The following is a 115343-nucleotide window of genomic DNA, read 5'->3' as shown; positions in this document are numbered from 1 at the left end:
GTTCGCCTCGGCGGTGCTCTATATTGCGCTGCAACATTACGTCATGAATCCGGATGTCGTCGTTATCTCTACACTACTGTTTGGCTTTACAGCAAGGTTATTAGCGCTACGTCTTAAACTTGGCCTGCCGGTATTTTATTACCGCCATGAAGGGCACTAAGACCCAAATCCGGGAATATGCTGAGCAGCCAGCCATCTGCTCAGCGTTGTGATCTGCGGATTATCCCGCCAGTCGATAACTCTCCCGGCACGACGCTCGCCCGTCGCTGGCAACTGCCGCCAGTATTGCTCTGTTCGCATTAATAACTGCTCCCATGAGCGATCGCCGCTGGCCTGTAATGCGGCCTGCGTTAAGGGGATATCCATCGCCATGATCCAGCGGGTAAACGGCTGCCGGCGCGCCAGGTTAAATTGCCGCCATATCTGCTCGCTTTTTCCTTTAGCAAAGCCTGGCGTGTTGGCTATTTGTGCTGACGTCAGGGCAAGCCAGGAGAAGATATGCTCAAAGCGATGCGTCTGATGCAAGGCCCGCCAGCTGGCTTCGCCCATTCCGTCCAGACCCAACGCCGACCGTGACCCCAGCCATACCAGCCTGGAGATAAACTGTTCCTGACACGTTGCCGACGCGTAAAAGCAGGTCAGCGAGTTGAAATGGCTATCAGGCGGTACAGGCTTACTCCGCTCACGACTCCGCCAGACGACCTCATCAAGCCGGGGAATGCCTTGCCCCGCTAGACTCACCAGGATCTGATCGCCCGGCGCGATATCCCACGCTTCCCAACGTTTCACAGAGCCGATATTGACCCGCTGAACCCGCTTATCATCCAATATAACGGGGACAAGCGACGCTACTACGGTAATTTTGCCGCTTTTCCCCACCGAGAACTGAATAGCGCTCACTTGCGCGACCTGCGCTACTGGCGGATATTTCCATGCTGCCAGCCAGTCGCCCTGCCCGGGTCGCCAGTGTTGTGACGCAGGTTCTTTAGCCATGCGTATCACTACGCCATCCGTTACAAAGGGTAATGCTGACGTCAGCCATGACTGGCGCGCCCGCTCGACCTCGCTGGCATTTTTTACCGCCAGGGAATATTTCTTCGTCAGACTGAATCCAGCCTTAGCAAGTTGGCTTAATCTTTCGGGCATATTTGCCGGACCGTCCGGCCACGCCCAAATAAAAATACCCAACGAATTTAGCGCGGAGGCGTTATCCTGGCGCATTAACATTCCTGCGACTTTCGAGCGCGCATTCATCCCGCCCATCCGTTGCTGGATATGCCCCTCGCGCTGTAGAAAGATTTCGCCCTGCAACACTGCGTTAGCTAGCGCGCCTTGTGTTGTCTGCGGTATAGAGGGGATCAGGCGAATTTTTGGCGTCCAGTCCTCGCCTTGTAGTCCGTTACCCCGGCTGATAGCCCTGGTCAGTTTACCGTTTTGATAAACCAGCGTTACCGCTACACCATCCACTTTTGGTTGTACCCAAAGCTCGCTGCGCCCGCGCATCCACTGTTCTACCGCCTGTCGGTCCGCGAGTTTGCGTACGCCCGTGTGCGCAACAGGGTGCATTGTTGTACCGTTTAACGGCGGTGAAACCGGAGTAGATGAAACATCCTGACCAACACAGCGTTGCCACTGAACCAGCCTTGCGCTGAGTTGGTCGTACACACTATCGTCAACCGCGCTAACCCCTTGTTTCCAGTAGATGTCATTCCAGTCAGCGAGCTGTTGCTGTAAACGGGCGATTTCTTCAGCGGCCCTTGCTGGCGGCCAGGCCGGGCAAAGCGCCCCACTCTGCGAATGCCACAATAAAATTCCCCACGCCATACTTTTCCATAATCTCATCACGACCTCCTGCGCACATTGCCCGGCAGGTATAGCGCTTTAGTGAATAAAAACCGACAGGTAAAAATGCATCATCCGAGCCGCTTTCCAGATTTTTTGGTGGGTTGCTGCAACGACGCGATAAAAGCGGAAAAAGGGACGCAAAATGCAATAATCTGGCGCAAAAAGTGTGACAAAGACTACGTCGCATAACGGCGATGTGTATAATAAGCCCGTATCAAGGCTCTATTTCGATAATCACAGACGTAAGATACTCATGGCTCAAGGTACGCTTTATATTGTTTCTGCCCCCAGTGGCGCGGGTAAATCCAGCCTGATTCAGGCTTTATTAAAAACCCAACCGTTGTATGACACTCAGGTTTCCGTTTCACATACCACGCGCGCGCCGCGTCCGGGTGAAGTGCACGGTGAGCACTATTTCTTTGTAAATCATGATGAGTTTAAAACCATGATTGGCAGGGAGGCGTTTCTGGAGCACGCGGAAGTGTTTGGCAATTACTACGGCACTTCGCGCGAAACCATTGAGCAAGTGCTGGCAACCGGCGTTGATGTTTTTCTGGATATCGACTGGCAGGGCGCCCAGCAAATTCGCGAAAAAATGCCGCAAGCACGCAGCATTTTTATTTTGCCGCCATCAAAGATCGAATTGGATCGCCGTTTACGCGGCCGCGGGCAAGATAGCGAAGAAGTCATTGCCAAACGAATGGCGCAAGCGGTTGCAGAAATGAGCCATTACGCCGAATATGATTATCTTATTGTGAATGACGACTTTGATACCGCGTTAAGCGACTTGAAAACCATCATTCGCGCTGAACGTCTGCGTATGAGCCGCCAAAAGCAGCGTCATGACGCTTTAATCAGCAAATTGTTGGCAGACTGAACCCACTTTCAGTATCATGCCCAGTCATTTCTTCACCTGTGGAGCATTTTAAGTATGGCACGCGTAACTGTTCAGGACGCTGTAGAGAAAATTGGTAACCGTTTTGACCTGGTACTGGTCGCCGCGCGTCGCGCTCGTCAGATGCAGGTAGGCGGAAAGGATCCGCTGGTACCGGAAGAAAACGATAAAACTACCGTTATCGCGCTGCGCGAAATCGAAGAAGGTCTGATTAACAACCAGATCCTTGACGTCCGCGAGCGCCAGGAACAGCAAGAGCAGGAAGCCGCTGAATTACAAGCCGTTACCGCTATTGCTGAAGGTCGTCGTTAATCACAAAGCGGGTCGCCCTTGTATCTGTTTGAAAGCCTGAATCAACTGATTCAAACCTACCTGCCGGAAGACCAGATTAAGCGTCTTCGGCAGGCGTATCTCGTTGCACGTGACGCTCACGAGGGCCAGACACGTTCAAGCGGTGAACCCTATATCACGCACCCGGTAGCGGTGGCCTGTATTCTGGCCGAGATGAAACTCGACTACGAAACGCTGATGGCCGCTCTGCTGCATGACGTGATTGAAGATACCCCCGCCACCTATCAGGACATGGAACAGCTTTTCGGTAAAAGCGTTGCCGAGCTGGTAGAGGGGGTGTCTAAGCTTGATAAGCTCAAGTTCCGCGATAAGAAAGAGGCGCAGGCCGAAAACTTTCGCAAAATGATTATGGCGATGGTGCAGGATATCCGCGTCATTCTCATTAAGCTTGCTGACCGTACCCATAACATGCGCACGCTGGGCTCGTTACGCCCGGATAAACGTCGTCGTATTGCCCGTGAAACGCTGGAAATCTACAGTCCTCTGGCGCACCGTTTAGGTATTCATCACATCAAAACCGAGCTGGAAGAGCTGGGCTTTGAAGCGCTGTATCCCAATCGTTACCGCGTCATCAAAGAAGTGGTAAAAGCGGCGCGCGGCAACCGTAAAGAGATGATCCAAAAAATCCTCTCTGAAATCGAAGGACGTTTGCAAGAGGCGGGAATTCCGTGTCGCGTTAGCGGTCGCGAAAAACATCTTTACTCGATCTACTGCAAAATGGTGCTCAAAGAGCAGCGTTTTCACTCGATCATGGACATTTACGCTTTCCGCGTCATCGTTCATGACTCCGATACCTGCTATCGCGTACTCGGCCAGATGCACAGTCTCTATAAGCCGCGTCCGGGACGGGTGAAAGACTATATTGCCATTCCCAAAGCGAACGGCTATCAGTCTTTGCACACCTCAATGATCGGCCCGCACGGCGTTCCTGTTGAAGTCCAGATCCGTACCGAAGATATGGATCAGATGGCGGAAATGGGGGTCGCGGCGCACTGGGCGTATAAAGAACACGGTGAGACCAGCACCACGGCGCAGATCCGCGCCCAGCGCTGGATGCAGAGCCTGCTGGAGCTACAACAGAGCGCCGGTAGTTCGTTTGAATTTATCGAAAGCGTAAAATCCGATCTCTTCCCGGATGAGATTTACGTTTTCACCCCGGAAGGGCGCATTGTCGAACTGCCCGCTGGCGCTACGCCGGTGGATTTTGCCTATGCAGTGCATACCGACATCGGCCACGCCTGCGTCGGCGCGCGTGTTGACCGGCAGCCTTATCCGCTGTCGCAGCCGCTTAGCAGCGGTCAGACCGTCGAAATTATTACCGCGCCGGGCGCGCGTCCCAACGCCGCCTGGCTGAACTTTGTCGTCAGCTCTAAAGCGCGCGCTAAAATTCGTCAGTTGCTGAAAAACCTCAAACGTGATGACTCCGTAAGCCTGGGCCGTCGTCTGCTTAACCATGCTTTAGGCGGTAGTCGTAAGCTGGCGGAAATTCCGCAGGAAAATATTCAGCGCGAACTGGATCGTATGAAGCTGGCAACGCTTGACGATCTGCTGGCGGAAATCGGTCTCGGCAACGCGATGAGCGTAGTGGTCGCGAAAAATCTGCAGCAAGGCGAAGCCGTGGTGCCGACCGTTGCGCAATCGAATCACGGCCACCTGCCGATTAAAGGCGCGGATGGCGTGCTTATCACCTTTGCGAAGTGTTGTCGTCCGATCCCAGGCGACCCGATCATCGCTCACGTCAGCCCAGGTAAAGGACTGGTGATCCACCATGAATCCTGCCGTAATATCCGTGGATACCAGAAAGAGCCAGAGAAATTTATGGCGGTCGAATGGGACAAAGAGACGGAGCAGGAATTCATTACCGAAATCAAGGTGGAAATGTTTAACCATCAGGGCGCGCTGGCTAACCTGACGGCGGCGATTAATACCACCACCTCCAATATTCAAAGCCTGAATACTGAAGAGAAAGATGGTCGCGTCTATAGTACCTTTATTCGCCTTACCGCACGCGATCGCGTACATCTGGCGAATATCATGCGCAAAATCCGCGTGATGCCAGACGTTATTAAAGTCACCCGTAACCGAAACTAGCGCTATGAATCCAAAACGTTATGCGCGTATATGCGAAATGCTCGCCAGGCGTCAGCCTGATCTCACGGTCTGCATGGAGCAAGTCCACAAACCTCATAACGTTTCTGCAATCATTCGTACCGCAGATGCCGTTGGCGTCCATGAAGTCCATGCTATCTGGCCAGGTAGCCGGATGCGCACCATGGCTTCCGCGGCGGCGGGCAGCAACAGTTGGGTACAGGTGAAAACTCACCGTACCATTGGCGATGCGGTAGCCCATTTGAAAGGACGGGGAATGCAGATTCTGGCAACCCATCTTTCTGATAAAGCCGTAGACTTTCGCGAGATTGATTACACGCGCCCGACCTGTATTCTGATGGGTCAGGAGAAAACCGGTATTACTCAGGAAGCATTAGACCTGGCGGATCGGGATATCATCATTCCTATGATCGGCATGGTACAGTCGCTGAACGTTTCCGTCGCCTCCGCGCTCATTCTTTATGAAGCCCAGCGCCAGCGACAGAACGCGGGCATGTATCTGCGTGAAAATAGCATGTTGCCGGAAGATGAACAGCAGCGCCTGCTGTTTGAGGGTGGTTATCCGGTGCTGGCGAAAGTCGCTAAACGTAAAGGTCTGCCTTATCCTCGCGTCAATCAGCAGGGCGAAATAGACGCCGATGCTGACTGGTGGGCGACGATGCAGGCGGCAGGGTAATCACCATGTCAGGCCGCTTGTTAGACGCTGTTCCGCTCAATTCCCTGACAGGCGTCGGCGCAGCGCAAAGCAGTAAACTGGCGAAAATTGGCCTGCATACCGTGCAGGACCTCCTGCTCCACCTCCCTCTGCGTTACGAAGACCGTACACATCTCTACCCCATTGGCGAACTGCTACCTGGCATCTACGCCACCGTTGAAGGCGAAGTGCTGAACTGTAACATCACTTTCGGCGGTCGTCGGATGATGACCTGCCAGATTAGCGACGGTTCCGGCATTCTTACCATGCGCTTTTTCAATTTTAACGCGGCGATGAAAAACAGCCTGGCGACGGGACGACGTGTGCTGGCCTACGGGGAAGCGAAGCGCGGCAAGTATGGCGCAGAGATGATCCATCCGGAATATCGCCTGCAGGGCGATCTCAGCACGCCGGAACTTCAGGAAACGCTCACCCCCGTCTATCCGACCACCGAGGGCGTGAAGCAAGCGACACTGCGCAAGCTTACCGATCAGGCGCTGGAGTTGCTCGACACCTGCGCCATTGCCGAACTACTGCCGCCGGAACTGGCGCAGGGTATGATGAGCCTGCCGGAGGCGTTACGTACCTTGCATCGCCCGCCGCCGACACTCCAGCTCGCCGATTTAGAAACCGGCAAACACCCAGCGCAGCGGCGGCTTATTCTTGAAGAGCTACTGGCGCATAATCTCAGTATGCTGGCGCTTCGCGCAGGCGCGCAGCGTTTCCACGCCCAGCCGCTCAGCGCCAACGACTCGCTGAAAGATAAGCTGCTGGCGGCGCTGCCGTTTAAGCCCACGGGTGCCCAGGCGCGCGTCACCGCAGAAATTGAACACGATATGGCGCTGGATGTGCCGATGATGCGTCTGGTTCAGGGCGACGTGGGTTCCGGTAAAACGTTGGTTGCGGCGCTTGCCGCCTTGCGCGCTATTGCCCACGGTAAGCAGGTGGCGTTGATGGCGCCGACCGAATTGTTGGCTGAACAGCACGCCAACAACTTCCGCAACTGGTTCGAACCGTTGGGCGTTGAAGTGGGTTGGCTGGCCGGTAAGCAAAAAGGTAAAGCGCGCCAGGCGCAGCAAGAGGCTATTGCCAGCGGTCAGGTGCAGATGATTGTCGGCACCCACGCTATCTTTCAGGAACAGGTGCAGTTTAACGGGCTGGCGCTGGTCATTATCGATGAGCAGCACCGCTTTGGCGTCCACCAGCGGCTGGCATTGTGGGAAAAAGGCCAGCAGCAGGGCTTTCATCCGCATCAGTTGATTATGACCGCAACGCCCATTCCGCGCACCCTGGCGATGACTGCCTACGCCGATCTCGATACCTCGGTGATTGACGAGCTCCCGCCGGGCCGTACCCCTGTCACTACCGTTGCTATTCCGGATACCCGTCGCCATGAAATCATTGATCGTGTGCGCAACGCCTGCACAACCGAAGGCCGTCAGGCCTACTGGGTCTGTACGCTGATTGAAGAGTCCGACCTGCTGGAAGCGCAGGCGGCGGAAGCCACCTGGGAGGAACTCAAGCTGGCGTTACCGGAGTTGAATATTGGCCTGGTACACGGCCGCATGAAGCCCGCCGAAAAACAGGCGGTGATGCAGGCCTTTAAGCAGGGTGAACTGCATCTGCTTGTCGCCACTACGGTGATTGAGGTGGGGGTCGATGTTCCTAACGCCAGCCTGATGATTATTGAAAACCCGGAGCGACTGGGCCTGGCGCAATTACACCAGCTCAGAGGGCGCGTTGGCCGTGGCGCGGTCGCATCGCACTGTGTGCTGCTCTATAAATCGCCGTTGTCGAAAACGGCGCAGAAGCGTTTACAGGTATTGCGCGACAGCAACGACGGCTTTGTGATTGCGCAAAAAGATTTAGAGATTCGCGGCCCGGGGGAATTACTGGGCACGCGCCAGACGGGTAACGCCGAATTTAAAGTAGCTGATTTGCTGCGCGATCAAGCCATGATCCCCGAAGTTCAGCGTATTGCCCGTCATATTCACGAACGTTATCCGCAGCAGGCACAAGCGCTGATTGAGCGCTGGATGCCGGAAACCGAACGTTATTCCAACGCCTAATCCTATTCGCCGCGCGACAGAGCCGACAGAAGATCCTCAATCTGGATAGCGATAACGTCCTGGGCTGCCAGGGCATCGCGCGAGATACGCGTTGCCATCGCACTCTCCGGCTCGTCCCGCAGCATTGCCGCCGCCTTCTGCACCCCGTCGAGGATCATCTCCGACGTTAACTGCCGGGTTAAAAACGCCAGATTATTTTCCAACCACGGTTCTTCCGTCGCACCTAATGGCGGTTGCCACTGCCACGAGCCTTCTGGCCAAAGCGGGTTAACCTCTACCGGATAAATTAAATGCGCGGCGTACTGCAACGCGCATACCGCTTTACCCGGCGTATCCAGTGACCACCACTGATTCCAGAGCGAACGGATAAACGGCGCAACGCCGCCGAGAACATTGAAGGTATCCAGCCAGGTCAGCGGAGAATTGAAACCGCGCTCGTGATTGATTCGCGCCAGCATGGTCTCCAGCAAAAAATGCCGTACCTGCTGGCGCTGAGCGGCATCCATCATTTCCCGCCAGAGATAAGGCCGCCGTAACGCGCGCAGGAAAGACTCCTCGAAGTGATCGCCATAGCCATGGGTTAACAGCGTTTCGCGCCAACAGGCAAGGCATAGAGGAAACAGATAACGAAACAATTCCGGCTGCATCGGCTCGTGGTAAACCAGATTCAGCACATAATAAACGCTCAGATGCCAATCGGTAATCTGCCGCCAGTCCGTCGCCGCCAGCGCCTGCAACTCAGCATCGGCATAGTCAAACTCCGCTTCCCATACGTTAAGAACCGGCGGCTCATCGCCAAAAATATGACGACAGCGTTCACGCAGAGTTTCAGGTTGACGGCAACGTTTTTTCATCTTTATCCGGCAAACATTGGCAGCATCAGGTACAGCTTGATCACCAACGCATTGACGATATCGATAAAGAACGCGCCGACCATCGGCACCACCAGGAACGCCATATGCGAGGGGCCAAAACGGTCGGTAATCGCCTGCATATTAGCAATGGCGGTCGGCGTTGCGCCCAAGCCAAAACCACAGTGACCCGCCGCCAGCACCGCCGCATCGTAGTTTTTCCCCATCATGCGCCAGGTGACGAAGATCGCGTACAGCGCCATGAAGATGGTCTGTACCACCAGAATCGCCAGCATCGGCAGCGCCAGCGACGCCAGTTCCCACAGCTTCAGGCTCATCAGCGCCATTGCCAGGAACAGTGACAAACTCACGTTCCCCAGCACCGAAACAGCACGCTCAAATACGCGATAAAAACCCACCAGCGCCAGGCCATTGCTGAGGATCACCCCAACAAATAGCACACAAACGAAGACCGGCAGTTCAAGCACCGTTCCCGCCAGTAGCTGCGCTACGATTTTGCCCACGGTCAGACAGATAGCAATCAGGGCGATAGTTTCGATTAGCACCAGAGAGGTGATCATACGACCCACATCCGGCTTTTCAAAGGCTGTCGGCACGGCCTGATCGTCAGGCATTCCATCCGGCGTGGTGGAGTGTTTCACCAGATAACGCGCTACCGGGCCGCCAATCAACCCGCCCAGCACCAGACCAAAGGTTGCACATGCCATTGCAACTTCGGTGGCATTGGCAAAACCATAACGTTCGACAAACAGTTTACTCCACGCCGCGCCGGTACCGTGTCCGCCGGACAGCGTAATTGACCCGGCAATCAGCCCCATTAACGGGTCCAGACCCAACAGACTCGCCATGCCGATACCGATGGCATTCTGCATCAGCAGTAATCCGACCACGACGACCAGGAAGACGCCAACAACGCGTCCCCCCTTGCGCAGGCTGGCAAGGTTAGCGTTAAGGCCGATCGTCGCGAAAAACGCCAGCATCAACGGATCGCGCAGGGTCATATCAAAGTTGACCTCCCAACCGACGCTTTTTTTCAGTACCAGCAGAGCAACCGCGACCAGTAACCCCCCTGCCACCGGCTCCGGAATCGTATATTTCTTCAGTAAGGAGACAGACTGGACCAGCTTGCGACCCAGTAGCAGCACCAGCGTGGCGGCGACAAGGGTCGATAAGGTATCGAGTTCAAACATTTAAAGCTCCTGTAGTGCGCTGTGACATGTGCGCACAAATCATTTCCTGAGTCAGTTTTTTAGCTCTTTGCGAGTCTTCGGCATGGATTTTAAGCAGAAAAAGGCAAAAAGTTATATAAAAAGGTGCATTTATCTTTTTTAAATATTAAGAATATTCGCTCGCAATCGTTTGCTTTTACCATCTGGTCAGATAAAATCACCGCTTTTCCACCACGAGAATGTCCCTGATGTCCGTTAACGCCATCGAGCCGGCAGATGCGCAACCGGTTGCGCAGACGCAAAACAGCGAATTAATTTACCGTCTTGAAGATCGCCCGCCGCTCCCTCAAACCCTTTTTGCCGCTTGTCAGCATCTGCTGGCCATGTTTGTCGCGGTAATCACGCCAGCGCTGTTAATCTGCCAGGCGTTGGGTTTACCGGCGCAGGATACGCAGCACATTATCAGCATGTCGCTGTTCGCCTCCGGCGTAGCCTCTATTATTCAAATCAAAGCGTGGGGGCCGGTAGGATCGGGGCTGTTATCCATCCAGGGAACCAGTTTTAACTTTGTCGCCCCGCTGATTATGGGCGGTACCGCGCTGAAAACCGGCGGCGCGGACGTCCCGACGATGATGGCGGCGCTGTTCGGCACGCTGATGCTGGCAAGCTGCACCGAGATGGTGCTTTCTCGCATTCTACATCTGGCGCGCCGGATTATCACGCCGTTAGTCTCCGGCGTCGTGGTGATGATTATTGGCCTGTCGCTGATTCAGGTGGGGCTAACTTCCATCGGCGGCGGCTATGCCGCCATGAGCGACAACACCTTTGGCGCACCGAAAAACCTGTTACTGGCCGGCGTCGTCCTGGCCATTATCATCCTGCTGAATCGGCAACGTAATCCCTACCTGCGCGTGGCTTCTTTGGTTATTGCCATGGCGGCAGGCTATCTTTTGGCCTGGTTTATGGGCATGTTGCCTGAGAATAACGCGCCGGTCTCGCAGGACATCCTGATGGTGCCGACCCCGCTGTATTATGGTCTGGGCATTGACTGGAACCTGTTACTGCCGTTGATGCTGGTCTTTATGATTACGTCGCTGGAGACCATCGGAGACATCACCGCCACCTCTGATGTCTCCGAGCAGCCGGTATCCGGCCCCTTGTACATGAAACGGCTAAAGGGCGGCGTACTGGCTAACGGCCTGAACTCATTTGTTTCAGCGGTATTTAATACGTTCCCGAATTCCTGTTTCGGTCAGAACAACGGCGTAATTCAGTTGACCGGCGTCGCCAGTCGCTATGTGGGATTTGTCGTCGCGCTGATGCTGATTGTGCTCGGCCTGTTCCCGGCGGTAAGCGGTTTTGTGCAGCATATCCCGGAACCGGTGCTCGGCGGCGCCACGTTAGTGATGTTCGGCACCATTGCCGCCTCCGGGGTGCGTATTGTCTCGCGTGAGCCGCTGAACCGCCGCGCGATTCTGATTATCGCCCTGTCGCTGGCCGTGGGTCTTGGCGTCTCGCAACAGCCGCAGATCCTGCAGTTCGCGCCAGAATGGGTGAAAAATCTGCTCTCATCCGGAATTGCCGCTGGCGGCATCACGGCTATCGTGCTGAACCTGATTCTCCCGCCGGAAAAACCGTAAAAACCCTGCGGCGGCGACACGATTCGCCGCTGCTGTAACGCTCTTTCACCATTCCTGTCTTGAGGATTGCACGCAAATCGTGCATAAATCCCCTATGTGCATTTCACGGGATGGAAGACCATGAAATTGATTGGGAGGTTGCTTCTCTACGTGCTGATCGCCTGTTTAGTGGTGATTTTCGGCTTTTATTTTCTGCTGCAAACGCGCTGGGGCGCAGATCATGTCAGCAACTGGATATCAGAGAACAGCGGTTATCACCTCACATTCGACGTGATGGATCATCGTTTTTCCGCCCCATCCCATCTTTTACTGGAGAATGTGACCTTTGGTCGTGATGGTCAGCCTGCTACCCTGGTCGCGAAAACCGTAGATATCGGTCTGAGCATTCGCCAGTTAACCGCGCCGCTGCATGTCGACACGATTCTGTTACAGGACGGCACGCTGAATATTTCAGTGCAAACCGCCCCTTTCCCGTTTGAGGCCGACCGCCTGCAACTTCGCAATATGGCGCTCAATAGTCCCGGCAGCGAATGGCGGTTGAGCGCCCAGCGCGTTAACGGCGGCGTTATGCCCTGGCGCCCCGAAGCCGGTCGGGTATTGGGCAATAAAGCCCAGATCCAACTGAGCGCCGGTTCGCTGACGTTAAACGACGTTCCCGCCACAAATGTGCTTATTGAAGGCAGTATCGACCATACTCAGGTGATGTTAAACACCGTCGGCGCCGATATGGCGCGCGGAGCGTTAACCGGCGTCGCCCGGCGTAACGCTGACGGTAGTTGGGTCGTTGAAAATCTGCGGCTGAATGATATTCGGTTACAAAGCGATAAATCCCTGAGCGAGTTTTTCGCGCCGCTTACTACGGTTCCATCTTTGCAGATTGGTCGTCTTGAAGTGACGGACTCCAGCCTGCAAGGACCAGACTGGGCAGTCACCGATCTTGACCTGAGTTTGCGCAATCTGACTCTGCACAAAGAAGACTGGCAAAGTCAGGAAGGTAAATTATCGATGAACGCCAGCGAGTTTATTTACGGCTCGCTGCACTTGCTCGATCCAATCCTGAACGCCGAATTTTCACCACAGGGCGTTGCGCTACGCCAGTTCACCACCCGCTGGGAAGGCGGTATGGTCAGAACTTCCGGCGCCTGGTTACGCGAAGGCAAAGCGCTTATTCTGGACGATACCGCTATCGCCGGGCTGGAGTATACGCTGCCGGAAAACTGGAAGCAGTTATGGATGAAGCCGCTGCCCGACTGGTTGAACAGCCTGACGCTGAAAAAATTCAGCGCCAGCCGCAATCTGGTGATTGATATCGACCCGGCCTTCCCGTGGCAAATCACCGCCCTGGACGGCTACGGCGCAAACCTGGAGCTGGTACAACATCATCAATGGGGCGTCTGGAGCGGCAATGCGACCCTCAACGCCGCAGCGGCAACCTTTAACCGTGTGGACGTGCGCCGCCCGTCGCTGTCGTTGACGGCTAATGCCAGCACGGTCAACATCAGCGATCTGAGCGCGTTTACTGGAAAAGGGATACTGGAAGCCACTGCCAGCGTATCGCAACTGCCGCAGCGTCAGACGCAAATCAGCCTGAACGGACGCGGCGTACCAATGGATGTGCTACAGCGGTGGGGCTGGCCGGCATTACCGATTGCTGGCGATGGCAATATTCAGCTCACGGCCAGCGGCAATATTCAGGCCGATGCGCCGTTGAAACCGACGGTAAACGGGCAATTACACGCGGTCAACGCACAAAAGCAGCAGATAACACAGACGATGCAAGCGGGCGTGGTGTCCGGCGGTGAAGTTACGTCAACGGAGCCAGCGCTGTAATTGAGGGCTTGCCCGGTGGCGATGGCGCTTACCGGGCTTACGGTTCTTGCTCATTTTTAGGCCGGATAAGCGCAGCTCACGGCGCCATCCGGCGATTTAGATTTAAAGCGTAATCACCACTTCATTTCCCTGCGGGGTGATCACTACGCCCAGTTCACTTCCCGCATATGAGCCGCATTTGGTACCGCTAATCTGCGTAATATTACGCAGACACAGCGTCCAGTTGCGCGCCTCGCCTTCGCCGCTCACCGTAATGGTATTGCCTGTGCGTTTCGCCTGCAGCGTAAAGATTGTCGAACCATCCGTAGCAGGGACTTCGCAGACCGCTTCGCAGCCGTCATCCAGATGGAATAACTGGAAGGCCGTACCCTCATGCCAGGCGTAATCGGGCTTCTGGCTATTGTTGCCCAGCGCCAGTAGTGTATTGTCACGCACGTACACTGGCAGACTCAGGAAGTCATGCTGCTGTTTATGCCAGCGGCTGCCCTGCACTTCATCGTTGCGCCACAGGTGCGTCCAGCGGCCTTCTGGCAGGTAGAACTCCACGTCGCCCGCTTCACTAAATACTGGCGCTACCATGACCGCATCTCCCAGCATGTACTGGCGATCAAGATAATCACACGCCGGATCGTCCGGGAACTCCAGCATCATCGCCCGCATCATTGGCGTACCGGCTTCGTTGGCGCGCGCCGCTTCCCGATACAGATACGGCATCATCCGGCACTTCTGTTCGGTGAAGAAGCGCACCACGTCACAGGACTCGTCGTCATAGGCCCACGGAACCCGGTAGGATTTGCTACCGTGCAGGCGGCTGTGGCTGGAGAGCAAGCCGAATGCGCACCACCGCTTGTAGACATGCGCCGGCGCGGTATTCTCGAATCCGCCAATATCATGACTCCAGAAGCCAAACCCTGACAGGCCGATGGACAGCCCGCCGCGCAGGCTTTCCGCCATCGATTCGTAGTTGGCGTAGCAGTCGCCGCCCCAGTGCACCGGGAACTGTTGCGCGCCCACCGAGGCGGAACGGGCGAACAGCACCACCTCTTCAACGCCGACGGTCTCTTTCAGCACGTTCCACACCAGTTCGTTGTAGATGTAGGCATAATGGTTGTGCATTTTCTGTGGATCAGAACCATCAAACCACTGCACATCCGTTGGAATGCGTTCGCCGAAGTCAGTTTTGAAGCAGTCCACTCCCATCTCCACCAGGCCCTTCAGCTTGTCGGCATACCATTCGCAGGCTTGCGGGTTGGTGAAGTCGTAAATCGCCAGTCCCGGCTGCCATTTATCCCACTGCCACAAGGAGCCGTCCGGGCGTTTTAGCAAATATCCTTTCTCTTTCAGCTCCTGGAAGACCGGGGATTTCTGGCCGATGTAGGGGTTAATCCACACGCAGACTTTCAGCCCTTTCGCTTTCAGGCGGCGAATCATCCCTTTCGGATCGGGGAAAGTCACCGGGTCCCATTCAAAATCGCACCACTGAAAAGCTTTCATCCAGAAACAGTCGAAGTGGAAGACGTGCAGCGGCAGATTGCGCTCGGCCATACCGTCGATAAAACTGTTAACGGTCGCTTCGTCGTAGTTGGTGGTGAATGAGGTGGTCAGCCACAGGCCAAACGACCAGGCGGGCGGCAGCGCCGGACGACCCGTAAATTGGGTATAGCGGTTCAGCACGTCTTTCGGGGTCGGGCCGTCGATGACGAAGTATTCCAGATACTCGCTCTCGACGCTGAACTGAACTTTGGAGACTTTCTCGGAGCCAATTTCAAACGACACGCACTGCGGATGGTTTACCAGCACACCGTAGCCACGGTTGGTGATATAGAACGGGATGTTCTTGTAAGACTGTTCGGTACTGGTGCCGCCGTCGCGGTTCCAGGTCTCCACCGTCTGACCGTTACGCACCAGCGCGGTAAAGCGCTCGCCCAGCCCGTAGACGGTTTCGCCCACGCCGAGATCCAGACGCTCGAACATGTAGTTGCGCCCGCTATTGGTGTCCTGCACATAGCCGTTATTTTTCAACTGACTACCGGTGATACGTACACCGTTGCGCAGAAAATCCAGAGACCAGAGCTCGCCTTTGGTGACGCGCACGCTCAGGCTGCCGCTCTTGAGTTCGGCAAATTCAGCGTTGTTCTGCATCTCTACGTTGATATCTTGCAAGACATTGAGCGGATAATGTGGGCCGTTATCCAAAGCGCCCTGGAAGTGTTCCATCCGTACACCTATCACTCCTTCCTGCGGCGAGAAAAAGCGCAGGGTAAACAACGGGGTATCCAGTTGCCAGGTTCGTTCGCGGACATCACGCGGCGCGGCATAGATCACCATCTCATTCCCGTGCTGTTCAACGTCGAACACCTGAACCGGGTGAATCAAATTAAGGCCAGGCTGGATCAGCCAGTTTCCGTCGCTAATTTTCATAGTCTGTTCCTTTAGTTTTGCAATTCTTTATGGGTAAATTCTTGTTCGTTGCGGTGTGCGCCCTGCGCCAGTTGTTCCAGAATGGTTTTCAGGAACGGGCTTTTCAGGGTGTAGTAGCGTTTAGCGATCGCGGCGCTCAGCAGATAACAGATGGCCGGGACGATAGTGAACAGAGCGATGATGATGCTGATCGTGGCACTGTTTTGCGTTTTCGCCGCCGCGTCGTAACCGCCGCCTGCCAGCATCCAGCCAATCAGCGCCCCGCCGAGGGCAAGACCCAGTTTCAGCACGAACAACGTGCCGGCAAAACTGATCCCCGTCAGGCGTTTGCCGTTACACCATTCGCCGTAGTCGACGGTGTCAGACATCATCACCCACTGGATAGGCGTGACTAACTGGTGCAATACGCCAATCACAAAGATAAAGACGAACATAGCGATCGTGGCGTGCATCGGTACGAAGAACATCGCCACGCTGATTACTGCGAGTAAAGCGTTGGTCCACCAGAAAACGCTCACTTTGCATTTCCAGTCGGTCAACGGTTTTGCCAGCGCCGAGCCAATCAGGTTGCCGACGCAATAGGTGGTGAGGAAGGCGACAAACACGCCCGGTTTGCCCAATATCCAGGTGACGTAATACATCATCGCCCCGCCGCGCACGCATACCGCCAGAATATTCAGGATGGTGAGCAGGCCGACTATGCGCCACTGGTCGTTGTGCCAGATATCACGCAGGTCTTCACGCATGGAGGTATGGGTGGCAGGCGCTTCAACGCGCTCTTTGGTGGTAAAGAAGCAGAACGCCAGCATCAGGAACGCCACCACCGAGAGCGCCGCGATACCCCCCTGGAAGCCCAGCGCCTTATTCTCGCCGCCAATCAGTTTCACCAGAGGCATCATCAGTACGGTAGAAAGCATTCCGCCCGCCGTTGCCAGCACAAAGCGCCAGGATTGCAGGGAGATACGCTGCGTTGGGTCATTGGTTATTACACCCCCCAACGCGCAGTAAGGGATGTTGACCACAGTGTACAGAAGGGTGAGCAACGTGTAGGTGATGGCGGCATAAATCATTTTGCCGTTCAGACTGAGATCCGGCGTGCTATAAGCCAGCACACAAACGATACCAAACGGCAACGCGCCAAACAGCACCCAGGGTCGGAATTTGCCCCAGCGAGAGCGGGTACGGTCGGCCAGCAGGCCCATGCAAGGGTCGGAGATGGCATCAAGCGCACGCGCCAGTAAAAACATGGTGCCAACAAAACCAGCGGGAATGCCGAAAATATCGGTATAGAAGAACATCATATATAACATGACGTTATCAAAGATGATGTGGCTCGCGGCATCGCCCATACCATAGCCAATCTTCTCCTTAACGGAGAGAATCTCACTTTTCATTACGCATCCTTAACGCTTACAACGCTCACTGATACCGGTTACAGTTTTTGTAAACCTTCCCTGCGAGCGTGAATATTCCGTTATTTGGTTATCAAATTACGATTCTTGTTTTCTGTGATCAGGGTAGCGCCAAAAAGTGTGATGAAATGTAACTAATGGATTTTATGGGGGTTTATATGAAACCGATCATGGCAGAAGGAAAGGGAAGTTAAAAAAGCACGGGAGGGGATGTGGAAACGTCAGGAAGTAGCTATAATGCGCGCGCCTCCATGTAGCAATCGAGGCGCGGAAGATCGTCGTCTCCGGTGAGGCGGCTGGACTTCAAATCCAGTTGGGGCCGCCAGCGGTCCCGGGCAGGTTCGACTCCTGTGATCTTCCGCCAGTTTGCCTCTTCTGAACTCTCCTGACGTCAACAAAACCCTTTATAATTCCTTATATATCAAGCATTCCTTGTATTCTGAGGTCAACCGGAGTCTATTGGTATCAATATGCCTTTGGGGGCACAATTGGGCATACCAACTATTGGAGGTAAAATGACATGCCACCAAAAGAAAAAATCATTAATAATCAAATAATAATATCACTTTGAAACCGTAGTAAACCTTACAAATTTTCTATCGGCAGGGGCTCTTTTTGCTGGTGAATCCAACGGGGTCAACGTGCTGGCGGAGGAAGTACCGAATAGAGGGGAAGGAGAAAAGCCCCACATCTGGAACATGGCCGGATGTGGCTATTAACGAAGCCATCAAGCCAGGGTGTGTCCCGTAACTATTTTTGTACAATCTGACGCATGATTTGATTACAAAGCGTCACTGAATTTGGCTCGTTACGATTTCCCTGAAGAAGCGTGGGCGCTCATTTCCTTTATGTTGCCACCTGAAAGGGGCTCTTCCAGAGGTGGACGTCCTTACTTTTCTCATCGACATGTTATGAATGGCATATTTTGGGTGCTTTGTTCAGGCGCTCCATGGCGGGATTTACCTGCGCGCCTCAGCGACACGTTCAGAGAAAACGGCAAGAAACTACCAGTGCATGTTAAAACCGGGAGCCATCAAATTGTTTTTGAGGCGATTGTTAGGTTAAGGACACACCCTAATACCCCATTTGTTTTTGCTATCCTCAAACAACGATTTATTGCACCAATATCATGCCAATGAAGTCAATCTGCTGGCTCACAATTCAATAACCTCTGAGCACGATAAATTGAAATATACTCTAAAGGCGGTATATTATTTAACTTCTATATACTTCTTTCTATTTTACTCATGATATTCCAACTCACGCTTATCAGGCTGATTGAACCATTGACGTCAATAACCATATGATATTATTTTTGGTTTGTAGCAATCCGGTTATTGACATAGCCATTATTTGTTATAAGCCAACCTATTGTGGTGCCTACATGCATATACATATCAATCGTGACAAAGAATTTTCCCCATAGCGACCTGGAATTTATATACAATAAAGAGGTCATTCATACCGAACGACCATCTTTTTGAAAAAGATCTAACACCGGGCTCTATCGAATATGTTTCCTGCCCCGGTAGTAGATCTACAGGTAAAGATATTATGGATAGTTGATGGTAAATCTACCCGTAGCTTTAAATTCACCTGCATTGATAACATTACTGCCATCCTGTTTTAAGGTAGCCCGAAAATTCATTGTTTGGGTACTATTTCCAATATCGCTGTTGGTATAATCAGGTGTATTGGTAAATTTATAAACTGAAGTACTGTCTCTGGGCTTGAGCAATGTCCAGTCGCTGGTGCTGAGTGGGTTCTTCTCCCCCTCAATCATTACCCCAATCCCACTGGCAGCACTACTCGTCAATGTATTACTTAGTAAAGTTTTATCTTTTGTACCAATATTGGTAGAATCCAGCGTCACATTCAGATTTTTAACATACTTACAGTTACTGAGTTCAATAGAAAATGTTTTCTGCATCGTTGTGCTTCCATTAACAATATCTTCAGCAGAAACACGTCCAAACGGCACGGTAGCATTACTAACGCCCTCACCGGTAACGGCACTGGCTGTGCAGGTTGGATAATTGATATTCAGTGTACCACTATTGAACACGTAGCTCACAGAATGCTGCGCAGCATCTGAGGTGTACGGTGTATTAAATTTAAGATCATATATACTACTTTTCAGAAAAGTGATGGGAAGGGATGTTGCACCATTAGGATTAAATTTATCATCAATATAAATATGATATTTAATCCATAAAACAATGCCACCATAGGCATAATACTTCCAGTTGGTAGCCCTATCGCACATTCCATTTTTTGTACGCTGATCGGCCCCCATTATAGTATGCATATTAAAGGATTTAGCTGCACTATCACCGCTGGCCCAGTTGACCCAAAATTGCTCACTGTAATATTGCCCACCAAAGTTAATACTAGTAAATTCAAGAGCAAAATAGAGCCCGGTAATATTTGTCTTCCAGAGCTTATTGCCATTATAAGTTAATCCAGAATCGATATACCCATGATGCAAATCAGCCTGACCTTCGTTACCATCCTTATTACAACTCAGGCCGGTATGAGGATCAAGATCTCTTGCAGCATCCGTCACAGCAATTTCCCGTAAACCGTTTCCTTCATGCATTGCCAGAGGTTTTACAAAAGTTGTCGGGTTGAAATCTACAGTGATATCGCTGATGCTGCTTGAAATATTACTACTATTTACGTTGCCATAATCTCCAACAAAAACAGACCATCCATAGGAGGCTTGTGAAAATAAAGAAAGAGTCGACAACAACAGACATAACATGCGAAATTTAATCGTCATTATTTTATCATCCTTGTTTTTATTTACTGGTAAGATATATTCACCAGCACTCTGGCAGTTACCAGCCCTGATGACACATCTTCCATGCTGACAATTTTTTGCATCCGGGCGTAGAATGTCCACTGTGAATTACTGTAATTGCTATCCGGCAAGCTATAGATAGCTTTTGACATCCCATTGACATCCAGCACATTAAAACGTGTAGCGTTGCTCTGAGCGGAAAAAATCACCACGCCAACATTTTTCGCACCATCTTTATTTTGCGCTAACTCATTAGCAAATACCTGTAAGTTATCCGCAGGCAAGGCTCCCTGTTGCGGGGAAAAGGTAAATAACACCTGAGAAATCTTATCATCGCTGACCGGACAATCAACCAGACGCAGTGTAAAGTTTTGCCCCCCGGCATAATCAGTTTCAGCTGTAATCTCATTCGAGAAATAGTCCAGCTTAACGGTGGGCAGTCGCACCACACCGTTATCATTGACTTCCAACCGACAGGTATTATTAATCACCGTTGCAGTCACATCGACGTTATGGTCGGCGTATCCCGGTCGCGATAAAAAGGCCGTTGCCAGCCCTGAACAAAATAGAAAATAACACTGTCTGCGCGTCAGCATGGCTATTCCAGAGCCTTAGTTATAAGAGATAATAAAGGTGGTTTCACCAAGAAATGACCCCGCCTGAATATCAGCCAGGGATTTACCCGACGGCATGGCTAACCTGGCGCTCATATCATAATCAACCGTAGTAGAACCTGTTGCTGCTGAGACATTAATCTCCTGTGTGGTGGTGTCCGGCGTGTAGCAGTGGAACTGCGTTCCCTGACCTGCCGAGCTACCCGTCCATAGCTCCAGGGCCGTAGCCGTAGCGCCACCACTTGCAGCGGCTGTACTATTGGCAAAACCAGCCTGGTTTGAGTTGCCCCCTGCACAGCCATTGGCCCGCTTAACAATTTTCAGATTAGCCTTGCCGTTTGGCAAACCAGAACAGTCAGAAAAACGTATTTTAAAAGCTTTGCCTGCATTACTTTGATAGTTCACTACCTGTGAAACTGGCACGTTACCCAGTGCGATAGTGTTGGTTTGAGTGGTACCGTCGTAGATAGCCGCAGTACAGGTACCTACTTCGATAGTACTTTTTACTTTGAGATCAAGGGTTGAGGTTCCGGCCCAAGCTGGAGAAGCAACTCCTGTGCTTAATAAACTACCAAAAACCATCCCGGCGAGTAATTTCCTGTTCATTATCATCATCCTTGTTAGTTATAGGTGAAGTTGAAGGTGGCGGTAGACTCAAACTCACCGGTAGACGTTGTACCACTGCTGTTAACGATGCGCAGGGCAACGGTCAAGGGTAAACCTGCTGACCTTTCATCAGAACTCCATGTGATAGTCGTGGCGTTATCCGGAGTAATAAAGTTACTACCGCTATCGCTCTGGCGTTTAAAACCCATGCCGATATTAGTTGCCGCAGTACTGTTTGACAGACTGTTGTTAATCAGGTTGCCAGTGCGTCCTGCGGAACTGGTGATTTTTGTGCTAATGGCAGAAATCCCAGGGCTGCAATTATCAGTCTTCAGCGTAAAATTAGACTGCGCCGCAGGGTCTTCGCTAATGATTTTATCCAAAGAAACATTAGGTATAGTCAATGTATACTGACTATTACGCGTATTTTCCTTAACAGCCGGGCTGACGGCAGTATCAATAATAAAATTACAGGTGGTCTCAATCACCGTTGCGGTAAAATCAACATTAATTTCGGTAGGGGCCGCTGCCCCCTGGCTGGCTAGTGGTAATATCAGCCCCAATAATGGTGCGGTAAGTACAGATTTATTCCGTTTCATGATCTATTCCATCTTAGTTACGGTTGGAGATACGGCAGATGACATTACTCAACACCAATGTCTGACTCCCCGGTAGAGTGGCTGGCTGAGCCGGGAATTGATAGGCTGCGCGACAGGACTGCGGCCGACCCTCTTCATACCAACGAACGATGAGTTCACCAGCATCGTTAATACCACGCACAAATGCCTGACCATCCTGGCCCATATTGCCAATTGGCGCATCACCTTCATAAACCTCAGCAGCAAACGGCAATGTCTTATTATCGCTGCGGCTCATATTTATGATGGCTGAACGCCCCTGGTCGGTTTCGAAGTTGGCGAAGAGAATCGCGCCATCGCGCGGTACGGCAATGGTACTGGTACTTTTCAGTTCCACGTCACCATCCATGTCCTCAATATCCAGTGAAATGGTATTTTCACGGTATGGTGACAGCGAAGAGGTTACACCGTAGCCCCAACGGTCTACGCTACTGCCGCTACTGTTAATACGTGCACCTTTGGCCCCTGGCGCTTTCACCAGCACTATGGTGTCGCTGGAGCTAAAACTGTCATTACTGAAGGTCAGACCACCGCTATGCAGCACAAAACCACCATCTGTACTCAGTGAATATTGTCGACTCTTATCAGTATCAAATGAGCTGGATGCAGACCAACTGCCCCATTGTGAATCATAGCTGGCATAACCGCCTACTGAGGCAAGATCGCTACCGGTCTTATTCATCGTATAACCGGTGTTAACACTGTAATTCAGCAAATTATCTTCGCTATTACCGCTTGAGTTCATATTCACCATATGGGTGCCGTTAAAATCAGTATTAATATTGGCGTTAAGGCTGGTAAAACCTGAACGGCGGTAAGTACCACCAAAAAGATTACTCAATGGAATGCTAAAGTTAATATACATCGCATCGTCTTTATCACCATATTCGTTCCATGTACGCTGAACGGTAATACCCGCACTCCCCCAACTGAACCCTTTGCTATAGCCGACGTTGTACTCACTGCGACTATGCTCACCCGCCCAATAATCACTCCAGGATCCGGAAAGATAGAATGAACCGTAATCCTCTTTCTCAAATTGCAACGGCTGGCTGATACTGACGGTAAACTGATTTTTGAGTCGCTCGTAAGTATTCATTTTCGTACTCACCACGCCATGTGCCGCATCATCAATCAGGCGTTGTGCATCGCTCAGCCCAAGATATTTTCGGGTAGAATAGCGATAAGCAGCAACGTTGATCGAGGTCTCTGTCGGCTCCAGCAGTTTGTTCCACGTCAGGCGGTAACTCTGTCCGGCATAAGACTCATCATCGGTGATTTCCGCCTGCGATTGGGTGACATCCACTGCAATGGCGCCAAATGGTGTGTTAATCCCCACACCTAATAACCCAGCTGAGTAATCATTATCGGTGACTTGCAGGCCTGCATAACCAGTCACATAGTTGTTGATACCGTAGTAAAACGATCCCTGAATCAAATTAGGTTCATGACGCAGGCTGTCGTCTTTCATCTGTCCAATGCTAAAATCCCAGCGGGCGACGCCAGGTCGCTGCATCTGCATCACTGAAGAAAACGGCTGGCTAAAGGTTCGCCTGGAGCCGTCAGCCTCTTCAATAGTAACGATCAAATCGCTACCGAAACCGGATGGGCTAAGATCGTCAATGATAAAGGCTCCTGGCGGTACGGTAGTTTCATAGATTTTATAACCCCCCTGGGTAATAGTGACCCTGGCGTTGCTGTTAGCAACTCCTCGAATAATAGGCGCATAGCTGGCCTGCGAGGATGGCAACATTCGGCTGTCACTATAGAGGCGAGCACCGCGAATATTAACCGAGTCAAAGGTTTCGCCCGTCGTATAGGCCTCACCCATAATGAGCTGAGATCGCAATGCGGTAATATCACGCTGAACGTAGCGGTTCTGAAAATCGAGGTTACTACCACCATTTTTGGCCCAGTTATAGTTACCGGTGGCACGAAAGCGCCAACCCACAAGGTTAACACCGCTGTTAAATGCACCATAAAAGGTGTCATTATTTCCATTGTCATATTCACTGTGATAGGCATTGAGTGAATAAGATAAAGTGGCGGCATTAATCCCATTGTCCCACAATGAAGGGTCGACATAACCTTGATAGCTACGATTCTGCCAGGCTTGCGGTACAGTAATGTATAAACGTTGATCGCTGCTATCGTAGCTAATATTCGAATTGTCTATTAGCGTTGTCAGATTCAGGCAATCGCTATTTTCATCCTCTTTCTTTAGCAAAATATCGCTATTTTTTATCATCTCAGGCTGATTAATATGCAACTGCGCAAGATTTTTTTTGCTGATACAGGCTTCAGCATCATTTTTTCCGACATCAATAAACGGAATTTCCAGATTAGTTGTAATTTTATCATTAACAAAAACGCTGACATTGTATACCCCCGGCGGTGTAGGGTTACCGTCGGCATAGCGGCTAATATCAATAGACGACTTACCATCACCCATTAGAAAAGTTTCATCAAACTCAATGCTTTCCGCAGCATAGCCCCTATTAACAGCACACAATGCCAGGCAGATAGCAATGGTGGTGCGCGATAAGGGATGAGGGCAATTGATAAAGGTGTACAACGTTATAATCCTTCTTATTTTTATTGTAGAGAGGCTGTAGCGTTGATAATTCCGCCAAAATCATTGATAAAACTGTAGTTAATTTTGCCACTGCTGATCGTAGTCGCGGTTTTGAGAGTAAAACTGGTCTCAGTTAGCGGAGCAGCCATTTGACCGTCGACGATATATTTTTTACCAGTCGACTCCAGTTCAATACTATTAAACGAGACAAAATAGGGCGTTGGATTATTAACGGTCACAACGGACTTGCCCTGTTCATGCTTCATTCTCCAGGTTAACTTTGCCGGAGCCTCACCCGCCAGATCGCCCAATCCTTGAGGGCGGTAAAACAGTTTAATGCGCGTGCGAAACGCTAACTGCAGCGTGTTCTGCGCAGCTGAATTCTCATTTTTATTAGCTTTTGGCGGCACTTCCAGTACGTTGAACCAGAATACACTTTCCCGGTCACTGGGAAGAGTTTGACTACCGGTATACATAATTTTTATCGTCTGGCCTTTTTTGGGATCGATACGAGAAACCGGCGGAGTGGCGTTAAATGGTACCTTAATTGCACCAGGTTCCGTATTATCATTACCGGTATCCAACCAAGTTTGTACCAGCAATGGCCGCGAGCCTTTATTCTCCAGGCGCACGTTAACATCTTTTTGTGCGCCGCGATAAACGATACGCGTACCTGAAATAACAATATCAGCCCAGGCGACATTACTTAGTAACGTGCCGGTAAGCGTGATGACCGTAAATGCAGTTCTCAGATGACATAACATAAGCATTCCTTGCGTGCTTAAATATCGCCATTAATCCATCGCGGTATGGGCAGGATATTTTATTGATAATAAGCGTACCGAAAAATATCGGCACGCATGCTCGCATGACAATTCGCTAAATAATCTTCACGGGTAGGTGTAGATTAATTATAAACGATAGAGTAAATAGAGTTAGTGGTGACCGCGCCGGAGGTCACTGCATCGCTGGTGACACCAGGAGCCATAACGTAGGAAGCGCGCAGATTATAGGTACCGGCGCGGGTAGTATCGTCCAGTGCCAGTTCGTGTTTGTCAGAGTGGTTAACCATATTCACCAGAGTCAGACCGCCGGCAGCTTCAACTTCGTGTACTGCGATACTTACGCCATTGGCCATTTTAATGCCTGAGCCCAGGGTAATATTGGTATTGTTAGCCAGAGTACCGTCGCTGTTGGCGAAGTCTGCAGAACTCATATACAGAGCTACGTTTTTCAGATCAGCATCAGCGCCAGTGCAGTCCACGGTGATAGAGAAATCTTTAGGATTCAAACCAGTGGTGTTTTGTGCAACGGTTGCGGCAGCTTTCATATCTGCCAGAGTGACGGTTTTCAGTGTAACAGTACCGTCAGAACCGATACTGGTTTTACCGCCGTCAACAACTTTAGCGATACAGGTCGCTGGATCGACCTGGCCATTGAACGTGATCTGGCCAGCCGCTACTGGAACGTCGGCAGCCATTGCAGAACCCGCGCCCATCGCCATAACCATAACTGCTAACGATAATGTTTTTTTCATTATTACATACATCCTTAATGTGAATAAAAATTGTCATCTATGATTAAATGAGGGCGCAGTATGAGCGAGGGAAATATAATATGTAAAATAAAACACATGTATTATCATTTAGAAACAATTCACGTTAACTATAAATAAGGATATCCGTATAAAATATATTGAAAATAAATATATATATGATTAAATATTATACTTTTAGGTATAAAATTAGTTCATTCAAATCATGTAGCTGATTACAAGAATAATTTTTTTATATTTTCTTAAAAGTAAAATTAAAAAAACTAAATGGATTTATTTATTTCATAAAACAATATTAAAAAAGAAATAAATGTCAATGACTGCATTATGGTGTATTACCAAGAACGCTATTGTTGTGTCCGCTCATTCATTGAGCGCTGATGGCAAAAATCGCCGGGAGCATGTTTTACCAGCTCGCGTAATAACGTGCAGATATGCTTAAAAGGCCAGTGACGGGTTCGTCCGGCAGGTAATGATTTCAGTCCTGCAACACCCGACTGCGTGAACCAGTTAATCCAGCGTCCGACGGAGGAACGGGCACAGCAGAGCGTTCTGGCAACATCGCTGACGCGGTCGCCCTGATGCAACATCAGCATGGCCGTCAGCCTGCGGATGCGTTTTATGGATTACTTACTGCATCAGGCGTCGTTCGTCACGGGGAATGGGTGCTATGATCGGCATCGCTTAGTCCGGTTGGTGATTTGTTTTGATTTGGCGATTGATCAGATTGCACCATCCGGACCGGGTTCCCTCAAAGGGGTTTACTATTCCGCGTAGCTATTTAGAAAAAATTTTTGATGCAAACATAGGAAACAGAATGGCTGCGCTCAATAATCTGTTCTACCGCTTTAATTTTAAACGCTTCGGGATAACATTTACCGCTCATGGGCTCCGCTCTTTAAGTCACCTTAAATGACTCTGCGGCGTCTGTTAAACCTGTGGTGATTCACTCCTCCGTTTTATCCGGACGAAATTATCCTGATAATGTGCTGTAGCGGCTGAATGACTTAATATCACATCAACTTAAACACTGAATAGTTTCTCAGTTACCTGATTTTTCATTGTTATCTATTAGATACTGCAAGCATTTCATCTTTATACCCTTGTTCTCCCATACGTCCTGTTTATTCTTAACCCCCCATTATTATATTTCAGTAGTAAAATATCCGTATACATTCTTATACCAGGTACTCATATTACTGGCAGTTAGTTTAACTTTTTTGTACGTATCCCACATAATCGTGCCATTCACATTTAGAGATCACGTCGTCGATCTGCTGACGAAGGAATCTCTATGCATAAAGCCCGTCTCACTGAGCATCAGAACATCGCCGTAATTAAGTTGGTCGAAGCTGGACGAGCGGTTAAAGATATCTGCCAGGAGGCGGATATTTCTGAAGTGACTGACGACATCTATGGACATTGGGTTTGACCACATCCTGTTTCTCACTAATGTGCTCCGGGAAAGAGTTTTCATCAAATGAGCAATTGAAAAAAGAAGCCAGAAGCTGAAGTTGTTTCGACCGATAAGTCTGTCGGTTGCTCAGACTGTCACGATCAGAATTAAGTCAGATCAACTTATTGGCAAGGTATAGCTCCCGGCATTAAGTTACAAAATTTTCTCATGGCATTAGCATTACACCCCTTAAAGTTTACATGCGTCTCTATAAAATAGTCTTAAATTTGTATATAAGAAGTTGATGAGAGCACAAATTTCACCATTAAGTCATTGAATAACAATGCAATAAAAGAAAAAATCTTAAATTAGGTTTTAATAATAAGAATTCATTACAGGTTGACAGGAATTACTTTTATATTTCATCACATCACCCCGATAGTGACGAAGGCAGCAGACAGATGGTATTGAGAACCGTTATTTATCACCCTCATGATTTAGCAAATAGTGCTGTTTTAAGATTTTTTATGATATTGGAGATACTGTATAAAAATCTCAATGAGTGAAATACGAATCCGAAATGATGTATTACGACTGTCGGATCTGTCATGGTTCCTTAAAGCTGTATTTTAGGTCTTTCCAGGAGTTTATGACACTGACAATAATTCGCGACTTTTGACAGCCGTAGCACGGTATATTATCTGGATTGACACATTTATTTACCAATGAAATATTAATAGAAACATCGACGGGAGTCGTTCAGGATGATGAGAAAGCCTTCACAAATTGTCCATTGCATTAGTTGCGATTTATCCTGTCAATTATTCCCTGACAGCGCAGTACGGGTGCAATACTGTCATAATGCGGCATTTTCCATCTGGCCAGATGGTAATGCTTTCCTGAAAAAAGGGTTTATTGAAAAGTTATTGCTTGATAGACACAACCATTTATCCAGCGGTTTTATCTTTGTTGATTTTTCTTTCCCGAATCTTCGACGATTTACCGATTTACAATGGGCTGACAGTCTGGCAAACAGTGGTATGCATATTGTCCTGATTTCTGACAAAAGTTTAACTCCGCTGGCCAATTACTGGATTTTGAAAAGCAATAAAATACAAGGAATTATTTATTCCGATGACGATGATATTGTGCAACAGCAAAAGATGCACCGCTTGTTTACCGGTCGGCTTGCCAACAGTAAACGTGGACGAACGCTTAACTATACGGAATTTATATTACTGAAGCGTTTTGTATCAGGAATAAGTATTCAGCAGATTGTAAATATTGACAATATTGATATTAAGAAACTTTATGTGCATAAGCTGCGGCTTGAAAATAAGCTAGGGCATAGCATTCATAAAATAATATCAAATATTTTATAGATCCGTTTCCATTTTTATTATTTCCATATTATTGCGATGTGGAAGACGCTTTACGCCATAATGCAGGAGGCAGAATGCCAACTCCCCAAAATTACTCATTCATCGCCATAGCGGTATCAGCAGCATTAGCCTCTATGGTATTTCCCTCCCAGGCGGCCTGGGTCGACGTTGATAGTCTGCCATCCAGTGGGCTAGTCAGCCAGTTGCCGCCGGAATTACAGGCTATTATTCCCGCTCAGGCCAGTACCGGTTTCACCAAAGTCGGTACCATGCCCAACTACGTTTATCAGTGGAACACCGGTACCATCCCGGTTTATGGCAATGGCCTCACGCTTAATGGACCGGGCGCGGAGGCGTTTGAACACACTGTCACGGTTATTCAGAACAGCGGGACGGGAAGTCCGGGCGTGATTTTTGGCAACGACCTGACCATTCGGACGCAGTCGGCGAATGCCGCGAATAATGGTAGAGACGTCGATGGCATCCGTACTCACGGCGCGAATACTCCGGATAACCCGGTATTTATTATTACCGGTGACCGTACCCGCATCTACGTGGATGGTCAGGATGGTGACGGTATTAACGCCGGATATAACTCACTGGGCCAGGGTTGGACCGGATCGGCCAATATTTACGTCGGCGACGATCTGTATATCAAAACAACAGGTAGCCAGGGACGTGGAATTACAGCTAACGCCATGCGGGATGCGTCACGTGCCAAAAATACGATTGTCGTCGGCAATCGTGCACATATTGTTACTACCGGCGACAGTTCGGAGGGGCTGCGTACCGGACAAAGTGGTTCGTTGATTCGTCTGGGTGACGATGCAACCATCGAAACCTCCGGCGCATCCTCAACGGGGATTTACGCAGCATCCTCCTCCAGAACCGAGCTTGGCAACAACGCTACTATTACGGTGAACGGTGCCAGCGCACACGCGGTATATGCAACTAACGCTACCGTTAATTTGGGAGAGAATGCCACTATTAGCGTTAACAGCGCCAGTAAGGCTGCATCCTATAGTAAAGCCCCTGCCGGTTTATACGCCCTCTCCCGAGGCGCCATTAATCTGGCAGGCGGTGCGGCTATTACTATGGCGGGCGATAACAGTAGCGAAAGTTACGCCATCAGCACGGAAACTGGCGGCATTGTTGACGGTTCTTCAGGAGGTCGTTTCGTCATCGACGGTGATATTCGTGCTGCTGGCGCCACCGCTGCCAGCGGTACGCTACCGCAGCAGAACAGTACGATTAAGCTCAATATGACGGACAACTCGCGATGGGACGGGGCGTCGTACATCACCAGCGCTACGGCGGGCACAGGCGTTATCTCTGTACAAATGAGCGATGCGACCTGGAATATGACCAGCAGCTCAACGCTCACTGACCTGACGCTGAATAGTGGCGCAACCATTAACTTCAGCCATGAAGATGGCGAGCCATGGCAAACGCTCACCATCAATGAAGATTATGTAGGCAACGGCGGTAAGCTGGTCTTTAATACTGTGCTCAACGATGATGATTCCGAAACGGACAGGCTGCAGGTTCTCGGCAATACTTCAGGCAACACATTTGTTGCAGTAAATAATATTGGAGGAGCCGGGGCGCAAACCATTGAAGGTATTGAAATTGTTAACGTTGCTGGCAATTCCAACGGTACTTTCGAAAAAGCAAGCCGTATTGTTGCCGGAGCCTATGACTACAACGTGGTGCAGAAAGGTAAAAACTGGTATCTGACCAGCTACATTGAGCCGGACGAACCGATTATTCCTGATCCAGTAGACCCAGTTATCCCTGACCCTGTCATTCCCGATCCGGTAGACCCTGATCCTGTAGACCCGGTTATCCCTGACCCTGTTATTCCCGATCCGGTGGACCCTGATCCTGTAGACCCTGAGCCAGTAGACCCGATCATCCCTGATCCGGTCATTCCTGACATAGGGCAATCTGACACACCGCCGATAACAGAACATCAGTTCCGTCCGGAAGTGGGCAGCTATCTTGCCAACAACTATGCGGCAAATACGCTGTTCATGACGCGTCTCCATGACCGTCTGGGTGAAACCCAGTACACCGACATGCTGACGGGTGAGAAGAAGGTCACCAGCCTGTGGATGCGTAACGTCGGCGCCCATACTCGCTTCAACGATGGCAGCGGGCAGCTAAAAACCCGCATCAACAGCTATGTGTTACAACTGGGAGGCGATCTGGCACAGTGGAGCACTGACGGTCTTGACCGTTGGCATATTGGTGCAATGGCAGGTTATGCCAACAGCCAGAACCGCACGCAGTCGTCCGTGAGTGACTATCATTCCCGTGGTCAAGTCACCGGTTACAGCGTCGGCCTTTACGGCACCTGGTATGCTAACAATATCGATCGGTCTGGGGCTTATGTGGATACCTGGATGCTGTACAACTGGTTTGATAACAAGGTCATGGGTCAGGATCAGGCCGCTGAGGAATATAAATCCAAAGGAATTACCGCCTCGGTTGAAGCCGGTTACAGCTTCAGGTTAGGTGAAAGCGTGCATCAAAGCTACTGGTTGCAGCCCAAAGCGCAGGTGGTATGGATGGGCGTGCAGGCTAACGACCATCGCGAAGCCAATGGTACCCTCGTCAAGGATGATACCGCCGGTAATCTGCTAACCCGCATGGGCGTAAAAGCCTATATTAACGGCCACAATGCTATTGATGACAATAAATCTCGAGAGTTCCAGCCGTTCGTGGAGGCGAACTGGATCCATAATACGCAGCCTGCCAGCGTGAAGATGGACGATGTCAGCAGCGATATGCGTGGTACGAAAAATATTGGTGAAGTGAAAGTGGGTATTGAAGGACAAATTACCCCGCGCCTGAACGTATGGGGTAACGTGGCGCAACAGGTAGGTGACCAGGGCTATAGTAATACCCAAGGCCTACTGGGGGTTAAATACAGTTTTTGATTCAGGTAACAACAGAGCCGCTGATCTTCAGCGGCTTTTACCCGGAAGCGCTTTCATTTGGCTGATATGTTTCATGAACGGCTTCCAAAACCGCTTAATGTGTACAGAAAAATATCGGGCGTTTCCCGATGGTGAACATAAAGCCACGATGGCCCTGAGTCAGGATGGTGTAACTGATACTTTTCCCTGGATAGACATAAAAATCGGGTAAAACCGTCTCGATAACCGCATCGGACAGTGTTTCGTCACGCGTGACTTTGTTGATATCCGTCGATATAAAATGGGTGCTGTCTTTATTTTCACTCCATACATAGGAAACATCACGGCGGATCACGCCGCTCATTTTATTATCGACGTAATACGTTCCGCTGATGGAAACCACCCCAGTGCGTTTTTTCAGCGAATACATAAAATCCAGCGTCAGGTTAGCCTGAGTGTTGTTATAAAACACAATCACAGGCGCCGTACATTTCTCTGGATCCCGGTTCTTTTCCGTATATAAATGAACAAGATGCCCAAGCCCTACTCCCAGAAACAGTAGCATCAGGCAGGCTAACATCAGTGCCTTTTTACCCATGTGTCACCCCGCGGAAAAAAAGCGTCACGCAGCCTGTATCACCGCGCGTTTTATAAGGTTGCTGACAAATCAATGCCGTAACCGCTGGGGTGCGACTGCTGGAAGGGAAATAGACCCATGGGTATTTCTGACAATCCATACCGGTTTTTAGAATCATTGACTTATAGCTTGCAAAGCGGCTACCGCTTTCGATATCTTCATTCCGCGAGAAAAAATGACAACCCTGGGTTGTTTCAACCAGCGTGTAGCGATCATAAAAATCCTTATCAGGAACGGTTTGCCAGCTTATAGTGCCAAGCAAAATACCGACAGCAAATGTCCCGGTCATCCAAAGTACAGGAACATAATGTTTAAACCAACGCCCTGACATACGTGGCGGCGTCTCACCCTTTTTTTCTATTGTCTGAGCGAAGTCTTTGCGGATGGTCATGAGGCTCACACCAGGCTCAATCTGAAAGCCTCTACGCGGAACCGTGATTATCAGCGTATCTTCATTTTCGCCAACGGTACGTAATCCGCGGCGAATAATGGAGATATTCTGATAAAGCGTATTTGCCGACACCACCATGCCGTCTTCTTCCCACACTTTTTGAAAGAATGTTTGTTGTGAGACGACGGAGGGGGCGTTTTCCAGCAGAAGGCGCAAGCAGCGGCTGGCGGGCGTTGTCAGAATAATGTTGAGATCTGGCCTCGATAATGACGCCAGGCGATTCATTTCTGGATTAAATTCAATATTATCGTTAATTATCCATAACATCGCATTGTTACCATGCCAAAACATAACGTAGTTGGAGAGGGTTAATAGACACCACTGAGTATAGTCTGATGCTGTGGCTGCGTAGCAGGACATGGATTGTCCCCTGCACATACCGATCATATAGAAGAGCGAGAGGCATAAGACATTAACAGGTAAGCGTAGACACCGCTTTTCTCATTATAGCAGACTCAGGGGTGAAAGTACGTTTGGTTTTCTTGTTCGTTAAGTCTCCTGTTTTGTATTGAGGTGAGAATATCACCTTTAATCAAGTGGCCAAATTTACTGTGCCACTACGCTTTAATATCTCATAGATAAATCATGAGAAAATATATCCTGACAATCTATATCATATGAAAGAGAGGGTTTTATTGAACGTGTTCTCTATAATGACTTGTAATATCCAAAAAAGCAGCACTCGTTATGTAGAGATAGTTTTCAATTTATTAAGAGTTACAGTAGCCATACTTAATATCAGCATGCTTCCCACTTAATATTTAAGCTATGCTTTATGTTATTTAAATATAAATAAGTTAACTCTTAATTGAAGTATTTCAAACTTATACTAAATAATTTTAAAACTATCCATCAGAAACAATTTGTGGGGACATAGTTTGTTTTTTCAATCAATAATCCTCTCTGACATGTAAAATAGAAACATTTATTCATAATATGAATATTGTTGTGATAACAGATTCGCGTGAAAGTAAATCGACTGAAGGTGATGCCGATGAATATTCCTTCAGAAAGAACTCACCAGGGTAATCCAGGATCGGCAACGGATTACTGTCATCAGCTTAAAAACGGAAATCGCCCCGGCGATTAATGACTTTAACACTGATAGTGATTATCAGTGAAAGGCAACAACAAGGAATGAATTATGTCTACACCCGCGAATTTTAACGGTCAACGCCCTGCCATTGATGCTAACGACGCAGTAATGCTGCTGATTGACCACCAAAGTGGCCTGTTTCAGACCGTCGGCGACATGCCGATGCCGGAATTACGCGCGCGCGCCGCGGCGCTGGCTAAGATCGCTACCTTATGCAATATGCCGGTCATTACTACCGCATCCGTACCACAGGGACCGAATGGCCCGCTGATTCCGGAAATCCATGCGAATGCGCCCCACGCACAATATGTCGCGCGTAAAGGGGAAATTAATGCCTGGGATAATGCCGATTTTGTACAAGCGGTAAAAGCGACAGGCCGTAAAACGCTGATCATCGCCGGTACTATTACCAGTGTCTGCATGGCTTTTCCAGCCATCAGCGCCGTCGCGGAAGGGTACAAGGTATTTGCGGTAATTGATGCCTCCGGTACGTACAGTAAAATGGCGCAGGAAATTACGATGGCCCGCGTGGTGCAGGCGGGCGTAGTACCAATGGATACCGCGGCGGTAGCCTCTGAGCTGCAACGTACCTGGAATCGGGAAGATGCCGCAGAATGGGCGGATGTATATACCAAAATATTCCCGGCCTATCAGCTACTGATTGAAAGTTATACCAAAGCGCAGGAAGTAGTAAAAAATAATGAACTGCTGGATTCTCAACGCGCATAAATAACGCCCTGAAGAGACTAAATAGCCCCATTTAATGGGGCTATTTTACTTGCCATTTTGGACCTGGGCAGTGCTCGCCAAAACGCGTTAGCGTTTTGAACGCCGCTTGCGGCGGCCCGAAGGGCGAGCGTAGCGAGTCAAACCTCACGTACTACGTGGATAGGCTCTTAATCAAATACGCCATTAATAATCGCCGTGACCACCGCAGTACTGAGCGCGATCAGCACCAGATTATCCCCAACGATTTTCCACTCATAGCCCGGATAATAAGGTAATTGTCCCAGCATAGACGCCGGCACCGTTTTTTTAGCGATTCCCGGCGGCAGCGGTTTTCCTCTCGCCAGATTTTTCGCAATCCCCGGAGGTAAAGACTGATAACCCGTCAGCCCTAAATTCACTGCCAGTTGCCTGGCGACAGCATAGCTAATGTCCGACTCGACGTGATCCGGTTTACCGCCATTTTTACGGTGTTCCGTTTTTTGCCCGGCATTTCCTTTATGTCCGTTACCGTTATTACCCTGATTAGCCGCGTTATTACCATGTCCGCCGCCATTGCCATTTCCCGGATTCGCCAGCACAGGCGTAGCGCTCAGGGAAAACGTAATCAACGTCGCCAGGACGGCGGTTAAACCACGACGATTATTCATGATATTGCCCTTCTGATGTGGGATACCATGAAAATAGCGCCCCGCCATAAAAAGAACAACTACATCGATTCTTATTTTAAGCGGGGCTCGCCAACATCAGCTTATCGTATCCAGATAGTCAGTAAAATCAGGATGATTGCTATCAGGACAACCTGATAAAAAATTTTGTCCAACCCTCTTTTTTGCATGGCGTCACCTCGTTAGAAAACGATTTGCCAGAGGGCTAAACACAACACCAACAGGCTAATCAGTAAAAATATCAGCGCGATGATTTTATCGGGTGAGCGATTCATCTGGGCGATCCTCAAACATCATTAAAACCACTGGCCAAAGCGTTTGATATAAAAGCGCTTCATGCCTTGCGCCACCAGACAGTAGCTCAATAGTGTCGCCACCAACCACGGGAAGTAGCTCAGTGGCAGCGGCTCCAGTCCAACCATCGCGCCCAGAGGTGAGAATGGAATATAAATGCCTATCGCCATAATCAAGCCGGTCGTCAATAATACCGGCAACGTCGCCCGACTTTGGATAAACGGTATTTTCTGCGTCCTTAGCATATGCACGACCAGTGTCTGCGAGAGCAGACCCTCAATAAACCAGCCGGACTGAAAGAGCGCCTGCGCCTCTACGTTATTAGCTGCAAAGACGTACCACATCAGCGCAAAGGTTGTGATATCGAAAATAGAAGACGTTGGGCCAATCCATAGCATAAAACGGCCAATATTTTTCGCGTCCCATTTCCGCGGCTTACGCAGGAACTCTTTATCCATTTTGTCCCACGGCAACGACAACTGCGAAATGTCGTACATCAAATTCTGGATCAACAGATGAATCGCCAGCATCGGCAGAAACGGAATAAACGCGCTGGCTACCAGTACCGAAAAAACATTGCCGAAATTAGAGCTGGCGGTCATATTCAGATATTTAATGATATTGCCAAAGGTTTCCCGCCCTTTGATAACGCCTTCCTCAAGCACCATGAGATCTTTTTCCAGCAGAATAATATCTGATGACTCTTTAGCAATATCGGCGGCGCTATCGACGGAAATTCCCACATCCGCATCACGAAGCGCGGGCGCGTCGTTGATCCCATCTCCAAGAAAACCAACGGTATGACCATTTTTCTGTAGCGCTTGCAAAATACGCGTTTTTTGTAACGGCGTCAGCCGGGCGAATACTGCGCGTTTCTCCACTTCAGACGCCAGTTCGGCATCCGACATCGCCTCAACCTGGGTTCCGGTCAGGATATCGTGCGTATCAATACCCACTTCCAGACAGATACGCGCCGTCACGACCGGATTATCGCCGGTGAGGACTTTGACCGCCACGCCGTTATCCCGCAACGCGGCAATAGCTTTTCCGGCGCTCTCTTTCGGCGGATCGAGAAAAGTGAGCATCCCTTCGATGGTAAGTTCGGTCTCATCCTCCACACTTAATGTCGGATTGTTCCCGGAACCATCCAGCTTACGTGTCGCTATCAGCAATACACGGAATCCCTGAGCATTGTAATCTTCGGTTTTCGCCAGCAGCAGCTCGCGGCGTGTTTCCGTCAGCGCCACCACACGATCGCCTTCGCGAAGATGGGTGGCTACCATCATCATCTCTTCAACGGCGCCTTTACAGATCAGACATCTGTCTCCATGCTGCGCATCCTCCACCAGGACCGATACCCGGCGACGTACAAAGTCGAATGGCAGTTCATCGCGTTTAATGAAGCGCGCTTTTGTCGATGGTGCGATTCGCCCCTCGCCAAAACGCAGTATGGCGCGATCCATCACATTCCGGGCGCCGCTCTGGCTGCTACTATTCAGCCAGGCCAGCATCAATACCCGGCTGCTTTTTACACCGCTCACATCCAGATGATGCTCCAGAAAAATATTGTCCTGGGTTAAGGTGCCGGTTTTATCTGTACACAGCACATCCATCGCGCCGAAGTTTTGAATAGCGTTCAGGCGTTTGACGATCACTTTGCGCCGCGACATCGCAATCGCGCCTTTTGCCAGGTTGGAACTGACAATCATGGGCAACATTTCCGGCGTCAACCCCACCGCAACTGCCAGCGCGAACAGCGAAGCCTCTACCCAGTCTCCCTTACTGAAACCATTGATCAGCAGGACAACCGGCACCATGATCAGCATAAAGCGTATCAACAGCCAGCTCACGCTGTTGACTCCGCGATCGAAAGCCGTCTGGGTACGCGTACCCACAATGGATTTCGCCAGCGAGCCGAACCAGGTACGGCTTCCCGTCGCGACCACGACCGCTTGCGCTCTGCCGCTGGTTACATTGGTTCCCATCAGACAGATATTGCCCAAATCTAACAGGCTTTTATCTTTGTCAGGCAATTGCTCGCTGTCTTTACCTGCCACATCAGCCATAACATCGTATTTTTCTACGGGTAATGATTCACCACTAAGAATTGACTGACTGATAAAGAGATCGCGCGACGCCAGCAGTCGGACGTCGGCGGGCACCAGATCGCCTGCGGCCAGAAAAACCACATCGCCCGGCACCAGTTCTTCAATGGGAATCTCTTCCTGCACCGCGCCTATATTGCCCGGCCCACGACGCAACACCGTGGCGGTGGTGCGAACCATCTTTTTCAGCGCCTGTGCTGCTCTGTTAGTGCGAAACTCCTGCCAGAAACGCAATAACCCGCTCAAACTGACCATCGTCAGAATAATCAGCACGCCGGTGAGATCGGTCTCTTCGCCACGGCGTAACGGGAGCCAGTAATCCGTGATGAAACTGACCCCTGCCAGTGCCATCAGAACGTAAATAAACGGGTTATTGAATGCCTGCAGAAGCTGAACCAGCACCGGAGGAACTTGCTCATGCGCCACTTCATTGCGCCCATACACTTTCAACCGTTCGCTGGCCTCTTCTATCGTGAGGCCCTGACGATGGCTGTTCAGCCGTGCCAGTGTCTGCTCCGGGCTATGAAAAGCTTCCGCTTCGATCGGAAATACTTTTTTATGCTGCTTATCATTTTCTGACGCCGGGCGATTGAGTTTCCGGTTTTCAATGTTCATGTCAGTCATGATGAATCCCCAAAATTAAGGTGTAGTGTTTCCTGCATATCACGCCCAGGGAATAGTAAACTCACGATTTGAAGGTGAATGCCCCGGGAGAATTATCTATGCATAAAAAAGAGTTATTGCTTACTCACTATTTTGAGTGGGTTTTATTTTATCGACTCGGGAATATCCATCATTCCCTCCTTATACGCCTGGCGTAATGTTGCAATTGAATAAAAAACTATTATTGACTATCAATGCTCCAGTGAATTGCGGTGATATTATCGTTATCACCTATTCTGGATATAATCAGTTCTCGCGTTTTACGATAATCAGCATGACCCACGAGCTCGGCACGAATTTCTTTATAGCCCTGTTCCTGAGCGGGGACCGAACCTAACCCTTGTAAACAGATCGCGGCCTCTTTTACGATATTCAGTAACCACTGACGAACCGCGCTCTCATCTTCTTTATTACAGGTTACTTTCAGGATATAACGTTTTTCTGCCTCGGCGGATACCGGGAGTTGATTTATACGCTGCGCCGCTTCACGCAATAAAATATTGGCACAAAGAATAATGATCGTCGCCGCCAGCGCATTTTTGAACTGCCCTAAGCCGCATAACACGCCGATGCCCGCCGAACACCATAGCGTTGCCGCAGTGTTCAGTCCGCGCACATTCATCCCTTCGCGCATGATGACGCCCGCCCCCAGAAAGCCAATACCAGAGACAATCTGCGCCGCAATTCTCCCGGGACTGTCTGGCGATGTCGTCATGGAGCTCAGAATAAAAACGGCGGCGCCTGTCGCCACCAGCGCATTAGTGCGTAATCCCGCCATACGTTGACGCCATTGTCTTTCCGCGCCAATCAGCGCGCCCAACAGCATAGCGGCCAGTAAATTCAAAATATAAGGAAACATTAACATACGTTCCTCCATTTTTTCTGGAAGAATAAGTACGTGCTATATTTAGCACACGACAAATTTCTGCCCTGAGGCAATTAGCGTCGTGTTAACGGCGGAGGAAATAAAGCGTGTTTAAACATGAACATGACGATTACCTCGCGACAATGCGCGTGTTGTAACATTATTGGGATGACAATCGTCACAAGGGGAGATTGCTGCCCGCCGGTTCGGCAAGCAGCGCAGGAATAGCGTGCGTTAACTTGCCAGATGATTTACGTAAAAGTGACTGTCCAACATATTACTCCTGCATGAATTTGCGCTTATTATAGTCAGTCAATATGTTCTGTAAAGTGCAAAGGCGGGGATAGTGACGATTTGTTTAAGTTTTTTTGATATTTTCCTATGACAAAAAAATGACAATATTATGTCAATAACAGGCTCGTCTGAAATCATTAAACAATAAATTCCTGCTTAATGCCGGCGATAGCTCTGTTATGATGCCTGCACGTAAAAAAATAAAACAACATGACGAGGAAAAAATGGGTTCCACCAGAAAAGGGATGCTAAACGTCCTGATTGCCGCCGTATTGTGGGGGAGTTCAGGCGTTTGCGCGCAGTACATCATGGAGCAAAGCCGTATGTCGTCACAGTTCCTGACGATGATACGTTTGTTATTCGCCGGGCTGATACTGGTGACCTTCTCCTTTATGCACGGCGATAAGATATTTTCGATTCTTAAAAACCGCAAAGATGCACTGAGTCTGCTGATTTTCTCCGTGGTGGGCGCGCTCACCGTTCAGCTAACCTTCCTGCTCACGATTGAAAAATCCAATGCCGCCACCGCGACAGTGCTGCAATTTTTATCGCCGACCATTATTGTGGCGTGGTTTGCATTAGCGCGAAGAACACGACCAGGCATTCTGGTCTTAACGGCCATTCTTACATCGCTTATCGGCACCTTTTTACTGGTGACTCACGGCAATCCAACATCGCTGTCGATCTCTTCAGGCGCGCTGTTCTGGGGTATCGCCTCCGCATTTGCCGCCGCCTTTTATACGACCTGGCCTTCCAGGCTAATCGCCCAATACAGCACGCTACCAGTGGTCGGCTGGAGTATGTCCTTTGGCGGCCTTATTCTGCTGCCCTTCTACGCTAAAGAAGGAACGCACTTTGCGGTGAGCGGCAGCCTGATTCTGGCCTTTTTCTACCTGGTGGTGATCGGTACGTCGCTGACGTTCAGCCTGTATTTGAAAGGCGCGCAACTGATTGGTGGCCCCAAAGCCAGCATTTTAAGCTGCGCGGAACCGTTAAGCAGCGCCCTGCTGTCGCTACTGCTGTTGGGGATTAGTTTTACCTTGCCGGACTGGCTGGGCACGCTGCTCATTCTCTCGTCAGTGATTCTGATCTCCCTCGATTCCCGTCGACGCGCGCGGGCCGCTTAACGCCGTTGATAATCACGATGACCGGGCGGAAGAGGGAAAAGTTTAATGGCGCTTTGCCTTAATCTCTTCGTCAGAAAGCCCGGTAATCATCAGCACCATCTCTCGCTCGATCCCCTGTTCCAGCATCGTATGCGCAATACGCAAGGCTTCCTCCTGCTTACCTTGATGTATACCTTGTTGCACGCCTTCACGCTTACCTTTTCTGCGCCCCGATTCACGTATTCTGTCTACGATCGTCATTAATCTCTCCTTGTGTTGGGGAACACGACGCGCCACCTCGCGGATAAACTTGCCAAAACGAGGCGTGCTGCCATGCTGTATTAGCAAATAATTAAACAGCGCTTTTAGCTGACTGTCATTAGCGTTTCCCGTAATCAGAAGTACCGCTAAGCGCTCGACCAATCCCATCAGGTCGCGCTGACGTATATGCTTTTGTACCAGCTCCAGCATCGCGATACGTCGATGCTGCATAATCTCGTTATCCGGCACCACCGTAATGTCTACCAGTGGAAATGCCGTCGCATAAAGCTGACGCGCCAGCGCAGGATCGTCAAACTCATCCAGCCAGCAAAGCGAAAAGGGATACGGGCTTTTCGCGCCATGGTAAAACAGCATGGGAATCACCAGCGGTAACGTTTTATGGCCAGCATCCAGATGGCGCTGCATCGCGGCAGTCGCGTAACGCATTAACCGGAACGCCATATGCGCGTCCGGCGTACTCTGATGCTCTATAACGACATAGATATAACCGTCGCCTTCACACGTTTTTAGTGACCAAAGGACATCGGAATAAAACGCGCGTAAATTTTTCTCGATAAAACTGTCCGGCGCCAATTTCAACGTCGTCAGATCGCAACGTATTCTTAGCGAATGGGGAAGATGAATATTGAGAAAATCCCGCGCGGTATCCGGATGGCGTAAAAACGTTTTGAATACCGCATCATGAGGCGTGGACGTGGGGCTTTTTTTCATGGCGATCCGTCACCTGAGGAATAAGATGACGCCACTGTACTCGCCAAAAATACAGACAGCATTCAGGAAAATTTAACCCTGCGAGGAGGCTCGAAAGGGAATCACTGACGGCTGCAATACGTACATTTTTTGCCCAGCCTGCTACGCATTATCGCCCGGTAGCGTAACGCTAACCGGGCCTACAAATACACGTCATCTGTAGGCCCGGTAAACGTAGCGCTCTTCGGCGATAAATCTCACACCAGCGTTTTGACTATCTCCATCAACCGAATGACGTCTTCGGGGCGCGTATTGCCGGTTTGCGGATCGATAATCGAGCTGTAAACATGCGGCATAACGCGCGGCACGCCTGCTTCCAGGCAGGTTTGCAGGATAATACCGAAATTATCCAGTGAGATACCGCCGGTCGGCTCGATGAGCGTCATGCCGTGGCGGGCGGCGGTTGTCGCCAGCGCATAGAGTTCCGGTAACGACTTTTCGCCGCCCATCGGGAAAAACTTCGCCGCATGTGCGCCCATATCCTGCATCATGCGTACCGCCGCTTCACAGGAAACGCGGGCTGGCGTTCCCTGGCTGCTGCTGACGCCGGTAGAAATCACCACCTCGCCAGGCGTTCCCGTCGGGCTGACCAGGGCGTTAATATGTGTTTGCTCGCCGCCTGTCGCCGCCAGCGCGCCCGCTGCGAAGCCGCTGCCGGTAAAGGTCTGGTTGACATGGGCCGGGTGAGTATGGGCGGCAATCATCGCCGCTTTGTAGTACTGCGCCGGGTCGCCTGCGCCCAGACCCACTGAGATAGACGGCACCTCCGCCATCCAGCGTTTCACCTCCGGCACGCCCTCTTCTACCGTAGCGAACTGCGCGGAAAGTACGCCAATGACCGCATGGCCTTCGGCGGCTTCATAGATAGCCTTCGCGTTGGCGATATCCTTTGCCAGCACGTTAATCGCTACCCGCTGACGATAAAAATTAATCTGCTGCATGTTCTGCAATCTCCCTGAGTCGCGCCACAATCAATGCCATTTCCCCTTCGGCTACCGTGCGTGGATCGAGGCTAAAAACCCCCTGATGAAGCTGATATTTGCGGGCGTAAATCGCTATCTCGCCGCCGCGCAACTGCGCTTCGACGTCCTGCGCGTTCAGCCCCAATTCAGATGCGTTCACCCGCACACGAATACGCCAGATTGCACGCCCGGCCTCATCCTGTTCGATATCGGCATAAAGCCCATGGATGGCGGAAATCGCTTCCGCGACCGGCTGTAACTGTGCTACGGTCACGGTCGTCTGGCCCTGGTGGTAATTCTCCAGCGCATACACCAGCCCAACCATGTTTTCCTTGCCGATTTTCATCGCCCTGGCAATCCCCTGGTGCTGCGCTTTGCAGGCGGCAATCCACGTTTTCTTGCCAGTAACAAAGCCGGAGGTTGGCGCATTAAAGGCTTTCGCGCCGCTATAGATAACCATATCCGCGCCGCTCGCCACCCAGCCGCGCAAATCCTCTTCCGCCGCGGCATCGACAATCAACGGCAGGTGGTTGGCCTGCGCCACCTGTACAAAATCGTCAATGCTCAACATGCCTTTCTGTACGCAATGGTGTGATTTCACATACAGTAGCGCGGCGGTCTTTTCGTTAATGGCGCTTTCCAGTTGCCAGCGGGCCGCCAGATTGCTCGACCCCACTTCCACTATGCGCCCGCCGCCAAGACGAATGGCGCTGGTGACTGGCGCGCCGTAGTCCACATTATGCCCGCGCAGCATCACTACCTCATTGGCCATACCGGTACTGTCCGGCATCAGGGCGACGCGCGCCCGATCGCCGTGGGTGATAGCGGCAGCGACGGCAATGGCAATACCCGCCGAGGCGCACGAGGTGATATAGCTATCTTCAGCACCCGTATAGCGAGATACCAGTTCGCCGGTTTTTTCCACCAGCGCATCAATCTCGACGAAAGCGGAAGCCGCGCGCGCGGTGGCCTGCATGACCTCCGGCGCGACGCTTGAGACGCCCAGAATGGTCATTTTGCCGCAGGCGTTAATGACCTTTTTCAACCCCAGTTGTTGATAGATATTCGGCGTCATGATTTACAGCACTCCCAACAACGAACAGACTATGCTCAGTGCGACAATCGACAGCAAAATGGTGGTGTAGCGCGGCCCTTTTTTTACCAGATAGAAGTAGATGGCGAATACCGCCGCCAGTGGCAGTAAGCCCGGCGCGATAGAGTCGAGGATCTGCTGAACCACCACTTCAGATCCTTTCAAGGCGCTAATTTTTAATGGCGTGGTGATTTTGACGTAGCTGGCGGAAAGCGCGCCCATCATGATCAAACCCAGCACGTTGGCCCCGTAGATCAGTTCTTTGATTCGCCCCCCTTGCAGCAGGCCGATAATCGAATCACGCCCCAGCGTATATCCCTTGTGGACCATACCGTAGCTGATCGCCAGGGTGATCGCCGGGTAGAGAATCAGCGGGATAATACCGCCCATCGCGCTGCCATTTACCGCGAACGGAATAAAGATCGCTATCAACAGCGGCATCACCGCCGCCCAGATAATCGAGTCGCCCATCCCGGCAAGCGGCCCCATCAGGCCCGTTTTAATGCCGGTGATAGACGAGTCGTTAATCGGCTCGCCGCGCGTTTTTTGTTCTTCCATGGCAATAGAGATGCCCTGAATCACCGCGCCGAAGGTCTGCTCGGAGTTAAAGAAGTTAAGGTGGCGTTTTAGCGCTTCTACCTGCTCCTCTTTTTGTGGGTAAAGTTTTTTGATGATCGGCGTCATCGAGGCGCAGAAAATCAGGCTTTGTAAGCGCTCATAGGAGCTGGAAACCTCGGCGCCCAGCCAGTAGATAAACCAGGCTTTGGTGATATCTGCTTTGGTCAGCGCCCCGCTTTCCCGCGCGCGCTCAACCAGTTCATGTTGCATTACGTCACTGCTCATCATGCTGCTCCTTCATTTTTCGCCAGGCCTTTAATCAGGAAGGCGACACAGGTGCCGAAGATGGCCATCGCCATGATGTCGACCTTGAGGTATAACACCGCGAAGAACCCGCCGATAAACCACGGCAACAGGCTCTTTTTACCGATCACCATAATGGTGATGGCAAAGCCCAGCGCCGGCAGAATGCCGCCCATGATTTCAAAGGAGTGGGTTAACCAGTGCGGCATCAGTTTAAGGAAACTTTCCACCACATCTTGGCCAAAGTAGTTAGCGGCAAAGACCACCGGGAAGCGCAGCACCAGCCCCAGCAATGCCGGGTAAAGAAAGGCGCAACGCATGATGCCCGCCATGTTTGCCGTTTCCGCGTGTTTATCCGCCATATGCACCCAGGCGGCGTTCAGCGTGCGCCTAAGCTGATCGAGAAACACGCCAATCACGCCAAACGGGATTGCCAGCGCGATCGCCAGGTTTGGGTCCATACCGGCCTTCACCGCGATAGGAATGGAGATACAGGCCGCCAGCGCCGGGTCCGACGGCACGTTGCCGCCCGGCGTTGAGGTCACGCCCAAATAAACGAGCTGCATCCCTGCGCCGATGATCATCGCGGTCTGCATATTGCCAAGCAAAAGCCCGACAAATACCGCGATCACCACCGGTTGTAACAGCATCGCGGAGAAGGTGTAGCCGAGGCGTAAACGGGCAAACCAGTAATACAACCCCATCAGGCTTGCAAAGAGTAAGGTATCCATAGTGTTATCCTATACACTTCATCCTTCAGGCTGCCTCTTTGTTGGCTGCCTTCGCTCACCCCAGTCACTTACTTTAGTAAGCTCCAGGGGATTCACTCAGTTGCCGCCTCGATGCATCCAGAATGATTTTGTGTCTATTAAAGGGTTAGAATTTTTTCAGGATATCGTCGAGCGGCTGCGGCTTATCTTCCGGAATGGTCTGGAAAAATACCTGAACGCCACGGTTTTTCAGGTCGTTAAGAATGCCGACGTCTTTTTCATCCAGCGTAATATTCTGAAAAACCGCCTTGCGGTTTGGCCCGCCGCCGAGACCGCCAACCTGAATGCGGGTGACGTCAAAGCCCAATTGTATGGCGTCCTGCACCGCCGCCAGTGAGGGAAAAAGCACCAACACGTTACCGTCGCCAAGCTGATTTTCTTTCCATGCAGCGGCAAAACTCTGGTTGCCGAAGCAATCCACTTTGATATTTGGCGGCGCCGCCATCAGGTAGATATTTTTCATAAACGGATCGGCGTCCAGTTCATCACTCACAACGGCTATCCGGTTCGCCTGAGATTGTCCGACCCACTTCGTGACAACCTGTCCATGAATGAGACGGCTGTCGATGCGGCATAAAACGATATTGGCCATGATGTTTTCCTTAGAGTGATTGTTGTAGCTGACGTACATGGGCGACCACATCCAGGCAGCTACTGCGCCCGGCCTCAACTAACTCATCCACGCAGGCGGTTAGCATCCCTTGTTCGCGCCTGTCCAGCGCCTCCAGCAGTAGCGACGCATTCAGTCCGGCAATCACCGCCACCGGATAATCGGCGCTTAGTCGCGCCGCGACGTTGGATGTCGTGCCGCCGACAAAATCCGTCAGGATCAGCGAGCCTTCCGGCAGCGTTTTCACCACGGCCTCGACGCGTTGATAAAACTCGCCCAGCGTATCGACAGGCATTAACGCGATTTCCGTCACGCCTTTAATTTCGCCCGTGACCATACGCAGGCTGTTGCAAAGCGGTTGTCCCCAGCCGCCATGCGTCAGCAGCAGGATGTGGGGCAACGGTTGTGTGGTAGTCAAAATGGCCTCCTGGCGCAATTACATGAGAACACCGGCATATATTGCCCGGTGGCACTGCGCTTACCGGGCCTACAGGACGCTCCCGGTAGGCCGGATAAGGCGTTTACGCCGCTATCCGGCATAACGCATCATCAGAAGAGCAAAGGTTGTGCCAGAATTTGTGTCACGCGAGGAAGAAGAAAGGTCTGGCGAGGCGCGAAGCCCCGCCAGTAAAAGGATTAGCTATAGAGCAGTTCGTAGATATAAAAATATTCCGCATCCGATAAACGGATAGCGTAGGCGTCTTCGATCGGCAGAAAAGCGGATTTGATGACACTAAACGCGCGCGCGTCCAGATTCGGCTGACTTTCCAGCGCCATCTGTAACGGTTTTCGGTTAATCACAATACGCTCTACCATACAGCAGCAGTGGATCAGGAAGCGCAGTGTCACCTGGCGGCTTGGTTTCAGGGAAAGCGAAGACGTCAGATGGTTAAAAACGCCCTCCATCTCTTTCAGAATACGCTGCGGGTTAAGCACAGAAATATGGTTGATGATGCTCTCCATCGTTAGCGCGCTGATAAAGCGCATGGCGCTGCGCTCCATCTCCAGACGGCGTTCAGCGTTGGACAGATCGGGCGTTAACAGGCTCAACACCAGTTCCGGCCCTTGTTCGGAGAAAAGCTCTTCCAGCGAAATAAACGGAATATCCGGCAGCCCTGGCTGGAAAGTGCCGACAATCCCCGCCAGCCGCTCGCTGGCATTCAATGCCTGCTGAACGCGCTCCAGACTACGTACCTCGTTATAATCAAGGATCACCATCCTGGTGTCCTGCGACATCAGCTCGCCAAAGCTCTCCTCCAGCACCTTTTTGATTTTTTCCGCCGTTCCCATGCCGGTAATACAGGAGATGACCAGCACTTTGCCGCCGTTCTCCTGCTGCGGCGTACAAAGCTGGCAGGGGATATTTTTACTCTGCAGGAGCGCCGTCAACTGTGGTAAGTCGCTGGTTTCATAGCTTAAATCCAGCCCGACTTCCAGCAGACTGGTCAGCGTGATGTTCGGCATGAGCAAAACATCTATCTGGAATAACTTACTGATCGTACTGCCGAAATGGATCAATGAACCGATGTCCACCAACAGGATAAGCCGCCGATATTGGCGGGTTTGAATCATTTGAGTCAGCGTTTCCAGCGTGTCATGCACCGACTGTTCAAACGGCATGTCGATGGCGCTGAACAGCTCGCGCTCCAGCACGCGGTTGACATATTGCGCCTGACTGGTGGCGGTGGTCGCGCCGTGGGCGATCAAAATGACCCCGCAGTCGGGGCTGGCATCGATACGCTGACGATAATGGCGGCACTCTTTCAGGAACAGGCATAGCCAGACCACTTCCGTCGCCGGACACTGAATATGCAGCAGTTCGTTGATTTTCCGACACAGCAGCGTGGCGTTGTCATATTCGTCTTTGCAGCGATCCAGGATCAAACTGGAAGAGTAAAGCTGCGGGATCAGGCCGCGCTGCACGTAGCCTATCAGCGCCAGGAAGTGTTTACGCAGTGGGTTAACCAGATTTTCCGGCAGCGAAAAACCCAACACCTGCTCTACGCAGCCAATCAGCAGCGTCACGCGCTCTTCAATCTGGTCGCCATAGCGCGGCGGATGCGCCACGCTGTCGCGGCTGTAGAGACCGTATTCAAAAATCGAGCTGAGTTTATTTTTCAGGATCGCCAGCGTCTCCGCCGGAGGGACGTTACTGTTGCGCAAATTAACATACTCGCGCGTCAGGAAGCTGTAAAAGAGGTCGCTCTCTTCAATTTCCGCCCCGGTCGCCAGCGACGTCTTCAATGCGGGCAGCGTGCGCGCGTCTATATTTAGCCGCGCTTTACCGTCAAACAGAGTATCCACCAATAGACGCTGTTCCGGCGTCGGGTTAACCGACATCTCCGCCAGCCGCTTATCCAGCTGTAGCGTGTCGTTATGCTCGGTCATTCCCGATGCCCACGCCTGAGCGCAAAGAAACTGAATATCGCTTTTTAGCTGACCGATATTGCCTTCCAGGGGTTTATTCAGCAACCAGAGTAACAACGGTTTATCAATGCTGACCGTGCGTTCTATTTTGCGGCTTTCCCGCTGTAAGAACCCCACGATCAGTTCGATCTGTTCTTCAACGGAGCGCTGGCGAATGCCCGGCAAATCAATGCATACCTGAATACGCCGCTGGAAAGTACGTAACAGCGCCGACCCGACCGGCTCGGTAGTGGCGCAAATCAGGCGTACCGAAATTGATCGCGGCTGGCTGCTCACGCCAAGCGGACGGTACTCGCCTTTATCCAGAATAGAGAACAGCTTTTCCTGCCCTTCATAAGACAGACGGTGCACCTCGTCCAGCAGCAGATAACCACCGTCCGCCTGCTCCACGAGGCCTGTTTTATGTTCATTCGCGCCGGTAAACGCCCCCTGCCGATGACCAAACAGATGCGAGGAGAGCAGTTCCGGGTTATGGGCGTATTCCGCGCAGTTAAAGTAGACCAGCGGCGGGATAGCGCCGCTCGCCTGTTCACAGGCGAAACGGTGCATCAGTTCCGCAAAAAAGGTTTTACCGACGCCGGACGGCCCGGTAAGCAGAACGTGTAAACCGTGCGGATAGAGCACCGCCGCACGGCCTTTTTCTACCGCATCGCGCAGGCTGCGATCGTAACCAATCAGGCTGGTAAACGGATCGTCGGGCGCGTAATGCTCTTCATGCGGCAGCACATCCGCCACCGACCGCACCTCGCGTTCAGACTCTTCCAGCTGTCGTCCCAGCAACGTTTCCAGCGCCTGGCGATGCAGAAAATAGACCGGGCGGCCACGGCTTTTGATTGCCAGGCCGTCATTCCATAACTGATTGAGATCTTTGCTGACGGAGTTACGCGCCAGCCCAAGATTGAAACCTATCGCCTCCGCCGTAAACGCCGTCTCCTGCGCCAAATCGGCAAGGCATAGCCCGCGCGTCAGCCGTTCCAGCTCTCCCAGTACGATCTCAATACGTCTCATTACACTACCGCTTACGAAATAAAAGAGTAGTCAGAACATACACTATTCTGCCACGCAAGAAAGTGAAGGCGCAGCGAGAAACCGCCTTCCCACTTTTGCCTGACTTCAACGCCAACGGGTAGCACGCCCCGATGAGTGAACGTCGCACGGTCTACACTTACTCTTGAAAAAGTGCAAACCGATAAGGATACCGTTTATGAAACGAAAAACGCTTCTGCTTATTGCCACACTTGTCGCGCTACCGGGCGTCACGTATGCCGACTCTCCGTTTAGCTCACTCCAGTCGGCGCATGAAAAAAATACGATTTTAAAGGATTTACGCAAAATGTGTACGCCCAAAGGCGCGCTAACCGATGAAGCCTGGGAGAAAAAAATCATGGCGAGCGAAGGGAACCAGCAGCATATTCGGGAGGCGATGATCGCGATAGAGCGCAACAATCAGCATAACTACTGGCAGGCTCTCGGCAAGGTGGAATGCCCGGAGATGTAGCACAGCTTTTCCGCTTTTTGGTCGCGAAAATGCGGACTGTAACCGGTTTCTGTTCGCCAAAACCACGTATTCTGGAGCGAATTTACGCGATCAAGGAGCACGACAATGCGATACCGTTTTCCCGATAACTTCTGGTGGGGCAGCGCCTGCTCAGCGTTACAAACCGAAGGGGATAGTCTGAATGGCGGTAAAAGCCAGACCACGTGGGATGTGTGGTTCGAGCGCCAGCCGGGTCGTTTTCATCAGGGCGTCGGTCCAGCGGAAACCTCAACGTTCTATCGCCACTGGAAGCAAGACATCGCGCTACTGAAACAGTTAAAACATAACAGTTTTCGCACCTCGCTAAGCTGGGCGCGGCTCATTCCAGACGGCGTAGGCGAGGTGAATCCACAAGCGGTGAGCTTCTACAATCACGTCATCGACGAGCTACTGGCGCAGGGCATCACGCCGTTTATTACGCTGTTCCATTTTGATATGCCGATGGTCATGCAGGAGAAAGGCGGCTGGGAAAATCGCGACGTCGTAGAGGCGTTTGGTCGGTACGCGCAAACGTGTTTTACCTTGTTTGGCGACCGCGTGAAGCACTGGTTTACCTTTAACGAGCCGATTGTGCCGGTGGAAGGCGGCTATTTGTACGACTTCCACTATCCCAATGTGGTGGATTTTAAACGTGCGGCCACCGTGGCGTACCATACCGTGCTGGCGCACTCGACCGCCGTGCGCGCCTGGCGCGCCGGGCGCTACGACGGTGAAATCGGCGTAGTGCTGAATCTGACGCCGTCCTACCCACGCTCGCAGCATCCCGCCGATGTGCAAGCCGCGCATCATGCGGATCTGTTATTCAACCGCAGTTTTCTTGACCCGGTATTAAAGGGAGAATACCCGGCGGACTTGGTGGCGCTGCTGAAAACCTATGACCAGTTGCCTGCCTGTCAGCCAGGCGACCGTCAGCTTATTGCCGACGGCAAAATCGATTTACTGGGGATTAACTATTATCAGCCGCGCCGCGTGAAATGCCGTGATACGGCGGTGAATCCGCAAGCGCCGTTTATGCCGGAGTGGTTATTTGACTATTACGACATGCCGGGGCGCAAGATGAACCCTTACCGCGGCTGGGAAATTTACGCGCCAGGAATTTACGACATCATTACCAACCTGCGGGATAATTACGGCAATCCGCGCTGTTTTATCTCCGAAAACGGGATGGGCGTTGAGAACGAGCAGCGTTTTGTGCAAGCGGGACAGATTCACGATGATTACCGGATTGACTTTATCTCTGAGCATCTTAAATGGCTGCATAAAGGCATTAGCGAGGGCTGTCACTGTCTTGGCTACCACATGTGGACCTTTATCGATAACTGGTCATGGCTGAACGGCTATAAAAATCGCTATGGTTTTGTACAACTGGATTTAGCCACCCAAACGCGCACGGTGAAAAAAAGCGGAGAATGGTTTGCCGCCACCGCAGAGCATAACGGTTTTGATTAAGCGTTTATTATTGCCGGATAACGACTAACGTCGTATCCGGCCTACAAATGGCAGCAATATCAACTTATTGGCGTAATACGGACTTTCGCCGCCACGACTAATGCCGTCAACAGCATCAGTCCGCCGGAAAGCGCCAGCGGCGAAAGCAGCCCGAAATTGTCGAGCGCATAACCGCCCACCGCCGCGCCACAGGTATTTGCCAGTTGAATCACCGCGACCTGGATGGAACCGGCTTTTTCCGCCTGATCGGCAAGGGAACGAGTGATCCACGTTGACCATCCCACCGGCACCAGCGCAAACGCCAGCCCCCAGATAATCGCTATGACCGCCGCCACGGTTTTATCGCCTCCCCACACAATGAGCGTCAGCGCGCTCAGCGCCAGTAGCAGCGGCGCACCGGCCAGCGCCAGTTTTACCGAACGTTTCAGGACATAAGATGAGAAAGAAGTGCCAACGAAGCTGGCAATACCAAAACTAAGCAACACCAGCGTCAGACCATCAACGTCAAAGCCCGCCAGATTCATATAGACCGGGCGAATATAGGTAAAGAAAGCGAACTGCCCGGCAAAAGACATAAAGATGGCGATCATCCCGGCCATCACGCCAGGGCGTTGCAACAGGCTAAACATATTCTGTTTCTGGTGAGAAGGTTCGCCCGGCAGCGACGGCAGTGATTTCACCACCCAGATGACGCACAGTACGCCCATCACCGCAGCGGCGTTAAAGACATTACGCCAGCCAATAATACCGCCCAAAAAACTGCCCAGCGGCGCGGCGATCACTAACGCGATGGAGACCGCGCCAAAAATCACCGACAGCGCTTTCGGCACGGTACGCGCGGGAACCAGTCGCATGGTCAGCGACGCCGACATCGCCCAGAATCCGCCCAGCGCCAACCCAAGACAGGCACGGCCCAGCAATAGCAGCGTAAAGCTGTTGGCAAAGGAGACCATCAGACAAGAAGCCGTCAGCAAAACGGCGAACAGAATAACGATATAACGCCTGTCGGTCGCCTGAATAATCTGGGTAATGAACAGGCTGGAAAACATCGCGACAAACGCCGTAACGGTGACCGACTGACCGGCGACGCCCTCGGAGATCCCCAGATCCTGCGCCATCGGCGTCAACAGACTAACGGGCAAAAACTCAACGGTAATCAGGCAGGCGACACAAAACGCCACGGCAAAAACGGCTGACCAGTTAGGCCTGGCAACCCCATCAGCGCGGAATTTTTCTGCGATATTTTCATTCATTGTGGTTACCTGCGTCGTTTTAGTGCGGAAAATCCACGCAGTGTAACATTACAAAATGTGATCTGATTAACATTTTAGCAACTGACATTGTTGCGCTGCATTTTGCGAGGCTGGTCGAGCGTTGAGAATTATCTTCTCTCGCTGCGTGCAAAACCAAAAGGTAAGACATAGTGTATCACCTGGTGCTATACTTTAGATTACAGGATGTCAATCTGATGCGAACCTTCAAAACCAGGTGGTTTAACAGAGAAGCGAAGCCCCACACGATAAAAGATGACGAGTTAAGCGAGGCCATCAACGCCGTACTGCAAGGAAAAGCAGATAATCTCGGCGGCGGAGTTTATAAAAAACGTCTCAATCAAAACCGCGATCGCGCAATCGTGTTGGCAAAGGGAGGCGAACATTGGTTTTACACCTTCCTGTATGCCAAACAGGATATGGCCAACATTAGCTATCGCGAACTCGCGGGTTTCCGTGAGTTAGCAAAACACTATGCTTGCCTGACCGAAGATCAGATAACGGCACTCATTAATAACAAAGAACTGGTAGAGGTGCGCCATGTCAGCAAAAACTAAATTCAAAAGCCCTGCCTTTGAAGCGATTCATAGCGCGGCATCTGGATTATTTAGCGTGGAAGCCATTCCCCAGGAGACAATGCGTAGTTTTGACACGGCCTGCTTAAGCAGCATCAAAGACCTGCAGCCACTTGAAATAAAAGCGTTACGAGAAGAACTCAACGTTAGCCAGTCGGTTTTCGCTCGGTACCTGAATACCAGCGTATCAACGGTTCAAAAGTGGGAAAGCGGCGCCAAGCGTCCCAGCGGGATGTCACTGAAACTACTTAATGTTGTCCAAAAACACGGGCTAAAGGTGCTGGTATGAGGGTTTTACCGATGGTCTGTTAAGGCGATTCATACGATAATGAGTGCAGGAAGCCTCTACAACTTCCTGCGCCGTTTGATGGGAATTGCACTATACTGACTCACCAAAGCCATCAGCAAATGCAGATTTTAATTCATCCATAAAAGCCAGTTCATCCTGTCCATCACAAATTAAATCAATCATTGTGTTTCCCTTTACGCCAGCCCCCAAAATACTCATCATTCCTTTAATGGGAATTTCTTTGTCATTATTAACTAGCGTTAATGAAGACTGGTATTTTTTGACAATTTTCGCAAGTGTCGCGGCTGGCCGCGCATGAAGCCCCGTACAGTTCATAACGCGTACTGTTTGTCTAATCATATATTTTCCTTAAGAGACTTTGCGGAATGCTGAGTGATTTTTATTCATCATCTTAATTTTAGAATAAACATCATCCTCAACTGCCTGTTTTGCGTTCGCCATGACGCGTGCCAGATTAGCCTCGTTGTTATTATTTACCCAAGCCTTACCGACAGTAGTAATAAAGGCTTTGCGCAAATCACTCGCAATATTCACTTTGGCTACTTTGTAATTAACAAAGCTGCGAAGAATATCCGCGTCAATACCAGAACCTCCATGAATAACCAAAGGTACCGGACTGACAGACGCGATGCGTTGTAATAGCGGGATATCAATGCGTGGGATATCTTCAAGACCATGTACATTACCAATTGACACTGCCAGCATGTCGCACCCTGTCTCCTCAACAAAGCGCTGAACCTTCTCAGGTTCAGTTTTGCAGTCAGCCTCGCTGACATGATCATCTTCCTTACCCAGAATAGCGCCTAATTCCGCTTCGACGGGAACACCAAATGATTTACAGAAATCGACAGCTTCTCGGGTAAATGCAATATTTTCTTCGAACGGTAGCGCCGCGCCATCAATCATTACTGAGGTAAATCCGGCCCGGACAGCCTGCTTAACATCTTCCAGAGTTTTCCCATGATCCAGATGCAGGCTGACAGGAATATCCATTTTATCGGCATGTCGCTTAACTATTTCATAAATGTAATCGTAACCTGAAAGCTGTGCATTAGTAGGAGCAATTTGAATAAAATTGGGCAATCCGGAACGTTCTATTGCATTAAGAATGGAAATTGTTGTCTCCAGGTTCGTTGTATTAAATGCCCCCGCAAGGACATGTTTTTCCTGAATACAATTGAGCAGGATCCTACCATTGACTAAAGGCATATTAACTCCAGATATTTATGTGAGCAGTGTAAGTAAATTATCGAACTATTGAGTTATCACAGTTATTCACCAATAAGCGCCCCTTCTTGCCGCAGTTTAAATTGGTAAAATGACAGCCATTGCTGCTGATATATTTTCAACTTTGCAGAACGAACCGCGTCAGGAAAATATCGCTCAGCTACAGGAACAGTCGGGGGGACAACATTCGGACAGGCTATCAACAATGCTCCAAGGGAGACGGTTTCATCAAAAGCAATGGCCTCAATTGGACACTGGAGGATGTCAGCCTTCAACTGGAGCCAGTATGGGTTTTTCACCGCAGGGCCAATGACCTTTACTGTCCTGCCCGCCGGGATATTAAAGCACCCGTGACAGTGTGCAAACTCCATCGCCAGGCCGATAAAGACACTCTCAAGCAGAGACTCCGGAGGAAGTGAATCCGTCAGACCAAAAAGCAGGCCACGAGTGTGCCGATTTTTATTTGGCGAACCCGAGCCCCGCAAATGAGGAATAAATACCGGCACATGCTCGACAGACCAGGAAGGTTTGAGGTATTGCTCCATGGCTTTTTCCAGGCCTGTGCTTATTTCCTTATCAGTTAAACGAAAGGTTTTTTTCACCCATTCAAGCGCATAACCGCCGACAGGCAGAGAAGCGAAAAGCGTGAAAAATTCACCATCGGAGTAACAACCATTTGCCAGCTTATCCCTGCGAGCCTGCACATCAAGCGTTGGCTGTGTATTCAGCAGTAAAATACCCTCTGTCGTGCCGGTAGAATTCAGCACATCGCCCGGTTGCATCTGTAATGCGCGGGCACCGACCATATGATCGTGTCCGGCCAGGGTAACTTTTACCTCATGTGGTAATCCCAACTCCTGCCTGAGCGTTGCCGTCATCCATCCGGCCACTTCACCTGGCTTTATCAACGGAGCCAGTACACCGAACGGTATGCCGAGAATCCCGGCAGCATTACGAGACCAGGTACGGCGAGCAATGTCCAGACACAACGTTCTACTGGCCAGGGATATTTCCGTCTTTTTCGCACCTGTCATTCGCCACAACAACACTTCTGGAGCATGTAACCAGCAGATATCTTTTCTTTCATGCAAGGAGTAGTTATCAAGCAACCATCTCATTTTAAATGCTGAGTAATTACTGTGAGGTGGCAATCCCGTTATAGAATACAGTTCTTCAGCCTCTGCCTTGCTTAATGACGAGAGATAAGATTCACCACGTCGATCATACCAGGCCAGCATCGGGGTAAGAATGACGCCCTCCTTATCCACAAAGACGCCAGACTCACCGAAACTCGCAATACTGATATTTTTTACCGGAAACGGTACTGAAGCCACCAGTTCAGCCATTACCAGTCGCAGTGCCTGCCACAGCGCTTCGATATCGAAATCTACCTCGCCTTTGTCCGACGATATTGTTGGCGTCGGAAACTTGCGGACTTCCAGAACTGACACGTCATGACAGGAATAACAGCTGACTTTGCAGTTAGTTGTGCCAATGTCAATGACAAGCGCTGCGTGGTAATCAGGCATAAACCGTTCCTTTTGTCAGGCGAAAAACACCATAAATAACCAGCGCAAGCACAGGAATCAGCCCGATAGCAATAATATTTCCGTTGAATATTTCAAGCAGCCAGAAACGGAAGGGGTTACCGCCATCAAGGAAGCTTGATACCTGACCACTTGACCCCTCAGCCATTTTGAAATTGACATCCTTAGCCATACCGGTAATAAATGGCGCAATTTTGGTCGCAATCCACAAGTCGGCGACAATAACAGGAATTGCGGTTATCACAGCCCGGAAAATATTGCCACGACATGCCAGTACAATCATGGAAGCCATGACTGCCAGGTTCGCAAGGTCTCCGAGTGGCAGGACTTTATTGCCAGGAAGAAGGAATGCAATAAAGACAGAGATGGGTGTCAGAATCAGTGCTGTAGATATAATGGCTGGGTTACCTACTGCTACCGCGATATCCAGTCCGATAAAGAGATCATCACGGCCAGGATATTTGGCATTCAAATATTTCTTAATGGCTTCAGACAGAGGTAATAAACCTTCCATCAAAATTCGTACCATACGCGGAAGAATGAACATGACACCGCCAATGCTGATCCCCAGCAACAGGATATGTTTAAAGTCATACCCGGCAATGATGCCCAACAAGACCCCCAGAATAGTACCCACCATCATAGGCTCGCCGAAGATTCCCATTTTTTTCTGAACGTTTTCCGGATCAATATGAATACGGTTAACACCAGGGATCTTGTCGATAATTTTGTCGAACAGCAATCCAATTGGAAAGAAGACGACAGATGACAGGGTCGGAAGTGAAATACCTTCCAGACCGAAGTACTTTGCCACTAATGGCGCTGACCAGTCCGCCAGTTTGAGAACCACGATCGCGGCAATAGCGGCTGCGGACAGACCCAAAACAAAACTCCCTGTGCTGTAGTAAACCAGCGTTCCAGCCAGGGCAAAGTGCCAGTAGTTCCACATGTCGACATCAACAGTACGTGTCTTATTCAGGGCCAGCATGGCGACATTAATCAGCATCGTCAGCGGAATGACAAAGGGTGCGATTGGTGAGCCCCAGGTAATTGCGGCCAATGGTGGCCAGCCTAAATCGACAACAGGAAGGCTAATACCAGTTCGCTCAACCATTGCCTGTGCAGCCGGGCCTACGTTGCTGGTAAGTATGTCAAAGATGGCATAAATTCCGACAAACCCTATTCCGACAATTAACGATGAGCGAAGTGCTTTAGCGGGTTTTACTTTGAAGAACAATGCCAGGAAAAAAAGGACCAGCGGCAATAAAACCGTTGGGCCAAACCCTAGGACATATTGCACAACGGTATAGAGAGTATGTGCTATATCATTCATATCCGACCTCTTATTCAGATGTGACCAGACCTCGCGTTAGCGCCTGGATAATTTATCTGTTTTTTATTTATGAAATCAGGCTTGGCCTTTAAGGATTGAAACTATTTTTTCAAGAACTTTATCTTCACCTACTCCGGTAATGATTGGCAGGCCACTAACAACCGGAATATCCAGTTCATAAGGAACTTTCGTTGTTGATACAACCAAAGCTGCACCATCGGTATTGTTTGGCAATGAGGCTACATTAGTTTGTGAATAATTAACATCAAGCCCATTGTCTTTACAATATTCCATTACTTTTTCTGCCACAGCCGTGGAAGTAGCAACACCCGTTGCGCAAACAAATAGTATCATTTTACTCATACTTCACCTCTTTCAGATATGCGTGTGTAAATTGACTGATAAATTTCATCATCATTCATGACCAGTAACTGCTGCATAAAATCCTCATCCTGGATCACATCCATAATCCAACCCAGTACGTTGAGCTGCTTATTGCTTTCACCTAAAGCAAGCATAAACACCACCCTGACAGGTACGGGATCTGGTTCCCCGCCCATATCTTCGAAATTGACGGGTTCTGCCAGTATTCCAACGCTAATGGCGTTTTGGCGAACATACCTGTGATCAGTATGTGGAATAGCGACACCTACAGGCTCAACCGGTAGACCCGTTGGAAAATTCTGTTCTCGCGTAATGACGTGATCGGCAAAATCAGATACAACCATACCATCGTTAATTAACGGACTGGCAAGAGCCTTGATTATGTCATTCTGACTCACCTCTTTAGGGAGGTGGCGAACATAATGACGGCGAAAATGAATATCCTGCATAGATTCCTCTTTGCTAGTTAGGCATCCAGGCGCTGTAAAATAGTGCCAAGATAATATTTATTACCTTTTAACCAGACGTTACCAAAATCAATGGCCAATCCTCTAGAGAAAAATACCAACTGTTCCAAATGCAAAACAGGTGCGTCTTCACCAATATCAAGATAATGGCCTCGCTCATTACCAATTAATTTAGCTGCGTAACGGCTTTCAGAAAAACTTATTTTCTTATCAGATAATCTTTCTATTGCTGAAAATAAATTCTCCCTGGTAAAATCTACATCAATAATACCGGGGCAGAGATCAATGTTGATACGATTTTCAATCAACATGACTTTTTCATCGCCAATACAACGAAGGCGTTTAAGAAATAAAACATCTTGTCCCGGTTTGATACTCAGTTTCTCTGCTACAAAGCGGTTAGCGGGTTCCAGTCGGGAGGTTATGACGCTGGTTGTGAAGTTTATCTTCTGGCTGGCTAAGGCTTCAGCAAAGGAGAGCAAACCTTCACCCAGTGGGTAAGCAACATTTTCCTTCTTTACGAAAGTTCCTTTACCCTGCACTTGCACAAGAACACCTTCCCGGACAAGTTGGTCAACCGCTTTTTTAACGGTACCGCGACTCACCTCCAACATATCCATGATTTGAAACTCTGAAGGTATCCGGTCATCCTCAACCAATTCTCCGCTATAAATACTTTCCCTTATCCACTCCACAACCTGTTGATACAGTGGGATGTGTGAACTTTTACTCAATGTTTTCATGGTGCGCGCCTAAACATTTAGAGTTGTCTATAGACAATCATGTACAACTTCGAGTTTATGATAAGAAATTTTGAGACAGGAGGTATGGCAAGGAGTCACAGTTTTAGTGTTCAAAACAAGATCACATTTCCGTGATATATGTCACGGAAATGATGAGCTACAAGTCTCTGACGTTTTGGCGTCGTTAGCGGTTATTCGGTGCGTTACTTCTGTGGTTCACCCTTAGCAAATACGATGGCGGCTACGCTTTATTTGGCTAACGATGAATCGAGCCATCTGGCCGTTAATCGTGGCTCTCCGCCCTTGCCAGCCTCATTCATCTCGTCTTTTGTTAACGAGATAGTGAAGAGTATCAATGCAGCCAGTGGACACCCTCTTCCGGCTGAAAAAAGGCGTTATAGCGCAGTTGAAACGCGTTGATCTCCTGCATATCGGGTTCCATTTCGCGCAAAAAGCCCAGCGCCAGCCGTACCTGTGTATCGGTGATCGGCGCGGCTAAACGCGCTTTTTGCAGCAACCGATGCCACCGCTGCAAATTCTGATCGCCGCCATCGACAATCACCATTTGCCAGATCAGTAACACCTGAGCGGCATTTTGCAAATGCGACTCATCAGGGCGATGCAGATACTGTAAAAATTCACCGCCCGCCGTTTTACCCATCTGATCAATCATCGATTCTATCGGCACTACATCAATATTCAGACGTTCGCTCAGGCGGCGAATCGCCCGGCGGGTATCCGATGTCAGCACCCGAAACCCCACAATAAACACCACCACAAACGTGGCCAGAATCAACCAAATCATGCGCACATCCGTCACCAAACAGGATGCCCATCATAACGGTAAATTTATAACTGTCGACGTTCTGGCCTGTCAGGATGTGATTTATTAACGCCTGTCTTCATTTACGCCAGACGCCGGATGTCCTGTCTGACGAACGCAAGGCATAAAAAAGCCCGGCGTTAAGCCGGGCAAAACGTTACCAAATGCACACATTTAAGCGATATTGACTTGCTGAATTTTTTTCTCACGGCGGATCTTGCGCTCTTCCATCACGGCGACCATCGCCATCAGGCAGATACAGCCGATCGCGGCGGCGTCCAGCGCGGCGAAGGTGCCCGCCCAGCCGGTCAGACCAAAAACGGGGGTGCCGTCGGCAATCATGCCCAGACCCAGCTTGGCAAAGCTATCGCCGATAAGATAAGCGAAGGTTCCCTTGATACCGTCCGCAGCGCCGATGGCTTTTTTCGGTACGAAACCGACTGCCGCCACGCCAATTAATAGCTGCGGCCCAAACACCAGGAAACCGAGCGCGAACAGCGAGGCCAGATAGACATACTGGTTGCTGGCGTGCTGGTAGACGCCGAGGGTGGCGATGATCAACGCCAGCGCCACACAGGCTACCAGCGCGCGACGACCGTTCGCCAGGTCAGAGAGCCAGCCCCACAGCAACGTGCCGACCAGCGCGCCCACTTCAAACAAGGTAAAGCCCTGAATCGCCACCTCTTTAGAAAGTTTCAGCTCCTGGAAGGCGTAGACGGTTGACCACTGGTCGATACCAATACGTACCACATACAGGAAGATATTGGAGAAACACAGCAGCCAGATCACTTTGTTTTTCAACACATATTCAACAAAGATCTGCCACTTGGTCATTTCGTTTTCTTCAGTCTCTTTGTCCTCTTCGCTGATCTCTTCGCCGAACAGTTCTTCAGCTTTGCCCAGACCGTAAGATTCCGGGGAGTCGCTGCCAAAACGCAGACCGATAAAGCCAACAATCAGCGCGATAATCGACGGGAAGATAAACATGCCGATGACGTGACCGTCGAACAGGTAGTTGGCGCCGAACAGCGCCACGCCTGCCGCGCCCGCGCCGCCGAGGTTGTGGGAGATATTCCAGAAGCCGAGAAAGGTGCCGCGTTTACGACGCGGAGTCCATTTGGTGATGGTCGAGTAGCTGCACGATCCGCCGGTACTCTGGAAGAAACCGCTCAGGGCATAGAAAGCGATCATCAGAAACAGACTGGTTGACCCCGCGCCCATGCTGGCGCTGAAGCCGAGCATACAGATAGCGGAGAGGATCAACATAAACGGTAGAAACTGCTTGGTATTTTTACCGTCAGCGTAGTAGGAAACCAGCGTTTTCCCCACGCCATAGGTGATCGAGAAGCCCAGGCCAATCATCCCCAGCTCGGTCATGCTCAACCCGTAGGTAGAGATCATGTCGTTCTGCGCGATGTTAAAGTTTTTGCGGATCAGGTACATGGTCAGGTAGCCGATAAAAACCACCAGATAGGACTGCATGAACGGCTTGAACCACATTTTACGCCGCACATCGAGCGGCAGATCCAGGGTCGGCTTGCGCACCTGGTTTAAGAAGGCCAGCATGGATTACTCCTGAGCTAATTTTTATACCTGCGAATGGCAGGCATTGTAAAAATCCACAGGAAAAGTGGCCTGCGACAGCGTCCAGGCAAAACCGGGAAAATTTCTTAGTTTTGCCCCATTCAGCGCAAAAAGGTGAGGTGCATCACGCTTCGCTGGTCTCGCGCGGGGCCTGAGCGTTCAGAAATGGCAGCAGCAATAGCGCAGAGATCCCCGCCGCGATGGCGATGACCGCAAAAAAACCGGTCCAGTGCCAGATCTCCAGCACTTTCGCTAACGGCCAGCCGGAAAGCGACGCGCCGAGATAGGCGAACAGGCCGACAAAGCCGGTGGCCGCGCCCGCCGCCTCTTTATGCGAGCACTCCGCCGCCGCCATGCCAATGAGCATCTGCGGGCCGAAGACAAAGAAACCGGTGGTGAAGAAACAGGCCGCCTGCATGACGTAGCTGGCGAACGGCATCAGCCACAGCGAACCCACAGAGAGCAAAATCCCGGCAGCGAAGATTAAATTCATCGGTCCGCGGTTACCGTTGAAGAGTTTGTCCGAGCCCCAGCCCGCCACCAGCGCGCCGATAAATCCCCCCAGCTCAAACATCGATACTGCCGTGTTGGCCGTGACCAAATCCACGCCCAGCGTCTCGGACATATACAGGTTGCCCCAGTCGTTGATCGCCGCGCGCACCACGTACACTAAGACATAACACAACGAAAGCAGCCAGATATAGGGATTCAACAGCACATATTTAGCGAGGATTTCTTTGCGACTTAGCCCCGCGCCCTCTTGCTGTTGGGCGACCTCCAGCGCATCGTGCCGCCAGTCGCCTACCGGCGGTAAACCAATCGCCTGCGGACGGTCGCGCAGCCGCCAGCAGAGGACCATGCCCACCCCGATGGCAAGCAACCCGGCCACCATCATTCCGACGCGCCAGCCATAATGCAGGGCGACAGCGGCCATAACGAGAGGGATCAGCGCCCCGCCGACATTGTGCGCGGTGTTCCATAACGCCCACCAGCCGCCGCGCTCGGTACGCGAGTACCAGGCGGTCAGCAAACGGGCGCAAACCGGCGATCCAAACCCCTGGAAAAAGGCGTTCAGCGCCCATAGCAGAGCAAAGGCCCACAGCGAGGTCGAGAAGCCGAACAGAATATTCACTACGCCGGTCGCAATCAGCCCGATGCCCATAAAATAGCGAGCGTTAGAGCGATCGCTAACGATGCCGGAGACAAATTTCGACACCCCGTAGGTGATATAAAACAGCGTCGCCAGCAGGCCGATATCGCTGCGGGACAGAATGCCGCTAGCAAGGATTTCCGGCGCGGCGGCGTTAAAGCTTTTACGGGTGAAATAGAACAGCGCGTAACCCAACCAAATGGTGATCAGGATATGCCGCCGCCAGTAGCGATAGCGAGCGTCAACCTCATGCTTATCGGTGATGAGCGGCGCGTTGGCCGGGGCTTTTAAAAACGAAAGCATTATCCTTCCTTAAACGTAACGCTGGGGCAACGAGACGCTCACCCGCGTACCGTGGGTACAAGAGATGGTTAGCGTCCCGCCGAGCGCCGACACGCGTTCGCGCATTCCGGTCAGGCCGAAGCCCTGCTGCTGAGAGCCCGGCGGCAGGCCGCTGCCGTCATCCTCAATCACCAGCATCAGCCGCTCATCCTGCTGCCAGCCCTGGAGCGTCACCGCGCTGGCATTGGCATGTTTTACGATGTTATTCAGCCCTTCCTGACAGACGCGAAACAGCGTCACGCGCTGACTTTCACTCAACGCCGTTTCGTCAATTCGCCAGTCGAGGTGACTGACAATACCGCGGCTTTCCAGCTCCATTTCGCGCAGCAGCGAACGGATGGCCTGCGCCAGCGTTAAGTCGTCTAGCTGGCGCGGGCGCAAGCGCCCCAGCAGGCGACGCACCGCGTCATACACGCCCAGCGAAAGCTGCTCGATAAGTTGCCCGCTCTGCTTCACGCCGCCGTTATCCGCCGCCAGTCGTTGCACAATGCCCGCCTGGGTTCGAATCGCGGTGATGGTCTGCCCGATGTCATCGTGCAGCTCACGCGCAACATCGCGCCGCACGCTCTCTTCGGTCTCCAGAAGACGCTCCGCCAGCCGATGGTTGCGCGCCAGCTCCTTTTGCAACGACTGGTTCAGCTCGCGCAGACGCTGAATGCCCGCGCCAAGCAGTAGCCCGGTCAGGCTTTGCGCCAACAGCGAAAGTAATAAATCGACGGGATGATCGTGCCAGGTCTGGCTGGCGATCAGCGCGATAGCATTCATCAGTGTGGCAATGAGCGCGCCCTGCCAGCCATAATGCCAGGCGAGCGCGATAATCGGCAACGCCAGGCAGAACGGCGTGAAGCGCGAAAGTTCAGCAGGTAAACCCAGTTGCAGCCACAGACTGACGATAAACAGCAGCAGATACCAGATCAGATGCCGCCCGCGCCAGTTTACCGGCTGCGATACCAGCGATGGTCCCAGCGGCAGCCAGGTAGTGCTGGTGAGATAGTGCCAGAAAACCAGGCAGATGGGGGCCAGCGTCAGACCACCCGTGAGGGTCAGCAGTAGCGCGTTCCATGCCGCTTCCCCCTGCCCCAGCCAGGGCAGGGATTGCAGTAGCGCCGCGGCGGTGAGGGCCGCGCCCTGAAGCAATAACGTGCGCCAGTCGCGCTGATGGCGGTAACGCGAAGTCAGCGCCACGGGCAGTAGCGTCAACACACCACCGATCATCAAAAGCGGCAGATGGGCCAGCGCAACTTCCTGCGCTAACCAGTACACCAGCAGCCACTCCGCGCCCAGCAATACTGGCCAGTAGCCGCGCGGGCATTGCAGCATAAGTCCCAGGCGCAGGCCGAAGGGAAAGAGCAGCGCCGCCAGCTCCGGGCGCTCGACCAGATGCAGGCTGATACTCCACAGGCAGAACCACGCGGCGGAGAAAATAAAAAAACAGGCAACAACGGTGATTAAACGGGAAAAAAAGGTGTTCATTACCAACCGTCAAACATGCGATGCGCCAGTTCAACGTCATTGCTGACGCCTAATTTTTCCAGCAGATTCGCGCGATGGACATGCACCGTTTTTGGCGACAGCCCCAGCTCGGCGGCAATCTCTTTTACCGCCATACCTTGGGCGAGTTTTTCCGCCACCTGACGCTCGCGTTTGGTTAGCGGATCTTGCCGACCCGCCGCCAGTTTCACGGCAATATCGGGGGTCAAATAGCAGCCGCCCGTCGCCACCGTATGCACCGCGGCGATCAGTTCATCCGGACTACAGCGTTTAGAGAGGAAACCGCGCGCGCCGGCGTTCAACGCCTGTTCCACCAGCGCCGGGCTATCGTGAACCGAGAGCATGATCGTCGCCATCCCTTTTGGCAGTTGGCTTAGCAGCTCCAGTCCGGAAATATCCGGCATCGAGATATCACAGATACACACCTGTACGCCGCGCCCCGGTAAACCTGCCAACGCTTCGCGCCCGGAACCAAACTCAGCGACCACCTGCAAATCAGGTTCCAGCCCCAGTAGCTGTGCAAAGCCGGAGCGGACGATAAGGTGGTCGTCGATAAGGGCAACGGTGATCATGGGTTCTGTCCTGATGGATAAAAAAAACGCGCTTACCTTAACGATAAGCGCGCGGCTGTTCAAGCCTTGAGCGGTCAGACAATGCCTGTCGTGACGGTGAACGTCCGGGTTTGCTGCGGTTCCAGTTGAAGCAAGGTTCCATTTCGCTGCGCCGCGAGAAAACCTTCAGGCCGACAGGTCGCGGGCAGGGCAAAGGCGGCAACCTGCTGATCGCCGTTATAAAGAATCCAGCGGGTCACGTAATTCAGCTCCGCGCTGGCGAAACGTGTCACGAACGTAGTGCCATCCGGGGCGATCATACTGAATTCCGGGGTATCCGTGTACCTGTCCAGTTCATCGGCGAAGAACACGATTTCCGGGTCGTAAAAGCCAGGCTCGTTGAGCGTTGCCAGCGAGGCTTCACCCTGCAAAAGTCGTTGATTAAACGCCAGCCACTGCGCCGTGGGTTTGACATGCGCCGGCACCGACTCGCGTAGCTTCAGCGCGGTATCCGGGATATTCTGACGGAACGTGGCGTTCGGCACATAGGCATAGTTCATGTGGCACATGTACTGTAGCGGCATGGCGACTGAAGCCAGGTTAGTCACTGTCATCTGAATATCAAACAGCGCGCTTGCTTTACGCATTACCACCGCAGGTTGCGCCTGATAATGATGACCGAACCCCATCACATACTCGTAGCGCCCGGTCACGCGCAGACTGTCGCCCTCTAACTCCAGCCAGGCGTCGTCCATGGCAGCGCAGGGCATCTCGCCGTGCAGCGAATGTGTATCTTCCGGCGACGGGCAGCCATTCGCCAATAGTCCGGAATGGAAAGCAAAGCAACCATACGTTGCCACCACTTCCGCAGCCGACTTCGGCTGGCGGAACATGTTGCGCATAGTCAGATCATGACCGTCAAACTGCGCGTCCCAAATCATCTGCCCCATCCAGGGCAGAATCACCAGATGACCGCGGCTGTTTTGTATTTTCAGTCCTTCCACGCCGCTGGCGTAACGAAACGCCGTAACCGTAAAATCATCATTTTCCAGCAAGATACGCGGCTGCTCGCTAAAAAGCTCCCGCCATAATGTAATACGTGTTGTCATGGTTGATCTCCTCAGGACGCGGCGACTTCAGCCAGGTTGCCGCGCACTTTGCTTTCGCGCCAGAAGTAAACGCCAACGTAAACAAAGCACAGCATGGAAACCAGGAATGAGAGCTGTAGCGAGTGGAACATGTCCGCCACATAACCCTGAATCGCAGGAACCACCGCCGCGCCGACAATCGCCATCACGATGACCGCCCCCGCCATTTCGGTATGTTCGTTATCGACGGTATCGAGCGTTCCGGCATAAATGGTCGCCCAGCAGGGGCCAAACAGAACACTGACCAGCACCGCCACGTATACCGCGCTAAAGCTGGGCGCCAGCGCCACATAGGCCAGGAACAGCGCGCCGATCACAGAGTAAAGGATCAGGACTTTTTCCGGGTTAAAGCGTGTCATCAGAATGTTGGCGATAAACTTGCCGATAAAAAAGCAGGCGAAGCTGTAGACCATAAAGGTTGAGGCATCGCGCTCATTGATATCGCCTAACTCCAGCGCCAGACGGATAGTGAACGACCAGACCGCCACCTGCATTCCCACATACAGGAACTGCGCCACAATACCGCGACGGAAACGGGCGTTGCTGGCGAGATAGCGTAACGTATCCAGCGCCGAGGGGCGTTTATGACTCGCGGTTTGCGCGACTTTACAGGTCGGGAAACGCGTCAGCAGGAACAGTACCATCACCACTACCAGAACCATAATCATGTACTTATAGGGTTCCAGAGTGTTTTCCAGCATCAGCACCTTGAAGTTGTGGACTTGCTCGGCATTCATGCCCGCCATCTGTTTTTCCAGGCTTTCCCCTTCGGAAAAGACCAGATATTTACCCAATAAAATGCCTGCCGCCGCGCCGATCGGATAAAAGGTCTGGCTGATATTCAGCCGCAGCGTGGCGTAGGCTTTCGGCCCGATCATCGAACTGTAGGTATTCGCCGCCGTTTCCAGGAAACTCAGGCCAATCGCAATGGCGAAAATCGCCGCGAGGAACATGGTGTAGGTCGCCATGTGCGACGCCGGGAAAAAGAGCGTACAGCCGACAATGTATAGCGTCAGGCCGATAAGTATCGCCACTTTATAACTGGTTTTTTTAATGACCAGCGAGGCCGGAATAGCAATTAAAAAATAACCGCCATAAAAGGCGCTTTGTACTAATGCCGAAGCAAAGTTGCTCAGCGAAAATACACTTTTAAATTGCGTAATCAGAATATCATTTAACGCGGCTGCGCATCCCCATAATGGGAATAAACAGGATAACAAAATAAACTGGAACAGAGGTGTCTTATTCAGATACCCGTCGGGCATCTGAACGATGTTTTTATCGTTCATAGTGCTACCTTTAACAGTGCAGGGTGATTGTTATTCGTTCAACGAAAGATACTCATTAAATTGCTCAATGCTTGGATAAGAGGATTGGGTGCCTTTCCCGGTGACGCTGAAAGCGGCAAAAAGGACGGCTTTTTTCATGGCGGCTTCCACATCCCCGCTCTGGACGTAGTAATGCGCGAAACAGCCGATAAAGGCATCGCCCGCGCCGCTGGTATCGACAGCGTTCACTCTAAACGCCGGGACATGGACTTCCTGGTCACGCGTCATCCACAGCGCGCCTTTCTCACCCATGGTGACGATAATATTGTTCAGCCCTTTATCTACCAGCGAACGTGCCGCTGCGCGAATATGGTCATAGGTATCCACTGGCATACCGGTTAATATTTCCAGCTCGGTTTCATTGGGTACAAAGAAATCGCATTTACAGGCATAAGACATATCTAATTCCCGTAATGCTGGCGCAGGGTTTAATAACACTTCAATCCCATGTTTCTTGCCAAATTCTATTGCGTGATAAACCGTTTCAAGCTGAACTTCCAGTTGCAGAACAATAAGCTGGCATTTTTTTAAATCTTCCGCCGCGCGATCGATATCTTCCGGCGAGAGAAACTTGTTGGCGCCTTTGATGATCAGAATGCTGTTGCTGGAGTTGGCGTTGACGAAAATCGGCGCTACGCCGCTGCTGGTACACGGTACTTTTTCTACATACGTCGTATTGATCCCCCAGGATTCGAGATTACGAATGGTGTTGTCGGCAAAAATATCGTCGCCCACTTTGGTCAACATCAATACTTTTGAATTGAGCTTAGCGGCCGCCACGGCCTGGTTCGCCCCTTTTCCGCCGCAGCCGATTTTAAACGCCGGCGCTTCCAGAGTTTCCCCTTCTTTAGGCATCTGGTTGGTGTAGGTGATAAGGTCCACCATGTTAGAGCCAATAACCGCGATATCCATTTTACTCCCTCTCAGAAATCGTCACACGACAATGATATTAAAATAACATTATCATGTTACTTCCGTATCATTTGTGACTATGATCGCGATTAGAGGATCATTTTGCCATTTACTGCGTGAACAATCCCTGGCGGAACAAATCATTTTTAGGGTTACAATTTACTGAAAATTAACTATTTATTGTTATAAAACGCGAATAAACCCACTTTTATTTCCTGACAGCCAGACGTATAGTAGTGCCACACTGTAATGTTCTCAGAAACACATAAATGTTACTGATGGAACATAACAACATGATTTGCGGAGAGGGTGAATGGAGACCAAGCAAAAAGAACGTATCCGACGCTTGATGGAGTTACTGAAAAAGACCGATCGAATCCATCTGAAAGACGCCGCGCGGATGCTGGAAGTTTCGGTGATGACCATTCGCCGCGATCTCAGCCAGGATGATGACCCTTTACCGCTGACGCTGCTCGGCGGCTATATCGTCATGGTAAATAAGCCTACGTCTTCAACCAATATGCCGCTGCCGGCGAAAAAGACGCATCATCGGGACGACCTTCCCGTTGCGATCCTGGCCGCTGGCCTGGTGCGTGAAAACGATCTGGTTTTTTTTGATAACGGTCCGGAAATGCCATTAGTTATCAGCATGATACCGGATGATATTACCTTTACCGGGATTTGCTACTCGCATCGGGTATTTATCGCGCTGAATGAAAAGCCTAATGCCACGGCGATTTTGTGCGGCGGCACCTATCGGGCCAAGAGCGATGCCTTTTATGATGCCAATAATCCTTCGGCGCTGGATTCGCTCAATCCGCGCAAAGTGTTTATTTCCGCCAGCGGCGTACATGAACATTTTGGCGTGAGCTGGTTTAACCCGGATGATCTTGCCGCCAAACGTAAAGCGATGGAGCGCGGTCTGCGCAAAATTTTGCTGGCGCGTCACGCCCTGTTTGATGAGGTCGCGCCTGCCAGCATTGGTCCGCTTTCTGCCTTTGATGTCCTGATTAGCGATCGCCCATTACCGACAGATTATGCCGCTCACTGTCGGAATGGTTCCGTCAAAGTCATCACGCCTGATTCGGAAAGTGAATAACTTACTCAAAAAAGACGGCAATTTTATTGAACATGGTGGGATCGGACTGGTTTCGTACCACCTTCGCCACGTCTTCCAGTTTATCGATCTGACTGATCATCTGTTCAAGCCGCTGATCGTCATTGACCAGAAGCCAGATGCGGCTCTGATCGCTGCCCTGAATCGGTAAACAGAGAATACCCTCAACGTTGAAAGCGCGTCGGGCGAACAGCCCACAGACGTGGGTCATCACGCCAGGATGGTTGCGAACGGTCAGCTCCAGAATAACGTTATCATGTGATTGTTTCTGCATGGCTTATTCCCCCACCATCTCTGTATTTGCCGCGCCCGGCGGCACCATCGGATACACTTTTTCTTCTGCATCAATGCGCACATGGATCAACGCCGGTCCAGGACGACGAATGATAGCCTGCAACGCCGCCTGCGGATCGGCTTCGTTATTCAAATCACAGGTATCCAGACCAAACCCGGCGGCAATCTGCATAAAGTTGATGCTCCCCGGATAGGTTGCCGCAAAAACGCCCTGTTTATAGAACAGACTCTGTTGCTGATGTACTAGTCCCAGCGCGTCGTTATTCATCAGGATAATTTTCACATCCAACTGGTTTTCACTGGCGGTAGCCATCTCCTGAATATTCATCATCAAACTACCGTCGCCGGAAAAACACAGCACCTTGTTGCCCGGATTCGCCAGCGCCGCGCCAATCGCCGCGGGCAGACCAAACCCCATGGTGCCCAGCCCGCCGGAAGTCAGCCACTGACGCGGACGGTTGAGCGGATAAGCCTGCGCGGTCCACATCTGATGCTGACCTACGTCAGTGGTAATAATCGCGTTGTCGTCCACACAGGCGGCGACCGCATTAATCAGCCCATAGTGACTAAGCGGGTTATTTTCCTGGGGAATACTGCAAGGGAATTCTTGCTGCAAGTCCGCCACCAACTGATGCCATGCTTCCCGCGGCTGTGCCTCGATATGGGGAATTAACTGTGCCAGTACATCATCGACATCCGCCTGAATAGCCACATGCGGCTGCTTAATTTTGCCTAACTCGGCGCGATCGATATCCACATGGATGATTTTGGCGTTCGGACAAAACTGCTCCGTTTTGCCAATCGCCCGGTCATCAAAACGCGCGCCCAGGACAATCAGTAAATCGGCCTCTTGCAGAATAAAATTGGTACTGCGCGCGCCGTGCATCCCCAGCATTCCTAACGACAGCGGATGCGCCTTAGGCAGCATTCCCAGCGCCATTAAGGTCATTGTCGTCGGCAGTTGCGCTTTTTCCGCCAGTTCGCGCACGCGTGTCGGCGCATTGATCACGCCGCCGCCCAGATACAGCACCGGACGCTTCGCCGCGTTAATCATTGCGGCGGCCTCGCGGATACTCTCCGCGCTAAACTCCGGCGGGGGTGATTTTTCCGCCGGCGACGGCAACGCATCCAGCTCAATTGTCGCCGTCTGCACATCTTTAGGAACGTCTATCCACACCGGGCCAGGACGCCCCGACTGCGCCAGACGAAAAGCATCGCTCATCACCTGAGGCAGCTCGTTGATATTTCTGACCAGATAGTTGTGCTTGGTGATGGGGATAGAGATACCGTAGGTATCCACTTCCTGAAACGCGTCAGTACCGATCATGGACGCCGGAACCTGCCCGGTAATACAGATTAACGGAATAGAATCCAGGCGCGCATCGGCAATGGCCGTGACCAGATTGGTCGCGCCCGGCCCGCTACAGGCCATACAAACAGCAGGTTTACCCTCCGTCCGCGCCATCCCCTGCGCAATAAACCCCGCGCCTTGTTCATGGCGCGCCAGAATATGACGGATTTGCGTACTTTGGCTTAACGCGTCGTAAACGGGGAGGATCGAACCGCCGGGAATGCCGGTGACGATACGAATCCCCTGGCGCTCCAGAAAATGAACAATAAATTCCGCGCCCGTAAAGCGCTGAGGTGTAGATGTTGTGCCCGAACTTGCCATGCTCCATTCCTTTTATTCTGAGCCGACGTTCCGGGAAGGTATCTTAAACAAAAAACCCCGCCCGGTTTGCGCCGGCGGGGTTTTGGAATCGTGTGTGTTCCGGACCCTACGGCGCATTGCCGACGACCACCACCACACGCACGACGACCACTGCGCGAGATGGCGCAGTTGTTAGTAGGGTCGCGTTCAGCATGGAAGGGTTCATTAGGGGCCTTGTCTGTTTGTTATTAACACGTTTTATACAAGCACAGCGCTTTCAGCATGACAACGGAAAAATTTTCATCTGCACAAAAATGCGTCAGCGATCACATTTTTCTACGAATTTACACGCTTTGAGTATAGGCGTAATAAGCGTAGCGCCCTCCGGTAATCGCCGGGATTGATGATTACGCGTTTCACAATGCCGGAAAACAAAAAACCTCGCCGAAGCGAGGTTCTTACAGCGTAATGCGGATGGTAGCCGCGAAGCACACTGTGTTATGTCAACAGCAGAAGTATACGCGTTCTGTGCAGAACGCGCAATTTCGGCGCGAATTTTGATGAATTTGAGTATGGATCAGAAGCTCCGTTCTGTCTATAAATTACTGTTCATTTATACAGTACTTAACTATAATGTCTTTGACACAATGTGTTATGCGGGGGCCGCATCGTAAACCGGCGCAACGAAGTCCTGGCTGAAACGGGTGGTGCCGTCAGCGCCTTAACCCCCTCGTGAGCACACTGTGTTATGTCAACACGCACACTATTCCTCGCAAAAGGGATCGCGTGCGCAACAGCTGGCAACAGGCAGCGGAAAGGTACGTCGGCTGGCAGTGCTCCTTAACCACAGGAGACGCGTATGAGCGTAGTGGATATCACCATTCTTATCCTGAAACTCATTGTTGCAGCACTGCAACTGCTTGATGCTGTTCTGAAATACCTTAAGTAATTCAGATTCAAGCCGCACCGAAGGGGAGCGGGCAACCGCTCCCCTTTCACCTTATCCGCTGGTCTTTCGCTTCCCGGGTATGTTACGTTTTTATGACACCCTCAACGACGCCTGACGCTATGACCCTTTCCGTTTTCTGCATTTTGCTGTTCGCCGCGCTGCTACATGCCAGCTGGAACGCCATTGTCAAAGCGGGAAACGATAAGCTCTACGCCGCGATCGGCGTCAGCGGTTCCGCGGCGGTCATGGCATTGATCCTTTTGCCCTTCTCGCCGCAGCCAGCTCACGCCAGTATCCCTTTTTTAGCGGCCTCTACCGCGCTCCAGGTGGTGTATACCGTCCTGGTGGCGAAAACCTATCAGGTCTCGGACATGAGCCAGACCTATCCTCTTATGCGCGGCACCGCGCCGCTGCTGGTGGCGCTCATTAGCGTTCTGTTTCTTGGCGACAGCCTGTCGTCGCTGGCCTGGGTCGGCATCGCAGTGATCTGCATGGCGATACTTGGGATGGCCTGTAATGGCCGCGCCAGTTCTCAACGTGGTGTCGTGCTGGCATTAACTAACGCCTGTTTTATTGCCGGATATACGCTGGTGGACGGGACCGGCGTAAGACTCTCCGAAACGGCGCTGGGCTATACGCTATGGTCATTTTTTCTCAACGGCGCCTGCCTGTTAACCTGGGCGATGATTGCGCGGCGGCGGGAAGCGTCGCGTTATCTGGCGCAACAGTGGAAAAAAGGCATTTTTGGCGGGATTGGCACTATGGGATCTTATGGGCTGGCGCTATGGGCCATGACCCAGGCGCCGCTGGCGGTGGTCGCCGCGCTGCGTGAGACGTCGATTTTATTCGGCGCGCTGATAGCCTGGCTGTTGCTTAAAGAGAAAGTGGCCGGGCTACGTTTGGTGGCGGCAGGCGGGATTGCCCTCGGGGCGATTTTACTCCGTCTGTCATGATTGCCCAATGACAGCCGCAGACGTAACACATTCTCGGCAACATTTGTTGCCGCTTTTGTTTACATATCCTGCCGTTCCTTCGTCTGCCATTGCTGGTTGCTGTCTGGCCTTCTTTTTCTGGTGTGATAGATTCCTCTCGCATTTATGGGAATGCGCAGCAAGTTATTCTTATTTTTTCTTTTTTTGAAAAGTAATCAGCGAAATGAAAAGGCAGAGAAACGTCAATTTGTTGTTGATGTTGGTGTTACTGGTGGCCGTAGGGCAGATGGCGCAAACCATTTATATTCCCGCCATCGCCGATATGGCGCAAGCGCTAAACGTCCGGGAAGGCGCCGTCCAGAGCGTAATGGCTGCTTACCTCCTGACCTACGGCGTCTCGCAACTGTTTTACGGCCCGCTTTCCGACCGGGTTGGGCGCCGCCCGGTAATCCTCGTCGGCATGTCTATTTTTATGGTAGCGACTCTGATCGCCATGACCACGCATAGTTTGACGGTGTTGATTGCCGCCAGCGCCATGCAAGGGATGGGAACCGGCGTTGGCGGAGTAATGGCGAGAACGCTCCCGCGCGATCTGTATGAAGGAACGCAGCTTCGTCATGCCAATAGCCTGTTAAATATGGGGATTCTGGTCAGCCCGCTGTTAGCGCCGCTGATTGGCGGCCTGCTGGATACCCTGTGGAACTGGCGCGCGTGTTACGCTTTCCTGCTGGTGCTTTGCGCTGGCGTCACCTTCAGCATGGCGCGCTGGATGCCGGAAACCCGCCCCGCCGGCGCGCCGCGCACACGGCTGATCGCCAGCTATAAAACGCTGTTTGGTAACGGCGCATTTAACTGTTACCTGCTGATGCTAATCGGCGGGCTGGCTGGCATTGCTGTCTTTGAAGCCTGTTCCGGCGTGCTGATGGGGGCAGTATTAGGTCTCAGCAGTATGGTGGTAAGCATTCTGTTTATTCTGCCGATTCCGGCGGCGTTCTTCGGCGCCTGGTTTGCCGGACGCCCGAATAAACGCTTCTCAACCCTGATGTGGCAGTCAGTTATTTGCTGTCTGCTGGCAGGCCTTATGATGTGGATTCCCGGCTGGTTTGGCGTGATGAACGTCTGGACGCTACTCATCCCCGCTGCGCTGTTTTTCTTCGGCGCCGGGATGTTATTTCCACTGGCCACCAGCGGCGCGATGGAGCCGTTTCCGTTCCTCGCAGGCACCGCTGGCGCGCTGGTCGGCGGGCTGCAAAATATTGGTTCCGGCGTACTGGCGTGGCTTTCGGCAATGCTGCCGCAAACCGGTCAGGGCAGCCTGGGACTGTTGATGACCCTTATGGGGTTGCTGATCCTGGCGTGCTGGCTGCCGCTGGCGTCACGGATATCGCATCAGGGACAGACGGTTTAACGTTCCCCTCGCCCGGCTTTTTGCCGGGCGTTTCACATTCCGGCGCGATCATCGCATTGAGCAGGGGCTCCTGCGCCGGACGCCACGCTCCTTCTTCGCCGTCATAAAACTGAGTATCCGCGTTTATCGCATACGGGATATGCGCTTTTTTCAGCTCGCAGGCCATAAAACGGGCAAACGCGAACTGTGAAGCGACCGGCGTCATTTTTATCGACTCTCCCGGCGCCCATCCTCCCACCCAGCTTGCATGGCCGGTCTTATGCTGCCAGCGAACCGCAGCGTTAATCCGTGCCCGAATCGCCGCTTTTTCCGCCGTCGTGCCTGACGTCCACGGATATTTACCGCCGCTTTTCAGGGGGCCCCACGGGAAGATGTGCCACTCCGCCAGTACATAGTTCTGGCTTTGCGCCGGCAGTTTAAGCGCCGACAAATCCTCCGGCGCGGCGCGCATGCGGGGGGCAACGAAAATCATCCGCTGTGGGTCAATGGCGTGAATCAGGCGGATGGTTTTGTCATATACGCGATTCAGCGACGCCATATTATGATTGAGTTTGTCGGCAGGCTCATAAATGAGATCGAACCCCAGAAGCGGGGATGTCTGACCAAAATAGCGCGCGACCACGCTCCACCAGTTGATCAGCTCCTTTTCATGGCTGGCGCTGGGATCGGTTTTATACGCATCCGCCTGATAGGCAATAATGGGTATGACGCCATAGTATTCGCAGGCTTCTACCAGCTTACGCAAATGGATGAGGCGCGCTTCCGTCGGCGCGCCTGCCACACGAATACGGACATGCGTTAACCCTTTTGCCTTAAAATCCCGCACGACCAGCGGATCAAACTCGCGGATACCCCGTTCCGTTCGCGCCCAGTCAACATCCATCCCAACGCCAAGCTGCTGCGCATAGCGCGCCGCCGTCAAAGGCATCGGTTTCGCATAGACGACCGCGCTGGTCAGCATGAGAGAGGCAATAAGCGGTTTAAACACGACGCCCCCTAAAATTTTTACCACGGTGATAGCACGTATTTAGCATATTCACTCCCGGCAGGTGTAGCGACAAAGCGTAATAAATCTTCACACCTGTTCCTGCAACCAGCGAATAAATGCCTCGATTTTCGGCCACTGCCTGCCAGGCAGAGTGGTGACATAATAATGCTGATGACATTTCAGCCTCATGTCACCAAAAGGCGCAATCAGTTCTCCGCTGTCGAGACGCTTTTGCACCAGCCGTTTACGCCCCATCGCCACGCCAATGTGGTTCATCGCGGCAATCACCGCTAAATCAGAACGATCGAAGCCAATGCCGGATGAATCCGGCAAATTTACTGCAAAATGCTGCGCCCAACTGTGCCACTCATCGGTGCCCGAATCGTTACTCCACGCCTGTCTGTCGTGTAAGAGCGTACAGTGCCGCAGGTTATTCAGGTTGTCCTGCAAGGCGAAACGATGGGCGTAATCCGGGCTGCAAACGGGCAAAATCGCCTCATCCATTAAAAAATGGTGCGTGAGCTGCGCCGACGGCGCATCGTCAAAATAGATAGCCAGGTCAATGCCGGCACGCTGTAGGTTAACGTTATCGTTGCCGGTCAGCATAGTGAGAGAAATTGACGGATAGCGACGGGTAAAGTCCCCCAGCGCGGGTACCAGCCAGCACTGGGCGATAGAGGGACGGGAATACACGGTCAACGTGCCGGACAGTTCCTGATTTTTGATATCGAGGATTTCCTGATTCAACGTATCCAGCGACGATTTCAGCGCCCAGAATACCCGTTTGCCTTCATGGGTAAGCTCCACTTTACGGTGAGAGCGGACAAATAGCTGGATTCCCAACTCGGCTTCCAGTTGATTGATACGATGACTTACCGCACTGGGGCTTAACGACAGCTCATCTGCCGCCAGAGCAAAGGACTGGTGTCTGGCCGCGACTTCAAAAGTATAGAGTTTGGATAACTGCCAGCCGTTGAGTAAGCGGTTTCGGGTATCGCGAAGGGGTTCCATGGCAACCTCAGTCATCTTTTAATTTCCCGAAGTGTAAAAAAACACGCTGAAAAAATCCGCACATAGATGAAGCAAAATGAACCATATCGCAAAATAAAAGCAATATTAGATGGAAATCACATAGTTGATTCAATTTACATCATGTGAATGGCAAATTATATCGTTTGTCAGGGGGTGCTGTTTTTCTGTCCAATAAGAACAGATTAATCACAGGGTAGGTGAGATATGCACGCTCAAATCTGGGTAGTGAGCACGCTGCTGATCAGCATCGTGTTAATCGTATTGACCATCGTGAAGTTTAAATTCCACCCCTTCCTGGCGTTACTGCTCGCCAGTTTCTTTGTCGGCGCGATGATGGGCATGGGGCCGCTGGAGATGGTCACGGCGATAGAAAACGGAATAGGCGGTACGCTCGGTTTTCTGGCCGCCGTTATCGGTCTTGGCACCATCCTCGGCAAAATGATGGAGGTTTCCGGCGCGGCGGAACGCATCGGGCTTACGCTCCAGCGCTGCCGCTGGCTCTCTGCTGACGTGATCATGGTACTGGTGGGGCTGATTTGCGGTATCACGTTGTTCGTGGAAGTGGGCGTCGTGTTGCTCATCCCACTGGCGTTTTCTATCGCTAAAAAGACCCATACCTCGCTGCTGAAGCTGGCCATTCCGCTGTGTACCGCGCTGATGGCCGTCCATTGCGTGGTACCGCCGCATCCGGCTGCGCTGTTTGTCGCAAATAAACTGGGGGCGGATATCGGCTCGGTGATTGTCTACGGTCTACTGGTCGGGCTGATGGCCTCATTGGTCGGCGGCCCGCTGTTCTTAAAGTTTCTGGGTAATCGTCTGCCGTTCAAGCCCGTACCGACAGAGTTTGCGGATCTTGAAGTGCGCGCCGAAAACACCCTGCCATCGCTGGGCGCAACGCTGTTTACCGTTCTGCTGCCGATTGGCCTGATGCTGGTGAAAACCGTCGCTGAACTGAATATGGCGAAAGACGGCACGTTGTATACGCTGCTGGAGTTTATCGGTAATCCGATCACCGCAATGTTTATCGCTGTCTTTGTGGCGTATTACATACTCGGTCTGCGCCAGCATATGGGTATGAGCGCGCTACTTACCCACACCGAAAACGGCTTTGGCGCCATTGCGAACATCCTGCTGATTATCGGCGCGGGCGGCGCGTTCAACGCCATTCTCAAAAGTAGCGGGCTGGCGGACACGCTGGCGGTGATCCTCTCAAATATGCATATGCACCCGATTCTGCTGGCGTGGCTGGTAGCGCTGATTCTGCACGCGGCGGTCGGCTCTGCGACGGTGGCGATGATGGGCGCCACCGCGATTGTTGCGCCAATGCTGCCGCTCTATCCTGACGTCAGCCCGGAGATCATCGCTATTGCCATCGGTTCCGGCGCCATTGGCTGCACGATCGTGACCGATTCCCTGTTCTGGCTGGTCAAGCAGTATTGCGGCGCTACGCTGAATGAAACGTTTAAATACTATACGACGGCCACGTTTATCGCATCTGTCGTTGCACTGGCTGGCACATTCCTGCTTTCCTTTATCATCTGATCGTAAAGAGACGTACTATGGAAAACATACAAAAGCTCATCGCCCGGTATCCTTTGGTCGAGGATCTGGTCGCCCTCAAAGAAACCACCTGGTTTAACCCGGGCGCCACCTCTCTTGCACAAGGTCTACCGTATGTCGGCCTGACGGAGCAGGACGTAAACGCCGCCCATGACCGTCTGGCGCGCTTTGCGCCGTATCTGGCGAAAGCGTTTCCGCAAACCGCTGCCGCTGGCGGCATGATCGAATCTGACGTGGTCGCTATTCCGGCCATGCAAAAGCGGCTGGAAAAAGAGTATGGGCAAACGATCGACGGTGAAATGCTGTTAAAAAAAGACAGTCACCTGGCAATCTCTGGTTCCATTAAAGCGCGCGGCGGCATCTACGAGGTGCTAACGCACGCGGAAAAACTGGCGCTGGAGGCGGGTCTGTTAACCACCGACGATGACTATAGCGTGTTGCTTTCGCCGGAATTTAAACAATTCTTCAGCCAGTACAGTATCGCCGTCGGTTCAACCGGCAATCTGGGGCTATCGATCGGTATCATGAGCGCCTGCATCGGTTTTAAAGTGACGGTACATATGTCTGCCGACGCCCGCGCCTGGAAAAAAGCGAAGCTGCGTAGCCACGGCGTGACGGTCGTAGAATACGAAGATGATTACGGCGTGGCGGTTGAGCAGGGCCGAAAAGCAGCGCAATCCGATCCAAACTGTTTCTTTATCGACGATGAAAACTCTCGCACGCTATTTCTGGGCTATGCGGTAGCGGGTCAGCGTCTGAAAGCGCAATTCGCGCAGCAGGGACGCGTCGTTGACGCCAGTCACCCACTGTTTGTTTATCTGCCGTGCGGCGTTGGCGGCGGCCCTGGCGGCGTCGCCTTTGGCCTGAAACTGGCGTTTGGCGACAACGTCCACTGTTTCTTTGCCGAACCGACCCATTCACCCTGCATGTTACTCGGCGTTTATACCGGTCTGCACGATGCCATCTCAGTACAAGATATCGGTATTGATAACCTGACGGCGGCTGACGGCCTGGCGGTAGGTCGCGCTTCGGGCTTTGTTGGGCGGGCAATGGAGCGTCTGCTTGACGGCCTCTATACCTTAGACGATCAAACAATGTACGACATGCTGGGCTGGCTGGCGCAGGAGGAAGGAATTCGACTGGAGCCATCAGCTCTGGCGGGGATGGCCGGGCCACAGCGCATTTGCGCCGCCGCCGCGTATCAGCAAAGGCATGGATTCAGTCAGACGCAGCTCGGCAACGCGACGCATCTGGTATGGGCAACCGGGGGCGGCATGGTGCCGGAGGATGAAATGGAACAATACCTGGCGAAAGGACGCTAATACTCGCTCAGTGCCGGAAAGACGGCTGCGCCATCCGGCACGCCATCGCCTGATGGCGCTACGCTTATCAGGCCTGTGACGTTAACGCAGCATCGCCATCAACTCCTCCGGCGAGCGATGCTGCTTCAGTAAATCCCGCATCACCCGCATATGCGGCGAGGAGTAGTTAAAAAAGGTCTGGTAGCCCTCGCAAAGCTGATTTTTCCCCTGGCTATCCCGATGCTCAGGGCATCCGCCGCCGCAAAATCGTAATAAAGAGCACTTCTGACATTCAGCGCTTAGCGGCGCCTTGTCCGGCGCTTCAACGCCATTCTTGCCGCCGCACCACTGCTGTAGCGTCTCATCAAAAAGGCGGACCGAGATACGCTGAATATCTTCACGTACCCAGATATCAAATACGCTATTTAAAAACCGCCCCCAGTCTGCTGAACACAATGAATCCTCGGTCAACATTCCGTTCCGGTCATGTTCCAACAATGGGATAAAATGGACATTGCGAATGCCGAGCCGTTGTAAGTTACGGTACAGTTGCTGAGGGCGCTGGCTATTCTGGCGATTTACGACGACCTGAATCTGGTCATCACTCACGACAATGTCCTGACGTCCTGTCATATAAAATTCCCGATAAATGCAATAAGTTGGCGAATATGGGTAACAGCAAACAGGATTGCGAGCGACAACACCGCGAGGGAGATCAAAAATTTGTCACGCACGACATGAGTTTCGGAAAAATCGCTATGCGCGACATCCATCAAATTACGACTCAGGGTATAACGCCAAAGAATCACCGCCACTATCGCCAGAACGCTGATCGACACCCAGAACAAGAACCCCGCCTGATGCCAGTGGTGCCTGACGGCTAACGCCATTAACGCCCCGTATCCCAGCAGCGTGCGAAACCAGGCCAGTGACGTACGTTCCGGTTGCAGTCCCGGATCGTTCTGCCGACGGGCTTTACGACTATCCGGCATACAGTACCAGCCCCATCACTATCACCGCGACAATCATCAAAATAACGCTGATGATCAACAGGCTATGGGTATAGGGCAAATCCTCTTTCAGACGCATCGCTTTTTCATTACGTAACCAGCGTAGATAGCCATAAATCGCCAGGCCGCCCGCAAACAGACACAACAGTAGCGCCAGCAGTTCACGGATCACCGGCGTGGCAAAATCCGGGGCGAGCTGATCAAGACCGACGCCTGCCGCCAGAAATCCCAGCGAGGTGCGAATCCACGCCAGAAAGGTGCGCTCATTTGCCAGTGAGAAGCGATAATCCGGCGCTTCTCCGAGGCGGGAAATCTTCATGACGACTCCTTTTACGTTCTTATGTATTCCCGTTCGTTTTCAGAATACCACTCACGTTGTTGCTGATATGCTTCACATTATCCCGCAGCAAGGGAATCTTATTGCAAAATAACTGTAGTTCACTGGTGACGCGTTTCGGCGCAACCGCGCTCATTCCCGCTATTTTTCATTTCAGTTACGACCTTTTTCAACGCCACCGCCAGGAAAGGCATTATTGCCGAATTAAAAGCTGAAAAACTACCCGTCGCGACGAAAAAAAAGGCGATGAAGATTGATAACCAACTGAAATAAAATGGAATTATGCTCATTGCCATTACGCTGATTAGCACGTTCATTGAGGAAGGATATAAGAAGAAGAGCAGAAGTGTGACCGGTGCGGCGCGCGTTATCCAGCCTAGATTTAACACAGTGCGTAGGCTGGATAAGCAACGCGCCATCAGGCGCTAACCCATTCCCCAAAAAATCACCGCCAGCAGTTGTGGCGTGATAATACGCAGGAACATCACTAACGGATAGACGGTCGCGTAAGAGAGCGCCGCCGCGCCGCTGGTGGCGTGCAGATTGTTGGCAAATGCCAGCGCTGGCGGATCGGTCATCGAACCGGCCAGCATCCCGCACAGCGTCAGATAGTTCATTTTGGCAAAAATCCGCGCCAGCAAACCGACGGTAATCAGCGGAATAGCGGTGATGAAAATACCGTAGCCAATCCAGCTTAATCCTTCGCCCTGCGTCAGCGTATCGACAAAATCGCCGCCGGATTTCAGCCCAACGACCGCCAGAAACAAAACGATGCCTAACTCACGCAGCGCGAGGTTGGCGCTCGGCGGCATAAACCAGTACAGCTTACCGATGCTGCCGATACGCCCCAAAATTAGCGCCATGATCAGCGGCCCGCCGGCCAGCCCCAGTTTTAACGCGACCGGGAATCCCGGCACAAACAACGGGATTGACCCAAGCAGAACCCCTAATCCGATGCCGATAAACACCGGCAGCATCTGCACCTGCTGGAGTTTTTGCTGCGCGTTGCCGACCACATTGGCTACCGCATCAATCGAGGCAGGACGCCCCACCAGATTGAGAATGTCGCCAAACTGCAGGCTGGCGTCGCTGCTGGCGACCAGCTCAACGCCCGCGCGGTTAAGACGGGAGATAACCACGTCATAACGCTCTTTAAAGTGCAAATCGCGGATACGTTTGCCGAGCACTTTTTCGTTGGTGACGACCACACGCTCGACGCGTAAATCCGTGCCGCGCGTCGACAACGAGGTGTCCACTTCCTTGCCGATCACCAGTTGCGCGTTATGCAGGTCGGTAGATTGGCCGACGAGGTGCAGCAGGTCGCCTGCCTGGATAATCGTCCCCGGCGACGGCACCATCAGCGTGTCGTCACGTTTCAGGCGTGAGCAAATGATTTTATCGCTGTTCAGGATCGGCACATCCTGAATAGCCATATTATTGAGGTTCGGATTCTCGACACGGATATTCATTGTCTGAATTAATGAATGGCCGTTAGCGAGAGAGGATTCGTGCTTCTGCGCCTCCGCCTCGACGTTAACGCGAAAAATCAGCCGCATCAGCCACATGGTGAGCAAAATACCGCAGATGCCAAACGGATACGCCATCGCATAGCTCATCCCCATCTGATCTACCAGATCCACTGGCGTTCCCAGATCGCGCAGGATTTGCTGACCCGCCCCTAACGCAGGCGTATTGGTGACTGCGCCGGAGAAAATCCCCAGCACCACTGGCAGCGGAATAGCGAAAATTTTATGCAGAATCGCGGTGACTAACCCGCCCATAATCACAATCAAAACAGCAAACAGATTGAGACGCAGCCCGGAAACGCGCAGCGAGGCGAAAAACCCCGGCCCCACCTGTATGCCGATGGTATAAACAAAAAGGATCAGGCCGAATTCCTGGATAAAGTGCAGCATATCGCCGCTCAGCGTCACCCCAGCCTGATCGACGAAGTGGCCGACGATAATACCGCCGAACAGAACGCCGCCAATACCAAAGCCGACACCGCGCACTTTAATGTTGCCGATCCATAAACCGACAACCGCCACCAACGCCAGAACGCTGACCGTCAATGCGATATCACTCATCTTTTCTTCCCTGTGAGTAACATTTCAATTTATAGGGATTATGACTGAACCGTTAAGGCATATATACAGCATGGCGCACATTCTCATGTTACAAAACCGCCCAGACGTCCTGACTTCGGCAGCGTCTTACCCTTTTTCGTGGCATAAAAAAGCCCCGCCATCTCTGGCGGGGCAAGGCAAGGAGCTCATTAGCTATTTAATGCGGAGCGTTCGTTAATGGCGATACGCTGCGGCGCAATGGTTTCCGGCTCGTTACGGGTTAAATCAATATGCAGCAGGCCGTTGGTAAACGTCGCGCCGGAAACTTCCATATTTTCAGCCAGCGTAAAGCTCAGGCTAAAAGGCTGCATGACCAGGCCCTGATGTAACCATTTGGGCTCGTTTTCCGGCTGTTCCGGCGTGCCTTTCACCGTCAAGCGCGTGCCTTCCAGTTGAATATCCAGATCTTCCTGACGGAAACCGGCTAACGCTAAGGTAATGCGATAATGGTTATCGTCGCTTTTTTCGATGTTATAGGGCGGGAAGCTCTGGCTTTCGCCGCTGTTTTGCAGCGCATTGGCCAGCTTGTCAAAACCGATCCATTGACGCAGCAGTGGGGATAAATCGTAGTTACGCATAATCATTTCTCCTTCTAAGAAGCGAGTTTTTACCTTCACACTTTACGTGCGAATATGCTCCCTGACGGCGAGCATGGGATGACAGGCCGCGCAACGCGACCCGACGGAATCAGTTAATTTCGATACGGCGCGGTTTGTTCGCTTCCGGAATCACGCGCTCCAGTTCGATATACAGCAGCCCGTTGACCAGGTTTGCGCCGCGAACGTGAATGTTTTCCGCTAACTGGAACTTACGCTCAAAGTTACGCTCGGCAATGCCCTGATACAGGTAAGTACGTTCTTTCTGCTCGTCCGCATGAGCGCCTTTTACCACCAGTAAATTATCCTGGGCGGTAATCTCCAGTTCGCTTTCCGCGAAACCGGCAACGGCAATGGCGATGCGGTAGTGGTTTTCGTCTACCAGCTCAACGTTGTACGGAGGGTAGCCGCCATTACTTTGGCTTTGGTTATTTTCAAGCAGGTTAAACAGACGGTCAAAACCAATGGCAGAACGGTACAGCGGGGATAAATCAAAGTTACGCATAATCATAAACTCCTGAAATCAGCGAGAATGTCAGACCTTCCATCATGGACAGGCCAGGATTGCCAGAACACCCATCAGGCGTGCCCTTCTATTCACTACGTCTTATAAATGGGTCTGAATACGTACTTTTCAAGTATTTTAATCCGACTTTTTTTTGCAGTTTATTGGCTATTGCATAGACTGGTTGGGACAGCACTGATTGTTAAAGTGCGATTACCGCCACAGTGCCACGTACTGGTGATGTTATTTTTAGCAACGGATCGCTATAACTCATCATGCAAATAACGACAACCAACAGATGAATGAGTGATGATAAAAAACGTGTGGTTAACGCTGATAATATGGAATGGGATGCTTTTATTAGGCGGTTGTTCAAGCGTCATGTCGCACACCGGCGGTAAAGAGGGTACTTATCCTGGCACGCGCGCCAGCGCTACGATGATCGGTAACGATGAGACAAACTGGGGCACCAAATCGTTGGCCATCCTGGATATGCCGTTTACCGCCGTGATGGATACGATCCTTCTGCCGTGGGACATCTTCCGCAAAGACAGTTCGGTAAGATCGCGCGTAGAGAAAAGCGAGGAGGAGACGAAAATGACCAATGCCGTCATCCCCCCGGCGAAGATGCCTCCTCCCTGATTTATCGCCCGGTTTCCGTCACCCATAGCTGACGGAACCCTTTCACCTCTTCCATCCATGCGACGTGTCGCCCATCCGGTGAAAAAACGACGGCGTCCGCAGACGGCGGGTTGTCGTGCCTGGCGGTTAAGAAGTCGATCCTCCCACTTTGTGCGTCGCAGCAGGCAATCCGATTTTCCAGCACCAGTCCCAGCCATTTACCCGACGGATGCCAGTTAAACGCTGACTGTACGCCGGTCGCATGATGCGTTAACTGCCGGGGCTCGCCTCCCTGAGGCGATATCAGCCACAGTTGCGCTACGCCGTTATCGTCCCGCATCAAAAAGGCGATCGCCGTCGCCTGCGGATTACTGCGTACCCAGTGGCGTGGTTCGTTAGTGAGTCCAGGATAAACACGCTGGTGAGTAAAGGTAAGACGCCGCTGAACTACGCCCAACGGCGGCGATGGCATTGTTGATTCGGTTCCCGTCAGCGGCGTGTCGCCTGCCTGTTTCCAGCCGTTTTCATGACACGGTAAATCGACAATAAACAACTCCGGGACTTTTTGGCCTGTCAGCGACAGCGTATCGCCAATAAAGGCGATCTGGCGGTTGCCCACCCAGCCCTCTTCATAGGCGCGGTTAATGTCATCGCTGCCAGGTCTCGGCGCAGGCGTCGTGCGGCTAACCAGTACGCACCAGTGGCTACCGCTGTATTCGCGCGGATGCTGAACCGGCACCGTTACCGGCCCATACGGCACGGCCACGCCGACATTACGTAGATCCAGCGCCGGATCTCGCTCATGCAGAACGTGGTCATTATAGGTAAAACTCACCAGCTCGCCGTTCGGGCTAAACACATGGACGTGGCTGCCGCCGCGCAGCGCGCCGGGAGTATACGGCGCAGTAATATCCATCGCATCGAGGTTAGTCACGCCCCCCGGCGTTGCAATAACGCCCCGGCGGTGGTGGAAATCGTAATGCCACGTCTCATCAGGGTTTTCAGGGCCATGAATAAACACATAGTGATTGTCGGCAGGATGCACCGTCACCACACCGACATGCGCGCCCTGCACGGCGCGATAAATCACCTCCACGTCGCCGGTATGCACATTGACACGCTCAATGGTCTTGCCCGTAAATGACGCGCCTGAAGGCCGCACATCAAAGACCAGCCACTGGCTGTCAGGCGTCCAGGTATTGGTGTTGGTAAGCTGGTGATGGCGCGGCGTAAAGGTGATTTGTTTCATAGGATGTCCTGATAAGAGACGATGCTCGCCATCATACTTCACACGGGCTTTACTTTCAGGCTTTAGCGTATCATTGGGATAACCAGGCCCGATGGCGCCACGCCACCGGGCCGTCAGGGTCTTATTTCTCCTGCGCCAGCCGGATACTGCGCTCTATCACCGCCCGCCGGGCGTCACCCGCCGGCAGCAGTTTCAGCATCATCTCCCAGGCCGCCACCGCCTCGCCGAAACGCTGCTGCTCAAAGGCGCTGAACGCATACAGGCTTAACACCCGGATATCCGTGTGGTCGCGGCTCACCAGCTGACGCAGCAGCTCCCCGCCGCGGCGGTTATCCTCCGGGTCGGACGAGCGCGTCAGCGCCTCCGCGTAGCCCAGCGCCGCATCGCTGTTTTTCGGGTCCAGGCGGTAGGCGTTCGCATACGCCCCGGTGGCGGTACCGGCATTACCCAGTACCATACCGGTGCGCCCCAGCATGAGCCAGCCCTCAACATTGCCGGCATCATTCTGCAGGCGGGTGCGCAGCCCCAGCGCCAGCCGCGCCATCTCCTCTTCATTCAGCGGCTGCGCCTGCGGGTCCAGCGCCCGCGCCAGCAGCCCGGGCGTCTGCGCCGTTGCCTGCTGCCAGACCCTGACCTGCTGATAGCTGCCGGTCAGGGCGTAGCTGCCGGCGCCGACCGCCAGCGCAATGACGGCCCCCGGCACGTAAACGCCCCACCCGGCGCGCGCGCCGCAAACCGGGGTGTCCGCCGGCAGCGGCTCCCGGCGCAGGCGCACCCGCCGGCGCGTGCGGGCGACGATTATCCACCCGCCCGCCACAATGGCGGCCAGCGGCAGCACCCACAGCAGCACCGTCAGCGGGGTCAGCGGCGGGTCGTAGGTGACAAAGTTGCCGTAGCGCGCCACCATGTAATCGATGATTTCCTGGCGGCTCTTCCCCTCCTGCATCAGGTCATACACCCTGCGGCGCATGTCGGTGGCTATCATCGCGTTCGAGTCCGCAATGCTGTTGTTCTGGCATTTCGGGCAGCGCAGCTGCTCCGTGAGCTGGCGGAACTGCTGCTCCTGCGCTTCATCTTTAAACGGCATCACGTCGGTGGTTGCCCGCGCTGACCCGGCGATAACCAGCGCCAGCATCAGCATCACCATGCCCGGTAACAGTCTCATTGCGCCGCCTCCCGGCTGTATCTGTCCCACAGCGGTTTCAGTTCACTTTCCCATACCCGGGCATTCAAATCGCCCGCATGGCGGTAGCGGATAATCCCGTTGCCGTCGATGAGGAAGGTTTCCGGCGCGCCGTACACGCCCAGGTCCAGCCCCAGCATCCCGTCGCTGTCCGATAAACTCAGCGCATACGGGTTACCCAGTTCCTTTAACCAGGCCACCGCCTTCGCCCGGTCGTCCTTATAGTTCAGCCCGACCACCCGGATACCCTGCGCAGAAAGCTGGTTCAGGTACTGATGTTCGGCGCGGCAGGTCGGGCACCAGGTGGCCCAGACGTTAAGCAGCACCGGTTTCCCCTGCGTCAGCACCTCCGCCTGATAGTACTGACCCGGCGTCTCCAGCGATTCCAGGCGGAACGCCGGCACCGGCTTCCCGGTCAGCGCCGATTCGAGATTCGTCGGGTCATCCCCCTGCGCGTTGCGCGCCAGCTGCCACAGCAGCGCCGCGGCAATCAGCAGAAAAATCAGCAGCGGTAATAACAGTACGTTGCGTTTCATCCGGCCTCCGGCAATGGTTTACGGCGGCGGTAGCGCGGGTCCGCCAGGCACAGCAGCCCGCCCAGCGCCATCAGCAGTCCCCCGGCCCATATCCAGCGGACAAACGGTTTGTAGTACAGGCGCACGGCCCACGCGCCGTTGTCCAGCTCCTCCCCGAGCGCGGCGTACAGGTCGCGGGTCAGCCCGCCGTCAATCGCCGCCTCGGTCATCACCATCCGGCTGGTGTTGTAGAGCCGTTTCTCCGCGTGCAGCACCGCCTCCGGCTCGCCGTGGCGCGTCACCCCGATGAGGGCCACCCCGCCGCGGTAGTTGGGGCCGGTGATGTCCCGCACCTCCCGGAAGGTGAAGCGGTAGTCGTGAATGGTCACGCTGTCGCCCGCCCGCATCCGCACGTCACGCTCCACGCTGTAATTCTGGCTGAAGGCGATGCCGGTAATCGTCACCGCCAGCCCGAGGTGCGCCGCCACCATTCCCCAGTAGCTGAGAGAGGTTTTCGTGCCGCGGGACACGCGCTGTACGGCTTCGGCCACCGCCAGCACCGCAATCCAGCAGGCCATCGCCATCCCCACCGCCGTCATGGCGATGATTTTATCTTCCAGCAGCCATGGCAACAGTACCGACAGCACCAGGGTGGAGACCAGGGCGGTGAGCAGCAGTTTCCTGATGTTACGCGGCCGGTCACGGCCCCAGCGCACCAGCGGCCCCACCCCCAGCAGCAGGGCAAAGGGGACCATCAGCCAGGTGAACATGGTGTTAAAGAACGGCTCCCCCACCGAAATGCTGCCCAGCCCCAGCTGTTTGTGCACCAGCGGCAGCAGGGTGCCCAGCAGCACCACCAGCATGGCGGCCATCAGCAGGACGTTGTTGCCGAGCAGCAGCGACTCGCGCGACCACAGCGTGTTGTTCACCCGCGAACGCACCCTGTGCCCGCGCACGGCGAACAGCAGCAGCGAGCCGCCGGTGACCAGCACCATAAAGGCGAGGATAAACATTCCGCGCGCCGGGTCGGAGGCGAAGGCGTGCACCGACACCAGCACCCCGGAGCGCACCAGGAAGGTGCCCAGCAGGCACAGCGAGAAGGCGCAGATGGACAGCAGCAGCGTCCACGCCTTAAAGCCGGCGCGCTGTTCGGTGACCGCCAGCGAGTGCAGCAGGGCGGTGCCCGCCAGCCACGGCATAAAGGAGGCGTTCTCCACCGGGTCCCAGAACCACCAGCCGCCCCAGCCCAGCTCGTAGTAGGCCCACGCCGAGCCGAGCACGATGCCCAGCGTCAGGAACACCCACGCCGCCAGCGTCCACGGGCGGGCAAAACGGGTGAACGCGCTGTCCAGACGCCCGCTCAGCAGCGCGGCGATGGCGAAGGCGAAGGCCACCGAGAAGCCGACATAGCCCATATACAGCAGCGGCGGGTGGAAAATCAGCCCCGGGTCCTGCAGCAGCGGGTTCAGGTCACGCCCCTCCACCGGAAAGGCCGGCAGCGTGCGGGCGAACGGGCCGGAGGTGAACAGGATGAACGCCAGAAAACCGGCGCAGACCATCCCCATCACCGCCAGCACCCGGGCGACGATATCCGCCGGCACCGGCCGGCTGAACACCGCCACCGCCAGGGTCCAGCCGCTCATCAGCAGCACCCACAGCAGCAGCGAGCCCTCGTGCGCCCCCCAGGTGGCGGCCACCCGGTACCACACCGGCAGCTGCGTGTTCGAGTTGCCGGCGACATAGGCCACGGTGAAGTCGTTAACCACAAAGGCGTGCACCAGCACGAAAAACGCGCCCGCCACGCAGATAAACAGCAGCCAGGCGAACACCCCGGCCGACGCCATCATCCGCGCGTCGCCGCGCGCCACGCCCCACAGCGGGTAAACGGACAGCAGCAGCGCCACGCCGAGCGCCAGGCACAGCAGCGCGTGGCCGTATTCAGGCATCATGATGAGGTGTCCTTATCAGCGCGTTGCGGGCGGCGGTGGTTTTCCTGCATCGCCTTTTCCACTTCCGGCGGGGTGTAGTTCTCGTCATGCTTGGCCAGCACCTCCTGCGCCAGGACGTGGTTGCCCTTCTCCAGGGTGCCCTGCACCACCACCCCCTGCCCCTCGCGGAACAGGTCCGGCAGTATCCCCTCATAGCTCACCGTCACCGACCCTTCGGCGTCGTAGAGGCTGAAGTTCACCTTCAGCGAGTCCGGGTCGCGCCTGACGCTGCCGGGCATCACCATCCCGCCGACGCGCAGGCGCTGGCCCGCCGCCGGCAGCTGCTGCGTCTCGCGCTTGCCGTAGAGGATTTCGCCGGGGGTATAGAACAGGTCGATATTCGCGCGCAGCGCGTACAGGACCAGGGCGGTGGTCAGCGCCAGGCCCGCCAGCACCGCGCAGACCACCCATAGCCGGTTTTTACGTCGCAGGTTCACGCCGCCTCCTGTTGCGCCTGTGCGGCACGCATCCGCGCCTCGCGCGCCCGCTGCTGCGCCACGCCGTGCAGAATGGCCCGGCGCTGCAGCACCGTGTGCAGCGCCAGCAGCACCAGCGGCGCCACGGTCATCGCCACCGCCAGCCAGACAAAAAAGGCGTACCCGCCCATGGCGAAAAAATCGCTCCACGATGAAAATGCCGGACTCACCGGTGCCCCCTTTTCAGTATCAGTTCGCTCACCCACGGGCGGCGTTTTTCCATCAGTAAAATCAGGTTGCGCATCCGCATCAGCGCCAGCGTCATAAAGAGCAGCAGGTAGCCGGCGATGGCCCAGCGCAGCGGCGAGCGCATCGCCGGGTCGATACTCTGCTGCATCCGCGTCGAGCCCTGGTGCAGGGTGTTCCACCACTCGACGGAATAGTGGATAACCGGCAGGTTCACCACGCCGACCAGCACCAGAATGCCCGCCGCGCGCCCGGCCATCCGGCGGTCGTCAAAGGCGTGCCACAGGGCGATGACCCCGGCGTAGAGAAACAGCAGCACCAGCTCCGAGGTCAGGCGCGCGTCCCACACCCACCAGGTGCCCCACATCGGCTTGCCCCACGCCGCGCCGGTGACCAGCGCGATGAAGGTGTACACCGCCCCCACCGGCGCCATCGCCGCGACGGCAAGGGTGGCCATTTTCATCTGCCAGACCAGCCCGGTGAACGCCGCCACCGCCATCGCCGCATAGATACCCATTGACCAGATGGCCGCCGGGACATGCAGGTACATAATGCGGTAGCCCTCCCCCTGCTGGTAGTCCGCCGGGGCGAAACCAAAGCCCCGGACCCAGCCGGTGGCCAGCACAATGATGCCGGCTGCCGCCAGCCACGGCACAAGCCTGCCGCAAATCTGATACAGCCGGGGCGGCGCCGCCAGCTGATGAAGGGTTTTCCACATAGTCGTCACCTGACCTCCTGAAACCAGTAAAATGTCCGTCGCGCCGGGGCGCTACTGCACGCTGAGGCGCAGCGCCGCCGCAGTGGCGAAGGGGCTTAACGTCGCGCTGCCCGCCAGCAGCGCCCCCAGCACCGCCAGATAACCGTCAGCGGGTAAATGCATCGATGCCGCGTCCATCGCCGCGGCGGCGAAAATCAGCACCGGGACACTCAGCGGCAGCACCAGAATGCCCAGCAGGACGCCGCCGCGCCGCAGGCCGGCCGTCAGCCCGACGCCCGGCGCGGCGAGAAACCCCAGCGCCGGCGTGCCGAGCAGCAGCGTCAGCGCCATGATTTTCCAGCCGTACACGTCCATCCCCAGCAGCATCGCCACCAGCGGGGAGAGCATAATCAGCGGCAGGCCGGTCACCGCCCAGTGGGCCAGCACCTTCGCCAGCACCACCGCCGGCAGCGGCACCGGCAGCAGCATCAGCTGCTCCAGGCTGCCGTCCTGCAGGTCGTCGCGAAACAGCCGCTCCAGCGCCAGCAGCGAGGCCAGCAGCGCCGCCACCTGGATGATGCCCGGCGCGATACGCGCCAGCAGCTGCGGCTGCGGCCCGACGCTTAACGGAAACAGGGTGATGACCATCAGGAAGAACCACAGCGGGCCGGCGATGTCCGCGCCGTGGCGGAACGCCACGCGCAGCTCGAGACAGAAGACACGCCACATCACAGCCCTGCCTCCCCGCCGGTCAGCGCCAGGCGGCGGACGGTATCCGCGGCCCCCGGCAGCGGCTGGTGGGTGGTGAGAATGACCATCCCGCCCTGCGCCGTGTGCGCCGCCATCCGCCGGGTGAGGCGCGCCACGCCGTTAACGTCAATGGCGGTGAACGGCTCGTCGAGCACCCACAGCGCGGCGCGGGTCAGCCACAGGCGGGCCAGCGCCACCCGGCGCTGCTGCCCGGCCGAGAGCCGGGCGACCGGCACGTCCTCAAATCCCGCCAGCCCGGCCTGCGCCAGCGCCTCCGGGAGACGCGCGCCGTCGCCGGGGTGGAAGAAGTGCAGGTTCTCCCGCGCCGTCAGGCGGGTTTTTATCCCCGGCTGGTGCCCTATCCACAGCAGGCCGGAATGGAAGCTGTCGCGCACGCGGCGCAGGGGCTCGCCCTGCCAGTACACCTCGCCGCCGTCCGGGCGCGCCAGCCCGGTCAGCAGGCGCAGCAGGGTGGTTTTTCCGGCGCCGTTGCCGCCGGTGACCTGCACCCACTCCCCTGCGTCCACGGTGAACGACAGCCCGCGAAACAGCGTCCTCTCGTCCCGCTCGCAGTACAGATCTCTGGCTTCAAGCATCATTGTCATTGCGCATATTCAGGTTGATATGGCGTATAAACACCGGTCAGGCTTTCCAGGAAGGCGACGATATCGTCAATATCGTTTTGCGGCAGATCGGTGCCAACCTGGTAACGCAGCATCAGTTTTACCGCGCCATCCAGCGTCGGTACGTCGCCCCGATGGAAATAAGGCGCCGTTAACGCGACGTTGCGTAAGCCCGGGACTTTTTGCCGTAATTTATCGCGAACCTCTTTGGTGACGTTCATACGACCAATATCCGCTGCGGTAATTTCGCCAAAATTAAAGTCTCGCTTTAATCCCAATGGTTCAAAAGAGCGTCCGCCTAAAATGATACCGCCGTGACAGGTTGCACATTTATTCTCTTTAAATAATTGATAACCGTGTTTCTGTTGCGCGGTCAGCGCATTTTCATCTCCACGGAGCCATTTATCAAAGGCGGAGTCCGGCGTTATCAACGTTTTTTCAAATTCGGCGATCGCATCAGTAATATTTTCCCCGGTAAATCCTTGCGGATAAACCGCCTGGAAATCTTTTTTCAGGACAGGATCTTTATCAAGCTTGCTAATAATTTCATCCCAGGATTTAGAGGCCATTTCAATAGGATTTAACGGCGGTCCGCCTGCTTGCTCCTGCAGGGTTGCAGCACGACCATCCCAAAATTGTTCGATATTAAATACGGAGTTGAATACCGTCGGCGCATTTATTGGTCCTACCGCACCGCCAACGCCAATTGAGGTTTTTCTGCCATCGACACCGCCCGCATTTAACGCGTGACAATGCGCACAGGATATTGTGCTGTCGCCGGATAAACGTTCATCATGATAAAGCCGGAAACCTAAGTCGACTTTTTTCGCATCGACGGGAATATTGCGCGGAATAGGCTGAACGGGTTCATTCCGGTGCGCGGCGTCGGTATCGGCGCTGGCATAGTTGCGCTCACGCTGATCGGCTATCCAGTTCAGGATGTCAGTACGCTCTTTATCACTGACGCCCCCCGCCCAGTGCAGCGCGACATAGCGGGTTGGCGGCATAGTCTGATGTTGCATAACCCATTCAATTTTATTCAGTTCGCTTTGCGGCACCGGCGTATCCGCAATCAGGGCGGCCCGTACCGCCTCCAGGTTAAACGATTTGTAGCCGAGCTGGATATCGTAATCCATTAGCTGCTTTGCCACCGGAAAAGAGGAATAAAAAGGTAATTCAGCGGAAGGCGTATGACAATAATCACATCCTTTCTCCCTGAAATAACCCAGTATTTTATTATTTTCACCCACAACCGAGGCCTGCACATCGCTTTTTTTACTGCGCTGTTTGTCGTAATACCATACATACCCGGACAAACCTAAATAACATAACAGCCCAACGGTGATAACCGTTGTCGCATAGAGGGTAATTTTTTTCATATCACTATCCTTATGGGGTATTGCGGCATGATTAATTAAATTTTATTTTTTTACTCATGAGGCCCGTCAATACTAAATACAAACCCATCATGGATATTGATTGGTATCAATAATTACAATTGGCTAAACCTATAGATATGATAACCCCCGACTATCGTAAGATTTATTTTGCGATGCCCGTCACAGGGTTTATTCAACCGCAACAATGGATAAATCCTCTTTTCCGTCATCAAAACGAACGATAGCCAACAATAATTGACTTAACGCAGCATAAAAACCATAGGGATCATGCTTAAGGCAATTATTTGTAAATTCCGGAAGCCATTCCAGTAATGACGACAATGTTTTCTGGCGTAATTTATTCATTCTCCGTTGTTGGAACGATTCACCCAATGAAAAATGTAAATGGCTGAGTAATTCCAGATAAATCGCCAGGTGGTCGGCCGGCTCTTTAAAATCGTCGTTGACTTCCATCCCGGCTTCAAGCAATAAATGTTTAATCATGCCGGGGTCCTGCTGCGGGTATTGCGAGGCGTAGGGCAAGGCCGATTTTTTATCCGTCATCAGGAACAATCCGCAAAAATCCGCGGCCAGCTCCAACTGCGCATCCTGGCGCAGGCTAAGCGCGGCAATTTTTTGTTCGAGTAACGCCACCGACGCCGCCAGCGCAGGCTGACGCTTTAACAGCGCCAGCCAGTCCGCGATCTCCGCGGACTGTAATTGTATTAACCCTTCATCATCCACTTCCCGGAAAAAGAGTAACGCCAGCCATGCATATACGCAGGCGTACTGTTCCTGAGCAAGCGCTGGCTGCTTAATCATGCGGATTCCCCTGCGATGCGGGTACATATTCACACTGCGCGACCATCTCGACCGGACCGTTAAACGCTGTGACGTTATCAATAGGGCCGGTATATTTTTCAATTTCCACCAGCGTCGTATGCGCGCTGGTCGCCTGCGCGAGCTGTGATGTACCGATATCCAGCGTTAATACGTTAGGGTTGCCGTACTTACATAACGCATTGAGATCGCCGCCTTTATCAGGATCGTACCAGGCGCCTTCATGAATTCGCGCCACGCCCGGCGCATAGCGATCGGAAACTACCGCCCCCGCCAGTACCTGCCCGCGTGCATTGAATACCCGCACGATGTCACCGTTGCGGATCCCGCGCGCGCTGGCATCCTGTGGGTTAATAAAGACCGGCTCCTTGCCGCCAACGGCATATTGCTGACGCAGCGTTTCCGACTCGCACAGTTGGGAATGCAGACGGAAATCAGGGTGGACGGATTGTAAGTGCAACGGCCAGCGCTGCGATCCCGGCCCGCCATGCGAGCGTTCGATTTTTTCGAACCACATGGGATGGCCCTGACAATCGTCGTATTGCATGTCGGCGATCGTTTTGGAGTAAATCTCGATCAAACCGCTTGGCGTGCCCAACGGCTCCAGGTCCGGATCTTCACGGAAAGCCTGATGGCGCACAAACATCTGCGGATGATCAAACTCGATGTACTCCTGTTGATTCCAGAACACCTCGAAAGTCGGTAAGTGGATACCGCGACCTTTTCCCTGCTGGCTCCCTTCCTGCCAAATGCGTTTCAGCCAGCCCATTTCATCAAGACCTTCCGTGAATGCCGCTTCACGGTTAAAGCGTCGGCAGAGATCGCGGAAAATATCAAAGTCGTTACGCGCTTCAAACTGCGGCGACACCACCTGTTTCATGGCGATAATGCCGCGGTTAGAGTGGTTGCCGAACTGATCGAGGTCGTTACGCTCAAATTGGGTGGTAGCCGGCAAAACGATATCCGCAAAGCGGCAGGTCGACGTCCACTGGTTATCAATGGCGATGACCGTTTCCAGCTTGCGCCAGCCTTCAATTATGCGGTTAATTTGTTGGTGTCGGTGGAACGGGTTGGTCCCGGCGAACACGCACATCTTCAGCGGCGGTAATTTAACCGATTTGCCGTTCCAGTTAATGACCTTGCCCGGTTCAAGAATGGCATCCATAAAACGCGCAATAGGAATGGTGCTGCTGTAGCCTTTGTAATCCGTGCTGTCGTGTACTGGCGGAACGGTCGTCGAACCGGAAAAGCCGCTTAAAATGATCCCTTTACGACCAGGCGTCCCGGCGCCGTTGTAGTGCCAGCCAAAACCAAAGCCGCCGCCCGGTAAACCAATCTGTCCCAGCATTGCCGCCAGCACGACGACCATCCATGACCACTGTTCGCCATGCTGCATACGTTGTACGCACCAGCCAGCGATGATTTGCGTTCTGTCGCCCGCCATCTGCCGCGCCAACGCGCGGATGGTGTCGGCGTCAATACCGCACAGTTTTTCCGCCCAGGCGGCATCTTTGGGCTGTCCATCTTTTTCGCCCAGCAAATAGGGGAGGAACTGGTCAAAACCGACGCAGTAGTTATCGAGGAAATTTTTATCGTACAGTTTCTCGCTGTACAGCGTATGCGCCAGCGCCAGTTGTAACGGGACATCCGTCTGCGGGTTAATGGCGATATGTTTGACCTTATCGCGCCCCAGATAATCGTGCGTGGAGGTGACGACCGGGTCGATGCTGATGACCGAGATAGCGCCGCTGGCAACCTTCTCTTTTAATTGTTCATAGTACTGATAGACATCGTGATCCGGGCACCACCAGTTTGCCTGCTGGTTTTTCACCATATCAGAACCCCATAGCACAATCGTTTTACTGTTCTGTAAAACCAGAGGCCATGACGTTTGCTGCTCGTACACTTCCATTGAACCCACCACGCGCGGCAGAATCACCTGCGCCGCGCCGGTCGAATAGTCCCCTCCCGTGCTGACGCTATTGCCATGTAGCGCAATCGCGCGCGCCAGCATCCCGGAGGCGTTATGGAACATGCCGGTAGATTGCCAGCCGCTCGCCGTCAGTAACGCGCTCGGCCCGTAGGTTTTTTGCACCCGCTCCAGTTCCTGATAGAACAGATCCAGCGCTTCATCCCAGGAGACGCGCACAAAACGATTATCGCCGCGCTGCGAGGTGTCGCTTTGATGACCTTTGCGCATCCAGTCGACGCGCACCATCGGATAGCGAATACGCGCCGCGTTGTGGACGTGATCGGGCAGACCGGCGATCATTTTGGACGGGTATTTATCCTGTTCAAACGGTTTTGCCGCCACAAATCGACCGTCAACCACCGTGGCGCGAATCGCCCCCCAGTGAGAGCCGGTAAGGATACCCTCTTTCGTCGCGGCGCCTGGTGCAACGGCATCCGCCGCGCGGGCGCTACGGGGCGTCAGTAGTGACGGCCCCAGCATTCCTGCCACCGTCAAGCCGCCAAGCTGCGCCAGAAAACGTCGACGAGAGACGTGTAGCGTGTCCTTATTTTTCATTGTGTTCTCCCTTATCGCTGTGCGGCGTGTTGGTGGTATCAGACGCATTCATCTGGAGATATTTCAACAAGGTACGTTCTTCACGCTTATCCAGACTGGTGAAACCGATCATGCCGTTGAGCGTGCCGATCCAGCCGTTAGCGTCAAAGTGCGCTTTGTCCGGCGCGCCGTGACACTGATTACAGGTGCCGTTATAGAGGGAGTCGGCATAGGCCCAAATCGGTTTAATGTCATTTACCATGTCGCCTTTTTGCATCCACGCAGTTGCCTGTAATTTGCTCCACTGAGTATTGGTCGCCGCGACGGTGGTCTCTTCCAGCGTTTTCACATGCTGTTGCACATCGCCGCGAATCGAGGCGACAAAAATACGTTTACCGGGCAACTGCGTCAGCACGCGCTGGCGACCGTCCGTCTCCGTCCAGCCTTCGATTTGCACTTGCAGCCAGTCACCGTCCCGTTTAAGGACTTTCACTTCAGAAGCAGGTAACAGCGAACCTGCCGGTTCTTTATCGCCTTTAGCGGCGTAAATCGGCTTGATATCCAGCGAATAGAGCGTATCGCCGTCATTATGCGTACTGGCGCTGGCGCGCAGTTCATCAAACTGTTTGCGAAAACCGCTGCTCATATCCGGTAGCTGGTGGGCAATCCCTTTATGGCAGTCGATGCAGGATTGATTTTCTTTCGCGGCGATTTTCATTTGCCGCGCCGCTTCCGGGTTCTGTTTCGCGTGATCCATCGCATCGTAGTTATGGCAGGAACGACAGGTCGCGGAGTTATTCTCTTTCATGCGCGCCCATTCACGCTCGGCAAGCTCGGCGCGTTTGGCTTCAAATTTTTCCGGGGTATCAATCGAGTGGGCGATAAATGTCTGGTAAAGATCGTTGCTGGCTTCCAGCTTACGTTTCACCATGCCTGGAATATCAGGGGGGATATGGCAATCGTGGCATTCCGCGCGTACGCCGGAAGCGTTCTGGAAATGTACGGACTGTTTATATTCCTGATACACCGGCTGCATACTATGGCAGCTGACGCAAAACTCTGTCGTACTGGTCAGTTTGATACCGACGTGAGGTAACACGATCAGCGCAACGCCGATCACAATCCCGACAATGACCAGCGCCAGTATCGACCAACGGGCGCTTGGCCTGAGTAGCGCTCTCCAGAGTTTTCGCATAATAGCCCCTGTAATTATATGGTTTAATGCGCAGATCTTATTCCGCAAATATGAACAGCGTCACTGGTCAGGATGAACGGGATACGGCAATATATGAACAGATATGAACAGAAAGAGACCGCGCGCAGGATGTCACATCACATTGTTATTGTTGAGGATGAACCTGTTACTCAGGCCAGATTACAGGCCTATTTTGAGCAGGAGGGGTATCGTGTCTCGGTGACCGACAGCGGCGCGGGCCTGCGCGACATCATGGAGCATGAGCACGTTTCGCTGATCCTGCTGGATATCAACCTCCCCGATGAAAACGGGTTGATGCTGACCAGGGCGCTACGAGAACGCTCCACGGTGGGCATTATTCTGGTGACGGGGCGTTGCGACCAAATCGACCGCATCGTCGGACTGGAGATGGGCGCGGACGACTACGTCACCAAGCCGCTGGAACTGCGCGAGCTGGTAGTGCGGGTGAAAAATCTTTTGTGGCGCATCGATCTGGCCCGCCCCACGCCGCAAAATGCCAGTGAAAACTGCTATATGTTTTCCGGCTACTGCCTGAACGTGATGAATCACACGCTGGAGTACAACGGTGAAGCCATTAAGCTTACGCGCGCGGAGTACGAGCTACTGCTGGCCTTTGTGACCAACCCAGGCAAAGTGCTGCATCGCGAACGCCTGCTGCGAATGCTTTCCGCCCGCCGCGTAGAGACCCCGGATCTCCGCACGATTGATGTCCTGGTTCGCCGCTTACGTCATAAAATTACGCCGGAACTGCTGGTCACACAGCATGGCGAAGGCTACTTTTTAGCCTCGGAGGTGTATTGATACAGATAGACGGGCCGAAATCCCGGAGGCGATAGCGAACGGCGAACGCGCGCGCTGTCAGCGTTGTTATGCGTCAAAATAAGCACCGGCGGGCTGATATTTTCAGGCACCGGTTGCCCCTGTAAGACCTTAATCGACTGCGTTATCGCTAATTCTCCCTGCCAGGCCATCTGATCGCTGAGCGCCATCAGGATATGGCCGCGTTTTAAACCGCGATAAACCTGATGCGTCAGATAAAATGAGACGATCGTGAGCGGAGTCGTCAAATTTCGCCCTTCGCCCATCGCCGCCTCCGCCGCTATCGCCGACCCGGCGACCACATTGGCGTCCGGATGGCGCTCCAGCATTTCCTGGAGTAAGTTTCGTTGCACTTCAATGTCGTTATCGCCCCAGGCGATATCCACAATGTTGATGGCGCTGCCTTTAATTGCCTGACGAAAACCCGCCACCATCTCCTGACTGCCGCCGGCTTCTTCCGGCCCCGGGAAGAGTAAAACGTTAAGCGTTTTTCCTTTGCTCCACTGCACCAGGAAACGTCCCGGCAGATACCCCATCTGAAACCACGGCAGACCAATGCGGGTTGCGACGCTGGCATCGTGAATCATGTTCACCAGTTCAATAACCGGCACATTACCGGCATACCGTTCCAGTTCCGGGAAACGATCGGTACTGCTGCCAAGCAGAATAGCGTCGGCGCCCCACTCCCGGCACTGCGTCATTTGCTGTTGTTGCGTCGCCAGTTGCCGATAGCCATTCGCTTCCAGCACTTTTAAATCAACGCCATACAATTTGGCCGCTTTTTGCATCCCGTAGTTGACGGACAACCAGTAAGAATCTTTCAGGCTGGGGTATAATGCGCACAGTTTCCAGGGTTTACTCGCATTGACTGACGTTTGCCGCCAGGGAATCGCCCGATCGGCGCGCGTCCAGTGTAGCAACCCGGTTTCGGCTGACGCCGTTTCTACATTCGAGACGATGATTATCAAAAAAAAGAACGAAATAAGCGCGCGCATGATAGCCCCACCAGCAACAAGGTTTTATCCTAATGGTTTTTCCGGCGGCAACTCAACCCATTTCACCCGCGGCGCATAAATGTCAACGCCTTCACTGACCCGCAGATTATGGCTGGCCTTCGCCCTGATGGCGGCACTCACCCTGCTCAGCACCGTGATCGGCTGGATAAGCCTGCGCGTCATTAGTCAGGTGGAGCAAACCAATACGCAAGCGCTGCTCCCGACGATGAATATGGCCAGGCAGTTAAGCGAAGCCAGCGCTTACGAGCTCTTTTCCGCGCAAAATCTGACCAATGCCGACAGTGAGGGCGTTTGGCTGGCGCAGGGGAAGATGCTGAAAGCGCAAAGCCTTAAAATTAACCATCTTTTGCAGGCATTAAGCGAGCAGGGATTTAATACCTCGGCCATCGCCCGGCAAGAAAAAGAGATTGCGCAAACGCTTGGGCAACAGGGAACGCTGGTCGGTGAAATTCTCACGCTGCGCGCACAGCAACAGCAGTTAAGCCGCCAGATTGCGGAGGCGGCGGAAAGCATTGCCGCCCAGGCTCACGGTCAGGCCAATAATGCAGCGACATCTGCGGGCGCCACCCAGGCCGGTATTTACGATCTTATCGAAAGCGGTAAAGGGGATCAGGCTGAACGCGCGCTTGACCGATTGATTGATATCGACCTTGAGTATGTGAATCAGATGAATGAGTTGCGGGTCAATGCCCTGCGGTTTAAGCAGCTCATTGTGACCTTAAAAGACGCGCAAGGGCTGAGCGATGCCGAGGACACCGATGAAAAACTTAATCAGTTGGTTAAAATTTTATCCCGCCGCCAGCAGCGTATAGAAGATCCTACCGTTCGCGCCCAAATCGCCGACGCGCTGGAGAAAATAAACCAGTACACCACACTGGTTACCCTGTTTCGTAAGGAAAACGCCATCCGCGACCAGCTTCAAACGCTTATGGCCAATAACCTCTTTCAGTTTACCCGCTTCAGTACGGAAGTGTCGCAGTTGGTGAACGCCATCGAAAAACGAAACGAGGCTGGGTTAGCGCGTCTTACACACGCCAGTCAGCGTGGGCAAATAGGGTTAGTGATCTTAGGTATCCTGGCGCTGTGCTCATTAAGTTTTATTCTTTGGCGAGTGGTTTACCGTTCTGTATCCCGCCCGCTGGCGCAACAAACGCAGGCCTTACAGCGGTTACTGGAGGGCGATATTGATTCGCCGTTTCCGGAGGCGGCTGGCGTCAGCGAACTGGATACCATCAGCCGTCTGATGGAAGCGTTTCGCGCCAACGTGCGCAAATTGAACCGCCATCGTGAGGATTTGGCGGAACAGGTGCGATCGCAAACGGCGGAGCTTCATGCGCTGGTGCTGGAACACCGGCAGGCGCGCGCCGAAGCGGAAAAGGCCAACGAGGCGAAATCGACGTTCCTTGCCGCCATGAGCCATGAAATTCGCACGCCGCTTTACGGCATTCTCGGTACGGTACAATTGCTGGCCGATAAACCGCTCATGGCAAACTACCGCGACGACTTACAGGCCATTAATGATTCAGGCGAATCGCTACTGGCGATTCTTAACGATATTCTTGATTACTCGGCGATTGAAGTAGGCGGCACCAACGTTTCTATTAGCGAGGAGCCGTTTGAACCGCGACAATTGTTGAATAGCGCGCTGCATTTAATGCACAGCCGCGTGCAGGTGGCGCTCATCGCCGACTTTAGCGAGCAACTCCCCTCCACGCTACAAGGCGATCCGCGCCGGATACGTCAAATTGTGATTAATCTTTTAAGTAATGCGGCGAAATTTACCGATCGCGGCAGCATAGTGCTGCGCACGTTTTGCGACGATCAGAGCTGGTTTATTGAGGTTGAAGATACCGGGTGCGGTATCCCTGAAGCAAAGCTGACGGCTATTTTCAAACCGTTTGTGCAGGCGACTGGACGCCGGGGCGGGACGGGCCTGGGGCTGGCTATCAGCGCCAGCCTGGCAGAGGCAATGGGCGGGACGCTAACCGTCACCAGTACGCTTCATGTTGGCAGTTGTTTTCGTTTACAACTGCCGGTTCGCCACCCCAAACCCGCAAGCAAAAATGCGTTCAGAGAACCGATAAATCTTAACGGACTACGCCTGTTGCTGATTGAAGATAATATGCTGACGCAGCGTATTACCGCTGAAATGCTCACGGGTAAAGGGGTGAAGGTCTCAGTAGCTGAAAGCGCGAATGACGCGCTACGCTGTTTAGCCGAAGGCGAGTCCTTTGATGTGGCGCTGGTGGATTTTGATTTACCGGATTATGACGGCTTAACCCTGGCGCAGCAGTTGATGAGTCAGTATCCCGCCATGAAACGCATCGGTTTTAGCGCGCATGTGATAGACGATAATCTTCGTCAGCGTACCGCCGGTCTTTTCTGCGGGATTATTCAAAAGCCCGTTCCCCGCGAGGAGCTTTACCGCATGATAGCGCACTATTTACAGGGCAAATCTCACAATGCGCGGGCGATGCTGAATGAACATCAGCTTGCCGGCGATATGGCGTCTGTCGGCCCGGAAAAACTCCGGCAATGGGTCGCGTTATTCAAAGACAGCGCGCTGCCTTTAGTCGAGGAGATCGAGGCGGCGCGCGCCATGAATGACGACGTTAACATTAAGCGGCTGGCGCATAAATTAAAAAGCGGCTGCGCCAGCCTGGGGATGACGCAGGCAACCGAAGCCTGTCGGGAGCTGGAATTGCAACCGCTTAGCGATATAGATATTAAAACTATCGTGACGCAGGGAGTGACGGCGCTCGACGCATGGATAGCCGATCATCCTTCGCCATAATAGCTTCCGGCTCGCCAAACGACGCGTTTCACATCGCCAGTTATCAGGACATAAAACAGTACGCCGAGGGTATAAGAGGGAAATAGCCTACGGCTACTGCCTGTTTAATGATTCTGTGTTTTTTCGTCCTGTAGCCGTGCCTGCTCCGCCAGGGCGGCAAAATCTTTTTCGCTGTAATAGTGCGCGGGAGGCGGTAGCTGCGCCATATCCTCGCTGGGCCACAATTGTAGTTGCGCCAGCGTGCTAAGCTGGATACCGCGCCAGCGATGGGGCAAGCTCAGCGGCAATAGCGGCATTATCTCGCCAGGAATGGCGGTCGGCAGGCGGTCATCGCCCATCTGATAATTACGATGCAGCACCAGATATTTTTCCGGTACCCGCCGCTGGCTGTTCCACCAACGGCCATCAAGCATATCAAACTGAAAACGGGTGATCTGCGCCGGCTGCGCTGCCAGCTGCGTCAGCGCTTGCCGCAGCGCAGTTTCCATCGCCGTGTTGTACATCTCTTGCGTTTTCGTCTGGCCGCCGACAATTAAAGACGCCGCCAGACGGGCACCCGCGAGGTTAGAATAGAGATCTTCCGGCGAAAAGGCCGATACTCCCTCAGAAAATCCGCGAACAGACTCGAAACCGTACCATTGGGCGATTTCGTGCCACTCCGCCACCTGGAACGCCAGATGCGCCGACAGCCAGGCGGCCAGCGTGTAACGCTCGCGTGCATCGACCGGAGGGGTAAAAGCAGTAAAAACCAGACGCCGTTCGGCCAGCTCCTCGCCCAGATTCAGCGTAAAAGCCTGCCCCAGCTTTGGTAGTAGTTGGCTGAAGATATACACTGTCATATCAGCGGTATCCCGCACATGTGCGGTGTCGATGAATCCGCCACGCAAGGTATACACAATACCGTTATTCTCACCGCTAAGGCCAATCAGGTTTGCCACGCCCGAGTACAGATGGTCGTTGTACTGATGATGCCCCAGCGAGTCCACCGTCACGATGTTATTTAACTGATAGAACGGAACCGGCAGTCCCAGCAGCTCGGCATGCAGGTCGTAACCAAAAGCGCAACACGGCCGCAACCCCTTTGGCAGCGGCTGCGGCGGCATCGTCGGCCAGGCTTCACTGGCAGCAGGCATTGGGTGAGTGGACAGATAGAGCGACAGTGGTAAGGCGGCGCGGGCACTCCCCGCCAGAAACAGCAGCGCCAGAAAGATAACCCGAACGACGGACCTCAAAATGCTTCTCCTACCTGAAAATAAAAACCGCTGCTAGCTTTGCCCACGCCGTAATCCAGCCGCACGTTGACGCGCGGCTTGAACTCAAAGCGATAGCCCACGCCCGCAGAAGGCAGCCATCGTCCGTCATCCAGATGGTGCAAAGACGATCCCATGGTGCCCGCGCCCACCCAACCGACAACGCCATGCCGCCAGCTCAGCTTATGGCGATATTCCAGCTGACCGCTGATAGCATTTTTATCGCGGTAGCGTCCTTCATAATAGCCGCGCATACGATGGTTACTGCCCAGCAGCGGCAGCATATTCCACGGCACATCACCCTGAGTAAAGGCGCCGTCCGTTTCCCAGGCCAGCACATCTTTATCATTGAGGGCATGGTAACGACTATAGTGCAGTTGGTATTCATCAAACCGCGTATCGCTACCGACGTCCGGTGCGAAGTGGGTATAGCGAAGGGTGGCATACTGCCCTTTGCGTGGGTTAGGTATAAAATCACGATCATCCCAGCTAATCTCAACGCTACCGCCGTTACTCAGTGAAGAACAGCCCTGCGCTGTACTTTGAATTTTGGGCGGATCGGTCTCATCAATTTGCGCGGCGTGCTGTATATCCAGCGTCCAGCCAACGCCAAGATAGATATTGTTGACCAGCCGACGATACAGCATGGGTTGCAGATCCAGCACCTGCGCAGTATAGGCCTGCTTATGGCTGTCTTTATCACCGGCGGCAAAACCCTGTCCCCAATAGTAAGTGGGCGTGTCGCTCAATGCGCCAGTGAGGAAGAAACGCCAGCGATCTTGCGCGAAAAAAGCGTAATTTTGCAGGCTTACGCCAAAAGCGCCTGTGGAGCTAAAATAGCCGCTCAGCGACAGCGTGGATACCTGGCTAACCTTATCGGCAGGATCGGGGCGATACATACCGACGATGGCGGTGCCGATGCCCAACCCCAGTTCAGGGGTATAAAATGGCCCGGGCATTACTCCCCAGTTGACGCCTTTGGCGGCATCGTAAGTATCGCTATCCCCCATTTGTTGTAGCCAGCCGTCCACCTGACTGCGGCTGGGCAGCGCCGCCTGCGCCACGCCGGATAGCACACCAGCGACGCAAAGCAACAGTCGGCAATGGCAGCGGTTCAAAAGCGGTACTCACCGGCCACAAAGAAGCTATTGCGCTCGGCAAAGCCAAACTCGGTGGTAACGTTGAAATGGCGGGTTATTTCATACTGAGCGCCCAGCAGCATGTTCCACGGTGATTGTAGATGCTGTTTGACGTCAAAGCGGCCGTTATTGTTATAGTTAGCCATACTCACCAGCCTTTGTAGCGTCGCTGACGGCATGGTCAGGTCGTCGAGGCTGCCTTTAAACTCCTGCTGCACATCCTGATACATGCTGCCGACCCAGACGTTTAGCTTGCCCGACGGCAGATGCATCTTATCTATACCCGGGGTGGTAAAACGGTAACCAACGCGAGGTGAGACGGTAAAGGCGTCGATGCTGCCATCAAGAATATCGAACTGTGTCTGGGTGTAGTTAGCATCAACAGCGGTAAACCAGTTACCTACACCGCCGACCAGCGTGGTGCCGATGCCATAGGTAGTGCCTTTAAAGTCGAGTTTAAACTTGAGGTTTTGCAGATCGGCGGGATGAAAAACGTGGCCATTTTTCGTCATCAACCCAACACCAATTTGCGAAATGGAATGACCATCGGTATAGCCCACCAGGCCGTACACATTCATAAATGGCAGCAGCCAGGCATCCAGCTTCACCGTTTCGGTCTTGCTCTTTTCACGGGTATGACCGACGTTAATTTTAAATGCGTTATCTAATGGAATTCCCCCGTTGGGACCTAAAGCCAGGCCATTAAAGTTGATGCTATCAACGTTAATATTCTGCCCAATATTCATGTAGTTAATATTGAGGCCAAATGGCTCGGGAAGCTCATAGCCACGCTTTCGGGCTTCATCACCCAGAAAAGGCAACACTGATGTACTGGCAGGCTTTGCCACCGGCGTTGTCGCGACTGGCGGTGTGGCAGCAGATGGGGCGTCATCCTGATAGCTATAAACAGGCGACAGGTTCGCCGGGGGGCTGGTAGCCGCCCAGGTAGAAAAAGCCATAGCGGACAGCGCCAGCAGCAAAAGGGAGCGTTTTTTCATAATAATGAAGCGTTTATTCAGGCGAGAAGCGCCGCCGGATCGAAAGGAGGAGGGAGAATATAGTAATCGTCGCCTGGTGGGCGGGATTTCTGTGCGAATTAATCTTTTGAAATAAAAAACTATTTTCTACAACGTCTTTGTTGCAACACATTAGCTTCATGGGTGGAACTATCGGCCCGACGGCGATCGGGCCGGAGTGAATCAGGACAGAACATGTTGTTCAATCGCCCAGGCAACACCATCTTCAAGGTTCGATTTAGTCACAAAGTTAGCCACCTCTTTGACCGACGGAATGGCGTTGTCCATTGCCACGCCCATACCGGCGTATTCGATCATCGCAATGTCGTTTTCCTGATCGCCAATCGCCATCACCTCCTCTGGCTTAATACCCAGCGCCTCGGCCAGTGATTTTACGCCGGTGCCTTTATTAACCCGTTTATCGAGGATTTCAAGGAAGTACGGCGCACTTTTCAGCACGGTGTACTTTTCCTTCACCTCTGCCGGTATACGCGCAATCGCCCGGTCGAGAACGGCAGGCTCATCGATCATCATAACTTTCAGGAACTGGGTGTTCGGGTCCATCTTCTCTGCTTCACAAAATACCAGCGGAATGGTCGCTACATACGACTCATGCACCGTGTAGTAGCTGATATCGCGGTTAGCGGTATAAAGCGTATTTCGGTCTAATGCGTGGAAGTGAGAACCCACCTCACGGGACAGTTTTTCCAGGTAACGGTAGTCATCATAGCTGAGCGCCGTTTGCGCAACCGTACTGCCGTCCCCTGCTTTCTGCACCAGCGCCCCGTTATAGGTGATGCAATAATCGCCGGGCTGTTCCATGTGAAGTTCTTTCAGGTAACTGTGCACACCCGCATACGGACGGCCTGTGGTCAGCACCACATTTACCCCTTTTTCACGCGCAGCGGCAATCGCGTTTTTAACCGCCGGAGAAATGGTGTGATCGGGCAGCAGAAGGGTGCCATCCATGTCGATAGCAATAAGTTTGATAGCCATGAAATCCCCGCATTAAATGAGTCCTGACTCATGCTAACGCGATTCCGCTCAAAAAACAGTAAAGAATCCGAGAGAAAGGGGGATAAACTCTGGAAAAAGATTCCTCTTTTGTCCGACATGATGAGGAGTTTAACGGTCTTTACAATGGTTGCTTCTATTGTGCATTGACCGATTTATCAGGCAATAACATACAGAAAAATAAAGGAGGTTATTGGGAAACTCACCGTCTATAGAAGAAAAAGAGACTGGGTGTCCCGTTAAACCATTTGAGGAATGAATAATTTGATGACAATTACCGTTAGTACTCTCTAAAAAAATAAAAATAACACAGCTTTCGATTAAACGGCACACCGGTAAGAAAGCGCAGATAGAAAAAATAGCAATAAAATTAGCGGCGTGGTAATAATAACGAATATGACATGTAAGGAATACATTCATGAAAATAATTAAAATAATATCAGCCATTGCCATGAGTTATTTTTTAAGCGGTTGTATGACGTCATCTTTACTCGATACTATAAAAACGGAAAGCGCACCCACGACAGAAGTCTGGAAAACAGATGAAATAAAAAGTATCAAACCATCAACGACCACAAACGGAGAGGAAACGTGGACATTTGTTGGTGAAGACAATAATTATCAACTTGATATAAAAGATGATAATATCAACACAACAACCAGAAATTTCGTCACTTTACTGAATAACCCTCATATCGATAAAAGAATTATCGAATTTTCCAAACAGCTTTACTGTTCTACCGATAGTAAAAAAGGGAACAAACAAAATGAGTTTCATTGCGTCCGCCCTTCAGATATTAGCTACAGATATAAGTCTTTGACGGAAGAAGAAAAATCAAAAGTCAGAGAGGCATTTTATGTACATGAAAACGATCCTGGCAGTCCTTTTTATTTTACGTTAGCAGGAAAAATCCAACCCAAAGATGCCGATAATGAAAATGAAATATTACTAAAATCTTCCCATAAAATAAATTTCACACGTGATAAGAAGCATTTCTCGGCTAAGGTTTTATTAATGCCATTCTCTATTATTGGCGATGTTGTCACTGCGCCCTTCCAGGCAATTGGCTATATTATTATCATGAATTCTTTACCGGCGATGCGCTACTAATAATAAAGAATGCCTGAATGTATTCAGGCATTCTATGTCAGCCTTACCTTGTCGGATGGCGGAGTAAATACTCTATCCAACCAACAAAGTATCTTTAATGCTAAACAATGGAAAATACATCAAGGATATATTATGAACAAATTATTAGAAATATTAATTTTAACGATACTTGTAGTGGCTATAATTCTTGGTATTGGATACGTCATTATATTGCACTCACTACCCCCGATGCGTTACTAAATCTCAGACTGCTGACAAACCTTCCAGGCGCTGTTAAATGTTGGGATTCGCTCCCCTCAACCTACAGACTAAATCTCTCCCTTATATAAGGGAGAGATTACGCGGGAATATTAAATATCGATATTCGCTGCTTTCAGGGCGTTCTCTTCAATAAAGGCACGACGCGGCTCAACGGCATCACCCATCAGCGTGGTGAACAGCTGGTCGGCAGCAATCGCATCTTTGACGGTCACACGCAGCATACGGCGGCTTTCCGGGTCCATGGTGGTTTCCCACAGCTGATCCGGGTTCATTTCACCCAGACCTTTATAACGCTGGATAGCCAGACCGCGACGTGATTCTTTCACCAACCACTCCAGCGCCTGCTCGAAGCTGGTTACCGGCTGGCGACGCTCGCCGCGTTCGATAAACGCGTCCTCTTCAATCAGACCGCGCAGCTTCTCGCCCAGCGTGCAGATACGACGATATTCAGCGCCGGTCACAAACTCGTGATCCAACGGATAATCGGTATCCACACCATGCGTACGCACGCGAACGATAGGCTCGAACAGATTCTGTTCCGTATTAGTATGAACATCGAACTTCCACTGACTGCCGTGCTGCTCTTTCTCGTTCAGCTCGGTAATCAGCGCATTCACCCAGCGCGTTACAGTCTGCTCATCAGAAAGATCGGCTTCGGTCAGAGTTGGCTGATACACCAGCTCTTTGAGCAGCGCTTTCGGGAAGCGACGCTCCATACGACCAATCATTTTCTGCGTGGCGTTATATTCAGAGACCAGTTTTTCTAACGCTTCGCCGGATAGCGCCGGCGCATGAGCGTTCGCGTGCAGAGTCGCACCGTCAAGCGCGATGGAAATCTGGTACTGATCCATCGCTTCGTCGTCTTTAATGTACTGTTCCTGCTTGCCTTTCTTCACTTTGTACAGCGGCGGCTGGGCAATGTAAACGTGGCCGCGCTCGACGATTTCCGGCATCTGACGATAGAAGAAGGTCAACAGCAGCGTACGGATGTGCGAGCCGTCGACGTCCGCATCGGTCATGATGATGATGCTGTGATAGCGCAGCTTGTCCGGGTTGTACTCGTCGCGACCGATACCGCAGCCCAGCGCGGTGATCAGAGTCGCCACTTCCTGAGAGGAGAGCATCTTGTCGAAGCGCGCTTTCTCGACGTTGAGGATTTTACCTTTCAGCGGCAGAATCGCCTGGTTCTTGCGGTTACGCCCCTGCTTCGCAGAGCCGCCCGCGGAGTCCCCTTCCACCAGGTACAGTTCGGACAGCGCCGGGTCGCGTTCCTGACAGTCCGCCAGTTTGCCCGGCAGACCGGCTAAATCCAGCGCGCCTTTACGACGGGTCATTTCACGGGCGCGACGCGCCGCTTCACGCGCACGCGCGGCGTCGATAATTTTGCCGACGACGATTTTCGCGTCAGATGGGTTTTCCAGCAGGTATTCGCTCAGCAGTTCGTTCATCTGCTGTTCTACCGCCGATTTCACCTCGGAAGAGACCAGCTTATCTTTGGTCTGTGAGGAGAATTTCGGGTCCGGTACTTTTACGGAAACCACCGCAATCAGACCTTCACGGGCATCATCGCCGGTGGCGCTGACTTTAGCTTTTTTGCTGTAGCCTTCTTTGTCCATATAGGCGTTCAGCGTACGGGTCATCGCCGCACGGAAGCCTGCCAGGTGGGTACCGCCGTCGCGCTGCGGAATGTTGTTGGTAAAGCAGTAGATGTTTTCCTGGAAACCATCGTTCCACTGTAGCGCTACTTCCACGCCGATACCGTCTTTTTCGGTGGAGAAGTAGAAGATATTCGGGTGGATCGGCGTTTTATTCTTGTTGAGATATTCAACAAACGCCTTGATGCCGCCTTCGTAGTGGAAATGATCTTCTTTACCATCGCGCTTGTCGCGCAGGCGGATGGAAACGCCAGAGTTCAGGAATGACAGTTCACGCAGGCGTTTCGCCAGGATCTCATATTCAAATTCAGTGACGTTGGTGAAGGTTTCGTGGCTCGGCCAGAAACGTACCATCGTGCCGGTTTTATCGGTATCGCCAGTGACGGCCAGGGGTGCCTGCGGCACGCCGTGCTCGTAGATCTGACGGTGAATTTTGCCATCTCGCTGGATAACCAGTTCCAGTTTTTGCGACAGAGCGTTGACTACCGAGACGCCCACGCCGTGCAGACCGCCGGAGACTTTATAGGAGTTATCGTCAAATTTACCGCCCGCGTGCAGAACGGTCATGATCACTTCCGCCGCCGAGACGCCTTCTTCCGGGTGAATCCCGGTCGGAATGCCACGGCCATCATCCGTTACGGACACGGAGTTATCGGCGTGAATAGTCACGACGATATCTTTACAGTGACCTGCGAGCGCTTCGTCGATAGCGTTATCTACCACCTCGAATACCATGTGGTGCAGACCGGTGCCGTCATCCGTGTCGCCGATATACATACCCGGGCGCTTACGCACCGCATCCAGCCCTTTCAGGACTTTGATACTGGAGGAGTCATAAGAATTCGACATCAACGTTTCTCGCTCATTTAATCTTGGGTTAATCCGTTATTTTACCCTTTTCCACGGTAAACATCTTCGAATTTTCATCCGACATGTCTATAACGTGTTCAGCGCTAATTGCGCTGACAAAGACCTGCGATTGCGTGGCTTTTAAGCGGCTGGCCAGCAGTCCGCGACGCGCATCGTCAAGTTCAGAGGCAAAATCATCTATCAGGTACAGGCAGCGCCGCCCGCTTTCGCGGGTGAGGAACTCGCCCTGCGCCAGACGTAAGGCGCACATCAATAACTTTAGCTGCCCGCGCGACAGGGTATCTTCCACCGGCGCGCCGTCGGCGCGAATGCGAAAGTCCGCTTTATGCGGCCCGTGCGCGGTGTAGGTCAACATACGGTCACGCTCAAAGCTTCGCTCCAGCACGTCCGCATAGTCTGTCTCTTTCTCCCAGCCGCGCTGGAAAGAGAACGTCAGGGAAAATTCAGGTAAAAACTGCTGACAGGTATCCGCCATGTCCTGTGCGATAGCGCTACTGTACTCCGCCCGCCAGGTACTAATTTGTTCCGCCAACGGAATCAGCTCTTTATCCCACGGGCGCAATTGCTCATAACGACTCACCTGGCGCAGCGCGGCATTACGCTGTTTCAGCAATCGTTTCAGGTTGCTCCAGGCGGTGAAGAATCCGGCTTCGTTGTGAAAGCATCCCCAGTCAAGGAACGCTCTTCTGTATTTGGGGCCGCCGTTGAGTAAAGTAAACCCCTCCGGCGTAATCAACTGCATCGGCATTAAATGCGCCAGCTCCGCGATCTTGTGACCGTCGGTACCGTCGATACGGACTTTGCTGTCGCCCTGCTTATCTTTGGTTAAGCCAATCGACGTCTCACGCTCTTCGCCCTGTAATCGCCCGTGAAGAACAAACGCTTCCTGCTCATGACGAATCACGCGGCCAGGCTGCAAACTGCGAAACGCCCGACCGTGGCCAAGCGTATAGATAGCTTCCAGCACGCTGGTTTTGCCGCTACCGTTGGCGCCAACCAGGAAATTAAAGCCGGGGGATAAAGCGAGATCCGCATTTTCTATGTTGCGGAAGTCTTTGATTAAAAGGCGCGTCAGTGACATATATTAGTACATTCGTCCAGGGGCGTGTGTGTCGCAGCCAGTTCGTCTACCGCCAGCGCGCAGAAAGCGGAGCGTACACGAAGTACGTGAGCATTTCGAGCACTGTCGGGAGGCGAAATGGCAAGTAAACCAGCCCCTTTTCAGATTCTACAGCCTCATTGGCATAACAACGTAGGCAGCACTCTGTGACGCCGCATCCTCAATCTGTACGCTGGATACGGAATCCGTCAGCATAATGCGCACGGTTTCGCACTTCAGCGCATTGAGCACGTCCAGCACGTAACTGACGTTAAAGCCGATTTCCATCTCCGTCCCGCCGTAGCTCACGTCCAGAATCTCTTCCGCTTCTTCCTGTTCCGGGTTATTGGCGGTGATTTTAAGCTGATTCTCACTGACGTACAGACGCACGCCGCGGAATTTCTCATTCGAGAGGATTGCCGCGCGGGCAAACGCCTGCTTGAGGATATCGCAGCCCGCTTCCAGATGCTTATCCGGATTCTTCGGCAGAACGCGACGGTAATCCGGGAAGCGACCATCCACCAGCTTCGAGGTAAAGATAAAGTCGCCGACGTGCGCGCGGATATTATTACTGCCGATCTGCACGCGCAGCGGGTTTTCGCCGCCGTCGAGCATACGCATCAGTTCAATCACGCCTTTACGCGGCACAATCACCGAGTGGCTGGGTAAAGACGCTTCCAGCGGCATTGAGCACACCGCCAGGCGGTGGCCGTCGGTCGCGACAGTGCGCAGTTCGCTACCTTCCGTTTCAAACAGCATACCGTTTAAGTAATAGCGCACATCCTGATGAGCCATCGAAAACTGGGTCGCTTCAATCAGGCGCTTCATCGTGGCCTGCGGCAGCGTAAATTCAACTTCGCTTTGCCAGTCGTCAAGATTCGGGAAATCGGCGGCAGGCAGCGTAGACAGCGAGAAGCGGCTACGGCCAGAACGCACCAGCATCCGATCGCCTTCCAACTGAACGGCAATCTCCGCGCCCTCCGGCAGGCCGCGGCAGATATCAAAGAATTTCCGCGCCGGCACGGTAGTGGCGCCCGGCTCATGCGGCTGAGAAAGCGTAACGCGCGCGACCATCTCCATTTCAAGATCGGTGCCGGTCAGAGAAAGCGTACCGTCCGCTACCTGGAGGAGCAGGTTACCGAGAATCGGCAGCGTAGGACGACCGCCCAGCGGGCCGCTGACCTGCTGAAGCGGTTTTAATAAATGTTCACGTTCAACGGTAAATTTCATAGGATCACGACGACAATGTTCTGATTAAATTCGAAAAATCTTCTTTGATATCGTGGCTTTCTTCACGCAGTTGCTCAATTTTACGACAGGCATGAAGTACGGTAGTGTGGTCGCGCCCGCCAAACGCATCGCCGATTTCCGGCAGACTGTGGTTGGTGAGCTCTTTTGCCAGCGCCATAGCCATCTGGCGCGGACGTGCTACCGAGCGAGATCGACGCTTAGAAAGCAGATCCGCAATTTTGATTTTGTAATACTCCGCCACCGTCTTCTGAATATTGTCGATGGTGACCAGTTTTTCCTGCAACGCCAGTAAATCGCGCAGCGCTTCGCGCACAAAGTCGATAGTAATCGCCCGGCCGGTAAAGTTGGCATTGGCGATCACCCGGTTCAGCGCGCCTTCCAGTTCACGTACGTTAGAGCGTAGACGCTTGGCGATAAAGAACGCGACCTCGCCTGGCAGACGAATATCATTTTCGTCCGCTTTTTTCATCAGGATCGCCACGCGGGTTTCCAGTTCTGGCGGTTCGATCGCCACTGTTAGCCCCCAACCAAAGCGGGACTTGAGACGATCCTCAACGCCGTTGATCTCTTTCGGATAGCGATCCGACGTCAAAATGATCTGCTGATTGCCTTCCAGCAGAGCGTTAAAGGTATGGAAAAACTCTTCCTGGGATCGTTCTTTATTGGCGAAGAATTGAATATCGTCGATCAGCAATGCGTCAACGGAGCGGTAGTAGCGTTTAAACTCTTCAATGGCGTTATTTTGCAGGGCTTTTACCATGTCCTGCACAAAGCGCTCGGAGTGCATATACACGACTTTCGCGTTGGGTTTACGCGCCATAATGCCGTTACCCACCGCGTGCAGCAGGTGAGTTTTACCCAGACCGGTGCCGCCATAGAGGAATAACGGGTTATAGGCGCCGCCAGGATTATCCGCCACCTGACGTGCCGCCGCGCGCGCCAGTTGGTTGGATTTACCTTCGACGAAGTTATCAAATGTATGTTTAACATTGACGTTGGAGCGGTAGGTCGGCTCCGCCGGCGCTGGTACGTTATCCCAGCCCGAACGGGCCGCAGGCGCTACGCGCTGCGGCTGCGCCGTTGTTGTCTGCGCAGGCGCGACAACGTTATGCACAGGCGTTTTTAGCGTTTGCGTAACGGGCTTTGTTCCCACTTCAAAACGCAGTTGTGGGGCATCCGCGCCGCAGAATGCGTTGAGTAATCCATTGATATTGTTGAGGTACTTATCTCTTACCCAATCGAGCACAAAACGGTTTGGCGCATACAAAGCCAGCGTGTTATCGCTCAGTTCCGCCTGCAACGGGCGTATCCACATACTGAATTCTGTGGCTGGTAACTCATCCTGCAATCGGGCAAGACACTGCTGCCAAAGCGAAAGTGACAC

The 115343-nt window shown here is 52.8% G+C and carries 104 protein-coding genes, 1 tRNA gene, 5 pseudogenes and 1 other annotated feature (1 of these 111 running past the window's edge); of the genes and pseudogenes, 31 read left to right on the top strand and 79 right to left on the bottom strand.

The annotated features are described in order from the left end of the window. Window positions 1–160 carry the end of a trimeric intracellular cation channel family protein gene (locus EOS98_RS00535; protein WP_000924334.1) on the top strand. The gene continues 458 nt to the left of window position 1, outside the view, so 160 of the gene's 618 nt are visible here — the last part of the coding sequence; the start codon falls outside the window, past its left edge; the stop codon is at window positions 158–160. On the opposite strand, the gene ligB is transcribed toward EOS98_RS00535, so the two are convergent. Continuing rightward, window positions 157–1842: an NAD-dependent DNA ligase LigB gene (ligB, locus tag EOS98_RS00530; RefSeq protein ID WP_126523743.1), complete on the bottom strand. Its 1686-nt coding sequence runs from the start codon at window positions 1840–1842 to the stop codon at window positions 157–159. The two genes, EOS98_RS00535 and ligB, sit on opposite strands and share 4 nt — an antisense overlap. 256 nt (window positions 1843–2098) lie before the next feature. Between ligB and gmk the strand changes: the two genes are divergently transcribed. From gmk to recG, 5 genes are read left to right on the top strand one after another with little or no spacing between them, the layout of a single operon-like run. Further along, complete coding sequence (gene gmk / locus EOS98_RS00525; protein WP_000046966.1) at window positions 2099–2722, top strand: guanylate kinase; 624 nt, start codon at window positions 2099–2101, stop codon at window positions 2720–2722. 54 nt (window positions 2723–2776) lie between these two features. Next, window positions 2777–3052, top strand: a complete 276-nt coding sequence (gene rpoZ / locus EOS98_RS00520; RefSeq protein WP_000135058.1) for a DNA-directed RNA polymerase subunit omega — start codon at window positions 2777–2779, stop codon at window positions 3050–3052. A gap of 18 nt (window positions 3053–3070) precedes the next feature. Further along, window positions 3071–5182 carry a bifunctional GTP diphosphokinase/guanosine-3',5'-bis pyrophosphate 3'-pyrophosphohydrolase gene (gene spoT, locus EOS98_RS00515; RefSeq protein WP_000280481.1) on the top strand — a complete coding sequence of 704 codons (2112 nt, stop codon included), beginning with the start codon at window positions 3071–3073 and terminating at the stop codon, window positions 5180–5182. 4 nt (window positions 5183–5186) lie between these two features. Next, a complete protein-coding gene (trmH, locus tag EOS98_RS00510; protein WP_001068436.1) occupies window positions 5187–5876 on the top strand; it encodes a tRNA (guanosine(18)-2'-O)-methyltransferase TrmH in 690 nt (229 codons plus the stop codon). 5 nt (window positions 5877–5881) lie between these two features. Further along, window positions 5882–7963, top strand: coding sequence for an ATP-dependent DNA helicase RecG (gene recG / locus EOS98_RS00505; protein ID WP_080190490.1), 2082 nt, complete (start codon window positions 5882–5884; stop codon window positions 7961–7963). A gap of 2 nt (window positions 7964–7965) precedes the next feature. Here recG and EOS98_RS00500 read toward each other — a convergent pair whose 3' ends face one another. Both EOS98_RS00500 and gltS read right to left on the bottom strand, forming a co-directional pair. Continuing rightward, complete coding sequence (locus tag EOS98_RS00500; protein WP_000745469.1) at window positions 7966–8817, bottom strand: hypothetical protein; 852 nt, start codon at window positions 8815–8817, stop codon at window positions 7966–7968. A 2-nt stretch (window positions 8818–8819) separates the two neighbouring features. Continuing rightward, window positions 8820–10025, bottom strand: coding sequence for a sodium/glutamate symporter (gene gltS / locus EOS98_RS00495; protein WP_000462251.1), 1206 nt, complete (start codon window positions 10023–10025; stop codon window positions 8820–8822). Window positions 10026–10252: 227 nt separating this feature from the next. On the opposite strand from gltS, the gene xanP reads away from it, so the two are divergent. Further along, window positions 10253–11644: a xanthine/proton symporter XanP gene (gene xanP / locus EOS98_RS00490; RefSeq protein ID WP_000115428.1), complete on the top strand. Its 1392-nt coding sequence runs from the start codon at window positions 10253–10255 to the stop codon at window positions 11642–11644. Window positions 11645–11764: 120 nt separating this feature from the next. Then, complete coding sequence (locus EOS98_RS00485; protein ID WP_126523742.1) at window positions 11765–13474, top strand: AsmA family protein; 1710 nt, start codon at window positions 11765–11767, stop codon at window positions 13472–13474. A gap of 102 nt (window positions 13475–13576) precedes the next feature. Here the strand turns inward: EOS98_RS00485 and yicI are convergent, their stop codons facing one another. Next, window positions 13577–15895: an alpha-xylosidase gene (gene yicI / locus EOS98_RS00480; RefSeq protein WP_126523741.1), complete on the bottom strand. Its 2319-nt coding sequence runs from the start codon at window positions 15893–15895 to the stop codon at window positions 13577–13579. A gap of 11 nt (window positions 15896–15906) precedes the next feature. Next, on the bottom strand, window positions 15907–17289 hold the full coding sequence (locus tag EOS98_RS00475; RefSeq protein WP_000834259.1) for a glycoside-pentoside-hexuronide family transporter: 1383 nt from the start codon (window positions 17287–17289) through the stop codon (window positions 15907–15909). Window positions 17290–17576: 287 nt separating this feature from the next. On the opposite strand from EOS98_RS00475, the gene EOS98_RS00470 reads away from it, so the two are divergent. The 3 genes and pseudogenes from EOS98_RS00470 to EOS98_RS00465 form a co-directional block, all read left to right on the top strand. Then, window positions 17577–17671 (top strand) — tRNA-Sec (locus EOS98_RS00470). Window positions 17672–17928: 257 nt separating this feature from the next. Next, the gene (locus tag EOS98_RS25065) at window positions 17929–18057 is read left to right on the top strand and encodes an Arm DNA-binding domain-containing protein (RefSeq protein WP_322958642.1); all 129 of its coding nucleotides are present in this window, start codon (window positions 17929–17931) and stop codon (window positions 18055–18057) included. A gap of 50 nt (window positions 18058–18107) precedes the next feature. Continuing rightward, window positions 18108–18278, top strand: a pseudogene (locus EOS98_RS00465) (transposase); the annotation flags it as partial. A 104-nt stretch (window positions 18279–18382) separates the two neighbouring features. Here the strand turns inward: EOS98_RS00465 and EOS98_RS24745 are convergent. The 9 genes and pseudogenes from EOS98_RS24745 to EOS98_RS00425 all read right to left on the bottom strand — a co-directional run. Then, window positions 18383–18517, bottom strand: a pseudogene (locus tag EOS98_RS24745) (hypothetical protein); the annotation flags it as partial. Window positions 18518–18859: 342 nt separating this feature from the next. Continuing rightward, entirely contained in the window at window positions 18860–20089 is a 1230-nt protein-coding gene (locus EOS98_RS00460) for a fimbrial-like adhesin (protein ID WP_039590873.1), read from the bottom strand. Window positions 20090–20112: 23 nt separating this feature from the next. Continuing rightward, window positions 20113–20706: a fimbrial-like protein gene (locus EOS98_RS00455; protein WP_023200969.1), complete on the bottom strand. Its 594-nt coding sequence runs from the start codon at window positions 20704–20706 to the stop codon at window positions 20113–20115. A 15-nt stretch (window positions 20707–20721) separates the two neighbouring features. Further along, entirely contained in the window at window positions 20722–21330 is a 609-nt protein-coding gene (locus EOS98_RS00450; RefSeq protein WP_001080417.1) for a fimbrial protein, read from the bottom strand. Between the two features lie 14 nt (window positions 21331–21344). Next, window positions 21345–21929 carry a fimbrial protein gene (locus EOS98_RS00445; RefSeq protein WP_126523740.1) on the bottom strand — a complete coding sequence of 195 codons (585 nt, stop codon included), beginning with the start codon at window positions 21927–21929 and terminating at the stop codon, window positions 21345–21347. 13 nt (window positions 21930–21942) lie between these two features. After that, window positions 21943–24543 carry an outer membrane usher protein gene (locus EOS98_RS00440; protein ID WP_126523739.1) on the bottom strand — a complete coding sequence of 867 codons (2601 nt, stop codon included), beginning with the start codon at window positions 24541–24543 and terminating at the stop codon, window positions 21943–21945. A gap of 20 nt (window positions 24544–24563) precedes the next feature. Next, on the bottom strand, window positions 24564–25307 hold the full coding sequence (locus EOS98_RS00435; protein ID WP_000882257.1) for a fimbrial chaperone: 744 nt from the start codon (window positions 25305–25307) through the stop codon (window positions 24564–24566). 143 nt (window positions 25308–25450) lie between these two features. Then, window positions 25451–26080 carry a fimbrial protein gene (locus EOS98_RS00430; RefSeq protein ID WP_023200971.1) on the bottom strand — a complete coding sequence of 210 codons (630 nt, stop codon included), beginning with the start codon at window positions 26078–26080 and terminating at the stop codon, window positions 25451–25453. Between the two features lie 389 nt (window positions 26081–26469). Continuing rightward, window positions 26470–26725: pseudogene (locus tag EOS98_RS00425) on the bottom strand (helix-turn-helix domain-containing protein); the annotation flags it as partial. Window positions 26726–27392: 667 nt separating this feature from the next. Here EOS98_RS00425 and EOS98_RS24575 point away from each other — a divergent pair. The 3 genes and pseudogenes from EOS98_RS24575 to misL form a co-directional block, all read left to right on the top strand. Continuing rightward, window positions 27393–27524: pseudogene (locus tag EOS98_RS24575) on the top strand (transposase); the annotation flags it as partial. A 734-nt stretch (window positions 27525–28258) separates the two neighbouring features. Continuing rightward, entirely contained in the window at window positions 28259–28876 is a 618-nt protein-coding gene (locus EOS98_RS00420; protein WP_000984809.1) for a helix-turn-helix transcriptional regulator, read from the top strand. 74 nt (window positions 28877–28950) lie between these two features. Beyond that, window positions 28951–31818, top strand: a complete 2868-nt coding sequence (gene misL / locus EOS98_RS00415) for an intestinal colonization autotransporter adhesin MisL (RefSeq protein ID WP_126523738.1) — start codon at window positions 28951–28953, stop codon at window positions 31816–31818. 94 nt (window positions 31819–31912) lie between these two features. On the opposite strand, the gene EOS98_RS00410 is transcribed toward misL, so the two are convergent. Then, window positions 31913–32377: a hypothetical protein gene (locus EOS98_RS00410; protein ID WP_023231590.1), complete on the bottom strand. Its 465-nt coding sequence runs from the start codon at window positions 32375–32377 to the stop codon at window positions 31913–31915. Between the two features lie 10 nt (window positions 32378–32387). After that, on the bottom strand, window positions 32388–33245 hold the full coding sequence (locus tag EOS98_RS00405; protein ID WP_001278065.1) for a winged helix-turn-helix domain-containing protein: 858 nt from the start codon (window positions 33243–33245) through the stop codon (window positions 32388–32390). A 784-nt stretch (window positions 33246–34029) separates the two neighbouring features. Between EOS98_RS00405 and EOS98_RS00395 the strand changes: the two genes are divergently transcribed. Continuing rightward, window positions 34030–34710 carry an isochorismatase family protein gene (locus EOS98_RS00395; RefSeq protein ID WP_000106461.1) on the top strand — a complete coding sequence of 227 codons (681 nt, stop codon included), beginning with the start codon at window positions 34030–34032 and terminating at the stop codon, window positions 34708–34710. A gap of 167 nt (window positions 34711–34877) precedes the next feature. Here the strand turns inward: EOS98_RS00395 and cigR are convergent, their stop codons facing one another. From cigR to EOS98_RS00375, 5 genes are all read right to left on the bottom strand, one after another. Further along, window positions 34878–35357 carry an anti-virulence regulatory inner membrane protein CigR gene (gene cigR, locus EOS98_RS00390; RefSeq protein WP_001065324.1) on the bottom strand — a complete coding sequence of 160 codons (480 nt, stop codon included), beginning with the start codon at window positions 35355–35357 and terminating at the stop codon, window positions 34878–34880. Between the two features lie 101 nt (window positions 35358–35458). Next, a complete protein-coding gene (mgtU, locus tag EOS98_RS25000) occupies window positions 35459–35545 on the bottom strand; it encodes a magnesium transporter protection protein MgtU (RefSeq protein ID WP_252515021.1) in 87 nt (28 codons plus the stop codon). 12 nt (window positions 35546–35557) lie between these two features. Beyond that, complete coding sequence (mgtR, locus tag EOS98_RS00385; RefSeq protein WP_001082117.1) at window positions 35558–35650, bottom strand: protein MgtR; 93 nt, start codon at window positions 35648–35650, stop codon at window positions 35558–35560. Window positions 35651–35671: 21 nt separating this feature from the next. After that, the gene (gene mgtA / locus EOS98_RS00380) at window positions 35672–38398 is read right to left on the bottom strand and encodes a magnesium-translocating P-type ATPase (RefSeq protein ID WP_126523737.1); all 2727 of its coding nucleotides are present in this window, start codon (window positions 38396–38398) and stop codon (window positions 35672–35674) included. Between the two features lie 220 nt (window positions 38399–38618). Further along, window positions 38619–39314, bottom strand: coding sequence for an MgtC family protein (locus EOS98_RS00375; protein ID WP_000392697.1), 696 nt, complete (start codon window positions 39312–39314; stop codon window positions 38619–38621). 506 nt (window positions 39315–39820) lie between these two features. On the opposite strand from EOS98_RS00375, the gene EOS98_RS00370 reads away from it, so the two are divergent. Then, a complete protein-coding gene (locus tag EOS98_RS00370; protein ID WP_126523736.1) occupies window positions 39821–40723 on the top strand; it encodes an EamA family transporter in 903 nt (300 codons plus the stop codon). A 42-nt stretch (window positions 40724–40765) separates the two neighbouring features. Here EOS98_RS00370 and EOS98_RS00365 read toward each other — a convergent pair whose 3' ends face one another. From EOS98_RS00365 to dagR, 8 genes are all read right to left on the bottom strand, one after another. Continuing rightward, on the bottom strand, window positions 40766–41695 hold the full coding sequence (locus EOS98_RS00365) for an Rpn family recombination-promoting nuclease/putative transposase (protein WP_000749536.1): 930 nt from the start codon (window positions 41693–41695) through the stop codon (window positions 40766–40768). A gap of 236 nt (window positions 41696–41931) precedes the next feature. Continuing rightward, the gene (gene dagF, locus EOS98_RS00360; RefSeq protein WP_052931548.1) at window positions 41932–42675 is read right to left on the bottom strand and encodes a 2-dehydro-3-deoxy-phosphogluconate aldolase; all 744 of its coding nucleotides are present in this window, start codon (window positions 42673–42675) and stop codon (window positions 41932–41934) included. Beyond that, complete coding sequence (gene dgaE, locus EOS98_RS00355) at window positions 42662–43771, bottom strand: D-glucosaminate-6-phosphate ammonia lyase (RefSeq protein WP_126523735.1); 1110 nt, start codon at window positions 43769–43771, stop codon at window positions 42662–42664. Before dgaE ends, dagF begins: the two co-directional genes overlap by 14 nt. A gap of 3 nt (window positions 43772–43774) precedes the next feature. After that, window positions 43775–44635: a PTS system mannose/fructose/sorbose family transporter subunit IID gene (locus tag EOS98_RS00350; protein ID WP_164848124.1), complete on the bottom strand. Its 861-nt coding sequence runs from the start codon at window positions 44633–44635 to the stop codon at window positions 43775–43777. Beyond that, window positions 44632–45381 carry a PTS mannose/fructose/sorbose/N-acetylgalactosamine transporter subunit IIC gene (locus EOS98_RS00345; RefSeq protein WP_000380259.1) on the bottom strand — a complete coding sequence of 250 codons (750 nt, stop codon included), beginning with the start codon at window positions 45379–45381 and terminating at the stop codon, window positions 44632–44634. The genes EOS98_RS00350 and EOS98_RS00345 overlap by 4 nt, the downstream gene beginning before the upstream one ends. Before the next feature lie 145 nt (window positions 45382–45526). Next, entirely contained in the window at window positions 45527–46012 is a 486-nt protein-coding gene (locus EOS98_RS00340; protein WP_001284295.1) for a PTS system mannose/fructose/N-acetylgalactosamine-transporter subunit IIB, read from the bottom strand. Window positions 46013–46022: 10 nt separating this feature from the next. Continuing rightward, a complete protein-coding gene (locus EOS98_RS00335; RefSeq protein WP_000214106.1) occupies window positions 46023–46448 on the bottom strand; it encodes a PTS sugar transporter subunit IIA in 426 nt (141 codons plus the stop codon). A gap of 218 nt (window positions 46449–46666) precedes the next feature. Further along, window positions 46667–49465, bottom strand: a complete 2799-nt coding sequence (dagR, locus tag EOS98_RS00330; protein WP_001252672.1) for a transcriptional regulator DagR — start codon at window positions 49463–49465, stop codon at window positions 46667–46669. A 196-nt stretch (window positions 49466–49661) separates the two neighbouring features. Here dagR and EOS98_RS00325 point away from each other — a divergent pair, with 196 nt between their 5' ends. Both EOS98_RS00325 and EOS98_RS00320 read left to right on the top strand, forming a co-directional pair. Continuing rightward, entirely contained in the window at window positions 49662–49955 is a 294-nt protein-coding gene (locus tag EOS98_RS00325; RefSeq protein ID WP_000824217.1) for a YicS family protein, read from the top strand. A 105-nt stretch (window positions 49956–50060) separates the two neighbouring features. Beyond that, window positions 50061–51443 (top strand): glycoside hydrolase family 1 protein, encoded by a 1383-nt coding sequence (locus EOS98_RS00320; protein WP_020838462.1) that lies wholly within the window; start codon window positions 50061–50063, stop codon window positions 51441–51443. A 59-nt stretch (window positions 51444–51502) separates the two neighbouring features. Here EOS98_RS00320 and nepI read toward each other — a convergent pair whose 3' ends face one another. Continuing rightward, a complete protein-coding gene (gene nepI / locus EOS98_RS00315; protein ID WP_050067793.1) occupies window positions 51503–52696 on the bottom strand; it encodes a purine ribonucleoside efflux pump NepI in 1194 nt (397 codons plus the stop codon). 215 nt (window positions 52697–52911) lie between these two features. On the opposite strand from nepI, the gene EOS98_RS00310 reads away from it, so the two are divergent. Further along, on the top strand, window positions 52912–53271 hold the full coding sequence (locus tag EOS98_RS00310) for a type II toxin-antitoxin system RelE/ParE family toxin (protein ID WP_001258724.1): 360 nt from the start codon (window positions 52912–52914) through the stop codon (window positions 53269–53271). Further along, window positions 53255–53578 (top strand): helix-turn-helix domain-containing protein, encoded by a 324-nt coding sequence (locus EOS98_RS00305; protein WP_023234027.1) that lies wholly within the window; start codon window positions 53255–53257, stop codon window positions 53576–53578. Before EOS98_RS00310 ends, EOS98_RS00305 begins: the two co-directional genes overlap by 17 nt. Before the next feature lie 90 nt (window positions 53579–53668). On the opposite strand, the gene EOS98_RS00300 is transcribed toward EOS98_RS00305, so the two are convergent. From EOS98_RS00300 to rbsK, 15 genes are all read right to left on the bottom strand, one after another. Further along, window positions 53669–53938 (bottom strand): HPr family phosphocarrier protein, encoded by a 270-nt coding sequence (locus tag EOS98_RS00300; protein WP_000621108.1) that lies wholly within the window; start codon window positions 53936–53938, stop codon window positions 53669–53671. A 9-nt stretch (window positions 53939–53947) separates the two neighbouring features. Continuing rightward, window positions 53948–54808 carry a class II aldolase gene (locus EOS98_RS00295; RefSeq protein ID WP_001131798.1) on the bottom strand — a complete coding sequence of 287 codons (861 nt, stop codon included), beginning with the start codon at window positions 54806–54808 and terminating at the stop codon, window positions 53948–53950. Between the two features lie 62 nt (window positions 54809–54870). Further along, on the bottom strand, window positions 54871–56355 hold the full coding sequence (locus EOS98_RS00290) for an FGGY-family carbohydrate kinase (RefSeq protein WP_080203806.1): 1485 nt from the start codon (window positions 56353–56355) through the stop codon (window positions 54871–54873). Then, window positions 56348–57706 (bottom strand): PTS galactitol transporter subunit IIC, encoded by a 1359-nt coding sequence (locus EOS98_RS00285; protein WP_000997825.1) that lies wholly within the window; start codon window positions 57704–57706, stop codon window positions 56348–56350. Before EOS98_RS00285 ends, EOS98_RS00290 begins: the two co-directional genes overlap by 8 nt. 75 nt (window positions 57707–57781) lie before the next feature. Next, the gene (locus EOS98_RS00280; protein WP_000041396.1) at window positions 57782–58069 is read right to left on the bottom strand and encodes a PTS sugar transporter subunit IIB; all 288 of its coding nucleotides are present in this window, start codon (window positions 58067–58069) and stop codon (window positions 57782–57784) included. Next, window positions 58066–58539 carry a PTS sugar transporter subunit IIA gene (locus EOS98_RS00275; protein WP_001152237.1) on the bottom strand — a complete coding sequence of 158 codons (474 nt, stop codon included), beginning with the start codon at window positions 58537–58539 and terminating at the stop codon, window positions 58066–58068. The genes EOS98_RS00280 and EOS98_RS00275 overlap by 4 nt, the downstream gene beginning before the upstream one ends. A 17-nt stretch (window positions 58540–58556) precedes the next feature. Continuing rightward, window positions 58557–59300: a GntR family transcriptional regulator gene (locus EOS98_RS00270; protein ID WP_000854956.1), complete on the bottom strand. Its 744-nt coding sequence runs from the start codon at window positions 59298–59300 to the stop codon at window positions 58557–58559. Window positions 59301–59652: 352 nt separating this feature from the next. Continuing rightward, window positions 59653–60105 (bottom strand): DUF1198 domain-containing protein, encoded by a 453-nt coding sequence (locus tag EOS98_RS00265; protein ID WP_001519640.1) that lies wholly within the window; start codon window positions 60103–60105, stop codon window positions 59653–59655. Window positions 60106–60297: 192 nt separating this feature from the next. Continuing rightward, window positions 60298–61689 carry a hexose-6-phosphate:phosphate antiporter gene (gene uhpT, locus EOS98_RS00260; RefSeq protein ID WP_000879181.1) on the bottom strand — a complete coding sequence of 464 codons (1392 nt, stop codon included), beginning with the start codon at window positions 61687–61689 and terminating at the stop codon, window positions 60298–60300. 142 nt (window positions 61690–61831) lie between these two features. Beyond that, window positions 61832–63160, bottom strand: coding sequence for an MFS transporter (locus tag EOS98_RS00255; RefSeq protein ID WP_000948164.1), 1329 nt, complete (start codon window positions 63158–63160; stop codon window positions 61832–61834). A gap of 9 nt (window positions 63161–63169) precedes the next feature. Next, window positions 63170–64672, bottom strand: coding sequence for a signal transduction histidine-protein kinase/phosphatase UhpB (gene uhpB / locus EOS98_RS00250; protein WP_001091258.1), 1503 nt, complete (start codon window positions 64670–64672; stop codon window positions 63170–63172). Further along, a complete protein-coding gene (gene uhpA, locus EOS98_RS00245; RefSeq protein WP_000633672.1) occupies window positions 64672–65262 on the bottom strand; it encodes a transcriptional regulator UhpA in 591 nt (196 codons plus the stop codon). The genes uhpB and uhpA overlap by 1 nt, the downstream gene beginning before the upstream one ends. 74 nt (window positions 65263–65336) lie before the next feature. Further along, complete coding sequence (locus tag EOS98_RS00240) at window positions 65337–66350, bottom strand: aldose 1-epimerase family protein (protein ID WP_126523734.1); 1014 nt, start codon at window positions 66348–66350, stop codon at window positions 65337–65339. An 11-nt stretch (window positions 66351–66361) separates the two neighbouring features. Then, a complete protein-coding gene (gene fucP / locus EOS98_RS00235) occupies window positions 66362–67678 on the bottom strand; it encodes an L-fucose:H+ symporter permease (protein WP_000998359.1) in 1317 nt (438 codons plus the stop codon). A 30-nt stretch (window positions 67679–67708) separates the two neighbouring features. After that, complete coding sequence (gene rbsK / locus EOS98_RS00230; protein ID WP_000350272.1) at window positions 67709–68629, bottom strand: ribokinase; 921 nt, start codon at window positions 68627–68629, stop codon at window positions 67709–67711. Window positions 68630–68942: 313 nt separating this feature from the next. Here rbsK and EOS98_RS00225 point away from each other — a divergent pair, with 313 nt between their 5' ends. Further along, a complete protein-coding gene (locus tag EOS98_RS00225; protein ID WP_000448641.1) occupies window positions 68943–69728 on the top strand; it encodes a DeoR family transcriptional regulator in 786 nt (261 codons plus the stop codon). Window position 69729: 1 nt separating this feature from the next. Here the strand turns inward: EOS98_RS00225 and ilvN are convergent, their stop codons facing one another. The 3 genes from ilvN to ivbL form a co-directional block, all read right to left on the bottom strand. Further along, a complete protein-coding gene (gene ilvN / locus EOS98_RS00220; protein ID WP_001171826.1) occupies window positions 69730–70020 on the bottom strand; it encodes an acetolactate synthase small subunit in 291 nt (96 codons plus the stop codon). A gap of 3 nt (window positions 70021–70023) precedes the next feature. Next, entirely contained in the window at window positions 70024–71712 is a 1689-nt protein-coding gene (gene ilvB, locus EOS98_RS00215) for an acetolactate synthase large subunit (protein ID WP_000168439.1), read from the bottom strand. A 106-nt stretch (window positions 71713–71818) separates the two neighbouring features. After that, a complete protein-coding gene (ivbL, locus tag EOS98_RS00210; RefSeq protein ID WP_001541152.1) occupies window positions 71819–71917 on the bottom strand; it encodes an ilvB operon leader peptide IvbL in 99 nt (32 codons plus the stop codon). A 522-nt stretch (window positions 71918–72439) separates the two neighbouring features. Between ivbL and EOS98_RS00205 the strand changes: the two are divergent. The 4 genes and pseudogenes from EOS98_RS00205 (at window position 72440) to emrD (ending at window position 74980) form a co-directional block, all read left to right on the top strand. Then, window positions 72440–72554 (top strand): annotated as a pseudogene (locus tag EOS98_RS00205) (hypothetical protein). Then, a complete protein-coding gene (tisB, locus tag EOS98_RS00200; protein WP_000117642.1) occupies window positions 72551–72640 on the top strand; it encodes a type I toxin-antitoxin system toxin TisB in 90 nt (29 codons plus the stop codon). The pseudogene EOS98_RS00205 and the gene tisB overlap by 4 nt, the downstream one beginning before the upstream one ends. A 92-nt stretch (window positions 72641–72732) precedes the next feature. Continuing rightward, window positions 72733–73593: a DMT family transporter gene (locus EOS98_RS00195; protein WP_001526328.1), complete on the top strand. Its 861-nt coding sequence runs from the start codon at window positions 72733–72735 to the stop codon at window positions 73591–73593. A 202-nt stretch (window positions 73594–73795) separates the two neighbouring features. After that, window positions 73796–74980 carry a multidrug efflux MFS transporter EmrD gene (gene emrD, locus EOS98_RS00190; protein WP_000828744.1) on the top strand — a complete coding sequence of 395 codons (1185 nt, stop codon included), beginning with the start codon at window positions 73796–73798 and terminating at the stop codon, window positions 74978–74980. Here emrD and EOS98_RS00185 read toward each other — a convergent pair. Both EOS98_RS00185 and dsdC read right to left on the bottom strand, forming a co-directional pair. Beyond that, window positions 74907–75992, bottom strand: coding sequence for a cellulase family glycosylhydrolase (locus EOS98_RS00185; protein ID WP_127821129.1), 1086 nt, complete (start codon window positions 75990–75992; stop codon window positions 74907–74909). The genes emrD and EOS98_RS00185 overlap by 74 nt on opposite strands. 63 nt (window positions 75993–76055) lie before the next feature. Further along, on the bottom strand, window positions 76056–76979 hold the full coding sequence (gene dsdC / locus EOS98_RS00180; RefSeq protein WP_001522218.1) for a DNA-binding transcriptional regulator DsdC: 924 nt from the start codon (window positions 76977–76979) through the stop codon (window positions 76056–76058). Window positions 76980–77204: 225 nt separating this feature from the next. Here dsdC and dsdX point away from each other — a divergent pair, with 225 nt between their 5' ends. Both dsdX and dsdA read left to right on the top strand, forming a co-directional pair. Next, window positions 77205–78542: a D-serine transporter DsdX gene (dsdX, locus tag EOS98_RS00175; protein ID WP_000543317.1), complete on the top strand. Its 1338-nt coding sequence runs from the start codon at window positions 77205–77207 to the stop codon at window positions 78540–78542. Between the two features lie 17 nt (window positions 78543–78559). Then, window positions 78560–79882 carry a D-serine ammonia-lyase gene (gene dsdA / locus EOS98_RS00170; protein ID WP_000427986.1) on the top strand — a complete coding sequence of 441 codons (1323 nt, stop codon included), beginning with the start codon at window positions 78560–78562 and terminating at the stop codon, window positions 79880–79882. A gap of 81 nt (window positions 79883–79963) precedes the next feature. On the opposite strand, the gene EOS98_RS00165 is transcribed toward dsdA, so the two are convergent. The 7 genes from EOS98_RS00165 to ibpA all read right to left on the bottom strand — a co-directional run bounded on the left by EOS98_RS00165 (window position 79964) and on the right by ibpA (window position 84435). Continuing rightward, on the bottom strand, window positions 79964–80494 hold the full coding sequence (locus EOS98_RS00165) for a radical SAM protein (RefSeq protein WP_064001148.1): 531 nt from the start codon (window positions 80492–80494) through the stop codon (window positions 79964–79966). Next, window positions 80491–80853: a DUF202 domain-containing protein gene (locus tag EOS98_RS00160; RefSeq protein ID WP_001113454.1), complete on the bottom strand. Its 363-nt coding sequence runs from the start codon at window positions 80851–80853 to the stop codon at window positions 80491–80493. The genes EOS98_RS00165 and EOS98_RS00160 overlap by 4 nt, the downstream gene beginning before the upstream one ends. Beyond that, on the bottom strand, window positions 80843–81190 hold the full coding sequence (locus EOS98_RS00155) for a YidH family protein (RefSeq protein ID WP_000703964.1): 348 nt from the start codon (window positions 81188–81190) through the stop codon (window positions 80843–80845). Before EOS98_RS00155 ends, EOS98_RS00160 begins: the two co-directional genes overlap by 11 nt. Before the next feature lie 119 nt (window positions 81191–81309). Further along, on the bottom strand, window positions 81310–81627 hold the full coding sequence (locus EOS98_RS24570; protein WP_140902109.1) for a hypothetical protein: 318 nt from the start codon (window positions 81625–81627) through the stop codon (window positions 81310–81312). 6 nt (window positions 81628–81633) lie between these two features. Then, a complete protein-coding gene (locus tag EOS98_RS00150) occupies window positions 81634–83295 on the bottom strand; it encodes a putative transporter (RefSeq protein WP_001279793.1) in 1662 nt (553 codons plus the stop codon). Window positions 83296–83483: 188 nt separating this feature from the next. After that, on the bottom strand, window positions 83484–83912 hold the full coding sequence (gene ibpB, locus EOS98_RS00145) for a small heat shock chaperone IbpB (protein ID WP_001246919.1): 429 nt from the start codon (window positions 83910–83912) through the stop codon (window positions 83484–83486). 109 nt (window positions 83913–84021) lie between these two features. Beyond that, complete coding sequence (ibpA, locus tag EOS98_RS00140; protein ID WP_001532742.1) at window positions 84022–84435, bottom strand: small heat shock chaperone IbpA; 414 nt, start codon at window positions 84433–84435, stop codon at window positions 84022–84024. Beyond that, window positions 84429–84502, bottom strand: a sequence feature (ROSE (Repression Of Heat Shock gene Expression) occurs in the 5'-region of heat shock genes and acts as an RNA thermometer to modulate expression.). Its footprint overlaps the gene before it by 7 nt. Window positions 84503–84744: 242 nt before the next feature. On the opposite strand from ibpA, the gene EOS98_RS00135 reads away from it, so the two are divergent. Next, window positions 84745–85077, top strand: coding sequence for a YceK/YidQ family lipoprotein (locus tag EOS98_RS00135; RefSeq protein WP_001675643.1), 333 nt, complete (start codon window positions 84745–84747; stop codon window positions 85075–85077). Between the two features lies 1 nt (window position 85078). On the opposite strand, the gene EOS98_RS00130 is transcribed toward EOS98_RS00135, so the two are convergent. The 13 genes from EOS98_RS00130 to torC form a co-directional block, all read right to left on the bottom strand. Next, window positions 85079–86305, bottom strand: a complete 1227-nt coding sequence (locus EOS98_RS00130; protein ID WP_000809943.1) for a DUF3748 domain-containing protein — start codon at window positions 86303–86305, stop codon at window positions 85079–85081. 121 nt (window positions 86306–86426) lie between these two features. Next, window positions 86427–87470, bottom strand: a complete 1044-nt coding sequence (locus EOS98_RS00125; RefSeq protein WP_126523732.1) for a cytochrome c-type biogenesis protein CcmH — start codon at window positions 87468–87470, stop codon at window positions 86427–86429. Further along, a complete protein-coding gene (gene dsbE / locus EOS98_RS00120) occupies window positions 87467–88024 on the bottom strand; it encodes a thiol:disulfide interchange protein DsbE (RefSeq protein WP_000828295.1) in 558 nt (185 codons plus the stop codon). Before dsbE ends, EOS98_RS00125 begins: the two co-directional genes overlap by 4 nt. Further along, window positions 88021–89952 (bottom strand): heme lyase CcmF/NrfE family subunit, encoded by a 1932-nt coding sequence (locus EOS98_RS00115; RefSeq protein ID WP_039521875.1) that lies wholly within the window; start codon window positions 89950–89952, stop codon window positions 88021–88023. The genes dsbE and EOS98_RS00115 overlap by 4 nt, the downstream gene beginning before the upstream one ends. Further along, window positions 89949–90428: a cytochrome c maturation protein CcmE gene (gene ccmE, locus EOS98_RS00110; RefSeq protein WP_001053601.1), complete on the bottom strand. Its 480-nt coding sequence runs from the start codon at window positions 90426–90428 to the stop codon at window positions 89949–89951. Before ccmE ends, EOS98_RS00115 begins: the two co-directional genes overlap by 4 nt. Then, complete coding sequence (gene ccmD / locus EOS98_RS00105) at window positions 90425–90637, bottom strand: heme exporter protein CcmD (protein ID WP_126523731.1); 213 nt, start codon at window positions 90635–90637, stop codon at window positions 90425–90427. The genes ccmE and ccmD overlap by 4 nt, the downstream gene beginning before the upstream one ends. Continuing rightward, on the bottom strand, window positions 90634–91371 hold the full coding sequence (locus EOS98_RS00100) for a heme ABC transporter permease (protein ID WP_126523730.1): 738 nt from the start codon (window positions 91369–91371) through the stop codon (window positions 90634–90636). The genes ccmD and EOS98_RS00100 overlap by 4 nt, the downstream gene beginning before the upstream one ends. Before the next feature lie 51 nt (window positions 91372–91422). Continuing rightward, window positions 91423–92082, bottom strand: coding sequence for a heme exporter protein CcmB (ccmB, locus tag EOS98_RS00095; protein WP_126523729.1), 660 nt, complete (start codon window positions 92080–92082; stop codon window positions 91423–91425). Further along, on the bottom strand, window positions 92079–92696 hold the full coding sequence (gene ccmA / locus EOS98_RS00090) for a cytochrome c biogenesis heme-transporting ATPase CcmA (protein ID WP_000888532.1): 618 nt from the start codon (window positions 92694–92696) through the stop codon (window positions 92079–92081). Before ccmA ends, ccmB begins: the two co-directional genes overlap by 4 nt. 5 nt (window positions 92697–92701) lie before the next feature. Next, window positions 92702–94102, bottom strand: a complete 1401-nt coding sequence (locus EOS98_RS00085) for a cytochrome-c peroxidase (protein ID WP_000724469.1) — start codon at window positions 94100–94102, stop codon at window positions 92702–92704. Window positions 94103–94291: 189 nt separating this feature from the next. Further along, the gene (torD, locus tag EOS98_RS00080) at window positions 94292–94924 is read right to left on the bottom strand and encodes a molecular chaperone TorD (protein WP_126523728.1); all 633 of its coding nucleotides are present in this window, start codon (window positions 94922–94924) and stop codon (window positions 94292–94294) included. Continuing rightward, window positions 94917–97469 carry a trimethylamine-N-oxide reductase TorA gene (torA, locus tag EOS98_RS00075; protein WP_064000774.1) on the bottom strand — a complete coding sequence of 851 codons (2553 nt, stop codon included), beginning with the start codon at window positions 97467–97469 and terminating at the stop codon, window positions 94917–94919. Before torA ends, torD begins: the two co-directional genes overlap by 8 nt. Beyond that, window positions 97459–98643 carry a pentaheme c-type cytochrome TorC gene (gene torC / locus EOS98_RS00070; protein ID WP_001230254.1) on the bottom strand — a complete coding sequence of 395 codons (1185 nt, stop codon included), beginning with the start codon at window positions 98641–98643 and terminating at the stop codon, window positions 97459–97461. Before torC ends, torA begins: the two co-directional genes overlap by 11 nt. A gap of 129 nt (window positions 98644–98772) precedes the next feature. Here torC and torR point away from each other — a divergent pair, with 129 nt between their 5' ends. Beyond that, window positions 98773–99465 (top strand): two-component system response regulator TorR, encoded by a 693-nt coding sequence (torR, locus tag EOS98_RS00065; protein WP_001747553.1) that lies wholly within the window; start codon window positions 98773–98775, stop codon window positions 99463–99465. Here torR and torT read toward each other — a convergent pair. Then, entirely contained in the window at window positions 99438–100478 is a 1041-nt protein-coding gene (gene torT / locus EOS98_RS00060) for a TMAO reductase system periplasmic protein TorT (RefSeq protein WP_001202046.1), read from the bottom strand. The genes torR and torT overlap by 28 nt on opposite strands. A gap of 79 nt (window positions 100479–100557) precedes the next feature. Here torT and torS point away from each other — a divergent pair, with 79 nt between their 5' ends. Continuing rightward, complete coding sequence (gene torS, locus EOS98_RS00055) at window positions 100558–103293, top strand: TMAO reductase system sensor histidine kinase/response regulator TorS (RefSeq protein WP_064047230.1); 2736 nt, start codon at window positions 100558–100560, stop codon at window positions 103291–103293. Window positions 103294–103397: 104 nt separating this feature from the next. Here the strand turns inward: torS and EOS98_RS00050 are convergent, their stop codons facing one another. From EOS98_RS00050 to yidA, 4 genes are all read right to left on the bottom strand, one after another. After that, window positions 103398–104525, bottom strand: a complete 1128-nt coding sequence (locus tag EOS98_RS00050) for a DUF4056 domain-containing protein (protein WP_023224010.1) — start codon at window positions 104523–104525, stop codon at window positions 103398–103400. After that, window positions 104522–105661: a BamA/TamA family outer membrane protein gene (locus EOS98_RS00045; RefSeq protein ID WP_001078025.1), complete on the bottom strand. Its 1140-nt coding sequence runs from the start codon at window positions 105659–105661 to the stop codon at window positions 104522–104524. Before EOS98_RS00045 ends, EOS98_RS00050 begins: the two co-directional genes overlap by 4 nt. Beyond that, window positions 105658–106680: a hypothetical protein gene (locus tag EOS98_RS00040; RefSeq protein ID WP_023253779.1), complete on the bottom strand. Its 1023-nt coding sequence runs from the start codon at window positions 106678–106680 to the stop codon at window positions 105658–105660. Before EOS98_RS00040 ends, EOS98_RS00045 begins: the two co-directional genes overlap by 4 nt. Before the next feature lie 201 nt (window positions 106681–106881). Then, window positions 106882–107694, bottom strand: a complete 813-nt coding sequence (yidA, locus tag EOS98_RS00035) for a sugar-phosphatase (protein ID WP_000985571.1) — start codon at window positions 107692–107694, stop codon at window positions 106882–106884. 436 nt (window positions 107695–108130) lie between these two features. Between yidA and EOS98_RS00025 the strand changes: the two genes are divergently transcribed. Further along, window positions 108131–108823 carry a hypothetical protein gene (locus EOS98_RS00025; RefSeq protein ID WP_126523726.1) on the top strand — a complete coding sequence of 231 codons (693 nt, stop codon included), beginning with the start codon at window positions 108131–108133 and terminating at the stop codon, window positions 108821–108823. Window positions 108824–109173: 350 nt separating this feature from the next. Here EOS98_RS00025 and gyrB read toward each other — a convergent pair whose 3' ends face one another. From gyrB to dnaA, 4 genes are all read right to left on the bottom strand, one after another. After that, complete coding sequence (gyrB, locus tag EOS98_RS00020; RefSeq protein ID WP_000072047.1) at window positions 109174–111588, bottom strand: DNA topoisomerase (ATP-hydrolyzing) subunit B; 2415 nt, start codon at window positions 111586–111588, stop codon at window positions 109174–109176. Window positions 111589–111616: 28 nt separating this feature from the next. Further along, a complete protein-coding gene (recF, locus tag EOS98_RS00015; RefSeq protein WP_000060081.1) occupies window positions 111617–112690 on the bottom strand; it encodes a DNA replication/repair protein RecF in 1074 nt (357 codons plus the stop codon). 147 nt (window positions 112691–112837) lie between these two features. Continuing rightward, the gene (gene dnaN / locus EOS98_RS00010) at window positions 112838–113938 is read right to left on the bottom strand and encodes a DNA polymerase III subunit beta (protein ID WP_000673474.1); all 1101 of its coding nucleotides are present in this window, start codon (window positions 113936–113938) and stop codon (window positions 112838–112840) included. 4 nt (window positions 113939–113942) lie between these two features. Further along, window positions 113943–115343, bottom strand: a complete 1401-nt coding sequence (dnaA, locus tag EOS98_RS00005) for a chromosomal replication initiator protein DnaA (RefSeq protein ID WP_000059089.1) — start codon at window positions 115341–115343, stop codon at window positions 113943–113945.

It is taken from the genome of Salmonella sp. SSDFZ69, from assembly GCF_004010755.1.
In the GTDB taxonomy this organism is placed as follows: Bacteria; Pseudomonadota; Gammaproteobacteria; order Enterobacterales; family Enterobacteriaceae; genus Salmonella; species Salmonella enterica.
The sequence above is the reverse complement of the archived record's forward strand: the minus strand, read 5'-3'. Positions and strand labels throughout refer to the sequence as shown.

What these genes read in the sequence shown, in the direction of transcription:
- ligB (WP_126523743.1), bottom strand. Translation starts at nt 1,842, where the DNA reads ATGAGATTATGGAAAAGTATGGCGTGGGGAATTTTATTGTGGCATTCG.
- gmk (WP_000046966.1), top strand. Translation starts at nt 2,099, where the DNA reads ATGGCTCAAGGTACGCTTTATATTGTTTCTGCCCCCAGTGGCGCGGGT.
- rpoZ (WP_000135058.1), top strand. Translation starts at nt 2,777, where the DNA reads ATGGCACGCGTAACTGTTCAGGACGCTGTAGAGAAAATTGGTAACCGT.
- trmH (WP_001068436.1), top strand. Translation starts at nt 5,187, where the DNA reads ATGAATCCAAAACGTTATGCGCGTATATGCGAAATGCTCGCCAGGCGT.
- recG (WP_080190490.1), top strand. Translation starts at nt 5,882, where the DNA reads ATGTCAGGCCGCTTGTTAGACGCTGTTCCGCTCAATTCCCTGACAGGC.
- EOS98_RS00500 (WP_000745469.1), bottom strand. Translation starts at nt 8,817, where the DNA reads ATGAAAAAACGTTGCCGTCAACCTGAAACTCTGCGTGAACGCTGTCGT.
- gltS (WP_000462251.1), bottom strand. Translation starts at nt 10,025, where the DNA reads ATGTTTGAACTCGATACCTTATCGACCCTTGTCGCCGCCACGCTGGTG.
- xanP (WP_000115428.1), top strand. Translation starts at nt 10,253, where the DNA reads ATGTCCGTTAACGCCATCGAGCCGGCAGATGCGCAACCGGTTGCGCAG.
- EOS98_RS00485 (WP_126523742.1), top strand. Translation starts at nt 11,765, where the DNA reads ATGAAATTGATTGGGAGGTTGCTTCTCTACGTGCTGATCGCCTGTTTA.
- yicI (WP_126523741.1), bottom strand. Translation starts at nt 15,895, where the DNA reads ATGAAAATTAGCGACGGAAACTGGCTGATCCAGCCTGGCCTTAATTTG.
- EOS98_RS00475 (WP_000834259.1), bottom strand. Translation starts at nt 17,289, where the DNA reads ATGAAAAGTGAGATTCTCTCCGTTAAGGAGAAGATTGGCTATGGTATG.
- EOS98_RS00460 (WP_039590873.1), bottom strand. Translation starts at nt 20,089, where the DNA reads ATGACGATTAAATTTCGCATGTTATGTCTGTTGTTGTCGACTCTTTCT.
- EOS98_RS00455 (WP_023200969.1), bottom strand. Translation starts at nt 20,706, where the DNA reads ATGCTGACGCGCAGACAGTGTTATTTTCTATTTTGTTCAGGGCTGGCA.
- EOS98_RS00450 (WP_001080417.1), bottom strand. Translation starts at nt 21,330, where the DNA reads ATGAACAGGAAATTACTCGCCGGGATGGTTTTTGGTAGTTTATTAAGC.
- EOS98_RS00445 (WP_126523740.1), bottom strand. Translation starts at nt 21,929, where the DNA reads ATGAAACGGAATAAATCTGTACTTACCGCACCATTATTGGGGCTGATA.
- EOS98_RS00435 (WP_000882257.1), bottom strand. Translation starts at nt 25,307, where the DNA reads ATGTTATGTCATCTGAGAACTGCATTTACGGTCATCACGCTTACCGGC.
- EOS98_RS00430 (WP_023200971.1), bottom strand. Translation starts at nt 26,080, where the DNA reads ATGAAAAAAACATTATCGTTAGCAGTTATGGTTATGGCGATGGGCGCG.
- EOS98_RS00420 (WP_000984809.1), top strand. Translation starts at nt 28,259, where the DNA reads ATGATGAGAAAGCCTTCACAAATTGTCCATTGCATTAGTTGCGATTTA.
- misL (WP_126523738.1), top strand. Translation starts at nt 28,951, where the DNA reads ATGCCAACTCCCCAAAATTACTCATTCATCGCCATAGCGGTATCAGCA.
- EOS98_RS00410 (WP_023231590.1), bottom strand. Translation starts at nt 32,377, where the DNA reads ATGTTAGCCTGCCTGATGCTACTGTTTCTGGGAGTAGGGCTTGGGCAT.
- EOS98_RS00405 (WP_001278065.1), bottom strand. Translation starts at nt 33,245, where the DNA reads ATGTCCTGCTACGCAGCCACAGCATCAGACTATACTCAGTGGTGTCTA.
- EOS98_RS00395 (WP_000106461.1), top strand. Translation starts at nt 34,030, where the DNA reads ATGTCTACACCCGCGAATTTTAACGGTCAACGCCCTGCCATTGATGCT.
- cigR (WP_001065324.1), bottom strand. Translation starts at nt 35,357, where the DNA reads ATGAATAATCGTCGTGGTTTAACCGCCGTCCTGGCGACGTTGATTACG.
- mgtU (WP_252515021.1), bottom strand. Translation starts at nt 35,545, where the DNA reads ATGCAAAAAAGAGGGTTGGACAAAATTTTTTATCAGGTTGTCCTGATA.
- mgtR (WP_001082117.1), bottom strand. Translation starts at nt 35,650, where the DNA reads ATGAATCGCTCACCCGATAAAATCATCGCGCTGATATTTTTACTGATT.
- mgtA (WP_126523737.1), bottom strand. Translation starts at nt 38,398, where the DNA reads ATGACTGACATGAACATTGAAAACCGGAAACTCAATCGCCCGGCGTCA.
- EOS98_RS00375 (WP_000392697.1), bottom strand. Translation starts at nt 39,314, where the DNA reads ATGGAGGAACGTATGTTAATGTTTCCTTATATTTTGAATTTACTGGCC.
- EOS98_RS00370 (WP_126523736.1), top strand. Translation starts at nt 39,821, where the DNA reads ATGGGTTCCACCAGAAAAGGGATGCTAAACGTCCTGATTGCCGCCGTA.
- EOS98_RS00365 (WP_000749536.1), bottom strand. Translation starts at nt 41,695, where the DNA reads ATGAAAAAAAGCCCCACGTCCACGCCTCATGATGCGGTATTCAAAACG.
- dagF (WP_052931548.1), bottom strand. Translation starts at nt 42,675, where the DNA reads ATGCAGCAGATTAATTTTTATCGTCAGCGGGTAGCGATTAACGTGCTG.
- dgaE (WP_126523735.1), bottom strand. Translation starts at nt 43,771, where the DNA reads ATGACGCCGAATATCTATCAACAACTGGGGTTGAAAAAGGTCATTAAC.
- EOS98_RS00350 (WP_164848124.1), bottom strand. Translation starts at nt 44,635, where the DNA reads ATGATGAGCAGTGACGTAATGCAACATGAACTGGTTGAGCGCGCGCGG.
- EOS98_RS00345 (WP_000380259.1), bottom strand. Translation starts at nt 45,381, where the DNA reads ATGGATACCTTACTCTTTGCAAGCCTGATGGGGTTGTATTACTGGTTT.
- EOS98_RS00340 (WP_001284295.1), bottom strand. Translation starts at nt 46,012, where the DNA reads ATGGCCAATATCGTTTTATGCCGCATCGACAGCCGTCTCATTCATGGA.
- dagR (WP_001252672.1), bottom strand. Translation starts at nt 49,465, where the DNA reads ATGAGACGTATTGAGATCGTACTGGGAGAGCTGGAACGGCTGACGCGC.
- EOS98_RS00325 (WP_000824217.1), top strand. Translation starts at nt 49,662, where the DNA reads ATGAAACGAAAAACGCTTCTGCTTATTGCCACACTTGTCGCGCTACCG.
- EOS98_RS00320 (WP_020838462.1), top strand. Translation starts at nt 50,061, where the DNA reads ATGCGATACCGTTTTCCCGATAACTTCTGGTGGGGCAGCGCCTGCTCA.
- nepI (WP_050067793.1), bottom strand. Translation starts at nt 52,696, where the DNA reads ATGAATGAAAATATCGCAGAAAAATTCCGCGCTGATGGGGTTGCCAGG.
- EOS98_RS00310 (WP_001258724.1), top strand. Translation starts at nt 52,912, where the DNA reads ATGCGAACCTTCAAAACCAGGTGGTTTAACAGAGAAGCGAAGCCCCAC.
- EOS98_RS00305 (WP_023234027.1), top strand. Translation starts at nt 53,255, where the DNA reads ATGTCAGCAAAAACTAAATTCAAAAGCCCTGCCTTTGAAGCGATTCAT.
- EOS98_RS00300 (WP_000621108.1), bottom strand. Translation starts at nt 53,938, where the DNA reads ATGATTAGACAAACAGTACGCGTTATGAACTGTACGGGGCTTCATGCG.
- EOS98_RS00295 (WP_001131798.1), bottom strand. Translation starts at nt 54,808, where the DNA reads ATGCCTTTAGTCAATGGTAGGATCCTGCTCAATTGTATTCAGGAAAAA.
- EOS98_RS00290 (WP_080203806.1), bottom strand. Translation starts at nt 56,355, where the DNA reads ATGCCTGATTACCACGCAGCGCTTGTCATTGACATTGGCACAACTAAC.
- EOS98_RS00285 (WP_000997825.1), bottom strand. Translation starts at nt 57,706, where the DNA reads ATGAATGATATAGCACATACTCTCTATACCGTTGTGCAATATGTCCTA.
- EOS98_RS00280 (WP_000041396.1), bottom strand. Translation starts at nt 58,069, where the DNA reads ATGAGTAAAATGATACTATTTGTTTGCGCAACGGGTGTTGCTACTTCC.
- EOS98_RS00275 (WP_001152237.1), bottom strand. Translation starts at nt 58,539, where the DNA reads ATGCAGGATATTCATTTTCGCCGTCATTATGTTCGCCACCTCCCTAAA.
- EOS98_RS00270 (WP_000854956.1), bottom strand. Translation starts at nt 59,300, where the DNA reads ATGAAAACATTGAGTAAAAGTTCACACATCCCACTGTATCAACAGGTT.
- EOS98_RS00265 (WP_001519640.1), bottom strand. Translation starts at nt 60,105, where the DNA reads ATGATTTGGTTGATTCTGGCCACGTTTGTGGTGGTGTTTATTGTGGGG.
- uhpT (WP_000879181.1), bottom strand. Translation starts at nt 61,689, where the DNA reads ATGCTGGCCTTCTTAAACCAGGTGCGCAAGCCGACCCTGGATCTGCCG.
- EOS98_RS00255 (WP_000948164.1), bottom strand. Translation starts at nt 63,160, where the DNA reads ATGCTTTCGTTTTTAAAAGCCCCGGCCAACGCGCCGCTCATCACCGAT.
- uhpB (WP_001091258.1), bottom strand. Translation starts at nt 64,672, where the DNA reads ATGAACACCTTTTTTTCCCGTTTAATCACCGTTGTTGCCTGTTTTTTT.
- uhpA (WP_000633672.1), bottom strand. Translation starts at nt 65,262, where the DNA reads ATGATCACCGTTGCCCTTATCGACGACCACCTTATCGTCCGCTCCGGC.
- EOS98_RS00240 (WP_126523734.1), bottom strand. Translation starts at nt 66,350, where the DNA reads ATGACAACACGTATTACATTATGGCGGGAGCTTTTTAGCGAGCAGCCG.
- fucP (WP_000998359.1), bottom strand. Translation starts at nt 67,678, where the DNA reads ATGAACGATAAAAACATCGTTCAGATGCCCGACGGGTATCTGAATAAG.
- rbsK (WP_000350272.1), bottom strand. Translation starts at nt 68,629, where the DNA reads ATGGATATCGCGGTTATTGGCTCTAACATGGTGGACCTTATCACCTAC.
- EOS98_RS00225 (WP_000448641.1), top strand. Translation starts at nt 68,943, where the DNA reads ATGGAGACCAAGCAAAAAGAACGTATCCGACGCTTGATGGAGTTACTG.
- ilvN (WP_001171826.1), bottom strand. Translation starts at nt 70,020, where the DNA reads ATGCAGAAACAATCACATGATAACGTTATTCTGGAGCTGACCGTTCGC.
- ilvB (WP_000168439.1), bottom strand. Translation starts at nt 71,712, where the DNA reads ATGGCAAGTTCGGGCACAACATCTACACCTCAGCGCTTTACGGGCGCG.
- ivbL (WP_001541152.1), bottom strand. Translation starts at nt 71,917, where the DNA reads ATGAACCCTTCCATGCTGAACGCGACCCTACTAACAACTGCGCCATCT.
- tisB (WP_000117642.1), top strand. Translation starts at nt 72,551, where the DNA reads ATGAGCGTAGTGGATATCACCATTCTTATCCTGAAACTCATTGTTGCA.
- EOS98_RS00195 (WP_001526328.1), top strand. Translation starts at nt 72,733, where the DNA reads ATGACACCCTCAACGACGCCTGACGCTATGACCCTTTCCGTTTTCTGC.
- emrD (WP_000828744.1), top strand. Translation starts at nt 73,796, where the DNA reads ATGAAAAGGCAGAGAAACGTCAATTTGTTGTTGATGTTGGTGTTACTG.
- dsdC (WP_001522218.1), bottom strand. Translation starts at nt 76,979, where the DNA reads ATGGAACCCCTTCGCGATACCCGAAACCGCTTACTCAACGGCTGGCAG.
- dsdX (WP_000543317.1), top strand. Translation starts at nt 77,205, where the DNA reads ATGCACGCTCAAATCTGGGTAGTGAGCACGCTGCTGATCAGCATCGTG.
- dsdA (WP_000427986.1), top strand. Translation starts at nt 78,560, where the DNA reads ATGGAAAACATACAAAAGCTCATCGCCCGGTATCCTTTGGTCGAGGAT.
- EOS98_RS00165 (WP_064001148.1), bottom strand. Translation starts at nt 80,494, where the DNA reads ATGACAGGACGTCAGGACATTGTCGTGAGTGATGACCAGATTCAGGTC.
- EOS98_RS00160 (WP_001113454.1), bottom strand. Translation starts at nt 80,853, where the DNA reads ATGCCGGATAGTCGTAAAGCCCGTCGGCAGAACGATCCGGGACTGCAA.
- EOS98_RS00155 (WP_000703964.1), bottom strand. Translation starts at nt 81,190, where the DNA reads ATGAAGATTTCCCGCCTCGGAGAAGCGCCGGATTATCGCTTCTCACTG.
- EOS98_RS24570 (WP_140902109.1), bottom strand. Translation starts at nt 81,627, where the DNA reads ATGGCGCGTTGCTTATCCAGCCTACGCACTGTGTTAAATCTAGGCTGG.
- EOS98_RS00150 (WP_001279793.1), bottom strand. Translation starts at nt 83,295, where the DNA reads ATGAGTGATATCGCATTGACGGTCAGCGTTCTGGCGTTGGTGGCGGTT.
- ibpB (WP_001246919.1), bottom strand. Translation starts at nt 83,912, where the DNA reads ATGCGTAACTACGATTTATCCCCACTGCTGCGTCAATGGATCGGTTTT.
- ibpA (WP_001532742.1), bottom strand. Translation starts at nt 84,435, where the DNA reads ATGCGTAACTTTGATTTATCCCCGCTGTACCGTTCTGCCATTGGTTTT.
- EOS98_RS00135 (WP_001675643.1), top strand. Translation starts at nt 84,745, where the DNA reads ATGATAAAAAACGTGTGGTTAACGCTGATAATATGGAATGGGATGCTT.
- EOS98_RS00130 (WP_000809943.1), bottom strand. Translation starts at nt 86,305, where the DNA reads ATGAAACAAATCACCTTTACGCCGCGCCATCACCAGCTTACCAACACC.
- EOS98_RS00125 (WP_126523732.1), bottom strand. Translation starts at nt 87,470, where the DNA reads ATGAGACTGTTACCGGGCATGGTGATGCTGATGCTGGCGCTGGTTATC.
- dsbE (WP_000828295.1), bottom strand. Translation starts at nt 88,024, where the DNA reads ATGAAACGCAACGTACTGTTATTACCGCTGCTGATTTTTCTGCTGATT.
- EOS98_RS00115 (WP_039521875.1), bottom strand. Translation starts at nt 89,952, where the DNA reads ATGATGCCTGAATACGGCCACGCGCTGCTGTGCCTGGCGCTCGGCGTG.
- EOS98_RS00100 (WP_126523730.1), bottom strand. Translation starts at nt 91,371, where the DNA reads ATGTGGAAAACCCTTCATCAGCTGGCGGCGCCGCCCCGGCTGTATCAG.
- ccmA (WP_000888532.1), bottom strand. Translation starts at nt 92,696, where the DNA reads ATGCTTGAAGCCAGAGATCTGTACTGCGAGCGGGACGAGAGGACGCTG.
- EOS98_RS00085 (WP_000724469.1), bottom strand. Translation starts at nt 94,102, where the DNA reads ATGAAAAAAATTACCCTCTATGCGACAACGGTTATCACCGTTGGGCTG.
- torD (WP_126523728.1), bottom strand. Translation starts at nt 94,924, where the DNA reads ATGATTAAGCAGCCAGCGCTTGCTCAGGAACAGTACGCCTGCGTATAT.
- torA (WP_064000774.1), bottom strand. Translation starts at nt 97,469, where the DNA reads ATGAAAAATAAGGACACGCTACACGTCTCTCGTCGACGTTTTCTGGCG.
- torC (WP_001230254.1), bottom strand. Translation starts at nt 98,643, where the DNA reads ATGCGAAAACTCTGGAGAGCGCTACTCAGGCCAAGCGCCCGTTGGTCG.
- torR (WP_001747553.1), top strand. Translation starts at nt 98,773, where the DNA reads ATGTCACATCACATTGTTATTGTTGAGGATGAACCTGTTACTCAGGCC.
- torT (WP_001202046.1), bottom strand. Translation starts at nt 100,478, where the DNA reads ATGCGCGCGCTTATTTCGTTCTTTTTTTTGATAATCATCGTCTCGAAT.
- torS (WP_064047230.1), top strand. Translation starts at nt 100,558, where the DNA reads ATGTCAACGCCTTCACTGACCCGCAGATTATGGCTGGCCTTCGCCCTG.
- EOS98_RS00040 (WP_023253779.1), bottom strand. Translation starts at nt 106,680, where the DNA reads ATGAAAAAACGCTCCCTTTTGCTGCTGGCGCTGTCCGCTATGGCTTTT.
- yidA (WP_000985571.1), bottom strand. Translation starts at nt 107,694, where the DNA reads ATGGCTATCAAACTTATTGCTATCGACATGGATGGCACCCTTCTGCTG.
- EOS98_RS00025 (WP_126523726.1), top strand. Translation starts at nt 108,131, where the DNA reads ATGAAAATAATTAAAATAATATCAGCCATTGCCATGAGTTATTTTTTA.
- gyrB (WP_000072047.1), bottom strand. Translation starts at nt 111,588, where the DNA reads ATGTCGAATTCTTATGACTCCTCCAGTATCAAAGTCCTGAAAGGGCTG.
- recF (WP_000060081.1), bottom strand. Translation starts at nt 112,690, where the DNA reads ATGTCACTGACGCGCCTTTTAATCAAAGACTTCCGCAACATAGAAAAT.
- dnaN (WP_000673474.1), bottom strand. Translation starts at nt 113,938, where the DNA reads ATGAAATTTACCGTTGAACGTGAACATTTATTAAAACCGCTTCAGCAG.